Source organism: Nocardia sp. NPDC058519 (genome assembly GCF_042719755.1).
GTDB lineage: Bacteria > Actinomycetota > Actinomycetes > Mycobacteriales > Mycobacteriaceae > Nocardia.
Map to the genome: position 1 here is coordinate 1 of NZ_JBHXNK010000014.1, position 114535 is coordinate 114535.

109 protein-coding genes (1 of these 109 cut by a window edge) are annotated in these 114535 nt (G+C 67.8%); 58 read left to right on the forward strand and 51 right to left on the reverse strand.

Translation table 11 applies throughout. The features are described from left to right. Positions 1 to 77 precede the first annotated feature (77 nt). The 4 genes from ACFWPK_RS17080 to ACFWPK_RS17095 are packed head-to-tail and all read left to right on the forward strand — an operon-like array spanning position 78 to position 3122. The gene (locus ACFWPK_RS17080) at positions 78 to 1313 is read left to right on the forward strand and encodes a hypothetical protein (protein WP_378916676.1); all 1236 of its coding nucleotides are present in this window, start codon (positions 78 to 80) and stop codon (positions 1311 to 1313) included. Between the two features lie 23 nt (positions 1314 to 1336). Continuing rightward, on the forward strand, positions 1337 to 1954 hold the full coding sequence (locus ACFWPK_RS17085; protein WP_378916678.1) for an acid phosphatase: 618 nt from the start codon (positions 1337 to 1339) through the stop codon (positions 1952 to 1954). Then, positions 1951 to 2436, forward strand: a complete 486-nt coding sequence (locus ACFWPK_RS17090) for a GNAT family N-acetyltransferase (RefSeq protein WP_378916682.1) — start codon at positions 1951 to 1953, stop codon at positions 2434 to 2436. The genes ACFWPK_RS17085 and ACFWPK_RS17090 overlap by 4 nt, the downstream gene beginning before the upstream one ends. Positions 2437 to 2441: 5 nt before the next feature. After that, complete coding sequence (locus ACFWPK_RS17095; RefSeq protein WP_378916684.1) at positions 2442 to 3122, forward strand: endonuclease V; 681 nt, start codon at positions 2442 to 2444, stop codon at positions 3120 to 3122. Here the strand turns inward: ACFWPK_RS17095 and ACFWPK_RS17100 are convergent. Next, complete coding sequence (locus ACFWPK_RS17100; RefSeq protein ID WP_378916992.1) at positions 3119 to 3517, reverse strand: hypothetical protein; 399 nt, start codon at positions 3515 to 3517, stop codon at positions 3119 to 3121. The genes ACFWPK_RS17095 and ACFWPK_RS17100 overlap by 4 nt on opposite strands. Positions 3518 to 3662: 145 nt before the next feature. On the opposite strand from ACFWPK_RS17100, the gene ACFWPK_RS17105 reads away from it, so the two are divergent. Both ACFWPK_RS17105 and ACFWPK_RS17110 read left to right on the forward strand, forming a co-directional pair. Further along, entirely contained in the window at positions 3663 to 4607 is a 945-nt protein-coding gene (locus ACFWPK_RS17105) for a diacylglycerol/lipid kinase family protein (protein WP_378916686.1), read from the forward strand. Between the two features lie 251 nt (positions 4608 to 4858). Beyond that, positions 4859 to 5113, forward strand: coding sequence for a WhiB family transcriptional regulator (locus ACFWPK_RS17110; RefSeq protein ID WP_022567051.1), 255 nt, complete (start codon positions 4859 to 4861; stop codon positions 5111 to 5113). A gap of 116 nt (positions 5114 to 5229) precedes the next feature. Here the strand turns inward: ACFWPK_RS17110 and ACFWPK_RS17115 are convergent, their stop codons facing one another. Then, positions 5230 to 6744 (reverse strand): sensor histidine kinase, encoded by a 1515-nt coding sequence (locus ACFWPK_RS17115; RefSeq protein WP_378916689.1) that lies wholly within the window; start codon positions 6742 to 6744, stop codon positions 5230 to 5232. A 29-nt stretch (positions 6745 to 6773) separates the two neighbouring features. Further along, positions 6774 to 6989: a biotin/lipoyl-binding carrier protein gene (locus ACFWPK_RS17120; protein ID WP_378916691.1), complete on the reverse strand. Its 216-nt coding sequence runs from the start codon at positions 6987 to 6989 to the stop codon at positions 6774 to 6776. 118 nt (positions 6990 to 7107) lie between these two features. Here ACFWPK_RS17120 and ACFWPK_RS17125 point away from each other — a divergent pair, with 118 nt between their 5' ends. Continuing rightward, the gene (locus tag ACFWPK_RS17125) at positions 7108 to 7182 is read left to right on the forward strand and encodes a 50S ribosomal protein bL37 (protein WP_022597109.1); all 75 of its coding nucleotides are present in this window, start codon (positions 7108 to 7110) and stop codon (positions 7180 to 7182) included. 71 nt (positions 7183 to 7253) lie between these two features. Here ACFWPK_RS17125 and rsrA read toward each other — a convergent pair whose 3' ends face one another. Then, positions 7254 to 7511 carry a mycothiol system anti-sigma-R factor gene (rsrA, locus tag ACFWPK_RS17130; protein WP_378916995.1) on the reverse strand — a complete coding sequence of 86 codons (258 nt, stop codon included), beginning with the start codon at positions 7509 to 7511 and terminating at the stop codon, positions 7254 to 7256. A gap of 20 nt (positions 7512 to 7531) precedes the next feature. Then, positions 7532 to 8167 (reverse strand): sigma-70 family RNA polymerase sigma factor, encoded by a 636-nt coding sequence (locus tag ACFWPK_RS17135; protein WP_174552018.1) that lies wholly within the window; start codon positions 8165 to 8167, stop codon positions 7532 to 7534. A gap of 242 nt (positions 8168 to 8409) precedes the next feature. Here ACFWPK_RS17135 and ybaK point away from each other — a divergent pair, with 242 nt between their 5' ends. Beyond that, positions 8410 to 8886, forward strand: coding sequence for a Cys-tRNA(Pro) deacylase (gene ybaK, locus ACFWPK_RS17140; protein WP_378916694.1), 477 nt, complete (start codon positions 8410 to 8412; stop codon positions 8884 to 8886). A 93-nt stretch (positions 8887 to 8979) separates the two neighbouring features. After that, positions 8980 to 9291: a hypothetical protein gene (locus ACFWPK_RS17145; protein ID WP_378916697.1), complete on the forward strand. Its 312-nt coding sequence runs from the start codon at positions 8980 to 8982 to the stop codon at positions 9289 to 9291. 25 nt (positions 9292 to 9316) lie between these two features. Here ACFWPK_RS17145 and ACFWPK_RS17150 read toward each other — a convergent pair whose 3' ends face one another. After that, positions 9317 to 10102 (reverse strand): SOS response-associated peptidase, encoded by a 786-nt coding sequence (locus ACFWPK_RS17150; protein WP_378916700.1) that lies wholly within the window; start codon positions 10100 to 10102, stop codon positions 9317 to 9319. Positions 10103 to 10165: 63 nt separating this feature from the next. Between ACFWPK_RS17150 and aroA the strand changes: the two genes are divergently transcribed. Both aroA and rsgA read left to right on the forward strand, forming a co-directional pair. Then, positions 10166 to 11506: a 3-phosphoshikimate 1-carboxyvinyltransferase gene (gene aroA, locus ACFWPK_RS17155; RefSeq protein ID WP_378916702.1), complete on the forward strand. Its 1341-nt coding sequence runs from the start codon at positions 10166 to 10168 to the stop codon at positions 11504 to 11506. Beyond that, entirely contained in the window at positions 11503 to 12507 is a 1005-nt protein-coding gene (gene rsgA, locus ACFWPK_RS17160; RefSeq protein ID WP_378916998.1) for a ribosome small subunit-dependent GTPase A, read from the forward strand. The genes aroA and rsgA overlap by 4 nt, the downstream gene beginning before the upstream one ends. 27 nt (positions 12508 to 12534) lie before the next feature. On the opposite strand, the gene ACFWPK_RS17165 is transcribed toward rsgA, so the two are convergent. Further along, positions 12535 to 13368 (reverse strand): Ig-like domain-containing protein, encoded by an 834-nt coding sequence (locus tag ACFWPK_RS17165; protein WP_378916705.1) that lies wholly within the window; start codon positions 13366 to 13368, stop codon positions 12535 to 12537. A gap of 213 nt (positions 13369 to 13581) precedes the next feature. Between ACFWPK_RS17165 and ACFWPK_RS17170 the strand changes: the two genes are divergently transcribed. Next, complete coding sequence (locus ACFWPK_RS17170) at positions 13582 to 13899, forward strand: hypothetical protein (protein WP_378916707.1); 318 nt, start codon at positions 13582 to 13584, stop codon at positions 13897 to 13899. Here ACFWPK_RS17170 and ACFWPK_RS17175 read toward each other — a convergent pair. The 3 genes from ACFWPK_RS17175 to ACFWPK_RS17185 all read right to left on the reverse strand — a co-directional run bounded on the left by ACFWPK_RS17175 (position 13896) and on the right by ACFWPK_RS17185 (position 18701). After that, entirely contained in the window at positions 13896 to 14942 is a 1047-nt protein-coding gene (locus tag ACFWPK_RS17175; RefSeq protein ID WP_378916710.1) for a hypothetical protein, read from the reverse strand. The two genes, ACFWPK_RS17170 and ACFWPK_RS17175, sit on opposite strands and share 4 nt — an antisense overlap. Before the next feature lie 174 nt (positions 14943 to 15116). Further along, on the reverse strand, positions 15117 to 16682 hold the full coding sequence (locus tag ACFWPK_RS17180; RefSeq protein ID WP_378916712.1) for a serine/threonine-protein kinase: 1566 nt from the start codon (positions 16680 to 16682) through the stop codon (positions 15117 to 15119). A gap of 84 nt (positions 16683 to 16766) precedes the next feature. Further along, positions 16767 to 18701 (reverse strand): N-6 DNA methylase, encoded by a 1935-nt coding sequence (locus ACFWPK_RS17185; RefSeq protein ID WP_378916714.1) that lies wholly within the window; start codon positions 18699 to 18701, stop codon positions 16767 to 16769. A gap of 308 nt (positions 18702 to 19009) precedes the next feature. Here ACFWPK_RS17185 and ACFWPK_RS17190 point away from each other — a divergent pair, with 308 nt between their 5' ends. From ACFWPK_RS17190 to ACFWPK_RS17205, 4 genes are all read left to right on the forward strand, one after another. Continuing rightward, positions 19010 to 19597, forward strand: a complete 588-nt coding sequence (locus ACFWPK_RS17190) for a DUF4352 domain-containing protein (protein ID WP_378916716.1) — start codon at positions 19010 to 19012, stop codon at positions 19595 to 19597. Positions 19598 to 19749: 152 nt separating this feature from the next. Further along, positions 19750 to 20172: a MarR family winged helix-turn-helix transcriptional regulator gene (locus ACFWPK_RS17195; RefSeq protein WP_378916719.1), complete on the forward strand. Its 423-nt coding sequence runs from the start codon at positions 19750 to 19752 to the stop codon at positions 20170 to 20172. A 73-nt stretch (positions 20173 to 20245) separates the two neighbouring features. Continuing rightward, positions 20246 to 20692 (forward strand): hypothetical protein, encoded by a 447-nt coding sequence (locus tag ACFWPK_RS17200; protein ID WP_378916722.1) that lies wholly within the window; start codon positions 20246 to 20248, stop codon positions 20690 to 20692. 17 nt (positions 20693 to 20709) lie between these two features. Beyond that, positions 20710 to 21018, forward strand: coding sequence for an antibiotic biosynthesis monooxygenase family protein (locus ACFWPK_RS17205; protein WP_378916725.1), 309 nt, complete (start codon positions 20710 to 20712; stop codon positions 21016 to 21018). Between the two features lie 11 nt (positions 21019 to 21029). Here the strand turns inward: ACFWPK_RS17205 and ACFWPK_RS17210 are convergent, their stop codons facing one another. Beyond that, complete coding sequence (locus ACFWPK_RS17210) at positions 21030 to 21698, reverse strand: type 1 glutamine amidotransferase domain-containing protein (RefSeq protein ID WP_378916727.1); 669 nt, start codon at positions 21696 to 21698, stop codon at positions 21030 to 21032. Positions 21699 to 21748: 50 nt separating this feature from the next. Then, positions 21749 to 22081 (reverse strand): ArsR/SmtB family transcription factor, encoded by a 333-nt coding sequence (locus tag ACFWPK_RS17215; protein WP_378916730.1) that lies wholly within the window; start codon positions 22079 to 22081, stop codon positions 21749 to 21751. A gap of 100 nt (positions 22082 to 22181) precedes the next feature. On the opposite strand from ACFWPK_RS17215, the gene ACFWPK_RS17220 reads away from it, so the two are divergent. The 7 genes from ACFWPK_RS17220 (at position 22182) to ACFWPK_RS17250 (ending at position 29660) form a co-directional block, all read left to right on the forward strand. Then, complete coding sequence (locus ACFWPK_RS17220; RefSeq protein ID WP_378916732.1) at positions 22182 to 23765, forward strand: ABC transporter substrate-binding protein; 1584 nt, start codon at positions 22182 to 22184, stop codon at positions 23763 to 23765. After that, positions 23765 to 24757 (forward strand): ABC transporter permease, encoded by a 993-nt coding sequence (locus ACFWPK_RS17225; RefSeq protein ID WP_378917001.1) that lies wholly within the window; start codon positions 23765 to 23767, stop codon positions 24755 to 24757. Before ACFWPK_RS17220 ends, ACFWPK_RS17225 begins: the two co-directional genes overlap by 1 nt. After that, entirely contained in the window at positions 24750 to 25604 is an 855-nt protein-coding gene (locus tag ACFWPK_RS17230; RefSeq protein WP_378916735.1) for an ABC transporter permease, read from the forward strand. Before ACFWPK_RS17225 ends, ACFWPK_RS17230 begins: the two co-directional genes overlap by 8 nt. Before the next feature lie 103 nt (positions 25605 to 25707). Continuing rightward, the gene (locus ACFWPK_RS17235; protein ID WP_378916738.1) at positions 25708 to 26649 is read left to right on the forward strand and encodes an ATP-binding cassette domain-containing protein; all 942 of its coding nucleotides are present in this window, start codon (positions 25708 to 25710) and stop codon (positions 26647 to 26649) included. Next, complete coding sequence (locus tag ACFWPK_RS17240; RefSeq protein ID WP_378916740.1) at positions 26649 to 27290, forward strand: ABC transporter ATP-binding protein; 642 nt, start codon at positions 26649 to 26651, stop codon at positions 27288 to 27290. Before ACFWPK_RS17235 ends, ACFWPK_RS17240 begins: the two co-directional genes overlap by 1 nt. Before the next feature lie 52 nt (positions 27291 to 27342). Continuing rightward, a complete protein-coding gene (locus tag ACFWPK_RS17245; RefSeq protein ID WP_378916744.1) occupies positions 27343 to 28728 on the forward strand; it encodes an FAD-binding protein in 1386 nt (461 codons plus the stop codon). A 212-nt stretch (positions 28729 to 28940) separates the two neighbouring features. Further along, complete coding sequence (locus ACFWPK_RS17250) at positions 28941 to 29660, forward strand: hypothetical protein (protein ID WP_378916746.1); 720 nt, start codon at positions 28941 to 28943, stop codon at positions 29658 to 29660. Positions 29661 to 29708: 48 nt separating this feature from the next. Here the strand turns inward: ACFWPK_RS17250 and ACFWPK_RS17255 are convergent, their stop codons facing one another. Continuing rightward, entirely contained in the window at positions 29709 to 30869 is a 1161-nt protein-coding gene (locus ACFWPK_RS17255) for a cytochrome P450 (RefSeq protein ID WP_378916749.1), read from the reverse strand. A 167-nt stretch (positions 30870 to 31036) separates the two neighbouring features. On the opposite strand from ACFWPK_RS17255, the gene ACFWPK_RS17260 reads away from it, so the two are divergent. From ACFWPK_RS17260 to ACFWPK_RS17285, 6 genes are read left to right on the forward strand one after another with little or no spacing between them, the layout of a single operon-like run. Further along, complete coding sequence (locus ACFWPK_RS17260) at positions 31037 to 32065, forward strand: 3-oxoacyl-ACP synthase III family protein (RefSeq protein ID WP_378916752.1); 1029 nt, start codon at positions 31037 to 31039, stop codon at positions 32063 to 32065. A 6-nt stretch (positions 32066 to 32071) separates the two neighbouring features. Continuing rightward, complete coding sequence (locus tag ACFWPK_RS17265; RefSeq protein ID WP_378916754.1) at positions 32072 to 32938, forward strand: hypothetical protein; 867 nt, start codon at positions 32072 to 32074, stop codon at positions 32936 to 32938. After that, positions 32935 to 33297: a hypothetical protein gene (locus ACFWPK_RS17270; protein WP_378916756.1), complete on the forward strand. Its 363-nt coding sequence runs from the start codon at positions 32935 to 32937 to the stop codon at positions 33295 to 33297. Before ACFWPK_RS17265 ends, ACFWPK_RS17270 begins: the two co-directional genes overlap by 4 nt. Positions 33298 to 33356: 59 nt before the next feature. Continuing rightward, positions 33357 to 34376, forward strand: a complete 1020-nt coding sequence (locus ACFWPK_RS17275; protein WP_378916758.1) for an NAD-dependent epimerase/dehydratase family protein — start codon at positions 33357 to 33359, stop codon at positions 34374 to 34376. After that, positions 34373 to 35125 carry a glycosyltransferase family 2 protein gene (locus ACFWPK_RS17280; RefSeq protein ID WP_378916761.1) on the forward strand — a complete coding sequence of 251 codons (753 nt, stop codon included), beginning with the start codon at positions 34373 to 34375 and terminating at the stop codon, positions 35123 to 35125. The genes ACFWPK_RS17275 and ACFWPK_RS17280 overlap by 4 nt, the downstream gene beginning before the upstream one ends. Before the next feature lie 37 nt (positions 35126 to 35162). Then, positions 35163 to 36680, forward strand: coding sequence for a class I adenylate-forming enzyme family protein (locus ACFWPK_RS17285; protein ID WP_378916763.1), 1518 nt, complete (start codon positions 35163 to 35165; stop codon positions 36678 to 36680). Here the strand turns inward: ACFWPK_RS17285 and ACFWPK_RS17290 are convergent. Next, the gene (locus ACFWPK_RS17290; RefSeq protein WP_378917004.1) at positions 36670 to 37938 is read right to left on the reverse strand and encodes a hypothetical protein; all 1269 of its coding nucleotides are present in this window, start codon (positions 37936 to 37938) and stop codon (positions 36670 to 36672) included. The genes ACFWPK_RS17285 and ACFWPK_RS17290 overlap by 11 nt on opposite strands. Before the next feature lie 116 nt (positions 37939 to 38054). Here ACFWPK_RS17290 and ACFWPK_RS17295 point away from each other — a divergent pair, with 116 nt between their 5' ends. After that, positions 38055 to 38333, forward strand: a complete 279-nt coding sequence (locus tag ACFWPK_RS17295) for a hypothetical protein (RefSeq protein ID WP_378916765.1) — start codon at positions 38055 to 38057, stop codon at positions 38331 to 38333. Continuing rightward, on the forward strand, positions 38330 to 38653 hold the full coding sequence (locus tag ACFWPK_RS17300; protein WP_378916768.1) for a hypothetical protein: 324 nt from the start codon (positions 38330 to 38332) through the stop codon (positions 38651 to 38653). Before ACFWPK_RS17295 ends, ACFWPK_RS17300 begins: the two co-directional genes overlap by 4 nt. Before the next feature lie 32 nt (positions 38654 to 38685). Here the strand turns inward: ACFWPK_RS17300 and ACFWPK_RS17305 are convergent, their stop codons facing one another. From ACFWPK_RS17305 to secA, 3 genes are all read right to left on the reverse strand, one after another. Then, on the reverse strand, positions 38686 to 39105 hold the full coding sequence (locus tag ACFWPK_RS17305; protein WP_378916770.1) for a type II toxin-antitoxin system VapC family toxin: 420 nt from the start codon (positions 39103 to 39105) through the stop codon (positions 38686 to 38688). After that, positions 39102 to 39368: a hypothetical protein gene (locus tag ACFWPK_RS17310; RefSeq protein WP_378916772.1), complete on the reverse strand. Its 267-nt coding sequence runs from the start codon at positions 39366 to 39368 to the stop codon at positions 39102 to 39104. Before ACFWPK_RS17310 ends, ACFWPK_RS17305 begins: the two co-directional genes overlap by 4 nt. 96 nt (positions 39369 to 39464) lie before the next feature. Beyond that, on the reverse strand, positions 39465 to 42263 hold the full coding sequence (gene secA / locus ACFWPK_RS17315; RefSeq protein ID WP_378916775.1) for a preprotein translocase subunit SecA: 2799 nt from the start codon (positions 42261 to 42263) through the stop codon (positions 39465 to 39467). Positions 42264 to 42508: 245 nt separating this feature from the next. Here secA and ACFWPK_RS17320 point away from each other — a divergent pair, with 245 nt between their 5' ends. The 6 genes from ACFWPK_RS17320 to bluB all read left to right on the forward strand — a co-directional run bounded on the left by ACFWPK_RS17320 (position 42509) and on the right by bluB (position 49374). Further along, positions 42509 to 43921, forward strand: a complete 1413-nt coding sequence (locus ACFWPK_RS17320; protein WP_378916778.1) for a wax ester/triacylglycerol synthase family O-acyltransferase — start codon at positions 42509 to 42511, stop codon at positions 43919 to 43921. Between the two features lie 10 nt (positions 43922 to 43931). Continuing rightward, a complete protein-coding gene (locus tag ACFWPK_RS17325) occupies positions 43932 to 44477 on the forward strand; it encodes a DUF6912 family protein (RefSeq protein ID WP_378917005.1) in 546 nt (181 codons plus the stop codon). Positions 44478 to 44604: 127 nt separating this feature from the next. Further along, positions 44605 to 45735, forward strand: coding sequence for a ferredoxin reductase (locus ACFWPK_RS17330; protein WP_378917007.1), 1131 nt, complete (start codon positions 44605 to 44607; stop codon positions 45733 to 45735). Positions 45736 to 45971: 236 nt separating this feature from the next. Continuing rightward, entirely contained in the window at positions 45972 to 47372 is a 1401-nt protein-coding gene (locus ACFWPK_RS17335) for a fatty acid desaturase family protein (RefSeq protein ID WP_378916780.1), read from the forward strand. A gap of 97 nt (positions 47373 to 47469) precedes the next feature. Beyond that, positions 47470 to 48714: a fatty acid desaturase family protein gene (locus ACFWPK_RS17340; RefSeq protein WP_378916782.1), complete on the forward strand. Its 1245-nt coding sequence runs from the start codon at positions 47470 to 47472 to the stop codon at positions 48712 to 48714. A gap of 15 nt (positions 48715 to 48729) precedes the next feature. Beyond that, positions 48730 to 49374 carry a 5,6-dimethylbenzimidazole synthase gene (bluB, locus tag ACFWPK_RS17345; protein WP_378916785.1) on the forward strand — a complete coding sequence of 215 codons (645 nt, stop codon included), beginning with the start codon at positions 48730 to 48732 and terminating at the stop codon, positions 49372 to 49374. 49 nt (positions 49375 to 49423) lie between these two features. On the opposite strand, the gene hpf is transcribed toward bluB, so the two are convergent. The 6 genes from hpf to ACFWPK_RS17375 form a co-directional block, all read right to left on the reverse strand. After that, positions 49424 to 50125, reverse strand: coding sequence for a ribosome hibernation-promoting factor, HPF/YfiA family (gene hpf / locus ACFWPK_RS17350; protein ID WP_378916788.1), 702 nt, complete (start codon positions 50123 to 50125; stop codon positions 49424 to 49426). Between the two features lie 183 nt (positions 50126 to 50308). Next, entirely contained in the window at positions 50309 to 50953 is a 645-nt protein-coding gene (locus ACFWPK_RS17355; RefSeq protein ID WP_378916790.1) for a ComF family protein, read from the reverse strand. A gap of 199 nt (positions 50954 to 51152) precedes the next feature. Then, positions 51153 to 52961 carry an MtrAB system accessory lipoprotein LpqB gene (gene lpqB, locus ACFWPK_RS17360; protein ID WP_378916792.1) on the reverse strand — a complete coding sequence of 603 codons (1809 nt, stop codon included), beginning with the start codon at positions 52959 to 52961 and terminating at the stop codon, positions 51153 to 51155. Then, positions 52958 to 54826 (reverse strand): MtrAB system histidine kinase MtrB, encoded by a 1869-nt coding sequence (gene mtrB / locus ACFWPK_RS17365; protein WP_378917009.1) that lies wholly within the window; start codon positions 54824 to 54826, stop codon positions 52958 to 52960. Before mtrB ends, lpqB begins: the two co-directional genes overlap by 4 nt. A 70-nt stretch (positions 54827 to 54896) precedes the next feature. Further along, a complete protein-coding gene (gene mtrA, locus ACFWPK_RS17370) occupies positions 54897 to 55574 on the reverse strand; it encodes an MtrAB system response regulator MtrA (protein ID WP_056813049.1) in 678 nt (225 codons plus the stop codon). A 77-nt stretch (positions 55575 to 55651) separates the two neighbouring features. After that, positions 55652 to 56299 carry a dTMP kinase gene (locus ACFWPK_RS17375; protein WP_378916796.1) on the reverse strand — a complete coding sequence of 216 codons (648 nt, stop codon included), beginning with the start codon at positions 56297 to 56299 and terminating at the stop codon, positions 55652 to 55654. A 75-nt stretch (positions 56300 to 56374) separates the two neighbouring features. On the opposite strand from ACFWPK_RS17375, the gene ACFWPK_RS17380 reads away from it, so the two are divergent. Next, positions 56375 to 56575: a hypothetical protein gene (locus ACFWPK_RS17380; RefSeq protein WP_378916799.1), complete on the forward strand. Its 201-nt coding sequence runs from the start codon at positions 56375 to 56377 to the stop codon at positions 56573 to 56575. 66 nt (positions 56576 to 56641) lie between these two features. On the opposite strand, the gene ahcY is transcribed toward ACFWPK_RS17380, so the two are convergent. From ahcY to cofD, 9 genes are all read right to left on the reverse strand, one after another. After that, entirely contained in the window at positions 56642 to 58126 is a 1485-nt protein-coding gene (ahcY, locus tag ACFWPK_RS17385; RefSeq protein WP_378916802.1) for an adenosylhomocysteinase, read from the reverse strand. A 57-nt stretch (positions 58127 to 58183) separates the two neighbouring features. After that, entirely contained in the window at positions 58184 to 59341 is a 1158-nt protein-coding gene (locus tag ACFWPK_RS17390) for an alkane 1-monooxygenase (RefSeq protein ID WP_378916805.1), read from the reverse strand. Positions 59342 to 59472: 131 nt separating this feature from the next. Then, entirely contained in the window at positions 59473 to 60132 is a 660-nt protein-coding gene (locus ACFWPK_RS17395; RefSeq protein ID WP_378916807.1) for a TetR family transcriptional regulator, read from the reverse strand. Further along, positions 60129 to 60311, reverse strand: a complete 183-nt coding sequence (locus ACFWPK_RS17400; protein ID WP_266292625.1) for a rubredoxin — start codon at positions 60309 to 60311, stop codon at positions 60129 to 60131. The genes ACFWPK_RS17395 and ACFWPK_RS17400 overlap by 4 nt, the downstream gene beginning before the upstream one ends. Then, on the reverse strand, positions 60308 to 60481 hold the full coding sequence (locus tag ACFWPK_RS17405; RefSeq protein WP_358107553.1) for a rubredoxin: 174 nt from the start codon (positions 60479 to 60481) through the stop codon (positions 60308 to 60310). Before ACFWPK_RS17405 ends, ACFWPK_RS17400 begins: the two co-directional genes overlap by 4 nt. Beyond that, entirely contained in the window at positions 60478 to 61716 is a 1239-nt protein-coding gene (locus tag ACFWPK_RS17410; RefSeq protein WP_378916811.1) for an alkane 1-monooxygenase, read from the reverse strand. Before ACFWPK_RS17410 ends, ACFWPK_RS17405 begins: the two co-directional genes overlap by 4 nt. A 197-nt stretch (positions 61717 to 61913) precedes the next feature. After that, on the reverse strand, positions 61914 to 62447 hold the full coding sequence (locus tag ACFWPK_RS17415) for an NUDIX hydrolase (protein WP_378916814.1): 534 nt from the start codon (positions 62445 to 62447) through the stop codon (positions 61914 to 61916). A gap of 34 nt (positions 62448 to 62481) precedes the next feature. Continuing rightward, on the reverse strand, positions 62482 to 63846 hold the full coding sequence (locus tag ACFWPK_RS17420) for a coenzyme F420-0:L-glutamate ligase (protein ID WP_378916816.1): 1365 nt from the start codon (positions 63844 to 63846) through the stop codon (positions 62482 to 62484). Next, complete coding sequence (cofD, locus tag ACFWPK_RS17425) at positions 63843 to 64811, reverse strand: 2-phospho-L-lactate transferase (RefSeq protein ID WP_378917011.1); 969 nt, start codon at positions 64809 to 64811, stop codon at positions 63843 to 63845. The genes ACFWPK_RS17420 and cofD overlap by 4 nt, the downstream gene beginning before the upstream one ends. Before the next feature lie 581 nt (positions 64812 to 65392). Here cofD and ACFWPK_RS17430 point away from each other — a divergent pair. The 8 genes from ACFWPK_RS17430 to ACFWPK_RS17465 all read left to right on the forward strand — a co-directional run bounded on the left by ACFWPK_RS17430 (position 65393) and on the right by ACFWPK_RS17465 (position 72804). After that, entirely contained in the window at positions 65393 to 65626 is a 234-nt protein-coding gene (locus ACFWPK_RS17430; protein WP_133733920.1) for a WhiB family transcriptional regulator, read from the forward strand. Positions 65627 to 65750: 124 nt separating this feature from the next. Continuing rightward, positions 65751 to 66233 carry a metallopeptidase family protein gene (locus tag ACFWPK_RS17435; protein ID WP_194826429.1) on the forward strand — a complete coding sequence of 161 codons (483 nt, stop codon included), beginning with the start codon at positions 65751 to 65753 and terminating at the stop codon, positions 66231 to 66233. Between the two features lie 124 nt (positions 66234 to 66357). Then, positions 66358 to 66732 carry a DUF3499 domain-containing protein gene (locus tag ACFWPK_RS17440; RefSeq protein ID WP_378917013.1) on the forward strand — a complete coding sequence of 125 codons (375 nt, stop codon included), beginning with the start codon at positions 66358 to 66360 and terminating at the stop codon, positions 66730 to 66732. Between the two features lie 52 nt (positions 66733 to 66784). After that, positions 66785 to 68164, forward strand: a complete 1380-nt coding sequence (locus ACFWPK_RS17445; protein ID WP_378916818.1) for a phosphomannomutase/phosphoglucomutase — start codon at positions 66785 to 66787, stop codon at positions 68162 to 68164. Positions 68165 to 68300: 136 nt separating this feature from the next. Beyond that, positions 68301 to 69515, forward strand: coding sequence for a tobH protein (locus ACFWPK_RS17450; protein ID WP_378916820.1), 1215 nt, complete (start codon positions 68301 to 68303; stop codon positions 69513 to 69515). Further along, complete coding sequence (gene manA / locus ACFWPK_RS17455) at positions 69515 to 70735, forward strand: mannose-6-phosphate isomerase, class I (RefSeq protein WP_378916822.1); 1221 nt, start codon at positions 69515 to 69517, stop codon at positions 70733 to 70735. The genes ACFWPK_RS17450 and manA overlap by 1 nt, the downstream gene beginning before the upstream one ends. 124 nt (positions 70736 to 70859) lie before the next feature. Continuing rightward, positions 70860 to 71774 (forward strand): cation diffusion facilitator family transporter, encoded by a 915-nt coding sequence (locus ACFWPK_RS17460; RefSeq protein WP_378916824.1) that lies wholly within the window; start codon positions 70860 to 70862, stop codon positions 71772 to 71774. 79 nt (positions 71775 to 71853) lie between these two features. Further along, on the forward strand, positions 71854 to 72804 hold the full coding sequence (locus tag ACFWPK_RS17465) for a cation diffusion facilitator family transporter (protein ID WP_378916827.1): 951 nt from the start codon (positions 71854 to 71856) through the stop codon (positions 72802 to 72804). A gap of 4 nt (positions 72805 to 72808) precedes the next feature. Here the strand turns inward: ACFWPK_RS17465 and ACFWPK_RS17470 are convergent, their stop codons facing one another. Continuing rightward, positions 72809 to 74278 (reverse strand): phytoene desaturase family protein, encoded by a 1470-nt coding sequence (locus ACFWPK_RS17470; protein ID WP_378916829.1) that lies wholly within the window; start codon positions 74276 to 74278, stop codon positions 72809 to 72811. A 106-nt stretch (positions 74279 to 74384) separates the two neighbouring features. Then, positions 74385 to 74957 (reverse strand): TetR/AcrR family transcriptional regulator, encoded by a 573-nt coding sequence (locus tag ACFWPK_RS17475; RefSeq protein ID WP_378916832.1) that lies wholly within the window; start codon positions 74955 to 74957, stop codon positions 74385 to 74387. Between the two features lie 108 nt (positions 74958 to 75065). Between ACFWPK_RS17475 and ACFWPK_RS17480 the strand changes: the two genes are divergently transcribed. Beyond that, complete coding sequence (locus ACFWPK_RS17480; RefSeq protein ID WP_378916835.1) at positions 75066 to 75482, forward strand: DUF4267 domain-containing protein; 417 nt, start codon at positions 75066 to 75068, stop codon at positions 75480 to 75482. A gap of 92 nt (positions 75483 to 75574) precedes the next feature. On the opposite strand, the gene ACFWPK_RS17485 is transcribed toward ACFWPK_RS17480, so the two are convergent. After that, on the reverse strand, positions 75575 to 76939 hold the full coding sequence (locus ACFWPK_RS17485) for a cation:dicarboxylate symporter family transporter (RefSeq protein WP_378916837.1): 1365 nt from the start codon (positions 76937 to 76939) through the stop codon (positions 75575 to 75577). Positions 76940 to 77037: 98 nt separating this feature from the next. On the opposite strand from ACFWPK_RS17485, the gene ACFWPK_RS17490 reads away from it, so the two are divergent. Beyond that, entirely contained in the window at positions 77038 to 78591 is a 1554-nt protein-coding gene (locus tag ACFWPK_RS17490) for an ATP-binding protein (RefSeq protein ID WP_378916839.1), read from the forward strand. Then, positions 78588 to 79286, forward strand: coding sequence for a response regulator (locus tag ACFWPK_RS17495; protein WP_378916842.1), 699 nt, complete (start codon positions 78588 to 78590; stop codon positions 79284 to 79286). The genes ACFWPK_RS17490 and ACFWPK_RS17495 overlap by 4 nt, the downstream gene beginning before the upstream one ends. On the opposite strand, the gene ACFWPK_RS17500 is transcribed toward ACFWPK_RS17495, so the two are convergent. From ACFWPK_RS17500 to ACFWPK_RS17510, 3 genes are all read right to left on the reverse strand, one after another. Continuing rightward, positions 79287 to 80615: a cytochrome P450 gene (locus ACFWPK_RS17500; protein ID WP_378917015.1), complete on the reverse strand. Its 1329-nt coding sequence runs from the start codon at positions 80613 to 80615 to the stop codon at positions 79287 to 79289. It abuts the gene before it with no gap. A 103-nt stretch (positions 80616 to 80718) separates the two neighbouring features. Beyond that, entirely contained in the window at positions 80719 to 81432 is a 714-nt protein-coding gene (locus ACFWPK_RS17505; RefSeq protein ID WP_378916844.1) for a TIGR03089 family protein, read from the reverse strand. A 3-nt stretch (positions 81433 to 81435) separates the two neighbouring features. Beyond that, entirely contained in the window at positions 81436 to 82857 is a 1422-nt protein-coding gene (locus tag ACFWPK_RS17510; RefSeq protein WP_378917017.1) for an LCP family protein, read from the reverse strand. 226 nt (positions 82858 to 83083) lie between these two features. Here ACFWPK_RS17510 and rfbD point away from each other — a divergent pair, with 226 nt between their 5' ends. From rfbD to ACFWPK_RS17525, 3 genes are read left to right on the forward strand one after another with little or no spacing between them, the layout of a single operon-like run. Beyond that, on the forward strand, positions 83084 to 83935 hold the full coding sequence (gene rfbD, locus ACFWPK_RS17515; protein ID WP_378916846.1) for a dTDP-4-dehydrorhamnose reductase: 852 nt from the start codon (positions 83084 to 83086) through the stop codon (positions 83933 to 83935). An 11-nt stretch (positions 83936 to 83946) separates the two neighbouring features. After that, a complete protein-coding gene (locus ACFWPK_RS17520; protein WP_378916848.1) occupies positions 83947 to 84852 on the forward strand; it encodes a glycosyltransferase family 2 protein in 906 nt (301 codons plus the stop codon). 35 nt (positions 84853 to 84887) lie between these two features. Continuing rightward, positions 84888 to 85967: a sugar phosphate nucleotidyltransferase gene (locus ACFWPK_RS17525; protein WP_378916851.1), complete on the forward strand. Its 1080-nt coding sequence runs from the start codon at positions 84888 to 84890 to the stop codon at positions 85965 to 85967. 59 nt (positions 85968 to 86026) lie between these two features. On the opposite strand, the gene ACFWPK_RS17530 is transcribed toward ACFWPK_RS17525, so the two are convergent. The 7 genes from ACFWPK_RS17530 to ACFWPK_RS17560 form a co-directional block, all read right to left on the reverse strand. Further along, entirely contained in the window at positions 86027 to 87604 is a 1578-nt protein-coding gene (locus ACFWPK_RS17530; protein ID WP_378916854.1) for a carboxylesterase/lipase family protein, read from the reverse strand. 296 nt (positions 87605 to 87900) lie between these two features. Beyond that, on the reverse strand, positions 87901 to 91656 hold the full coding sequence (locus tag ACFWPK_RS17535; protein ID WP_378916857.1) for an ABC transporter ATP-binding protein: 3756 nt from the start codon (positions 91654 to 91656) through the stop codon (positions 87901 to 87903). Then, positions 91653 to 92996 carry an LLM class flavin-dependent oxidoreductase gene (locus ACFWPK_RS17540; RefSeq protein WP_378916859.1) on the reverse strand — a complete coding sequence of 448 codons (1344 nt, stop codon included), beginning with the start codon at positions 92994 to 92996 and terminating at the stop codon, positions 91653 to 91655. The genes ACFWPK_RS17535 and ACFWPK_RS17540 overlap by 4 nt, the downstream gene beginning before the upstream one ends. A gap of 11 nt (positions 92997 to 93007) precedes the next feature. Next, a complete protein-coding gene (locus ACFWPK_RS17545) occupies positions 93008 to 93748 on the reverse strand; it encodes an ABC transporter ATP-binding protein (RefSeq protein WP_378916862.1) in 741 nt (246 codons plus the stop codon). Then, positions 93724 to 94575, reverse strand: a complete 852-nt coding sequence (locus ACFWPK_RS17550; protein WP_378916865.1) for an ABC transporter permease — start codon at positions 94573 to 94575, stop codon at positions 93724 to 93726. Before ACFWPK_RS17550 ends, ACFWPK_RS17545 begins: the two co-directional genes overlap by 25 nt. Next, on the reverse strand, positions 94572 to 95615 hold the full coding sequence (locus tag ACFWPK_RS17555) for an ABC transporter substrate-binding protein (protein WP_378916867.1): 1044 nt from the start codon (positions 95613 to 95615) through the stop codon (positions 94572 to 94574). The genes ACFWPK_RS17550 and ACFWPK_RS17555 overlap by 4 nt, the downstream gene beginning before the upstream one ends. A gap of 172 nt (positions 95616 to 95787) precedes the next feature. Beyond that, positions 95788 to 96906 carry an ROK family protein gene (locus tag ACFWPK_RS17560; protein WP_378916870.1) on the reverse strand — a complete coding sequence of 373 codons (1119 nt, stop codon included), beginning with the start codon at positions 96904 to 96906 and terminating at the stop codon, positions 95788 to 95790. Between the two features lie 106 nt (positions 96907 to 97012). On the opposite strand from ACFWPK_RS17560, the gene ACFWPK_RS17565 reads away from it, so the two are divergent. Further along, on the forward strand, positions 97013 to 97234 hold the full coding sequence (locus tag ACFWPK_RS17565; protein WP_378916873.1) for a zinc ribbon domain-containing protein: 222 nt from the start codon (positions 97013 to 97015) through the stop codon (positions 97232 to 97234). A 28-nt stretch (positions 97235 to 97262) separates the two neighbouring features. Here the strand turns inward: ACFWPK_RS17565 and ACFWPK_RS17570 are convergent, their stop codons facing one another. The 4 genes from ACFWPK_RS17570 to ACFWPK_RS17585 form a co-directional block, all read right to left on the reverse strand. Then, positions 97263 to 97538 (reverse strand): SelT/SelW/SelH family protein, encoded by a 276-nt coding sequence (locus ACFWPK_RS17570; protein WP_132369677.1) that lies wholly within the window; start codon positions 97536 to 97538, stop codon positions 97263 to 97265. Between the two features lie 18 nt (positions 97539 to 97556). Further along, positions 97557 to 97955, reverse strand: a complete 399-nt coding sequence (locus ACFWPK_RS17575) for a YchJ family protein (RefSeq protein ID WP_378917019.1) — start codon at positions 97953 to 97955, stop codon at positions 97557 to 97559. A gap of 50 nt (positions 97956 to 98005) precedes the next feature. Further along, on the reverse strand, positions 98006 to 98431 hold the full coding sequence (locus ACFWPK_RS17580; protein ID WP_378916876.1) for a hypothetical protein: 426 nt from the start codon (positions 98429 to 98431) through the stop codon (positions 98006 to 98008). Between the two features lie 76 nt (positions 98432 to 98507). Next, the gene (locus ACFWPK_RS17585; RefSeq protein WP_378916879.1) at positions 98508 to 100964 is read right to left on the reverse strand and encodes an AAA family ATPase; all 2457 of its coding nucleotides are present in this window, start codon (positions 100962 to 100964) and stop codon (positions 98508 to 98510) included. Positions 100965 to 101355: 391 nt separating this feature from the next. Here ACFWPK_RS17585 and ACFWPK_RS17590 point away from each other — a divergent pair, with 391 nt between their 5' ends. The 5 genes from ACFWPK_RS17590 (at position 101356) to ACFWPK_RS17610 (ending at position 111571) form a co-directional block, all read left to right on the forward strand. Next, on the forward strand, positions 101356 to 104367 hold the full coding sequence (locus ACFWPK_RS17590) for a DUF5691 domain-containing protein (RefSeq protein ID WP_378916881.1): 3012 nt from the start codon (positions 101356 to 101358) through the stop codon (positions 104365 to 104367). Then, positions 104364 to 105464: an AAA family ATPase gene (locus ACFWPK_RS17595; RefSeq protein WP_378916884.1), complete on the forward strand. Its 1101-nt coding sequence runs from the start codon at positions 104364 to 104366 to the stop codon at positions 105462 to 105464. Before ACFWPK_RS17590 ends, ACFWPK_RS17595 begins: the two co-directional genes overlap by 4 nt. Positions 105465 to 105513: 49 nt before the next feature. Further along, positions 105514 to 107991 carry a DUF5682 family protein gene (locus ACFWPK_RS17600; RefSeq protein WP_378916886.1) on the forward strand — a complete coding sequence of 826 codons (2478 nt, stop codon included), beginning with the start codon at positions 105514 to 105516 and terminating at the stop codon, positions 107989 to 107991. A gap of 88 nt (positions 107992 to 108079) precedes the next feature. After that, positions 108080 to 109243 (forward strand): VWA domain-containing protein, encoded by a 1164-nt coding sequence (locus tag ACFWPK_RS17605; protein ID WP_378916889.1) that lies wholly within the window; start codon positions 108080 to 108082, stop codon positions 109241 to 109243. An 87-nt stretch (positions 109244 to 109330) separates the two neighbouring features. Beyond that, a complete protein-coding gene (locus ACFWPK_RS17610; protein ID WP_378916892.1) occupies positions 109331 to 111571 on the forward strand; it encodes an ADP-ribosylglycohydrolase family protein in 2241 nt (746 codons plus the stop codon). A 69-nt stretch (positions 111572 to 111640) separates the two neighbouring features. Here the strand turns inward: ACFWPK_RS17610 and ACFWPK_RS17615 are convergent, their stop codons facing one another. Continuing rightward, positions 111641 to 114172 (reverse strand): ABC transporter permease, encoded by a 2532-nt coding sequence (locus ACFWPK_RS17615; protein ID WP_378916895.1) that lies wholly within the window; start codon positions 114170 to 114172, stop codon positions 111641 to 111643. Then, positions 114169 to 114535: the 3' end of an ABC transporter ATP-binding protein gene (locus tag ACFWPK_RS17620; RefSeq protein ID WP_378916897.1), read on the reverse strand. Its footprint extends 410 nt past the window's final position; the window shows 367 of its 777 coding nt (coding positions 411-777); its start codon lies off the right edge, out of view; it ends in the stop codon at positions 114169 to 114171. The genes ACFWPK_RS17615 and ACFWPK_RS17620 overlap by 4 nt, the downstream gene beginning before the upstream one ends.

Consider the following 114535-nt stretch of genomic DNA (forward strand, 5'->3'; position numbering starts at 1 on the left):
GCGTCCAACCGGCGGCCCCTCAGGGCCGCGGATACGAGTGCGCCAGCACTCCGATCGACACTGCTAGTGTCGCTGTCGTGCTCGCACCCGAACGGCGGACGCGCGCCGATGTCTTCGTAGCAGTCGCGATCGCCGTCACTCTCGTAGTAGCGGCGTTCGTCGTCTGGGCGCGTGCCGATGCCACCGGGACCGATTCGGTCACCGCGGCATCCCCCGCGCCCACCGTCACCGCGGCTACCCAGCTGCCGACCACTTTGCGTGAGCAGTGGCATGCCGCCGACGAGTCGAGCAGGCGGGCGCTCACGTCGGGCAATGTGGTGGTGACCGGCGACCACGGCACCGTGAGCGGGCGCGATCCGGTCACCGGAGAGCAGCTGTGGTGGTATCGCCGGGATATGCCGCTGTGCTGGGTCGAGTCGCAGTTCGGCACGGTGATCGCCACCTATCGCGATCAGCGTGGGTGCAGTCAGTCCGTGATGCTCGAGGCCGACACCGGTGAGCGCCGGGTCGCGCGCAGCAGCTACATGGACGACGAGATTCGTGTCACCGGGGACGGCACCTATCTGCTCGCGCTCGGCGCCGACCGGCTGGAGATGTGGCGTTCGGATCTGGTGCGCACCCTCGAGTACGGCTACGTCGATGCCCCGGTGAATCCGAATACCCAGCCGCGCAACGGATGCGCGCTGCGGTCGGCCGCGTCGAGTTCCTCGCGCCTCGCGGTGCTCGAACGCTGCCCCGGCGACACGACCGACCGGCTGACCGTGCTCAACCCGGCACCGAAGGAATCGACCGCCCCCGAGGAGTACGGCTCGCGGGTCCTCACCGCACCGGGCGCCGACACGCCTGAGATGCGGGTGATCGCGGTGTCGGACAACAAGATCGCCGTCTACTACCCCCCGACGGCACCCACTGCCACCGGCCTCGGACTGCCCGCCAGGATCGTCGTGCACGACGGCACCGGCAACGAGATCGCGACCCATCAGCTCGCCGCGCCGTGGGACGAGCGCGCCACGGTGACCCGCCTCGGCTCGGCCATCTACGTCTTCACCGGCGACAGTCTCATTGCCTTGAGTTCCAGCACATTACAGCCGGTGTGGACGGTTCGCGATGCGATCGGCACCCCCGCGCTGATGGCGGGCAGGCTGCTGGTCCCGGTCCCCGACGGGCAGCTCGCGGTGGACAGCGGCAACGGCACGACCGTCGCCGAGATCCCGATCGAGCGCACCGACTACCGCGGCGACACCATCGCCACCGCCGTCCTGGGCAACACGGTGTTCGAACACCGTGGCGGACAGCTCTACGCGCTCCGCTGAACCAGCACTGCCATGATGGACCCATGTCCACACCCGATGCCCGCCTGGTCCTGCTACGCCACGGCGAAACCGAGTGGTCGAGTCAGCGCAAGCACACCAGCTTCACCGACCTGCCGCTGACCGAGCAGGGCGAGGCCCAGGCCGTGGCGGCCGGGCTGGTGCTGAAATCTCTAGACCTGCGCGATCCGCTCTGCTTCACCAGCCCGCGCCTGCGGGCCAGGCACACCGCCGAACTGGCCGGACTGTCCCCGATCCAGGTCGACGACGATCTGGTCGAGTGGAACTACGGCGAGTACGAGGGCGTCACGACCGCGAAGATCCGCGAAACCGTGCCCGGCTGGACCGTGTGGACCGCGCCCGTCCCGGGCGGCGAGACGGCCGAGCAGGTGGGCGCCAGGGCCGACCGGGTACTCGCCCGGGCCGAGCCGCAGCTGCCACAGCGCGACGTGATCCTGGTCGGTCACGGGCATTTCTCGCGGGTGCTGATCGCGCGCTGGGCGGAGTTCGCGGTGCGTGAGGGCCGCCGGTTCGCGATGTCCACCGGCGCGGTGAGCGTGCTCGGCTTCGACCACGACGCCCGCTCCATCTGGGGCCACAACCTGACGACCCGCACCGAACCGATCGAAGGAGTCTCGCGATGAGCGCACTCGTCCGGCGCGCCACCCCCGACGATGTGCCCGCGATGGTCGGGCTCGTCCACGATCTGGCCGAGTACGAGAAGGCGCCCGCCGAGTGCACGCTCACCGCGGAGCAGTTGCGATCGGCGCTGTTCGGGTCGGCGCCCGCGCTGTTCGCCCACGTTGCCGAGCACGACGGGCAGGTGGCGGGCTGCGCGATCTGGTTCCTGAACTACTCCACCTGGGACGGTGTGCACGGTATCTACCTCGAGGATCTCTACGTGCGCCCCGAGACCCGCGGCACGGGACTCGGCCGCGCACTGGTCGCGGCCCTGGCCGCCGAGGCGGTCGAACACGGCTACAGCAGGGTGTCGTGGTCGGTGCTCACCTGGAACACACCGTCGATCGAGTTCTACCGATCCCTCGGTGCCGCACCGCAAGACGAATGGATCGGCTATCGCCTCGCCGGTGCCGAACTGACGGCACTGGCCGCGACCGCGAGCTGAGCCGTATGCGTATCGCGTTACCCCACGATTGGCCGCGGACACCCGAAGAGGCGATCGCGCTCCAGGACGAACTCCGCCCCCAGGTGTCGACGGAAAACGTTGCGCCGCCACAATTTTCGACCGCTGCCGGAATTGATTCGGCCTATGCCGAAGACGGCACCGTCGCGACAGCCGCGGTAATTGTCGACATCGCCACCATGGAAACGGTGGAATCGGCAGTAGCACATGGGATTTCGGAATTCCCTTATGTGCCGGGACTACTCGCGTTCCGGGAACTGCCCGCGACGGTCGCCGCACTGGAAAAGCTCACCGCCACACCGGATCTGCTCGTGTGCGACGCGCAGGGTTTGGCACATCCCCGACGTTTCGGATTGGCCTGCCATGTCGGGTTGCTCACCGGAATTCCCACCATCGGTGTCGCCAAATCGGTGTGGGGCGAATACCGCGCACCCGGCCCGCGCCGCGGGGATGCCGCCGATGTGACCATCGACGGCGAGGTCGTCGGCCGGGCACTGCGCACGCGCGACGAGGTGAAGCCACTGTTCGTCTCGGTCGGTCACCTCATCGACCTCGACACCGCCTGCGCACAGGTGCTTGCCCTCACCCAGGGTTTCCGGCAGCCCGAGACCACCCGTCGAGCCGATCACCTGTGCCGCGAGGCGCTGCGCGCGGCGACGGCTGACTAAGCGCGTTCGTCGTCCTCGGGAATTTCGCCGTAATCATGAGCCATGAAGCGGCTGGTGGCCGGGGCGAACAAGGTGGCTAGTCCGCCGATCGCGACCAGGCCCAGCAAACTCCCCCACAGCGGCTGGTGCGAGTCCGTCAGCAACGACCAGGCCACCGGAAGCAACAACACATTCGCGATCACCGCGATGGCCCGTCCCCAGCGTTTGCCACGCAGCAGCCCGATGCCCGCCGCGAGCACCCCGCCGAACAGCACCCCGAACCAGATCGCGGTACCGACCCCGCTGGCTTCGGACTGATCGTGCCCGGTCAGCGCCCGCACGATCAGCACGATCGCGGTCACCACCCCGGCCAGTCCCTCCAGCGAGACCAGCCCACCGGCCAGCCGCACCGTCATCGGGATGCCGGTCGGCACCTGTTCGCCGCCCTCGCGCTGGTCACCGTCTGTCACGTCCTGCTCTGCCACGTGCCCAGCCTACGACGACGCGTCGTGGCGCCCGGCGGGCGTCGGCTGTTCGCCTGCGCGCACTACCCTCGGCACTGTGCGGACGCTGCTCATTGTCAATCCCAATGCCACCTCGACGACCCCGGCCACCCGGGATCTGCTCGCTCACGCCTTGGAGAGCCGAACGCAGCTGACCGTTGCGCACACCCAGCATCGCGGCCACGCGGCCGAACTGGCCCAGTGGGCATCGACGCAGGAAATGGACCTGATCGTCGTGCACGGTGGCGATGGGACGGTCAACGAGACCATCAACGGCTTCCTGCCGGTGCCCCAGGTCGGTGACGACCAGGTGTGGCGCCCGCGCCTCGGGATCATCCCCGGCGGTTCGGCGAACGTCTTCGCCCGCGCGCTCGGCATCTCCCCCGATCCGGTGACAGCAACCAACCAGCTCATCGATCTGCTGGCTCGCGACGCCGACCGCCGGATCGGGCTCGGCCTCGCCGACGACCGGTGGTTCACCTTCAGCGCGGGCGTCGGCCTCGACGCCGATGTGTGCGAGGCGATCGACACCGCCCGCGCCAAGGGGCGCAAGGCGACGCCCGCGCGCTATCTGCGCACCACGGTGCGTCAGTTCTTCCGGGCCCGGCGCCAGGATCCGCGCGTCACGGTCGAGGTACCTGGACGAGATCCGCTCGAGGAGGTCTATTACGCCTTCGTCACGAATTCGAGTCCGTGGACCTATCTGGAGGACCGTCCGATTCGCACGAATCCCACGACCACCTTCGAATCGGGCCTCGGTGTGTTCGCGGTGAAGTCGATGAGTGTGACGCGCACCCTGTTGCTTGCGCGGCAGTTGCTGGCCGAGAATGGAAACCCCAAGTCGCCCATGCTTTTCCGCGCCGACGATGTGCCGTCTGTGCGAATCGAGACGGGCCAGGAGATCGGCCTGCAAATCGATGGCGACTTCATCGGAAAACGCAAGATGGTGCATTTCACATCTGTCCCCAGTGTGCTCGACGTGGTGGCCCCCAAGCCGTCCTGACACCTGGACGTCAAGAAAAATCTCCAGGTTGCGCTGCGAAAACCTGGAGACGCGAGTACAAAGGACCGGGCAGGTTCCCCTTGTGGGGGCCTAGAGCGTGATCTCCCCCACGGTGCGCCGGAGACCTATTGACATCTACGGTGATCGTGAAAGCATTCACAAGCAACCGTGCGGAAACATTCGAGTCGCACAAGTGAACGATCCACTAACTACAGGCGCCCTTTGTGGCGCCCTCGCAAAGGAGCAGAGGAATGGACTGGCGCCACAAGGCCATCTGTCGCGATGAGGACCCCGAACTGTTCTTCCCGGTGGGTAACAGTGGTCCTGCGCTCGCGCAGATTGCCGATGCCAAGCTGGTCTGCGCCCGCTGCCCCGTCACGGCCGATTGCCTGTCATGGGCCCTGAAGTCCGGACAGGATGCCGGCGTGTGGGGTGGAATGAGCGAAGACGAGCGTCGCGCGCTCAAGCGGCGCAATGCGCGCACCCGTACGCGTACCTCCGTCTAAGTCGACGGACCTGGCGTTGCCGGGCCTTCAGCCCCCGGCCCGGTAACGCATGTGTGAGAACCCGGCACCTTACGGTGCCGGGTTTATTGTTGCCTACCAGTATTTTTCAGAGATTGTCAGCGCCCGGAACGACGTCCGAGCGGAACCCGCAACACCGCGTCGGTGCCCACTTCGGCACCGGGATGCAAACCGATCGAGCCGCCGAGTTCCGAAGTCACCAGGGTGCGCACGATCTGCAATCCCAACCGGTCGGAACCTTCCAGACTGAACCCTGCGGGCAGGCCACGGCCGTCGTCGGAGATGATCACGTCGAGCCAGCGAGCCGAACGTTCCGAGCGAATCGTCACGGTACCGTTCTCGCCCGCGTCGAAGGCGTGCTCGATCGCGTTCTGCACCAGTTCCGTCAGGACCATCACCAGTGGTGTCGCCCGCTCCGCGGAGAAAACCCCGAGCGAGCCTGCTCGGCGCACCTTGATCCGCGCGGTGTGCACCGTCGCCACATCCGCCATGATCGGCAGCAGCCGGTCGATGACCTCGTCGAGGTCGACTTCCTCGTCCACCGACATCGACAGCATCTCGTGCACCGAGGCGATGGAGGTGACCCGGCGCACCGATTCCGTCAGTGCCACTTGGGCTTCCGGGTTCTCGGTGCGGCGGGCCTGCAACCGCAGCAGGGCCGCCACGGTTTGCAGGTTGTTCTTCACCCGGTGGTGGATCTCGCGGATCGTGGCGTCCTTGCTCAGCAACGCGCGATCGCGCCGCTTCACCTCGGTGACGTCGCGCACCAGGACCGCAGGCCCGGCCAGTTCCCCACCCGGACGCAGCACCAGCGTGCGCAACAGCACCGTCGCCCCTCGTGCCTCGACCTCCATCCGGCGACCGGTGCGCCCGGCGAGTGCGGCCTGGATATCGGCAACCACTTCCTGGGCGTCGAACGGATCGGTGATCAGGGAACGGGTGGTCACCGCGAGATCCTGACCGACGAGATCGGCCTGCATCCCCATCCGGTGATAGGCCGAGAGCGCGTTCGGGCTCGCGTAGACGACGGTGCCCTCGGTGTCGAGGCGGATGAAACCGTCGCCCGCCCGCGGGCTGGAGTGCGTCGCCGCCCGATCCTCGGGCGTGGGGAAACTGCCGTCGGCGATCATCTGGCACAGATCGTCGGCGCAGGACACATAGGCCGTTTCGAGGGTGCTGCGCACCCGCGCGCGTGCCAGGTCCGAATCACGGCTGAGCACGGCGATCACGTCGTCGCCGCAGCGCACCGGAATCGCTTCGCGCACCGCGTGTACCGGGCTCGGGTGATAGACCCCGCTCACCTCGACCTCGGTGTCGGTGCGCACGGTGTTTCCGCTCAGCAGGGCATCGAAGACCTGCGGGAAATCGGCGCGCGAGGCGGTGGTGTCGACCTTGTCGTCCAGATGCACGGTGGGCGCGGTCGTCGGCCGGATCTGGGCCACACAGACCACATCGGATCCGTCGACGACCGGGCCCGCGCCCACCCACAGCAGCAGATCGGAGAACGAGAGGTCGGCGAGCAACTGCCAATCGCCCACCACCCGTTGCAGATGGTCCACGGCGATGCCGGGAAGGTCGGTGTGTTCGGCCAGTAGCTCGCTCAGTGTTGCCACGCTGGATTACCGCTTCGTTTTCGTGTGACTTACGCGATGGTGGCGATGAGGTCGCCCGCCTGTAAAACCTGGCCCGGCGTGACGTCGACCGAGGTGACGTCGCCCTCGATCTCGGTGAGCACCGGGATCTCCATCTTCATCGATTCGAGCAGCACCAGGGTCTGGTCGACCTGGACGTGCTCGCCCACAGTGACCTCCACAGCGAGCACGGTCGAGACCATCTCCGCGCGCACTTCTTCAGGCATGGCACCCCGTTCAATAGTCGTGCGGCCACCGCGATGCGACGGTGGCCGGTATCCGCCGAAGATACAGCCAACCACACGTGAAACAATGGCTCTCGACCAGACATAGAAGGGAGCTCCCATGGGTAAGCGTGGACGTAAGAAGCGCAGCCGCAAGGGCAACGCCGCAAACCACGGCAAGCGTCCTAACGCTTGAGTCGTGCCGCTGCGCACAGACGACAACAGCACGCTCTCGATGAGAGCGTGCTGTTGTCGTCTCAGGGCTGATCAGCCCTCGGTGGTCTCGATCCTGGCGACCGTGATCGACCGGTGGATCTCCAGCTTCAGGCGCTCGCGCAGACCATCGGGAGCGTGCTCACCACCGCACTTGCGGCTGAGCAGACCCTTGATCTTCTCCTCGATGCCGTAGGCCTCGATGCAGGGGCTGCAGTGGTCCATGTGCTCCTGCAGGCGCTCCCGGGTGGCGTTGTCGCACTCGTTGTCGAGCATGAGCCACACATCCGCGAGGACCGCGGTGCAGTCCATGTCGAGATCGGGATCGTCACTCACTTGACTACCTCCTGGCGTTCCCCACGGTCGAATCCACGTTCGCGCGCCACGTCGGCGAGCAGGCCCTTGAGCTGCTTGCGTCCGCGGTGCAGCCGAGACATCACGGTACCGATGGGGGTGCCCATGATGTCGGCGATTTCCTTGTACGGGAAGCCCTCGACGTCGGCGTAGTACACCGCCATCCGGAATTCCTCCGGCAGCTGCTGCAGCGCGGACTTGATCTGGTCGTCGGGCAGCGCGTCCAGCGCCTCCACCTCGGCCGAGCGCAGGCCGACCGAGGAGTGCTCGGCGGTGGCCGCCAGCTGCCAGTCGGTGATCTCGTCGGTCGGGTACTGCGCGGGCTGACGCTGCTTCTTGCGGTAGGAGTTGATGTAGGTGTTGGTCAGGATCCGATACAGCCAGGCACGCAGATTGGTGCCCTCCCGGAACGACTTGAACCCCTGGAACGCCTTCACGAACGTCTCCTGCACCAGGTCCTCGGCATCGGCCGGGTTCCTGGTCATCCGCAGGGCGGCGCCGTAGAGCTGGTCGATCATCGGGAGCGCATCGCGCTCGAACCGGGCCGCCAGCTCGGCTTCGTCGACTTCTGTGCCGGACGCACCGTCGGACACCACGTCGTCGTCGCTCGTCACACCAATCCCTTCGATCGCCGTAGTAACCGAATCTACCGGCACGACGGAATCGATCGGCAATCGCGCACCCCGTGGCAGGAGAGGACGTTCCTCGAGCAGCAGTGTCACTATCTCTCCTTCACGTCTTCCCGGACCGCGTTGCCTTGTCACTTGTGTGCAACATGCACCCCCGCATTCGTGTTCCCGTACCGGGCGGAAATGTGGTTGCCGGGTGGGGTGTGGCCCCGATTAGGGTGACCGCTATGTCGACTCCCGCGATCAAGGCGCTGCGCGGTATCGCGCATCGCGTCCACTCCTATTCCCACGATCCGCGGGCGGAGTCCTATGGCGACGAGGCCGTCGACGCACTCGGCGACGAGCTGGGAGTGCATGCCGCGCAGATCTTCAAGACGCTGGTGATCGAACTCTCATCCGGTGCGCTGGCGGTGGCCGTTGTGCCGGTGCCCGCGCGGTTGTCGTTGAAGGCGGCGGCCGCCGCTCTCGGCGCGTCGAAGGCGAGTATGGCCGACAAGACCAAGGCCGAGCGCACCACCGGCTATGTGCTCGGCGGGGTTTCGCCGCTGGGTCAGCGCAAGAAGTTGCCCACTGTTGTCGACGCCTCCGCGCTCGACTGGGATCGGGTGCTGTGCAGCGCGGGTAAACGCGGTCTCGAAATCGAGTTGGCGCCCGCGGACCTGGTGCGCGCCTGCGCCGCCGTCACCGCCCCGATCACCAGCTGAGGCAATCCGATCGGCTCTTGGCTCCGAATTCACTTCGGTGCATTCTGCGCCCGGTACGACCGATTCGATTCGACCAGAGGATGTGATGCGAAAATGTCCGCTCGTTCGACGATCGCCGCCCTGTCCGGTGCCCTGATGATCACTTTCGGCGCTGCCGCTTTAGCCCCTGCCACCGCGGCTCCGCAGGTGGTCCCGCCGTCGCAGGCCGAACCCGGCGACTATCCGCTCAACGGCCAAGGCGCCACGCCGAGGAGTTCACCGAGGACCTCGCCGGAAACCGATCAGAGCGCCGATAAGGCCGAGAAGCTCGGCGGCGGGGTCGCCACCGAGGTTATCGATCTGGTCACCGGGATCATCAAGTGCGGGTTGAACATCGCCACCGATTCGGTGCCCTGCTCGCTCTGAATCCGGTACCCGAGGCCGGGCATGATCACAGCAATGTGGTCTGCCCGGCCTCGTCGTTGTGGTTCGCGTCGAGCAGGAGCAGTTCTGGGCCGTTGTTTCGCACGTTGTTCACCAGGGTGGAGACCGGGCGCGCCACGATCGTCGCCAGCTCCGCCTGCGAGGGCGGCAACAGCAAATCGGCCGGCGCCGGGTGGTCCGGGTCCAGCCACGCGTCCCAGTGTTCGCGCGGCATCGGCAACGGCATCCGGTCGTGGATGTCGGCCAGCTCGCCGCTCGCGTCGGTGGTCAGGATCGTGCACGACATGAGCGGCTCGGAGTCGGGTTGGCCGCGGTCACGCCAGACCGACCACAGTCCGGCCATATAGAGCAGGGAACCGTCGCTGTGCGACATATAGAAGGGCCGCTTCACCGCCTTGCCCTTGCCGGTCGGCGCCGGCTCGACCAGCCACTCGTACCAGCCGTCCATCGGCACCAGGCAGCGCTTGTGTTTGACCGCGTCGCGGAACGACGGCGCGGTACTCGCCTTGTCGGCACGCGCGTTGAACAGCGGCTTCCCCTTGGCGGGCACGCCGGGTTCGGCCGCCTTGGTCCAGTGCGGGATCAAGCCCCAGCGCATGCGCCGGATCCGCAGGCGCGGATCGTCGTCGGGTTCGCCGTGCGCGTGCCGTTCCACGACGGTGAGCACCTGGGTGGTCGGCGCGACGTTGTAGCTGACGGCGGCATCCGGCTCGTCGAGCCCCGTCTCGTCGACAGCGTCCAGTTCGGCCGCCAACCGGCCCGGATTCGTGGTCGTCGCATATCGTCCACACATAAAGGTCAAGATACGCGCGGGGACCGACAGAAGACCCTGCTGACGACCCCACCCCACGCCGAAATGCGCACCACCGGTGTGTTCGAACCGCACATAAGCGAAGATGGGGGCGTGAGTTTCTGGCCTGCGCCCCATATCGAGGTCCCCGTCCACGCGACCGTGACCCTGCCCGGTTCGAAGTCCATCACCAACCGCGCGCTCATCCTGGCCGCACTGGCCGATGGGCCGTCCACGCTCACCGGTGCGCTGCGCAGCCGCGACACCGACCTGATGATCGGGGCCCTGCGCGCCCTCGGCACCGAGATCACCGGCGACGCCGAGACGCTCGAGGTCACCCCGGCTCCCCTGCACAGCGCCGCGGTCGACTGCGGCCTGGCGGGCACCATCATGCGATTCTTGCCGCCCGCCGCCGCACTGGCCACGGGCGATGTCGCGTTCTTCGGCGACGAGCAGGCGAAGCTGCGCCCGCTGACCACCATCCTCGACGCCTTGCGCAAGCTGGGTCTCGATGTCGACGGTGACGCGCTGCCGTTCGTCGTGCACGGCACCGGCGCCCTGCGCGGCGGCACCGTCACCATCGACGCCTCGGGTTCCTCGCAGTTCGTTTCGGGCCTGCTGCTCTCGGCCGCCCGCTTCGACGAGGGCATCACCGTCCACCACGACGGCAAGGCACTGCCGTCGATGCCGCACATCGAGATGACCGTCGAAATGCTGCGTCGCGCCGACGTGGCCGTGCAGACCCCCGCCGATTCCGGCAACGCCCAGACCTGGACCGTGGCACCCGGCCCGATCCGCGCGGTCGATTGGGACATCGAGCCCGATCTGTCCAACGCCACCCCGTTCCTGGCGGCGGCCGCGGTGACCGGCGGCGAGGTAAGCATCCCGATGTGGCCGCGCGGCACCACCCAGCCCGGTGACGTGATCCGCGAGATCCTCGTCCGGATGGGCGCCGAGGCCCGCATCTTCGACGGCATTCTCACCGTGGCAGGCCCGGAACGCCTGGCGGGCATCGACATCGACCTGCACGACGTCGGCGAACTCACCCCCACCGTCGCCGCGCTGGCCGCACTGGCCGATTCGCCCTCGCGACTGCGTGGCATCGCCCATCTGCGTGGGCACGAAACAGACCGTCTCGCAGCACTTTCCGCCGAGATCAATCGCCTCGGCGGCAATGTCACCGAGACCGAGGACGGCCTCGAGATCGTGCCCGCCCCGCTGCACGCCGGTCGGTGGCACTCCTACGCCGATCACCGAATGGCCACCGCCGGTGCGATTCTCGGGCTGCGAGTGCCCGGCGTGGAGATCGAGGACATCGGCACCACCGCCAAGACCCTGCCGACCTTCGTCGCGCTGTGGGAACAGATGCTGGCACCCGCGTTATCCGGCGAGGGGGTGGCGCGCTGAGCCGCCAGGGGCGATCCTCAGCCAGCTACGACGAATCCGATGTCCGGGTGCGCCCGGGTAAGGCGTCGTCGCGTCCCCGCACCAAGACCCGTCCGCAGCACGCCGACGCCGAGGCCGCCATGGTGGTGGCCGTCGACCGCGGCCGCTGGGGGTGCGTGCTCGACGGTGACGCCGACCGGCGCATCGTCGCCATGCGCGCCCGCGAGCTGGGCCGCACCCCGATCGTCGTCGGTGATCAGGTCGACGTGGTGGGCGACCTCACCGGCAGGCCGGACAGCCTGGCCCGAATCGTGCGGGTGAGCGCGCGCAGCACCGTGTTGCGCCGCACCGCCGACGATACCGACCCGTTCGAGCGCATCGTCGTCGCCAACGCCCAGCAGCTGTTCATCGTTGTGGCGCTGGCCGATCCGCCGCCGCGCACGGGTTTCGTCGAGCGGGCGATGGTGGCCGCGTATGCCGGTGGGCTGGAACCGATTCTGGTGCTGACCAAGCGCGATCTGGTCTCGGAATCCGAATTCGCCTCGGCCTTCGACGGTCTCGATCTCAAGATTCTCTACGCGGGCATCGACGACCCTATGGAGCCGGTGCTCGAGATCTCGAGCGACCGGCTCACCGCGTTGATCGGACACTCCGGTGTCGGCAAATCGACGATGGTGAATCGTCTTGTGCCCGACGCCTATCGGGCGGTCGGCGAGGTGTCCGGTGTCGGCAAGGGCAAGCACACCTCCACGCAGTCGGTGGCATTGCCGCTGCCCGGAGGCGGCTGGGTGATCGATACTCCCGGCGTGCGTTCGTTCGGTCTCGCCCACATCACTCCCGACGATGTGATCGCCTCGTTCACCGACCTCGCCGGTGCCATCGAGGACTGTCCGCGCGGCTGCACCCACCTCGGCCCGCCCGCCGATCCGGAATGCGCGCTCGATCAGCTGCCCGGCACGGAACGGCGGGTCGCCGCGATTCGCACGTTGCTCACCGCCCTGATCTCCAACGATGCTTGGTAGCAACCGATTCCGTGCCGGGCCGACTCTTTAGAAGCTGAACGACCCGGTATTCACGCCGCCACCATCGCCACCGCCGCCGTCGGTCGGTACTTCGGCCACGGTGACCGTCTTGGTGGTCGACGAACTCGCCACACCGCTGCGCCCGGAGAAGGCCGCGCCGATGCTGTAAGAGCCCGCGGCACCCGGCGTCCAGACGATGCTCGCCTTGCCGTTCGCGCCGACCGGGATGTCACCGAGCACGTTGTCGCCCGCCTTGAACTGGACCGTGCCGCCCGCGGCCGCCGGGGTCACGCTGGCCTCCAGCGTGACGGCCTTGCCGACCTGCGCACCCGACACCTCGGTGATGGTGGTGCTGGATACGGCGTCACCTGACACCGTGATGGCCGGACCCTTGCCCTGATAGATGCCGTCGCCGAGCGAGCCGCCGTAGTGCATCGACGTCGGCAGCGGAGTATCGCGGGCGCAGTTCACGCCGACCTTGTACTGGATCTCGAAGGTCTGCGATTTCGGCGAAATATTCGGGTACACCGGGTACTTGGTGATGCCGAACTCGGCACGGACCCAGTCCGAGGACGCCGTATCGATCGACACCACGTCACCCGACATCTTCGCCGAGCCCGCGACCGGGGTCAGGCACGCCGGGTGCAGATCCTTGATCGAGTAGATGTACTCCACCGGAATGCCGGTGCGCTCGAACTTCGTCGTCACGGTCACCGTGTCGCCGACCACCGGGTTGGTGTTCGACACCGTCCTGGTGAAACGACTGTTGCCGTCGTCCCAGGTGATCGCCGCGGGAGCGGCCACGGCCGTTCCCGGAAACGCCGCCATCGCCAGCCCCGCCGCGGCCGCGAACGTGGCCACACGCTGCACTCTTCTGTCCACCATCATCGTCTCCAAGTACGCCGGACGCCCTCGACGTCGTCGAGGCGCTGATTCGCCCGAGTGGCGAGCAGTAGATCACGCCCGCGTACCCGGCGGAACGAAATCCGAAATAGATCTCGTTCAGATTTCGAATTCGACTCGCGTCGGCTCGCGTTCACAACCTCGACACGGTCCGCCGGTACCGTCATGCCCATGAAGCCACCGGCGATCGGTTACCTGCGCCGCGACATCTCAGGTGTCGCGCAGTCCTGGGACGAAACGCAGATCCGTTCCCTAGCCGAGCGCCTGGGTTACCGCTTCACCAAGACCGTGGTCTTCAGCGACCGCACCGACGACCCGATCGGCCGCCTGCTCGACGTGGTCACCACCACCGAAGCCGCCGCGATCGTCACCCCCAGCCTCACCCACCTCGGCACCGACCTGCCCCACCGCATCGTCGCCGCCTGCGACATCATCACGGTCTCCCCCGAAATAACCCACGCGAGAACCCTCCCCGCACTCCCCGCCTAGTTCAGCGCGCGGTAGCGGCCGTTCGGGTCGCGGGCGAGGCGTCCACGCCGCACCGCCATGGTCAGGCACGCTTCGATGCGGTCCTCCGCGGCACCGGTGCGTTCATGACCGAACTGGGTGAGCGTGGCCCAGACAATCTCGTCGAACGATTGCTGATTACGTTGTGCCACATGGGTTATCGCGTTGACGATTTCCTCGGCGGAAATGGTGTCGATGGCGCGCGAGACCGTGGGCGGGGTGAAACGGAAGCCGCGCCAGGTCGACGGGTCCAGGTCGGACGGCCAGACGAACACGCCCGACGAGGTAGCGCGCATCAGCGATTCCGGCACCTCGCCGAGGACACAGATCTGCTGTTTCTCCGAGGGTTTGTGCACACCGAATCGCTGGGCGACCCGCGCTACCAGTTGGCTTCGCTCGATGGGTCCTTCGATGGCGATCGTTTCGCGGACAGCGTCGCGCACGCGGAGCGGGATGGTAGCGGAACTGTCGCGGTCGAGGTCGGCGGGAGAACCGAGGACTCCGGTGGGCGCGCTCGCGTAGGGGATCCCGGTGGGCAGCCAGTGGTGCGCGGTGCGGGTACGGGTCTGCCAGTCAGGGGTTTGCGCAACCGTCGGCGCGATCGGCGCCGAGGGTGGGGTGTAGAGCGATTGCGGGTACGGCGGCGATTCCGGGGGAACGTAGGGCACCTGTGGATAGGGAACCGGAGGCGTTGCCGGACGCGGGGGCGCCGGCATCGGGGGCGCACCGGCATTCCAGGACGGCCCATAGCCGAGCGGTGGCGCACCGGGATCGGTCTGCCGATGCCGTTCGCCGTGCGGGTAGAAGGTTTGCCGCTTGCGCCGGTCGCCGACGACGAGCTGCCACATCGAGGCCCCCGCCAGCGCGGTACCGAGTACCAGAAAGGCCACCGCCAGCACGATCTCGAACGTGCTGGCATTGTCGATGCCGGTGAAGTAGCCGACGATCCCGAGAAGAATGCTGAAGGCACCGGCCAGCAGCCCGACGACCCACCCGAACTTGGCGAACACCTGCACCTGGCCCACTCCACTTCCGTGCGAACCACCTGTTCGCGGCCACACCGACTGCCGACGCGCTCCCCCGCCGGCGAATGCGAGGAGCATACTCGGCGGGCCCGACGACCGGGATGCCCGCGACCGAGCCTCGACGGCAGCCCTGTTCTGCTCGGACAGCCGCGCCGAGCAGAACCGTCGAACCTGTCAGCGGCGCAGTTCGACAGCCAGCTGCTCGACCCGCCGACGCACCGGATCTTCCGGCGGCCGAAGCACTTCGAGATCGTCTCGGAGCTGCGTGAGGAACCGCTGCGCCCTCGATTGATCGCCCACCGCGGGCAGGAGTTCCGCGATGGCGACGCGCACCGCCACGGCGGCATCACCGAATTCGTTTTCCGCGGCGCGGATTTCACCGAACAGCCGGTACAACTCGTCCACCGCGGCGGCCGCGGTGAGGTCGCCGAGTATGGCCCGACACTCGACCGCGGCGATCCTCGCCTGCCACACCCGGCTCGTGGCCCCCACCTGCCGTTCGATCGTCTCGACTCGCTCCCATTCGTTCAGGGCTCGGCGGTGTTCGCCGCTGCGGGTGAAGGCGGTGGCGATATCGCGGTGCAGTTCGCCGAGCTGAGGGCTGTGTGAGCCGTAGCGCTGCTCCGCCTCGTCGACGACGGTGACCAATGCCTCGGCGGCCTGGGCGAAGCGGCCGAGTTCGCACAGTTCGCGGTAGCGTGCCGCGATGTCGACGAGGCCGCCGGTCGCGGTCGCGGGCTTGCCGGGAGCAGACCGTCGCGCCACGGGTTCCGGTGCCGTATCGGCGGGCGGGTTGGGGCGGCGGAAGATTCTTGTCGGATCGGGATACCCAGCTGGAGCCGGGCTTTCGGGCGTCCCCGGTCCGGGGAGGAACGGCAGCAGATGGTCGTAGACATCGCGTGCCGTGGCCGGCCGGTCGGCTGGATCCTTCGCGAGCAAGTCCAGGACCAGCTGTTCGATCTGTGCGGGCACCTCGCGGCGGAGCGCGCGCAACGGCGTCGGCGCCTCCGAGAGATGCCGGTTGTGCGTATCGAACTCCGACCTGGTTTCGAATACCCCTCGCCCACTCAACATTTCGTGCATGATGCAGCCGAGCGCGTACAGATCGGCCCGCGGCCCCACATCCTGCCCGTTCACCAATTCCGGCGACATGTACGCGGCGGTCCCGAGCACCGACCCGGTCCGGGTGATCCGGCTCGTACTCCCATCGAGCAACGCCGCGATCCCGAAGTCGATCACCTTCACCGTGCCGTCCCCTGCCACCAGCACATTCGCCGGTTTCAGATCGCGATGCACCACCGGCAACACATGGGCGTGCGACAGCACGGTCGCGATCTGCGCCGCGATGGCGACCCCACACTCGATCGGCAGCATCCCCACCCCGTGCACAAAATCCCGCAAGGTTACGCCATCGATGTGCTCCATCACCAAATACACACTCTCAGCACCCTTGTCGAGCACCGCATCGAACACCTGCGGTACACCGTGATGCCGAATCCGCGCGGTCACCCTGGCCTCCCGCCGAAACCGCGCGACAAACTCCTCAGCCAGGTCCGTCCGAGAAGCGAACTGCCCCACAGCAATTCGCTTGACCGCTACCGCTCGATCCAAAACAACGTCGTACCCCAACAAGACCTCCCCCATCCCGCCCGCTCCCAAAGCCCCAGAGATCTCATACCGCCCGTCGATGACCTCGCGCACCCCAACCTCCCACCCAACGCCCGATACGGTCCATCGCACGATACTGCGCCCTCACCTTCTGCGGCATCGTCGAGCCGGCCGACGGAACAGCAGTTCACACGCGCGGCGCGCGAGGTGGGCCGGTCAGTTTTCGGGGTGGGGTTCCAAGGCGCCTGCGGTGAGGCCGGTGGCTATGAGGTCGGCGGCTCGGTGGGCGGCGGTGGCGGTGGTGTGGGCGGCTACTCGCAGGTGGTGGAGTCGGCGGAAGGCTTCGCCGTAGGTCTTCTGGTCGGAGAGGGCGAGCATGGGTATGCGCAGGCGGGCCGGGTCGAGGCGGATGGTGGTCGTGCCGTACATGGCAGCGGCGTTGTCGGGGCTGCCGATGAAGCCGGCGAAGAACCAGGGGTCTATGCGGGTGGCGTCGGTGCGGAAGACGAGGACGCCGGGAGCGGGGACGGCTCCGATGTCGGCGCCTTCGGCGACGCGCGTGCCCTGGGCGGCACCGTGGTCGTCGCGCAGACGGGAAACCAGGACGTCGCCTTCTTCGATCGGCTCACCGACAGGAGCACCGGGGGCGGTAAGACCAGAGGGGGCGCGACTGTTGAGGAGGTCGTGGCCGGTGAGAACCGGGCGTTGGGGGGCATCGTCGGCGACGGTGTCGGGGCTGCTGCTGACGATACGCACGGCTTTGCCCGCGATCAGGTTGCCGACGGCCACATAGCGCCACACGGTGCCCGGCGCCGAATCCCATTCGCGGACAGCATCGGCGATGGAATGCAGTTCCGTAAGGTTCGCACCGAGCTGACCGATGGCGGTGCGGGCCGAGGCCGAGACGCTGTCGGGGTCGACGGCGGCGCGCACCTGCCGGGCGGGCGTGAGGTCGACGTCGTCGTCGAGGACGTCCATTACCCGGACCACCGCGGTCACGTCGGGGACAGTGGCGTCGTCACCCTTGTCGAAGGCATGCCACGCGTTGACGACCGTTTCGGCGAGGACCTGCCAATCCGGTTGGTCTCCACCGTGATCGGGTAAGCGGGTCGTGTCGGCGAACAGCAATGTGTCGCTGGGATTCCCCTTGCCAGGACGCCGAAGGACCCACAGTTGCAGCCCCACCTGTCGCGGAGTCGACGCGCCGGGCGGCAAGGCGATCACGGCACGTAATGCGCCCGCCCGCAACAGTTCCATTCTTATCCGGCGACCCGAGGACCTGGCCGCGACAGCGGGTGGGAGCAGGAGAACAGCGGTGCCGCCGGGGTGCAGATGGGCGATGGCGTGCTGGACCCAGGCGAGTTCGGATTCGCTGCGCGGGGGCACCGAGTACACCCACCGCGGATCCAACGCCAGTTCGTCGGCACTCCAATCACGTTGTGAATAGGGAGGATTCGAGAGCACCGCGTCGACCTCGACATCGGTGAACGCGTCGGCGAGCAGAGCATCGCCCGCGCGGATATCCGCGTCGGCGCCTGGGGCGAGTGTGCTGAGCAGCGCGGCGGTGCGACTCGCCTGCACGGGCAGGATGTCCTGACCGTCGAGCCGTTCGGCGCCGATCCGAGCGGCCTCGAGCAACAAGGTGCCGCCACCGCAAGCCGGGTCGAGCACCGAGCGCGGAGCGGGCGACGCGGATGCGGCGAGCACATCGGCCATCAACGCGGCAACGGGTTGATCGGTCGGGTAGATGCCGGTGCTCGGACCGTCGAGTCCACGTTCGGCCAGCACCGCGAGTGTCTGCTGCACGCCGACTTCGCCGATCGCCGCACGCACCGCCTCGTGCGCCGCGTCCTTCGCCTCGCCTGCCGGGTCCGCAACGAAGGCCATCAGCCCGGCGACATCCTCGGGTGCGACCTCGGAACGCAGCACGGTCCGTAGGCGCTGCACGGGAGAATCCGCCGCTGTGACCCCATGCCCACGCAACCACTGCTGCACCTCGGCGAGGTCGAACAGCGGCCGCGATTCGGAGCCCCCCGGCACCGGCGCGGGGAAATCGGCATGTCGGCGGCGCCAGTTGCTCACGGTGGCACGGGTGACGCCGGCCAGCCGGGAGATCTCGGCGGCGGCGACGGCGGGCGTCGAGTCTGACAAGGGGTCTCCTCTGGTCAAGGTCAAACCTTACACATCATCGTTGACATAACCCGACGTCAGTACACATGTTTTCAACATTCGCAGTGAAAACATTGTTTTCCTGTTGCCATCGGCGTTGCGTAGGTGTAGCGTCCTTTTCAACGAAGCGGCAACAACCTGAACAGCCGCTTCCGGCACACGAACATCGTTGCGAGACAACAGTTCTCGCACATTCTTTCGTCGATTCTCCATCCCGCACCGCACGGCACAACGAGGCCGCGATCGGTCGTGCCACGGCGACCGACGGCGTTTCCCAGAAGAGGACGATCATGGCCAATCCCCAGTACCCGACCAACCCCGTTGCCCCGCAGCCCCACTACCCGCAGCCGCCGCGCAAGAAGAAGGTGTGGCCGTGGGTGCTCGGGGGGTTCGCCCTTGCCGTGCTCGTCCTGTTCGGTGGGTGTGTGGCACTGATCGGCACGGCCGCCAACGAGGTCGCAAAGGCGGAGCAGACCAAGGCGATCGCGGCACCCGCAGGCACCGAGGTGCGCGACGGCAAGTTCGGATTCACGGTGACGAAGGTGGATCCGCCGGTTACCACCGTCGGCGACAACCAGTTCTTGCAGAAGACCGCGCAGGGTGAGTTCATCCTTGTCTACGTCGACGTCGTCAATACCTCTACCGCAGCCCAGAGCTACTTCGGCTCGAATCAGAAGCTGATCGACGATCAGGGCCGCGAGTTCGCCAACGACACCACTGCCGAGATCAACGTCAACGACCAGCTCTCCGCCGAGATCAACCCGGGCAACAAGACCTCGATGGTCCTCGTCTTCGACGTCCCGGTGGGCACCGTCCCCACAGCGATCGAATTCCACGACTCGGCATTCTCCGACGGAACCCGCGTCGCCCTGAAGTAGTCCCGCACCGGATTCGGGCCCAGCGAACTCGCTGGGCCCGAAACTATTTCAGGGGCGCGCGGTTGATACACCTCCCGGAATACGACTGTTGCGGTCGCGTGCGGGAAAATGGGGTGGTGACCACCGAGAACGAGCGTCCTGGACCGCCGGCTATGAGCCCGAGCATTTTGGTGATCACGATGTCTCGGCGGGTGGAGGCGGCGTTGGGGGTGGAGTTGGGGGAGCTGGATTTGACGGTGGCCCGGTTGGGGTTGCTCGGGCATATCAATGGGGTGCCGGGGGCCTCCTTCAGCGAGTTGGCGCGGATGTCGGGGACGAGCGTGCAGAGTGTGCATGCCGCGGTGAAGGGACTGGTCGGGGCGGGGTTGGTGCAGGATCGGACGGCGCGGGCGGGGTCGGCGTCGGCGATCGAGTTGACGGAGGCGGGGGCGGGGCTGCTCGCGGAGGCGCGGAAGGCGGTGACACGGGTGGACACTCAGCTGTTCGGCGCGGAAGCCGATCCGATTCTGCGGCGGGTCGGCGCGGCCATCGTCGACGCGTTCGCCGGGCAATTCCCGCCTCGACCCCAGGCGTGACGAATCCGACCTTCAATATGGCTGAAGCTCGAGCTAGGCTTCAAACACATTGAAGGTCGGAGGGAGTCGGTAGTTGGAACACGTCTTGTTGTCCGTGCATGTGCTCGCGGGCATCGTCTTCGTCGGCGGCTCAGCGGTCGCCACCAGTCTTTTTCCCCGGTACGCGCCGGTCGCCGGTGGGCCGGATCCGGAGTCGGTGCGCAGTAGGCCGGTCGCGGTCGCCATGCACCGGATCACCGGGAACTACGCGAAACTCGCGATCATCGTGCCGGTGATCGGCATCGTGCTGGCCACGATCCAGGGCCGGATGAACGAAATCTGGATCACCACCGCGATGGTGACCACCGCCGTGGCGGGTGGGCTGCTCGCCGTGCAGATCGTGCCGATGCAGCGCGAAGCCCTCGACCAGCCCGACGACGGCAAGCGCCTGCGTGTGCTGTCGATGCTCGCGGGAATCTACAACCTGCTGTGGACGGCGGTGGTCGTGCTCATGATCGTCCGTCCCGGATCCGCCACATGAACGAACAGGAGCTCCACATGACCGACCACGGTGTCACTTTCATCAATGTGATCGAGGTATCCGCCGACGACATCGAGGGGTTCGTCGCGCAGTGGCGCGAGCGGGCCGCGCACATGCGCACCGCACCCGGTTTCCGCGATGTCCGCCTGCACCGCGCCCTGCTGCCCGATTCGCGATTCCAGCTGGTGAACGTCGCGCACTGGGACAGCGCCGAGGCGTGCGAGGCCGCCGGCCTCAATCCGACGGTCGTCGCCTCGGTCGACCAGGCGCGTCAGGTCGCGCGCGCCAATCCCGCCCTCTACGAGGTTGTCGCCGAATTCACCTGAGCGACAAGCATTTACAGAACGCCGAGCACCGCCGCGGCCAGTGGACCGGCCGAGGCGGGGTTCTGACCGGTGTGCAGATTGCGGTCGGCTTGCAGGAACGGCGCGAACGGTTCGCCGCTGTGATAGTCCGCGCCGAGTTCGATCAGCCGGTCTTCGAGCAGCCATCTGGCCTGGTCGGCGAGCCCGCCCAGACGTTCTTCGGCATCACTGAAGGCGGTCAGGCGGTAGCCCGCGAAGGGTGAGGGCCCGTCGGCGGCGGTTGCCAGGATCGCGGCGGGTCCGTGGCAGACGAGTGCGAGCGGTTTGCCGGAGTGCAAGGTATCGACCAGCAGCGCCGCCGAATCCTTGTTCACCGCAAGGTCTTCCATCGGCCCGTGGCCGCCCGGATAGAACACCACGTCGTAATCGGCCGGCCGCACGTCGCCGAGCGGGACCGGATTGTCCAGTGGCGTGGCGTTCTTGATGGTCTCGGCGACCTTCCGCGCACCCTCCTCACCACCGTTCGGGACCGGCGCCAGACTCGCCAGATCCACCGGCGGCTTCACTCCGCCCGGTGTCGCCACGACGACTTCGTGCCCGGCCTCGGTGAAAACCCGGTAGGGGGTGGCGAATTCATCGGCCCAAAAGCCGGTGTGGCGTTTGACATTGCTGGACAACGTCCAATGATCAGCACCGGTCATTACGAACAGGATCTTCGCCATCATCGCCTCCGAGGAGTGAACTTTCGACGTCAGTGCTTGGCGCCGATGGTGTGGAGAATTTCGTGGATGATCGGGTCGGTGAGCCGGTTGGTGACCGATCGGCCCGCACGGCTCGAGGTGACGCAACCCTCGTGGCGCAGCACGCGCAGAGCCTGGGAGATCGCGTTCTCGTTGCGGCCGACCGCGGCGGCCAGTTCGCCGACGCTGATGCCGGGTGAGCGGTGCAGGCACAGCAGGATTTCCAGGCGACCCGGGTCTGACAGCAGGTCGAAGCGTTGGGCCCATTCCCGGATCTCGACATCGCCGATCGCGCGACGGCCGAGTTCGACCGGCGACCCGTGCAGTGTGCGTGGCTCTCCCATGGCGCTGCCCAGCTTAATCGCCGAGTGGACACGACGGCACCGCCCGCGACTATTATCTGTTCATCTGTTCAGATAAACATGAGAAGTGTAGGGATGCTGGATGCGTACTCGGCCGCTGTTCGCTGTAGGGGCCGCGTTCGCGGTCGTGCTGACATCGTGCGGTGCGCCCGACAGCGGGTCCACCGACTCGCTCGTCCTCGCCGATGCCTATGAACTGGGCGGATACAACCCCGTCGCCGGTTACGGCGCGGCGGGCGAGGCAAAGGTCTACGACGGATTGCTCCGGCTGACCGGCGGCACGGGCATGCCCGGCTTCACCCCGGCGCTGGCGACCGAACTGCCGAAGCCCGACGCCGACGCGACCGTGTGGACGGCACCGCTGCGCCCCGGGGTGCGGTTCAGCGACGGGTCGGCGTTCGATGCCGCCGATGTGGTGGCTACCTATCGGGCGATTCTGGATCCGGCGTCGGCCTCGGAGGTGCGGTCGTCGTTTTCGATGATCGAGCGCGTCGATGCTGTCGATCCGCTGTCGGTGCGGTTCACCTTGCGTCATCCCTATGCGGCGTTCCCGACCAAGCTGCTGATCGGGATCGTTCCGTCGGAGGCCGTCGCGACGCCAGGACCCGCGACCGAATCGCCGCTCAATACCGCCCCCATCGGCACCGGTCCCTATCGGCTCACCGCGCTGGAGCCGACCCGGGCGATATTCGAGGCGAACGAAAGCTATTGGGGTGGCGCACCTTCGGTGAAGCGCCTGACGGTCCTCTACGTGCCCGACGACAACACCCGCGCGCAACGAATGGCCAGCGGCGAACTCGACGGCACCTCGCTGCCACCCTTGCTGGCCGCCACCTTCGAGCAGCAAATGTCGGTGCAGGCCAACACTTCCGCCGACTGGCGCGGTGTCTCGATGCCCGAGGGCGATCCCGTCGCCGGGGACTCCGCCGTCCGGCTGGCACTGAACTACGCGGTGGACCGCCAGTCGATGATCGACAATATTCTCGGTGGCTACGGCCGCCCGGCCTACACGCCTTTCGCCGATGTCTACGGTGAATCCCACAATCCAGCAGTCTCTTTCGCCTTCGATCGGGCCCGCGCCGAACAGATCCTCGATGCCGCGGGATGGCGGGTCGGCGCGGAGGGTGTGCGCGCGAAAGATGGTGTGCGGGCACGATTCACCGTGATGTACAACTCGACCGACACGTTGCGCCGTGATCTCGCGATGGCTTTCGCCTCCGACGCTCGGCGGGTCGGTATCGAGGTCGATCTCGAAGCGCTCTCCTGGGATCGGATCGAGCCGCGCATCGCGCAGTCCGCGATCCTGCTCGGCGGCGGTAGCGAGCCCTACGATCCCGACACCCAGGCCTACAACACCCTGCACTCGCCGCTGCTGGACCCCAGCGCGGGCAGCCCGTACGACAATGCGAGCCGTCACGCGGATCCCGCGATCGACGCGCAACTCGAAACCGCGAGGCGCAGCACCGATCCCGCCGCACGCGCCGCCGCGTATCGGGAGGTGCAGAGCCGGTATGCCCAGGATCCGAGCCACGTGTTCCTGGTGCATCTCGATCACACCTATGTGGTGAAGGATTCGTCCTGGAAGATGTCGGGGCCGATTCTCGAGCCGCACGCGCACGGCGTCACCTGGGGACCGTGGTGGTCGCTGCAGACCTGGACCCGCTGATGGTGCGCAGCCGCTTTCGCGGCCGCGGCCTCCGGGCGATGGTCGGGTGGCGCCTGGTGACGTTGATCCCGGTGCTCGTCGCCGTGTCGGCCGCTCTGTTCGCCGCGGCGGCAGTGTCGCCGTTCGATCCGCTGGTCGGGTATCTCGGCGCTCGCTACGAGACCACGAGCGCGTCGGATCGGATCCTGCTCACGAATCAGCTCGGGCTCGACGCGTCGTGGTACCAGCTGTACGGACGCTGGATCGGTGACCTGTTCAGTGGCGATCTCGGTATTTCGCGCGGATTCGCGCAGCCGGTGAGTACTCTGCTCGCCCAACGGATTCCGTGGACGGTGCTGCTGGTCGTCGTCGCGATGAGCGTGGCGATCGCCGTCGCGCTCGGTGCGGGTGTCTGGGCGGGTATGCATCGTGGTGGGCTGATCGACCGGCTGGTCACCGCGTCGTGCGTGGTGATGCAGGGGCTGCCGCCGTTCGTGGTGTCGCTCGCCGCGATCGCCTTGTTCGCGGTCGGGCTCGGGTGGTTGCCGCCCGCGGGACTCACCGATGCCGGGGCCGCGGTCGGATTCGGCCAGGTGGTGCGACATCTCGTGTTGCCCACTGCCGCGCTGGCGGTTTCGCAGGTGCCGTGGTTACTGCTGGCCGTGCGGGAATCGGTGTCGGGCAACCGCGGTGAGGATTTCGTGGTCGGGGCGGCCACCCGCGGCATCGATACCGCGACGATCACCCGCAGACACATCCTGCCGTCGTCGCTGGCCCCGTTCGTGACGATCCTCGGCGCGCGACTGCCGGAGGTCGTGGTCGGGGCGGTGCTGGTAGAGGAGATCTTCTCGTGGCCGGGGATCGCGGGCGCGTTCGTCCAGTCGGCGAAGGATCTGGACATGGCGCTGCTGGCCGTTCTCACTGTCGGCACGACCTGCGCGGTGATGCTCGGGTCGCTGCTCGCCGATGTCGCGGTGGTGCTGCTCGATCCGCGGGTGCGCGCCGATGGGTGAGCGGTGGCGCGACCTCACGCACGGGGCTGCTGAGCGACGGTTGTACCTCGCGCTTTCGGTGCTGGTCGCGGTCGTGCTGTACGCGGTGATCGTGCCGTGGGTGGAAGGGGTCGATGATCGGCTGACCGATTTCGCGAGTGCGCGGCAGGCGCCGTCGGGGCAGTGGTGGTTCGGGACCGACTCGGCCGGCCGGTCGCTGTTCGTGCGGATCGCGGCGGCATTGCGGACCTCGCTGATCGTCGCCGCGTGTGCGGCGGCGGTGTCGACGGTGATCGGGGTGCTGGTCGGTGCGGTCTCCGCGCTGGCTGGTGGGTGGGTGGATCGCCTGGTCATGCGCTTCGCCGATACCGCGAACGCGCTGCCGCACCTGTTGCTCGGGATTGTGATCGTGGCGCTGTTCCGGGGGAACGCGGTGGCGGTGGTGTTGTCGATCGGGCTCACGCACTGGGTGCAGGTGGCGCGGATCGTGCGGGCGGAGAGCTTGAGTCTGCGCGAGCGCGAATATGTGTCCGCGGCGGTACTCGCCGGTGCGAATCGCACTCATCTGCTGATCAGGCATCTCCTGCCCGCTGTCGCTCCGCAGGCATTGATCGCGGTGGTTCTGCTTCTGCCCCATGCGATTTGGCACGAGTCGACGTTGTCGTTCCTCGGATTCGGGTTGCCGCCGCACGAACCGAGCCTTGGCACACTGCTGGAGGAAGCGCGCACTTCTCTACTGCTGGGTGGGTGGTGGACCCTGGTGTTCCCGGCGGGATTCCTGGTGCTGACGACAGTGGCGGTCGCTGTCGCCGGATCATCACTGCGCGGGCTACTGGCACCGCCGAAACCTTCGAGGATGCCGCGATGAAACGACACAGGTCCGCTTCCCCGCGTCAGGCAGCACGAAACTCACCATTGCCGGGATATGGCCCTCGCCGCCGGCGTCGGGCTGCTACGGCCGAGGAGTCCGTGTGACCCGCGCGGGGCATCAGGAGCCGGATACGCGCACCTGCCTGTCCATCGACGCGCTGACCGTGCGAATTCCGGTGAACCGTGGCGATGTGGTGCACGCGGTGACCGACTTGTCCCTCGGCATCGCGGCAGGTGCGATCACCGCGCTCGTCGGCGAATCCGGTTGCGGGAAATCGATTGTCGCGAGCGCGGTGATGGGCGTGCTGCCCCGCAAAGCCGTCACCACCGGGTCCGTTCGCCTACAACTCGGCGGTGCGGGCCGGGCTCACGCAACGGCCGAACCCGTCGACATCCTCGCCGACCACCCCGCGTATCGCGGCCGTCACATCGCCCTGGTCCCGCAGTCGCCGAGCACCTACTTCACCCCGGTGCGGACCGTCGGATCCCAACTCAGGGAAGCGATCACCGCACTCGGCACCGCACACACCCCCGCCGACCTCGTCGAACGCGCAGGCCTGTCCGTCGCCGCGCTCGACCTGTATCCGCACGAGCTCTCGGGCGGCATGGCCCAACGGGCAGCCGTGGCGGCGGCCCTGGCAGGCGACCCCGAGGTGATCATCGCCGACGAACCCACTTCCGGGCTCGATCGCGCACGCACCGACCAGATCGGAAAACTGTTGCGCGAGTGTGCCGATGGTGGTGCCGCGGTCCTACTGATCACGCACGATCTCGGGCATCTGATCCGCGCCGACATCGCCGACACTGTCGCGGTCATGTACGCCTCGCGCCTGATGGAAGTCGGCCCCGGCGCGCAGGTGCTCGACGATCCGTGGCACGACTACACGCGCGACCTGCTCGCCGCCCTGCCCGAACGCGGCCTGCACCCGCTCCCCCATCCCCCGCGCGCGCTGACGAACCTGTCCGAGATCTGCCCCTACGCGGGTGGCCCGACGCAGTTGATTCCGCAGCAGCAGCGCATGATTCGCCGGCCGAGGTCCTGATGCTGATCGCCGACTCCATCACCGCGGGCTACGGCTCGAAACCCGTGATCGGCGGGGTCGACCTGCGGATTGCCCCGGGAGAGATCGTCGGGGTCACCGGTGACTCGGGCTCAGGGAAGACCACGCTCGCACGGACGATGGCGGGACTGCTGACGCCCACCTCAGGAACGGTCACCGTCGACGGACAGCCACCACGGCGAGCCCGCGGCGCCATCGCCATGGTCTTCCAATCCCCCCGAGCCGCAGCCAATCCCCACTTCACCGTCGCCCAGATCATCGCCGAACCCGCCCGCATCCGCCGTACCCCGATCCCCGATCTCACGGCACTGGCCACCACCGTCGGCCTCACCCCCGACCTGCTCGACCGCCGCCCGCACGCACTCAGCGACGGCCAGCTCCAACGCGCCTGCCTGGCCCGCGCCCTCGCCCAGAACCCCCGCTACCTCATCCTCGACGAAGCCACCGCCATGCTCGACGCGGCCACCACCGCCACCATCATCCGCCTGGTCACCGCCCACGCCACCGACAACCTCGGCGTCCTCCTGATCAGCCACGACGAGCCCCTCCTCGACGCCGCCTGCACTCGCATCGCGACGATGCACGAGGGCACACTCACCCCGCGGCAAGCATCTCCGCAATAACCGCACGATTACCTCAGGCTGCACACAGGAACCGGTTTTAGCGTGGGCCCCTGTGACATTCACGCACGGGAATCCAGTCAGCCTCAGCGGTTGGGCACGCACCGCACCGAGCGTCGCCGAAGTGCTGCGCACGCCCGACATCGCGGTGATCGCCGAACGGGTGCGGACCGCGGGACCGCGCGGGGTGATCGCGCGCGGGCTCGGGCGTAGTTACGGCGATCCGGCGCAGAACGCGGGCGGGCTGGTCGTCGACATGACCGCGCTGGACCGCATCCACAGTATCGATCCCGACAGCGGGATCGTCGAGGTCGACGCGGGTGTCAGCCTGGACACACTCATGCGGGCCGTCCTGCCGTTCGGGCTGTGGATTCCGGTGCTGCCGGGAACCAGGCAGGTGACGGTCGGTGGGGCGATCGGCGCGGATATCCATGGGAAGAACCATCATTCGCAGGGCAGCTTCGGCAATCATGTGGTGTCGATGGACCTGCTCACCGCCGACGGATCGGTGCGCACCTCGACCCCGGAAGGGCCCGACCCGGAACTGTTCTGGGCAACGGTGGGCGGGATGGGCCTCACCGGCATCATCGTGAGCGCGCGAGTCCGGTTGAAGCACACCGAGACCGCGTATTTCATCGTCGACAACGATCGCACGCGCGATCTCGACGAGACGATGCAATTGCTGACCGGTGGTTCCGATGACGGGTACGACTACTCGATGGCGGTGCCGGACACCATTTCGACCGGGGCGAAACTCGGGCGGGCCGGATTCAGCCGGGGGTCGCTGGCCACTGTCGATCAGCTTCCGTTGAGGTTGCGCAGCAAACCCTTGACTTTCGATGCGCCGCAATTGTTCACGGTGCCCGATATCTTTCCGAACGGGATGGTCAATTCGGTGACCACGCGCATTGCCGCCGAGGCCGCTCATCGCCTGTTTCCCCGGCGGGCGCGTGGGCGGATCCAGAATCTGACGCAGTTCTATCACCCGCTCGATCTGCTCGGTGAATGGAATCGCGCCTATGGCAAGCGGGGGTTCCTGCAGTATCAGTTCTCGATGCCGTTCGGGGCCGAGCAGCAGCTGGCCGACACGGTGCGGGCTATCGCCGAGTCGGGGCACCACTCGTTCCTCAATGTGTTCAAGCGGATGGGAGCGAGCAACCCGGCGCCGCTGTCGTGGCCACATCCCGGATACATGCTGAGCTTGGATTTCGCGCTGACCAGCGGGCTCGACCGGTTCTGTGTCGACCTCGACGAACGGGTGCGGGCGGCGGGCGGGCGGCTGTATCTCGCGAAGGAATCGCGGACCACGCCCGAGATGATCGCGACGATGTACCCGCGGCTCGATGAATGGCGGCGGGTCCGGGATCGAATCGACCCGGAGCGGGTGTTCGCCTCCGACCTCTCACGGCGATTGCGGCTGATCACCGGACTGCGACATTGATGTGCTTCAGATCACGAAGGGTTAATTGCGAGCGAAAGTTCTTAACCGCTAATCGAATTCGTCGGGAATGACGCACGTCACTGTCCGTTTTGAACTCTCAGGACTTTCTAAGTTACATTTCAGCAACAAACAGTTGGACACTTGATCATGGGTGCTCGATCGAGGGCCTGCGCTCCCCCGGGAGCATCGCCATTGAGGGAAAGACTGCATTCATGAACATCAGCAAGGTTGCCGCAACCTCCGCACTTGTCATTGCCGCGCTCGGCGTCGCCACCGGCACGTCGCACGCCGCCCCGGCGCCTGCTCCCGCGCCCGTCGCGGCCTTTCTCGACGGCGTGAACCAGGGCGTGAACCAGGTGCTGCCCGGCATCAACTGGAAGACCGGCATCGAGGGCGACGCGGTCGTCGTCGAGACCGACGCGGGCTCGCTCACCACCGAGAACAACCAGTTCCAGGTGCGCGACAACCAGGGCAATATCGTCGCCGCCCTGCCGCTCGCCTACACGCTCGACGACCTCGAGTACCCGATCGACGCCGTCGTCGACGGCACCCGCGCCACCCTGACCCCGCGCACCGACGCGGCCTCGGCCCGCCCGTCCACGCTGCTGAAGGACGTCGTTCGACAGGACGCCTTCGATGACGCCGTCGGCGCCGCTGCCACCCAGTTCGGCATCATCACCGCCATCGGCACGCTCGTCGGCACCCTCACCGGCGGCCTCGCGGGCTGCGCCATCGGCGGCGTCGGCGGACTGGTCCTCGGTGTCCCGGTGCTCGCCCTCGGTGGCGCCACCGGCGTCGCAGGCTGCCTCGCCGGTGCCGCCGTCGGCATCCCGCTCGGCGCGGCCGCGGGCCTGGTGCTGACCGGCGTCCCCGCCGCGATCGCCATCGGCATCGGCTTCCACAACCGGATCAACGCGCCGGAAAACCAGTAGTAGCCGTCGCGAAGGCCCCGTCCACCCGGACGGGGCCTTCGTGGGAGTTCACAGTGCGAGACGGATAAGCAGCTTCTCGTAGGTGGGGATGAAAACCTTTCTGCGGTAACGACGTTCGACGATCTCCCACGGGCGGCCATCGGCTGTCAGCGCTTCGAGTAGCGCGGTGAGTTCGGAGTGGACGAGTTGGGCGCCGAGGCAGAGGTGGCGGCCGCCGCCGAACCAGAGCTGGCGCGTTTCGGGGTTGTAGTCGCGGTCGACGCGGAACTCACCCGCGGCATTGTTGATGGTCCAGGTGAGGATCTTGACGTGTTCGCCCACGCGGAGGTCGCGGTCGGCGATGCGGACGTCCGCCGTGACCGAGCGGCCGACGAGGTAGGCGGGGCTGGTGACGCGCAGGGTCTCGCGGACCGCGTCGGGGAGCCGGTCGGGCGCGGCGAGCAGGGCGCGATGCTCGCCGGTGTCGTGCATGATCGCGACCATTCTGGTCATGGCGCTGGCGAGAGTGTCGGTGCCCGCCACGGCCATCAGGATCGCCAAGCCGCCCGCGTGCTCCACAGCCAATCCCAGTTCACGGCAGCGGCCGAGGGTGGTGTCGGGCTCGGCGCGGGCGTACGCATCGGGCACATTCACCGCGAGCTGGGTGGCCAGCTCACGTGCGCGCGCCAGGGCGACGGGGTCGAGCGTCGTCGAGGCCATGGTGCCGAAACCCAGGTTGACCAGCTCTTCGACATGATGGAACAGCCGCAGGAACAGGGCGTCGTGGTCGGTGGAGTCGGTGTAGTCGCCGCCGATGGCCGCGGCGATGTCTTCGGGGCGCATGCCGACCAGGTCGGAGACGCTGCGGCCGACCAGGATCTGCGCGCGGGCGGCGATGTCGACGGTCTCCCCCGCGGCGAGCCGCTCGCGCAGGTCACGTAGCTCGGGGCCGATCACGCGCTCGACCAGGGCGTCGGTGTGGGTGAGGGTGAACAGGTCGCGCACCTTGGTCCGCAGATCGGTATGGCCAGGCCCTTCGAACAGATCCTCGACCCAGTCGCCGATGACCTGCGCCCACCAGTGCCCGGCCGCACCCTCGGACACGATGCTGAAATGCGTGCTGTCGTTGTAGATCTGGCGGGCCACCAGCGGATCGGCCACGAACCAGCCGAGTTTGCGAACCTTGCGGATCGGCCGCGCGAACCTGCCCAGCAGCAATAATCCAGGCAACCAGGGTTGACCTGCGGCGAGTAGGGTTAGTTCATGGCGTCGGGCAGAGCTCCACACCCCGGCACAATCTAATCGACCAGGCCCGATTAGTGAAGATCTGTGGCTAGGATCGGCGAGATGCGCTGGTGGTGATCTGTGCATCACGCGATATCTGGAAGTGAACAAGCATGGTGAGATCGACAATCGAAGCCGTCGGCGCGTATCTGCCGGCCAGGGAAGTGACCACGGCGGAGTTGCTGGCGCAGCTGGCTGTCGACGCGCCGCTGGATCTGGAGAAGGTCAGCGGGGTCAGGGCGCGCAGGGTGCGCGGCGAATCCGAGGACTCGTTCACCATCGCCCTCGCCGCTGCCCGTAGCGCACTGGACAATTCGCGCTACGACGCCGCCGATCTGGATGTGATCATCTCCTGCTCGATCACCCGGACCCGCGGCGAGGACTTCTGCCTCGAGCCGTCGTTCGCCCTGATGCTGCGCACCGTGCTCGGGGCGAGCCGGGCGATCCACTTCGACGTGTCCAATGCGTGCGCCGGGATGATGACCGGAGTTCTGCTGCTGGACAGGATGATTCGATCCGGCGCGGTGCGTCGCGGCATGGTGGTGTCGGGGGAATGCATCACGCCGATCGCCGATACCGCGGTGCGGGAGATCTCGCAGAAGTACGACCCGCAGTTCGCCTCCCTCACCGTCGGTGATGCCGGAGCGGCCGTGGTGCTCGACGGTACCGACGGGCCAGGGCTCGACTACGTGGAGCTCAACACCAGCGCCGCTTTCGCGAAGCTGTGCCTCGGGATGCCCAGCGACCAGGGACCGGGCGTCGTGCTCTACACCGACAATCGCGCGATGCACAACGAGTCCAGGTACCTGCTGTGGACCTCGCGGCAGCTGGAGTTCCTCGCCGCCCGCGGTTCCAGCTTCGCCGAGGAGAGTTACGACTACCTGATCCATCACCAATTCAGCGGCCCTGCCGTGGAATTGATCAACAAGATCGCCGAGCGCGAATTCGACGCGGCGATGCCGCCGGGGCTCGCGGTGCTGGACAGATACGGCAACACCGCGTCGACCTCACATTTCGTGGTGTTGCACGACGCGTTGCGGCAGGGACTGATCGCGCCGGGGTCGAGAGTATTGCTGGTACCGGCGGCTTCCGGGGTGGTCGCCGGATTCTTGTCGGTGACAATCGGCGATCTGCGGGTATAGGACAGTATGGGAATCATCATTTCTTCAGCCACGACGCGCAGCGGCGGCGTCAGTTCGGTGGGTCAGGCGGCCGAGGCCGCCCGCGCGGCGTTGACGGGGGCTGGTTGTCAGCCCGAGCAGGTCGACGCGCTGATCAACGTGGGGGTTTATCGCGATGCGAACCTCGTGGAACCGGCGGTCGCGGCGCTGATCCAGCAGGCCGCGGGAATCGGGTTGGACTATCGGCGCGGCGACGTGCCGTGTCTGTCGTTCGATCTGATGAACGGTGCCTGCGGGGTGGTGAACGCGGTGGGAGTGGCCGCCTCGCTGCTCGCCGATCTGCCTTCCGGGCATGTGGTTGTGGTTTCGGGGGATGCGCATCCGTCGGGGCTGGCCGACGCGGAGTTCGCGTTCGAGCCTGTCGGAGCGGCTTTCGTCCTCGAGAATTCCGCTGAGGCCGCGGGTTTCGGCGGCGTCCATGTAAGCGCTGGTGACGTGCTGCCCGATCCACAGGGGTATGTGAAGTTGTCCGCGATGGGAGCCGAAGGTCGCTCGTCGCTGACAGTGGAATTGCTCACCGGGACAGCGGAACTCGTCGAACACGCCACGATCGCCGCGCGCGAAGCGCTGGCGGCCGACGGTATCGACGCCGCGCAGGTGGTGCTGCTGTGCGGCAAACCGACGGCGGATTTCGCCGGGGAACTGGCTGCCCAGCTCGGCGTGGGTGCGGTGGTGACCGACGACTTCACCGCGGACGCGCACACTTCCGCGCTGACCGCCGCGTTCGTGGCCGCACGTGATACGGGACTGGCCGATCGGCCGTTGTTGTTCGTAGCCGCTGACGGTGGACCCACCGCGGCGGCGGTGACCTATCGAGGGGTTGGTGTGCGGTGACGCGCTCTCTGCATGTTGTTCCGGATCCGGTGAATACGCCGAAACCTGGCCGCCATCGCGCGTCCGCCGCCGATACCACGGCGGGGGTGCCGAGCCGGGGAACGGTGCTGGCCTTGCGGTCGATTCCGGTGGTCGGCTGGGTATTTCTGATCGTCGGTGTGGTGCGGCCGTTCCGGGCCAGGTGGTTGCGGGTGGCCTTCTGGATCGATGTGGTGCTGAGCGTCGGGGTGCATGCCGCGCAGATCCCGGCGGCGCGGAAAGTGGCCGCTGAACGGGGCATCTCGGGACGTCGCGCCGCCGTGATGACAATGCTGCTCGGGGCGACCTGGTGGAAGACGCTGGGCGAGGCGCAACGGTGATCGAGGCGGCTTCGCCCGGCCGCGGCAAGCGCCATTCGCCGAGGGGATAGCGTGGCGCGATGACTGTGCTGGTAACCGGCGCGAGCGGGTTCGTCGGTGGGGCGATCGTGCGCGGGCTGGTGGAGCGTGGGGTGCCGGTTCGGGCGATGGTCCGGGATCCGGCGTCGGCGCCTGCGGGTGTCGAGGTGGCGGTTGCCGATCTCGCGGACGCGGGTGCGCTGGCGGCGGCGGTGGCCGGGGTGCGCGCCGTTGTGCACGCGGCGGCCCTGCTCGGCGAATTCGGCAGGCCCGCCGAATTCTTCGCGGTGAATGTGGCGGGGACCGATCGACTGGTGCAGGAAGCCGCGGCGGCCGGGGTGCGACGGTTCGTGTTCATCGGGAGCCCGAGTGTGTTGATGGCGCCCGATGGCGGGGATCAGGTGGGGATCGATGAGACCGTGCCCTACCCCGCGCGATTTATGAACAGTTATTGCGAAACCAAGGCTGTTGCAGAGCAATTGGTGTTGTCGTCCGATACCCCGGGGTTCACGACATGTTCGTTGCGGCCGCGGGCGGTGTGGGGGCCGGGGGATCGGCGTGGGCCGATCGTCCAGCTGCTGGCGAAGTTGCGGGAGGGGCGGTTGCCCGACCTTTCCGGCGGGCGCGATGTTCAGGCTTCGCTGTGCTACATCGACCATCTCGTCGACGCTGTCTCTCGCGCGTTGGAGGCCGAGAAGGTCGGTGGTCGTGCGTATTTCGTAGCCGATGCGGAGCCGATTTCGGTGTGGCCGACGTTGGACGCCGTAGCGGCACGGTTCTCGCTGGCCGGGCCGAGCGTCACGGTGCCCGCGCCTGTGGTGGGCGCGGCATTGGCGGCGATCGAAACACTGTGGCGGATACCGGCGGTCGCGCAGCGGTGGACTCCCCCGCTGTCGCGGTACGCGGTCGCGCTCGTCACCCGGTCGGCGACCTACGACATCTCGCGAGCGTCGCGTGAACTCGGCTTTCGGCCCACGGTGCCGTTCGCGACCGGTTTGGACAACTTCCACCGCTGGGTCGACCAGGTCGGCGGGCTCGATCAGCTGCTGGAGGACGCGTGAGTGATCTGTGGGTGGTGATTCCAGCCTTCAACGAGGAACTCGGCATCGGCAAGACGCTGGATGCCATCGCAGCGCAACAGGACACAGATTTCACGGTGGTCGTGGTCGACAACAACTCGACCGACCGCACCGTCGAGGTGGTCCGCGCATTCGCTTCGCGACATCCGGTGCCGCGCATCGTGATAATCGACGACCACCAGAAGGGCACCGGCGCTGCCGCCGATACCGGTATGCGGCACGCGATTTCACAAGGTGGCACCTACCTCGCACGCACCGACGCCGATTGCCTGCCCGCCCCTGACTGGACGCGGCGGATCAAGGCCGGGTTCGATTCCGGGCTGCGATTGGTCAGCGGTCAGCTGATTCCGCGCACCGACGAAGGTGTTTCGTGGATCGACCGCACGATCATTCGGGTGGCCTTGGAAGTGGCGTCGGCGTTCGGCAAGGTGCGCTCGGGAAATCGGGATCCGAAGTACCTCGGGCCGTATGTCATGACGCCGGGGTGCAATATGGCGATCACCGCCGAATTATATGTTGCGGCAGGAGGATTCCCGCGGACCGCGATCGAGGACCTGCACGAGGATCGAGCACTGGTCAATGCGGTGCGCACGATCACCACCGACTATGGTTTGCGCCGGGACGTGCGGGTGTACGGCTCGAATCGGCGGGTGCGTGCCTGGGGTATTCGCAAGACCCTGGCCTGGTACGCCGATCATCGGTACCGGCCCGAGGTGGTCGACATTCGGTGAACGCGCCTGCCGCTGTCGACTATCGAGGGGAGCACCGGTGACCGACTTTCTCGAAAGGCTTGCCGCGCAGGCCGAACGGATTCCGGACGCGTCATCGCTCGGCACGGTCGGCAAGCGCGCGCTCACCTATCGGGAACTGGTCGATACCGTCGGCAGGGTGGCGCACAATCTCGGCGAGGCGGGGTTCGCGCCCGGTGACCGGATGCTGTTCTCGATCCGGCCGAGTGTGTCGTCGGTGCTGTTGATCTTCGGGGTGATCGCCGCAGGCGGAACGATCGTGTTCGTCGACCCAGGTGTGGGCCCGGAGCTTTTCGCCAAGCGGGTCGGCGTGGTCGAACCTGCTTGGGCGGCAACGGAATCGCTGCTGTACGCCGTGAGCGGGCCGCTCGCCGGGTTCGGGCGCAAGAAGGGGCTGGAACTGCCGCGGTTCGGCGCGCTCGATGTTCGGCATATCCACAGTGGTGTGTGGGTGCCCGGCACACCGTTCGGGTCGATTCCGCTGCGGCGGTTCACCGGCGATGCGCGCGAGACCACCCTGCCTGCCGCGGACCCCGCCGCGGCGGCATTGATCGTCTTCACCTCCGGAACCACCGATGAGCCGAAAGCCGTTGTGCACACCCGTGCTTCGCTGAGCGCGGGGCTCGCCGCGATGGGCGGAAAGACCGGTCTCGCGCCCGGCGCCTTCCTGCACACCGAGCAGCTCATGATGGGGTTGCCCGCGTTGATGGCGGGGGCACGGTGGGCGATGCCGCGATATCCGCGATTCGGTACGCATATCGACCCGGTCCGATTCACCCGGAATCTGCGGAGCGCGACCCACGCGTTCTATACCCCGGCCGATCTGGCCGTCGCGCTCGACGCGGTCGAAGCCGGTGACCTCGCGGCGCCACCGCACCTACGTCAGGTGGCGCTCGGCGGAGCACCGGTCACCTCCGCACTCCTTCGCCGGGCGCGCAAGTCGCTGCCCGACACCGAGTTTCTCGCGATCTATGGAATGACCGAGATCCTGCCGGTGGCGGTCGCGACCGGCACCGCCAAGCTCGCACACGACGGGGATCTGCTCGGGGCACCGGTACGGGGCGTGACGGCGCGGATCGCCGACGACGGCGAACTCGTGTTGTCCGGCCCGAATCTGTGTCGCGGATATCTCGGCGCCGAGCCAATGACCGAGATCGCGACCGGCGACCTCGCGCGCTGGGACGGCAAGGAACTGGTCCTCACCGGACGCAAGAAGGACATGATGATCCGGGGCAAGACCAACATCTACCCGGGGTTGTACGAACCGCTGATCACCGCGATCGGCGGGGTGCGGGAGGCGATCATGGTCGGCCTACCGGATGAGATCGGCGATGAGCGAATCGTGCTCGCCGTCGTCGCCGAACCGGAGTTTGGCGACATCGTGGCGCTACTTCGCGAACGACTGCCGCAGGTCATCGACACCACAGCCGTCCCCGATGACATCGTGGTGGTGGATCGAATTCCGGCCAGCGGACGGACGAACAAACCGGACCGGGCGGCACTACGGGAGATGGTGCGCGGGCTGCTCAGCGAGTGACCGAGCGGATCGTGCGGTCGGCCATGGCTTCGATGGTTGTGCGCGGGAGCATGGTGTCGACGTAGCAGAAGGTGATCGACATCGTGGTGCCGAGGGTGGCGACCGCCACGGTGAGAGCGCTGGCGCAGGAGTTCGTTCCGGCGACCGTGAGAGCGGTGATGTGCAGGGGCTCAGGGGTTTCGGGTGGCGTCAGTTTTCCGAGGTTACTGAGGGTGACGTTCCAGGGAGCCCGGCGGTCGATGAGTTCGATGGTGCGCCTGCCGGATTCGAGTGATCGGGGGCAGCCGTAGCGGATGGCGGCCAGGGCGGTGAGGTCGTTGTTCTTCGCTAGCCGTTGGGCCAGTTGAGTTTTCGCTGCGCGGGCCGCTTCCCAGAGGGAGTGGGCCGGGCCGTAGGGCACGAAAGTGGGGACTACCGCGGTGAACATGCCGGGCTCGTCGTCGGCCGGGGGTGGGTTCAGGCGGGTGCGGACGTCAACCGGGATGCCGATGCCCGCGACGCCGGAAGGGCGGGGAGCGAGTTCGCCGAGGGCGGTGGCCAGGGCAGCGGTCAAGGCGGCGTTGATGGTGACGTCGTGCTGGTGACAGCGGGTGCGAAGGTCGGTCAGCGCAGCGCCCTCGATGGTGCGGATCACGGTGCGGGTGCGGCGGATCGGGAGCGGTGGCGGGGTGCCGGGGAGGCTGGTCGGGCGGCGGGCCATGGCGGTGAGCTGGCCGGTGATGTTGGTGCGTAGGCAGCGTAAAAGGCGAGTCTGCGCGGGTGGGATGAGGTCGTCGGGGGCCGGTATCGGTGGGCGCGAGGCGGTGCGGAGGGGAGATCCGAAGGCGTAAGCGAGGATTCGCCAACCCAATGACGTCATCGACCGGCCATCGACCAGAACGTGGGACATCACCAGGATCAGGTCGTGGTATTCCTCGGAAGTGCCTGGGCGCCAAGCCAAATCGATGAGCCGTCCCGGTGCGGTTGCCAGGTCGATGGGCTCGGCCAGCTGTTCGTCGAAGACCGTGCGCCACTCGTCGGGGTCTTCGGCCATGCGGTGCAGGACCGGTAGGTGCGGGTCGGCGGACGGGGCGAAACGCGGGCCGTCGACAACCGTTGTCCGCAGCAGCGGAAACTCCGCGACCAGCGCGTCGGTGGCCTCTTCGAGACGATAGGCGCCGATCGGGCCGCGCACCCGCAATCGGACGACGCAATTCGCCGGCGACAACTGATCGACGAGCCAGAACCACCGCTCCGATGCCGACAGCGGCCGCATCACCTCACCCAACGCGGCCTCCCCTGTATCGGCAACTGTGTCACGCGAGCGTATCCAACCGGCGCCCGCTCGATACTCAGCTCTTTCACATGGTCTTACTACATGCGTATTATGGACTTATGGGTTTCGAGTGGCCTGATTGGGCGATCGCTCACCTGATCGGCATCGAACCCAGCGAGGTTCGGCAGGTCCTCGCAGCGTCACGACGGTGGCCACGCCCGGCCTTCGACGGCCAGGTGACCGTTTTGACGGTGTGGGGGCGCACCACAGCCGGCCGTCCGCTGATCGTGGTGATGCGACAGCGGGAGGACTGGACGTGGGTGATCATCGGCGCACGCACGATGCGCGCCGAGGAACTGGCGCAATTCGAGCAGTGGGAAAGTGAGATCCGATCATGAGCGAGCCAGGACTTCCGTCCAGCAAAGAAGAACTCGCCGACTTCATGGATCGGCTGAGTTTCTCCGACGAGCCCACCGACGCCCCACCACGCCTTCCCGTCAACGAAGACATCATGGTGACCACGTCGATCCGCCTCCCCCTCGGCCTGCACAGCCGCCTGAAATCCCTCGCCGACGAACGCCGCGTAGGCGTGTCGACCCTGCTCCGGGAATGGGCCGAAGCGGCCGTCGCCGAAATAGAAGACGAAGACCAGATGATCTCCCTCGCCGAAGCCAAACGAGCCCTCTCCCGAGTCCACCCGATCCACCGCGCCAGCTGAAGAGCGACCCGCAATTCAGGCCGGGTAGTAATCTATCGCGGCGAAGCACCCGCCGGGGCTGTCAGAACGCGCACTGTGCAGTTGATCCCCGGCGCGTTCGCCAATCGCGCATCGGTGGTGAGCAGGTCGCAACCGTAGGCCTCGGCCGCGGCGACGTAGGCGGCGTCGTAGGCGGTCAGATTGTCGTGCAGTTCCCAGATCCTGGGGACGAGAACACGGGTAACGGGAACTTCGGGGTCGAGTTTCTCCAGGGCGGTTACCGCTCGGGCCGCTTGCTCGGTGCTGATGGTGCCCGCACGGGTGAAGCGGCGAATCACCGATAGGACTTCGACGGTCCAATGCTGGGGGGCGATCCAGCGATTGTCGGCTTCCAAGGCGGCGCGACAGGTATCACCGAGGGGTGCTGGATTCAGGAGAGTATGGGCGAAGACCGAGGCATCGACCACGATCACTCGCGGATCTCCGGACCATCCAGCACCGAATCACGCTCCGCGCGTTCAGCATCCAGGGCAACCACGACTTCCTGGGCGGTGAAGGCAACATCCCACGTCGCGGGACTGAACTGTTTGAGTACCGCGATGTTGTCCTGACGGCGAGCTTCATCGCGGACCAGGTCGAAGAGGAAAGCCTGCAGCGACTGCCCTCGTCGCTGCGCCAGCGCAACCAACTGATCACGCAGAGGCTCTGGAACGTCACGGATCTGGAGGGCAACCATGCATGCAATTATACATGCATGACTGACAGGCGGGAAGACGACCGAGGCCCCCGCACAAAGCGGAGGCCTCGGTCGTGCTGATCAGCTAGCTCTGCCTCAGCGGCGGCGCTTGCCCTTCGAATCGGTGCGGGCCGCTTCGCGCCGCTCGCGGCGGGTGCCGGACTGCTGGCCGCCGCCGTATTCCTGGGCGTCGGAATGGGATTCGGCGTGGCCGTCTTCGGCGGGGCCCGAGTAGTTCATCGCTCGGGGGGTTTGGTCGCCGATTCCCTTGGCGCGCAAGGCCGGTGGGGCCTGGGTTTCGGTGGGGGTGTCCTGGGGGCGGGCGCCGACGGGGGAACGCAGGCCCTTGTCGATCGAGACGCCTTCGGGCTGGGGCTGCTGGACCTCGACCTGGAGGTTGAAGAGGAAGCCGACCGACTCCTCTTTCAGGCCTTCCAGCATGGCGGCGAACATGTCGAAGCCTTCGCGCTGGTACTCGACCAGCGGGTCGCGCTGGGCCATGGCACGCAGGCCGATGCCCTCCTTGAGGTAGTCCATCTCGTAGAGGTGTTCGCGCCACTTGCGATCGAGGACCGAGAGCAGGACCTGGCGTTCCAGGTTGCGCATGGCGCCTTCGCCCGCGAGGCCGTCGATCTCCTGTTCGCGCTTCTCGTAGGCGTTGTGCGCGTCTTCGAGGAGGGTCTCGCGGAGTTCGTCGCGGGTGAGTTCGCCCGCGTCGCCGGTGGCGGTCTCGCCGGTGAGTTCCTTGTGGTCAAGGGTCACCGGGTAGAGGGTCTTGAGAGCGGTCCAGAGCTTGTCCAGATCCCAGTCCTCGACGTAGCCCTCGACGGTGGCGCCGTCGACGTAGGCGGTGGTCACGTCGGTGATCATGTTCTGAACCTGACCCTCCATGTCCTCGCCACGCAGGATCTGGTTGCGCTCGCCGTAGATGACGGTGCGCTGCTGGTTCATGACCTCGTCGTACTTCAGAACGTTCTTGCGGATCTCGAAGTTCTGCTGCTCGACCTGGGTCTGTGCGCTCTTGATGGCCTTGGAGACCATCTTGGCCTCGATCGGGACATCGTCGGGCAGGTTCAGGCGCGTCATGATCGCCTCGAGCGCGGCACCGTTGAAGCGGCGCATCAGCTCGTCGCCCAGCGACAGGTAGAAGCGGGATTCGCCCGGATCGCCCTGACGGCCGGACCGACCACGCAGCTGGTTGTCGATACGACGCGACTCGTGGCGCTCGGTGCCGAGCACGTAGAGACCGCCGGCCTCACGAACCGTTTCGGCGTCGTCCTCGGTCTGCTTCTTGACCTGCTCGAGCGCGGAGTGCCAGGCGGCCTCGTACTCGTCAGGGGTGTTCACCGGGTCGAGGCCCTGCTTGCGCAGCAGGATGTCGGCGATGATGTCGGCGTTGCCACCGAGCACGATGTCGGTACCACGACCGGCCATATTGGTGGCCACCGTGACCGCGCCGGGGCGGCCGGCCTCGGCGATGATCTGGGCTTCCTGCTCGTGGAACTTCGCGTTCAGCACCGAGTGGGCAACACCGCGTTTGGTGAACTGCTTGGACAGGTACTCCGAGCGCTCCACGCTGGTGGTACCGATCAGGACCGGCTGGCCCTTCTCGTGCCGCTCGGTGACGTCGTCGACGACCGCGGCGAACTTGGCCTCTTCCGACTTGTAGATCAGGTCGGCCTGGTCCTTGCGGACCATCGGCTTGTTCGTCGGGATCGGGACCACGCCGAGGTTGTAGATCGAGTGCAGCTCGGCGGCCTCGGTCTCGGCGGTACCGGTCATGCCGGACAGCCTGCTGTAGAGGCGGAAGTAGTTCTGCAGGGTGATCGTGGCCAGGGTCTGGTTCTCCGGCTGGATCTCGACCTTCTCCTTGGCCTCGATCGCCTGGTGCATGCCCTCGTTGTAGCGGCGGCCGACCAGGATGCGGCCGGTGAACTCGTCGACGATGATCACTTCGCCGTCGCGGACGATGTAGTCCTTGTCGCGCTGGTAGAGCTCCTTGGCCTTGATGGCGTTGTTCAGGTAGCTCACCAGGGGCGAGTTCGCGGCCTCGTAGAGGTTGTCGATGCCGAGCTGATCCTCGACGAACTCCACACCCGCCTCGTGCACACCGATGGTGCGCTTCTTGATGTCGGTCTCGTAGTGGACATCCTTCTTCAGCAGCGGCGCGATGCGCGCGAACTCGGCGTACCACTTCGACGAGGCGTCGGCCGGGCCCGAGATGATCAGCGGGGTGCGGGCCTCGTCGATGAGGATCGAGTCGACCTCGTCGACCACGGCGAAGTTGTGACCACGCTGGACGAGATCGTCCAGGGAGTGAGTCATGTTGTCGCGCAGGTAGTCGAAGCCGAACTCGTTGTTCGTGCCGTAGGTGATGTCGGCGGCGTAGGCCACCCGACGCTCGGCGGGGGTCATCCCGCCCAGGATCACGCCGACCTCGAAACCGAGGAAACGGTGCACACGGCCCATCCACTCGGCGTCGCGCTTGGCCAGGTAGTCGTTGACCGTGACCACGTGCACGCCGTCGCCGGAGATGGCGTTGAGGTACGCGGGGAGCACACAGGTCAGGGTCTTGCCCTCACCGGTCTTCATCTCCGAGATATTGCCCAGGTGCAGCGAGGCGCCACCCATGATCTGAACCTTGTAGTGCTTCTGGTTCAGCACCCGCCACGACGCCTCACGCGCCACGGCGAAGGCCTCGAGCAGCAGGTCGTCGAGGGTTTCCCCGTCGGCGTAGCGCTGGCGGAACTCGTCGGTCTTGGCGCGCAGCTCGTCGTCGGTCAACGCCTCGATCTCGTCGCCGTACGCGATGACCTCATCGGCGAGGTTCGAGAGCCGCTTGACCATGCGACCTTCACCAATCCGTAGCAACCTCGTCAGTGTCAGCGCAGGCACGGGTCTCGTCAGTCCTCTGGTCGGAGTTGTGTTCAACGGCGATGGTAGTCCGCAGACCACCGTACCCGGCGGCGCGGACCCGTGCCCGATGTACCGGTGCAGTCATTACCCCAGGTCACGACGCCCGGCGAGCCTCGTTGCCCGGCACTGCGATTCACCTGCCGTGACGTAGGATGTAGCGCGTGCCCGATCAGCGCCATGGGCGCGCGAAGCGTGCTACGGCACCGGAAGGAGCTTCGGAGCGCGTGATCACGAGATTGACGCCGCAGGACGCGTCGTTCTATCGGCTCGAGTCGAGCAGCAACCCGATCCACATCGGCTCTCTCGCGATCCTGAACAACTCCTCCCCCGACGCCGAGGGCCAGGTACTCGACTACGAACGCCTCGTCGACCTGGTGGAATCCCGGCTACCGCTGGTGCCGCGCTACCGCCGCAAGGTGCGCGAGATCCCACTCGCCATGGGCAGGCCGGTCTGGGTCGAGGACAGTCGCTTCGACATCAGCTATCACATCCGCCGCTCCGCGCTGCCCGGTCCTGGCAGCGACTGCCAGCTCTACGACCTCGTCGCCCGGCTCGCGTCGCGACCCCTGGATCAGGGGCGGCCGCTGTGGGAGATGTATCTGATCGAAGGGCTCGCCGACGGGCGCGCCGCGGTGTTCACCAAGTCGCACTCGGCGCTCGTCGACGGTGATACCGCCCTCGAGATCGGTCACGTGATCCTCGACAACTCCCCGCTGCCGCGCGAACTGGCCGACGACTCGTGGCGGGCACCGCGCGAACCCACCGATGTGGAACTACTGGCCGGGGCGCTGTCGCAGCTGGCCGCGCAGCCGCGCGAGGCCTACGGCGTGATGCGCGACGCGGGATCGAACGCGTTCGGGGTGGTGCGCGGCACCCGGATGGCGGTGAAGGCCGCGGCCAACGTGGTGCGCGCGGCGACCTCTAGCGCGGCGCCGGACAGCCCGCTCAACGCCCGTACCTCGCGCAGCCGCCGCTTCGACGTGGTGCGCACCGATCTCGACGACTACCGCACGATCCGCAGGCATTTCGACTGCTCGATCAACGACGCGGTGCTCGCGGTGGTCACCGGGGCGCTGCGCAACTGGCTGCTCTCCCGCAACGAGGCGCTGGTCGAGTCGACCAATCTGCGCGCGGTGGTGCCGATGTCGGTCTACGTCGACGGCGACAACCAGCTGACCCCGGCCAGCGAGGTGTCCTCGTTCCTCATCGATCTGCCCGTGGGCGAACCGAATCCGACGATGCGCCTTTCGCACATCTCGCACGCCACCGAGGCCGCGGGCAGGCAGCGCCGCGGGGTGCGGGCCCGCACGCTCGTGCACCTGGCCGGATTCGCGCCCGCGAGCCTGCACGCGATGAGTGTGCGGGCGGCGAGTACCTTCGCCGACAACAGTTTCAATCTGGTGATCACCAACGCGCCGGGACCACAGACCGCGATGTACATCGGCGGGGCACGCATGCTGGAGATGTATCCGGTATCGCCGCTGCTGCGCAATCAGACATTGAGTTTCGGGCTCACCTCGTACGACGGACAGGTCTTCTACGGACTCAACGCCGACCGCGACGCCATGGCCGACATCGATGTTCTCGCGGCGTCGGTGCACGAATCGATGGAGGAGTTGCTCGGTGCCTGTCTCTGAGAACGACACGATGCGCGTCTACATCCCGGCGACGATCCCGCTGCTGCGCCTGCTCGTCGACGAGCAGCAGCTGCTCCCGCTCGGCGCGACCGCGTTCGCCGTGACGCCCGCCCTGCGCGAGGCCTACGCCGCGGGCGACGACGAGGAACTCGCCGAAGTGGCGATGCAGGAAGCCGCACGGGCCTCCATGCGGTTGATCGCCGCCGAGCGCGACGGGCTCGACGATCCGGACGACGACGCCGAAGGCGAAGCGGCCAACCCGGGCAGCCCGGTGTATCGGCGCGCGGTGATCGCGGCGGATGTGCCGGGGGCGAAGCTGCGGCCCGATCTCGACGACGCCGTGGTGAAGCTGTCGGGGCCGATCAGCTTCAAGCAGGTCGCCGCGGTGCATGTCGACCTTGCCGAGGCAGAGCCGCAGGTCGCCAAGGCCGTGGACGTCATCGATGCCGCCGACCTCGGTGACACCGATGCCGAATTCGTCCTCGGCGACGCCGAGGACCATCAGCTTGCCTGGTACGCGCCGCAGGAGCTGCCGTTCCTGCTCGAGCTGTTGTAGTTTTCGGCGGCCGGGGCCCCGGTTGCCCAATGTTCACAACTAGCGCTCAACCTACGATGCCGTAACCTGGCTGCGAGCGAGTCACCCCACGGTGGCTCGAATGCACGACAGGGAGAAATCGCAGCGCATGGTCCTCAATAAGTTCCGGGAATGGCTCGAAGCACCGGCGGCGCAGGTCGCCGATCGCGGCGGCAAGCTGAACGTGTTGCGTGGCGCGGTAGCCCGGGTGACCACTCCCCTGCTGCCCGATGACTATCTACACCTGGCCAATCCGCTGTGGTCGGCGCGCGAGCTGCGCGGGCGCATCGTCGAGGTGCAGAAGGAGACCGCCGACTCGGCGACCCTGGTGATCAAGCCGGGCTGGGGCTTCGATTTCAAGTACCGCCCCGGGCAGTACATCGGCATCGGCATCCTGATCGACGGCCGCTGGAACTGGCGTTCCTACTCGCTGACCTGCCCCCCGGACTGGACCGGCGAGGGCGGCAAACGACTCATCTCCATCGCGGTGAAGGCAATGCCGGAGGGCAAGCTGTCAAGCCACCTTGTCAACGGGGTGGCCGCGGGCACCATCGTGCGGCTGGCCGCACCGGCGGGCGGGTTCGTGCTGCCCGAGCCGCCGCCGGCGAAGGTGCTGTTCCTCACCGCGGGCAGCGGTATCACCCCGGTGATGTCGATGCTGCGCACGATGGACCGCCGCGACGGCGTCAACGACGTGGTGCACGTCCATTCCGCGCCCACCGACGCCGATGTGATGTTCGGCGCCGAACTGCGCGCCCTGCACGACAAGCACCCCAGCTTCGTCTCCCACCTGCAACTCACCGATGAGCAGGGCCTGTTCTCCCTGGCCAGCCTCGACGAGCTCTACCCGGACTGGCGCGAACGCGAGACCTGGGCCTGCGGGCCTGCCCCGATGCTCGACGCGATCGAGAACCACTGGAAGAACGCGGGTGTGGCCGACAAGCTGCACATCGAACGCTTCGAGGTGGAACGCTCCGCGATCGGCGAGGGCGGCACCGTGACATTCGGCACCACCGGGCGCACCCTCACCGTCGACGGCGCCACCAGCCTGCTCGAAGCCGGTGAATCCGTCGGCGTGCAGCTGCCCTTCGGCTGCCGGATGGGCATCTGCCAGACCTGCGTGGTGACCCTCTCCGCCGGACACGCCCGCGATTTGCGCAACGGCGACGAACGTCAGCCCGGTGACAAGGTGCAAACGTGCATTTCCGCCGCCGCGGGCGACTGCACGCTCGACATCTAACCGGTTGCCGAACCGTCGAGCGGGTACCCTCGAAGCATGCGTCGGGCACAACCGGTGACCGGCGGCAATCGGTTAGGCCCCTCGCTTCGATCGTTGCCTGAGGGCGCGACTTAGGATCACTGACAGGCCGAACAGCATCGAGGGCGCGAACCCGAGGCGCGCAGCGCCCGGTTCTCGGTCACCTCGATCTGGACTGACCGCGGTACCAGCCGCTCGTAAACACAGGAGGACCCCCGGTGGCCATCACCGATATCCAGGCCTTCGCCCATCTGACGGCGGCCGACATCGAGACACTGGGGAAAGAACTCGATTCGATCCGCCGCTCGGTGGAGACCTCGCGCGGCGAACACGACGCGAAGTACATCCGCCGCACCATCGCGGCCCAGCGCGCACTCGAGGTCGCCGGGCGCGCGGTGCTGTTCGGCAGCCGCAACCGCTGGGCCTGGCTCGGTGGTACCGCGATGCTCTCGGTCGCCAAGATCATCGAGAACATGGAGCTGGGCCACAATGTGAGCCACGGCCAGTGGGATTGGATGAACGATCCCGAGATCCACTCCACCAGCTGGGAGTGGGACATGACGGGCCCGTCGGCGCAGTGGCGGCGCGCGCACAACTATTCGCACCACACCTACACCAACGTCCTCGGCAAGGACGAGGACCTTGGTTTCGGCATTCTGCGGATGACCCGCGACGAGCCGTGGCGCCCGCTGCACCTGGCCCAGCCCGCGGCCAACCTGCTGCTGGCCGCGACCTTCGAGTGGGGTATCGCGCTACACGATCTCGGCATCGAGAAGGAACTGGCCGGCGTCAAGGGCGGCACCGTCACCTCGCCGCCCGACATCGAGTTCTACCGCAAGATGAGTCGTCAGGTCGTCAAGGATTTCGTGCTGTACCCGGCGATCACCGGGCCTGCCTGGAAGTCGACGTTGAAGGCCAACGCCACCGCCAACCTGGTGCGCAACCTGTGGGCCTACGCCGTCATCTTCTGCGGGCATTTCCCGGACGGCGCGCAGAAGTTCACCGCCGAACAGCTCGACGGCGAGACGCAGGGCGAGTGGTACCTGCGCCAGATGCTCGGCAGCGCCAACTTCAAGGCCGGTCCGGTGATGGCCTTCATGAGCGGCAACCTCTGCTACCAGATCGAGCACCACCTGTTCCCCGACCTGCCGAGCAATCGGTACTCGGAGGTGGCCGTACGGGTGCGCGAGCTGTGCGACAAGTACGACCTGCCCTACACCACCGGCTCGCTGGGCAAGCAGTACCTGCTGGCCTTCCGCACCATCCACAAGCTGGCGCTGCCGGACCGTTTCCTCAAGCGGACCGCCGACGATGCCCCCGAGACCTCATCGGAGCGCAAGTTCGCCGGCATCTCGCTGCCCGACAGCCTGCGGGTCGACCCGGAGACCGGTAAGCGTTTCGGTCTGCGGTCGGCGCTGCACGATGCGAAGGTCGCGCTCGAGATCAAGGCACGGCACGAGAAGGAAGTGCTGCGCGAGGCGAAGACGGCACTCAAGGCGCGCGCACGGCAGGAGAAGCTGGCCCTGCGCGAGGCCAAGCGGGCGCTCGGGGAACGCGCTGTGCGCGAGCGGGGTGTGCTGCGCGCCAAGGCAGCTCGCCGAATGGCTCGCCACGCCTGATAACATTTACATCTCGATTGCGCAATAGGACTTATCACACATTTCGTCCCGAAAATCGCCAACCTACGCTCTCGTAACTTACGGTACTGTAGCCGCCATGGCGATCTCGGATGTCAAGGAATACGCGCACCTCACCGCAGCGGATGTCGAAGCTCTAGGCGCGGAGTTCGATGCGATCCGCCGGGAGATCGAATCCTCGCGCGGAGCGGCCGACGCGCGCTATATCCGCAATGTCATCCGGCTACAACGCGCCCTCGAGATCAGCGGTCGCACGGTGCTGTTCGCCAGCTTCCTGCCCCCGGCCTGGCTGGCCGGTGTCGCCCTGCTCGGCTCCGCCAAGATCATCGAGAACATGGAGATCGGGCACAACGTCATGCACGGGCAGTGGGACTGGATGAACGATCCGGAAGTCCACTCCACCTCGTGGGAATGGGACAACGCGGGCCCGTCGGCGCACTGGAAGATCACCCACAACTTCCTGCACCACAAGTACACCAACGTGCTCGGCATGGACGACGACATCGGCTACGGCCTGCTTCGCGTCACCCGCGACCAGCGCTGGATGCCGTTCTACCTGGGCAATCCCGTCTACAACCTCCTGCTGCAGGCGCTGTTCGAGTACGGCGTCGCGATCCAGCACCTCGAGCTGGGCAAGGTCGCCAAGAAGAAGTGGGCCAAGGACTCGCCCGAGTGGAAGCAGTTCGAGGCCGACCGCACGCTGGTGCTGAAGAAGATCGGCAAGCAGGCCGCCAAGGACTACGTGGTCTTCCCGCTGCTCACCGGCCCCTCGTTCCTCACCACGCTCACCGCCAACATCGCCGCCAACGTGATGCGCAATGTGTGGACCAACGCGATCATCTTCTGCGGGCACTTCCCCGACGGCGCCGAGAAGTTCACCAAGGCCGATATCGAGAACGAGACCAAGGGTGAGTGGTACCTGCGCCAGATGCTCGGCAGCGCCAACATCAGCGGCGGACCGCTGCTGCACTTCATGAGCGGCAACCTCAGCCACCAGATCGAGCACCACCTGTTCCCCGACCTGCCGAGCAACCGCTACGCCGCCATCGCGGTGCGGGTGCGCGAGCTGGCCGAGAAGTACGACCTGCCCTACACCACCGGTTCGCTGCCGGTGCAGTACTTCAAGTCGTGGCGCACCATCCTCAAGCTCTCGCTGCCGAACAAGTACCTGCGCCACACCACCGACGACGCGCCGGAGACCAAGTCCGAGCGCCTCTTCGCCGGTAACACCACCCCCACGATCGACCCGATGACCGGGCGTCGCCAGGGCTTGCGCACCGCGCTGGCCGCCGGTCGTAAGCTGGCCCGCCGCACGGTGGCCTGAGGCGGCTGCGGTTGTATGGTCGGCGTGAATGCCGACCAACTGAGCGTCTACGACGCGATCCGCCTGCGTCGTGACGTGCGCGCCGAGTACACCGGCGAGCCCGTCGACGACGACACCCTGTTGCGGATCCTCGACGCCGCGCATCGTGCGCCCAGCGTCGGGAACTCGCAGCCGTGGGACTTCGTCGTGGTTCGCCAGGCCGAGACGCTGCGCCGTTTCGCCGAGCACGTGGCGGACAAACGGGTCGAGTTCGGTGCGTCGCTGCCCGCCGAGCGGGCGGCGACATTCGAGCCGATCAAGATCGACGGGATCGTCGAGAGCGGCACGGGAATTGTTGTCACGCACAATGATTCGCGTGGCGGGCCGCAGGTCCTCGGGCGGGCGAGCGTGCCGGAGACAGGCGTGTACTCGACCGTGCTCGCCATCCAGAACCTGTGGCTCGCGGCGACCGCGGAGCAGGTGGGGGTGGGGTGGGTGTCGTTCTACGATCCGGAGTTCCTGCGCGAACTCGTCGGCCTACCCGTCGGGATCGAGCCGGTGGCCTGGCTGTGCGTTGGGCCGGTCAGCGCATTCCAGCAGGTGCCGGATCTGGAACGCTTCGGGTGGCGGACGGGACGGTCACTGACCGAGGCCGTGCATCACGAAACCTTCGGCGGCTGAACAAGATCCGGACACCCGCCGAAAGCGGATGCCCGGATCGGTCATGGCTCTAGGCCAGCTTGATCAGGCCGTAGTCGAAGGCGTGTCTGCGATAGACCACCGACGGACGGTCGGTCTCTTTGTCGTGGAACAGGAAGAAGTCGTGGCCGACCAATTCCATCTGATAGAGGGCGTCGTCCACCGACATCGGTGTCGCGGTGTGCACCTTGGTGCGCACGATGTGGCCGGGGCCGGATTCGTCGACCGCCTCGTCGTGGTCGTGGGCAGCGGAACCGTCCGGCTGAGCGAACAGCGACTCGTCGACCAGCGTGGCAGTGGCCTGCGCGACCGAGACCGGCGTCTTGTCGCCGTAATGCACGACGCGCCGCTTGTCCTTTGACCGGCGCAGTCTGCTCTCGATCTTCTGGGTGGCCGATTCGAGCGCGGCGTAGAAACTGTCGGCGCATGCCTCCGCGCGCACGATCGGTCCACGGCCGCGCGCGGTGATCTCCACGCGCTGACAGGCCTTGCGTTGACGACGATTGCGTTCGTGGAACAGTTCCACATCGAAGAGGAAGATCGACGGGTCGAAGCGCTCTAACCGAGACAGCTTCTCCGCGACGTAGATTCGATAGTGGTCAGGGATTTCGACATTTCGACCGGAGACCACCACTTCGGCGTTCGGGGTCTCCATATCGATCGTCTCGGTGGCACCGTTCTGTAGTGCCGTGGGTTCAGCATCTTGCACTGATGCCCGTGAAGAAGTCGTCACGCGTACCTCCCGGATATGGCCGCACAACTACGAACGTAGGGCGGCGGGATTGAGCTGTGCCGATCGGGAATCGCCCGGCACCTGTATCCGCGGCACCACCTCCCAAACTTGTGGTTCGGTGTGTGCTCGCGACGCTAGTCCGCCATCGGCAAGTCCGCCACTGTTCACGCGAACTTTCCTCCGTCAAGCCGCGCAGGTCACCAAAACCGCCCGCGGAACTATGCCGATCCGGCTAAGAACACGTGTCGATTCGCAGGCGGTGGCGCCGGTGGTCAGCACGTCGTCGACCAGCACTACCTGCGCTTTCGCACCGATGGCGACCCACTCGGCCGGATCCGCGACGGTCATGATCTTGCCGCGCAGATTGTGGGTGCGCTCATGCTGCGTCAAGCCCACCGAATCCCGGACACCGCGACCCATCCGCAGCAGCGGCGCGGTTCGGCAATCGATCAGCCACCGTGCCGCGACCGCGGCCGAGCGGGCCACCGGGTCACCGCCACGGCGACGGGCAGCCGCGGTTCTGCTGGGTGCGGGCACGAGCAGGAGTGGGCAATCGGGGGCGCGCAAGCGGGCCAGTGCGTGGGCAAGTGCCAGCCCGAGTGGGGCGGCGAGGTCACGTCGGCCGTGCTCCTTGGCCGCCAGCACCGCCCGCCTGCCCGCGCCGGAGTAGGGGCCGAGCGCCCAGCACGGAACACCGGGATCGGCGCGCGGCCGCACCCGGACGGGACCGCGGCCGAGTTCAGCGGCGCACTCGGCGCACCAATTCTCGCCGGGCGAACCGCAGCCGCCGCACCGGTCGGGCAGGATCAGATCCAGCAGCGCCTTCATAGCGAGCGAGTATGGCAGCGGGCACTGACATGCTTCGTCGCTCGACGGGCATTGTTCTCGGCGCGCCTCCGCCGATGGACTGACCGAAGGGTGCGACGAAGGAGTGCCCGTAGGGAGGGAAGAGGTGGAGTTAAGCGCCGAGAACCGCGGCGCCAGCCGCAAATAGACACAGCGAACTGCGGCACCAGCCGCAAATGTCTCAGCTCGGCAGGACCGGCACAACCTGTTCTCCGGTCAATCCGGGTACCTCGCGCCAGAAACGGTCATTGCGGGTCGGATCGGCGGTCTGGAGCTGCAGGACGGCCCGGGAATCGGCCACGTACTGCGTGGCCGGGGCCGCGGTCACCACCCGGACCGGCGGGGTGAGGTTCTGCGAGGTCACCGCGCTGAATTGGGAGCCGTCGATGGAGACGGTGAAGACCGGGTCGACGTTGCCTTCGCGGGCGACCATGATGGTGTCACCGGTGACCCAGCTCAGGGAGACCGCGCGCGAGCTCAGGCCAAGTGCCAGTGGCAGCGGGGAGGTGAGCGCGTACTTGCCGTCGGGACGACGTTCGACCACCGCGACGTAGACCTTGCCGTCGGCGATCAGCGCCGCACGCACGCCGGTACGCGAGACCACCACCTCGCTGATCGGCGGCCGCGGGACGCCTGCGCCTTCGAACAGGGCCGAGATGTCGACATCCTCGGTGGAGACATTGCCGGTGGCGCGATCGGTGACCGCCCGGATGACCCGGTCACCGTCGATCACCGTCCAGGCGGCGCCGCCGTCGCTGGTCCAGGACGGGCGGGCGATGCTCGCGCCCTCGGCGACCGCGAACGCCTTGGCGCCGTAGTTGCCGATGAGCAGGGTGCGGGCGGGTTCGGGCGCCGGTTTGCCGGAGTCGGCGACCGCGGCGACGAACTGTCCGTCGGCCGAGATGCCGATCGACTGCAGGTTGGTGGCCTCGCCGAAGGAACCGCTCGGCGTGACGATGCCGTCCGGGGTGATCTGAACCAGCGTGCCGTTGCGCAGGGCGTGCAGACCGATCCGGTTCTGGCCGGGCGCCGAGGCGCTGTACTGGTCGACATCGGCCACCGACCAGCCGTTGGTATACCGGTCGTCGAGCGGTTTACCGTCGGCGAGCAGCACGTACGGACCGAGGATGTCGGCACCGGACAGCGTGAGTACCACCTGCGCGGCGAGGAGTTCGCGCTCGCGCTGGCCGAGTGCGCCGAGCCCGGCGAAGTCGATGCGCACCCCACCGATACCGACCCCGACATCGCCCGGTTCGTTGTTGGCCTTGGTGATCGGACCGCGCAGCGAAACCGGCTGCGCCAGCGGGTTACGCACCACGGGCGCGATCGTCGATTGCGGACCTTCGGCGAGCATGCCGATCAGTTGCTCGGTGAGCTGGGAGCGTGGCACCGAGATCCAGCGCGGATCCGGGACGACCAGCGAATTGCTCGGGTCGATGTAGTGCAGGAGGTAGCGGTGATAGGACTTGACGAAGGCGTCGTTGTCCATCACGACGCCCGGCGGCAGCTCGGTGATCCGCCACTCGCCGTCGATCTTGCTCATCTCGATCTTGTTCTCGAGGGTGCCCTCGGTGGCGCGATAGCCGCCGTCGCCCGCCAGCTCACCGACTTTGCGCGCGCGCAGCACGTAGCTGGCCTTGTCGCCCGAACGTGACTCGCGCAGGGTGTCGGGGCGGTCGTCGACGATGGTGGTGCTCGCCTCGTCGTTCCAGCCGGCCGCCGTCTCCGGCGCCATGTACTGGCGGGCGGCGGCGTGCTTGTTGGTCGGGTCGGCGCTGGCGGTGAGGAAGTCGCCGAGCAACAGGTCGGGGTCGCGGCCGGAGATCGGCGGGGTCGGCCCCTCCGAGGTGGGGGCGCGGTTGATCGTGCCGAGGGCCTGCGGTGCGGAGGACTCCGGCAGGCTGGCGCAACCGGTGAGCACCATCAGGCCGGCCAGAACCGCCGCTACCAGTGCGGCGCCGTGCCGACCCCGACGATCACCACTGGTCATGACTTCCCGTCTCCGGTTTCGGTGGGCATCGGCTTGTCGGCGTCGGCGGGGTCGCGGCCGTTGGTCGCCGGGTGCGCGCCCGCGGCGGGCGGTTCGATGCCGGGCTCGTTCGCCGATGGGTCGGTGTCTTGCGGTTCGGCAGCCCCCGGCTCCACAGCCGTCGGGTCGGTGACAGCCGGATCGACATCCGGCGGGGTGGCTCCAGTCGGCTCGACATCGCCCGATGGGTCCTCCGCCGGCTCGGCTCCGGCAGGCTCGACTTCGACGATCGTCGGCTCGGGTTCGGCTTCCGGCAGCGCGGGGACCTTGCGCAGCATCGGTTCCAGTGCGAGCGGGCTCTGCCCCAGCTTGCGGCCGCGCACCATCGGGAGCAGCAGCCGGAAGCTCGCGCCGACACCCGGATCGCCCCACGCTTCGAGCCTGCCTTCGTGCAGATTCGCGTCCTCGACGCTGATCGACAAGCCCAGCCCGGTACCACCCGAGCGACGCACGCGCGACGGGTCCGAGCGCCAGAACCGGTTGAACACCAGCTTTTCCTCGCCCGGCCGCAGCCCGACACCCTGATCGCGCACCACCGTCGCGACGGCATTGGCCTCGGCGTCGCCGCGCATGCGGATCAGCACCGGCTTGCCCTCGGAATGGTCGATCGCATTGGCGAGCAGGTTGCGCAGCACCCGCTCGACGCGGCGCGGGTCCACCTCGGCGACCACCGGCTCCTCCGGCAGATCGATCACCACCTCGACCTCGGCGTCGCGGGCCAGGTGGCGCACCGTGGAGATCGCGGCACGCGCGCACATCCGCACATCCAGCGACTCGACCTGCAGTTCGGCCACACCCGCGTCGTGGCGGGAGATCTCGAGCAGGTCGTTGAGCAGGCCCTCGAACCGGTCGAGCTCGTTGACGAGCAGTTCGGAGCTGCGGGCAAGGGCGGGATCGAGATCGTCGCTGGAGCCGTGGATGAGGTCGGCGGCCATGCGCACCGTGGTGAGCGGGGTGCGCAGTTCGTGGCTGACGTCGGAGGTGAAGCGGCGCTGCAGATTGCCGAATTCCTCGAGCTGGGTGATCTGGTTCGACAGGCTCTCGGCCATCTCGTTGAACGCCTGCGCCAGCCGCGCCATGTCGTCCTCGCCGCGTACCAGCATGCGTTCTTTGAGTCGGCCGTCGGCGAATCGGCCCGCGATTCGCGCCGCCGACCGGATCGGCAGCACCACCTGCCTGGTGACAAGTGCGGTGATCGCGGCGAGCAGCACCAGCAGGACCACGCCACCGATGAGCATCGTGCCGCGCATCAGCGACAGGCTCGATTCCTCGCTGGCCAGCGGGAAGATCAGGTAGATCTCCAGGGTCGCCACCTCGGCGCTCGGGCTGCCGATGATCAGCGCGCGCCCGCGGTAGCCGTCGGGGTCAGCGACGGTGGTGAACTGGTAGGAGACCTGGTTGCGCTGGACGAATCGGCGCAGCTCCTGCGGCACCTCCGAGAGCGGGCCCGCCGCGATCTCGTGGGGCGGAGTGCCGCCGACCATCGCCAGCGCCGAGTCGAAACTACCCGCCGCGCCGGTGGACTGACCGGTACCCCCGCGGCTGGACAGCGCGGCTCGCGCGTCGGCGAGCTGCTGCTCCTGGCTGTTGCCGGATGGGACGCCGGAGAGCTTGTTCTCGATCGTGCTGCGGGCACGATCCATCTCCTCGACAGCCGCGTTGATCTTGGCTTCGAGGAGCCGGTCGGTGATCTGACCGGTCAGCACGACCCCGAGGATCGTGATCACGATGAGCGACAGGGTCAACGTCGAAACGATGACTCGCAGCTGCAACGACCGGCGCCACAGATGGCCGAGTGCGGTCCCGACGGCCTGGAACCAGGCCATGATCGGGCTCGCCCACCGCCGCAGCTGCGCCACTGGACCAGTGGTCACAGCGGCGCCCCGCAGTGACCGATCACGGCGGTCCGGCCTTGTAACCGACACCGCGCACGGTCAACACGATCTCCGGGTTCTCCGGATCCTTCTCGACCTTGGCGCGCAGTCGCTGCACGTGCACGTTCACCAGACGGGTGTCGGCGGCGTGCCGGTAACCCCACACCTGCTCGAGCAGTACCTCGCGGGTGAACACCTGACGAGGCTTGCGCGCGAGCGCGACCAGCAGGTCGAACTCCAGCGGGGTGAGCGAGATCTGCCCCGGGCCGCGAGTCACCTTGTGCGCGGGCACGTCGATGACGATATCGGCGATCGAGAGCAGCTCGGCGGGCTCGTCCTCGGTGCGGCGCAGGCGCGCTCGTACGCGGGCGACGAGTTCCTTCGGCTTGAACGGTTTGACGATGTAGTCGTCGGCGCCGGACTCCAGGCCGAGGACCACATCGACCGTATCGGTCTTGGCGGTGAGCATGACGATCGGAACGCCGGAATCGGCCCGCAGCACCCGGCATACATCGATGCCGTTCATGCCGGGCAGCATCAGGTCGAGCAGAACCAGATCGGGGCGGATCTCCCGCACCGCTGACAGGGCCTGTGTGCCGTCGCCCACCACATGCGGGTCGAACCCTTCCCCGCGCAAGACGATGGTCAGCATCTCAGCGAGTGCCATATCGTCGTCGACGACCAGAATCTTGGGCTTCATAGTCCTATGTTGTCATCTCCCAGGCCAGGATCGGGCCGCCACGCCATTAATGGTGCGAACCCGTCGCGTATCCAACCTTATCCGGAGGAAATTTCCGAGCAGAGGGTGAGTAACGCAGGCCTATCGTCATCGGATCGGTATGTCCACCACCGGCCGAACCAGTCGCGGTCGGCGAGTTCACGATAGACCTCCCCCGTGCGCTGCTGCAGACCGCCGTCCCGTTCGTAGGCATCGAGGGCGCGCGCGTCGTCGAGTTCGCCACGGCGACGGGCACGTTCGGCCGCCACCTCGGTGGGCACGTCGAGCAGCACGGTGAGATCCGGCGCAGGCAATCCGAGCCTGCCGAACTCCAGATCGCCCACCCACGAAACGATTTCGCCATCGGCATCCTGATGCGCCCGCGCGGCCGAGTAGGCGGCGTTGGAAGCCACCCAGCGGTCCAGGATGACGATGTCGTTGCCGCCCAACAGGTCCGACAGTTCCGTGCCTGCGGCGGCCCGGTCGAGCGCGAACATGATCGCCATCGCGTTGATCGACCCCGCCAGGTCACCATGGCCCCCACGCAACGCTTCCGCCGCGAGATCGGCATGGATCGAGTGCCCGTATTGCGGAAAGGCCAGACTGTCCGCCCGCAACCCTTTTCCGGACAACTCGGCGATCAGCCCATCGATCAGCGTGCGTTTACCCGCCCCGTCGAGCCCTTCCACCGCGATCAATACGCCCATGCGGTGAGATTACCGCGCGCCTCCCCCCAGAGTTGCGGGCTGGCCCGCGCCCGGTCGGCCGACGAGGATTCCCCTATGAAAAAGATCGTTCGCACCACCGCTGCCACGCTTGCCATCACCGCCGCCTTCGCCTGCGGCACCGCGTCCGCACAGACCGGCGACCCGACCGCGGGCCCGGACGCGGGATCGTCGACGGCCTTCAACTCGGTGATGTGCGCGGTGCTCGGCATCAGCAGCGAACACAACATCTTCTGCACGGGCCTGATCATCGGCTAGCGACCTCGGTCAACGACGGTGGCCCGCCGACCGGAAGGTCGACGGGCCACCGTTGTGTCGCGAGACTCAGTAGCGGTAGTGGTCCGGCTTGTACGGGCCTTCCACGTCCACGTTGATGTACTCGGCCTGATCCTTGGTGAGCTTGGTCAGGGTGCCGCCGAGGGCTTCGACGTGGATCTTGGCGACCTTCTCGTCGAGGTGCTTGGGCAGGCGGTAGACCTCGTTGTCGTATTCCTGCGGCTTGGTCCACAGTTCGATCTGCGCGATCACCTGGTTGGAGAAGCTGTTGGACATGACGAACGAGGGGTGGCCGGTGGCGTTGCCCAGGTTCAGCAGGCGGCCTTCCGACAGCACGATGATCGCCTTACCGGACTCCTTGAAGGTCCATTCGTCGACCTGCGGCTTGATGTTGATCCGGGTGGCGTCCGAACGCTCCAGCCCCGCGATATCGATCTCGTTGTCGAAGTGGCCGATATTGCCGAGGATCGAGTGATCCTTCATCGCCTTCATGTGCTCGAGGGTGATGATGTCCTTGTTGCCGGTCGAGGTGATGACGATGTCGGCATCGCCGATCGCCTGCTCGACGGTGACCACGTCGTAGCCGTCCATCAGCGCCTGCAGCGCGTTGATCGGGTCGATCTCGGTGACCTGCACGCGCGCGCCCTGGCCCGCGAGCGACTCCGCGCAGCCCTTGCCGACGTCGCCGTAACCGCAGATCAGCACCTTCTTGCCGCCGATGAGCACGTCGGTGCCGCGGTTGATGCCGTCGATCAGCGAGTGGCGGGTGCCGTACTTGTTGTCGAACTTGGACTTGGTGACCGAGTCGTTGACGTTGATCGCCGGGAACACCAGCTCACCCGCGGCGGCGAACTGGTACAGCCGCAGCACGCCGGTGGTGGTCTCCTCGGTGACGCCCTTGACCGAGTCGGCGATGACGCTCCACTTGGTCTTGTCGGCCTCGAGGCTCTCGCGCAGCAGGTCGAGGAACACCGTGTACTCGGCGGAGTGATCGGCGTCGGCGGGCGGAACCACACCGGCCTTCTCGAACTGCGCGCCGCGCAGCACGAGCATGGTCGCGTCGCCACCGTCGTCGAGGATCATGTTGGCCGGCTCGCCCGGCCAGGTGAGCATCTGCTCGGCGGCCCACCAGTACTCCTCCAGCGTCTCGCCCTTCCAGGCGAAGACGGGGATGCCTGCGGGCTCGTCGACGGTGCCGTTCGGGCCGACCACGATCGCGGCGGCGGCGTGATCCTGGGTGGAGAAGATGTTGCAGGAGGCCCAGCGCACGTCGGCACCGAGGGAGACCAGCGTTTCGATCAGGACGGCGGTCTGCACCGTCATGTGCAGCGATCCGGAGATTCGCGCACCCTTGAGCGGCGCGACGTCGTGGTATTCACGACGCAGCGCCATCAGGCCCGGCATCTCGTGCTCGGCGAGGCGGATCTCCTTGCGGCCGAATTCGGCCAGCGAGAGGTCGGCCACCTTGTAGTCGATGCCGTTGCGGACGTCAGCGGTGAGCTCGGTGCGCGCGGGGAGTTCTGAGGTCGTCACGTTGGCTAGGTTACCGTCTGGGGCCGCGCGAGTTCCCGGCTCCGTCGAGGTGGGGCCTCAGGCCGCCGCGCGGTATCGGGCCAGCAACCGTCGCGGCTTCTCGGGCGCGACATTGGCCAGGCTCAGGTCGCCGCCGTAGTGGGCCGCGACGCGGGGGTCCATCACCGCACGCCACAGCGGCGGGACGGCGGCCAGCACGATCATGGTGGCGTACCCGGCGGGCAGCTGCGGTGCTTCCTCGGAGCTGCGCAATGTCTGATAGCGGCGCCCCGGATTGGCGTGGTGGTCGCTGTGGCGCTGCAGATGGAACAGGAAGATGTTGGTGACCAGGCGATCGGAGTTCCAGCTGTCGCGCGGGGAGCACCGTTCGTAGCGCCCGTTGGGCTTGCGCGCGCGCAGCAGTCCGTAGTGCTCGACGTAGTTGACGGTCTCGAGCAGCGCGATGCCGATCGCGGCCTGGATGACCAGCCACGGGAGAATCGACGGGCCGAAGACCAGCGTCAGCGAACCGAAGAGCACCGCCGTCATCGCCCAGGCCTGCAGGATGTTGTTGTCGGTGCTCCACCAGCGGCGACCCTGCCGGAACAGCCGAGCGCGCTCGAGTTGCAGGGCCGATCCGAACCCGCCGATCACGCTGCGCGGCAAGAACTCCCACAGCGATTCACCCAGCCGGGCGCTCGCCGGATCCTCGGGGGTGGCGACGCGTGCGTGGTGTCCGCGATTGTGCTCGACGAAGAAGTGCCCGTACCCCGATTGGGCCAGTGCGATCTTCGACAGCAATTTCTCAGCACTCTCCACCCGGTGGCCCAATTCGTGGGCGGCGTTGATGCCGATGCCGCTGACGAAGCCGACCGTGGCGGCCAAGCCGAGCTTGTCGACGAGGGCCAGTTCGGGGCTTGTCCACATGAAGCAGGCCACGCCGAGGCTGATCAGCTGGATCGGCAGGAACAGGTAGGTGCACCACCGGTAGTACCGGTCGGCCGACAGCGCCGCGTAGTCCTCGTCGCGGGGATTGTTGCCGTCTTCACCGACGATCCAGTCCAGCACGGGAATGGCGATCAGGACGATGACCGGTCCGATCCACCAGAACACTTCAGCCTTGGTATGGAACACCAGCTGGGAGGGCAACAGCGCGCACGCCGGGGCGATCAGCCCTAATGCCCAGAGATACCGTTTGGGATCACGAAAACCCCCCGGTTTGCCAACCGTTTGCACACCCGCTCCGCTGTAAAAAGACTAATCGTCGACCGATGTGAATACTGACAGACCGCGGGCGCGTTACACACCGGCAGATCATCAAACGTGGTGATGGTTACACCAGAGCGAATCAAGGCTAGTGACTTCTCTCAGTGATCCACATCACTCGAGGCGACGCGCATGCCTCGTACCTGCACAATTGCCTCGACATACGGACTGAGCAGGGCGCTCATCTCGGCCGGGGCATCACGTTCGGGCACGGGCGGATTCGGGATGTAGCTCAGCGCGATGCGGACCAGCGCGTGCGCGATCACGTCGGCCTCGGCGTGCGTCGCGTCCACCCAGCTGTGCATGAACACCTCGGTCAGGCGTGCGGTGGCGTGCTCGAGCAGCGGGGCCGCGTCGAGGGTGATCAACCGCAACAGATCCGGCTTCATCTCCCCGCTCAGCAGCGAACGAACCAGCGGGTCGCCCGCGGCGGAGAGAAAGAACCCGGTCATCCCGACCCGGATCGCCGCGCGCGCGTCACCGGCATTGGCGTCGAGCGCCTCGCGCACATGGTCGACGAGGTCGTCGGCCAGGCGCAGCGCGTAGGCCTGCGAGAGCCCTGAGCGCGAGCCGAACTCGTTGTAGAGCGTCTGCCTGCTCACCCCGGCCCTTGCCGCGACGTCACCGAGCGTGACCTTGGACCAGTCACGCTCGGTGAGCAATTCGCGCATCCCGTCCAGGACCGAGTTGCGCAGCAGTTCGCGCGCGGCCTCCTGGTACGGGATGCGCGAACCTGTGCGCGGAGTGCCCGCGACGCTCACGAACGTTCGATCTCGACCATGAAGAAGTCGGACTTGCGGGCACCGCAGTCCGGGCAGGTCCAGTCGTCGGCGATGTCGTCCCAGCGGGTGCCGGGCGCGATGCCGTCGTCGGGCCAGCCCTGGGCCTCGTCGTACTCGAAACCGCACTGTGCGCACTGGTACAGCTTGTAGTCGGTCACAGCGATTCTCCTACCGCCTCGAAGTCGATCTTTTCCCGCACCCCACAGTCCGGACAGCACCAGTCGTCAGGAACGGCAGTCCACAGTGTGCCAGGCGGAAATCCTTCGCGTGGCGCGCCTTTGGCTTCATCGAAGACGAAATCACACACCGGACATCTGTAGGCACTCATGACGTGACCTCGGTTCCGTACTTTTCCAGCACCTGCTCCCGGCGCTTGGGTTCGATATTGGCGCGGGTGACGTCCCCGCCGTAGTGCGCGAGCACGCGCTTGTCCATCACCCGGCGCCAGATCGGCGGGAAGTAGCCGAGCAGGATCATGCTGGCGTAGCCGCTCGGCAGGTTCGGCGCACCGTCCCAGCTGCGCAGCGTCTGGTAGCGCCGGGTCGGATACGCGTGATGGTCGCTGTGGCGCTGCAGGTGATAGAGGAAGATGTTGGTGACGATGTGGTCGCTGTTCCAGCTGTGCGCGGGCGCCGGTCGTTCGTAGCGTCCGCTCGCGGTCTTCTGCCGGACCAGGCCGTAGTGCTCGAGGTAGTTCACCGACTCGAGCAGGCTGAAACCGATCACCGCCTGCAGGATCAGATAGGGCAGCACCTCGATGCCGAACACCGCGATCAATCCGAGCCACAACACCACCGACATCGCCCAGGCGTTGAGCACATCGTTGCGCAGCGTCCACGGGCTCTTGTCGAGCCGGCCGAGACGTTCCTTCTCGAGGTGCCAGGCCGAGCGCAGGCTGCCCCAGACCGTGCGCGGCCAGAAGGCCCAGAAGGACTCACCGATGCGCGAACTCGCTGGGTCCTCCGGGGTGGCGACCCGCACGTGGTGGCCACGGTTGTGCTCGATGTAGAAGTGCCCGTAGAACGACTGGGCCAGCGCGATACGCGCGAGCCAGCGTTCCAGTTCGACCTTCTTGTGACCGAGTTCGTGCGCGGTGTTGATGCCGATGCCGCCGATCATGCCCACGCTGATCGCGATGCCGATCTTGTCGACCACATTGGCCCCACCGGGGAAGCCCAGCCAGTGCAGGTTCGGCGCGGTGATGATGTAGCAGGCGAAGATCAGTGAGGCGTACTGGAACGGCAGGTACAGGTAGGTGAGGTAGCGGTAGTACTTGTCGTTCTCCAGGTACTCCATCACCTCGTCGGGCGGGTTGTTGCCGTCCGGCCCGAAGAACAGATCCGCCAGCGGGATCACGAGGTAGACCAGCACCGGGCCGAGCCAGAACGGGACCTCGGCGAGGCGATGCCAGCCGAGCTGGTTGAGTCCCCAGATCAGGGGGATCGCGATCGTGAACAGGCCGGTCGGGGCGAACAGGCCCCACAGCCACAAATATCGTTTGGAATCTCGCCACTGCGGCGGCGCGACCCGCTGCTCGGACGCGTTGGCATCAGTCGACATCATCGTCTCCAGTTCCGAGGCACATCTCACACCTGTGATGTGCGTAACTCTCTGTCACAGACGATATGTCCGGATGCGTCCGCTGTCTAGACAAATTTCCCAATTTGTAAAGCAGTGACGGTCCGATAACGCCGACGGCGACCGTGCCCGAACTGGACATGGTCGCCGTCGTTACAGGTCAGTGACCTATTCAGGGGCCTTTACTTTGGGCCTCTGACCGGAAGCAGCACGTCAGCGCCCGGCGGTAGCCCGTCGACCGGCCACCACCGCAGATCGGTCGATTCGGAGCTGCGAACCGGGACCGCGCCCGGCGGCGCGACGATCTCGAAGAGCAGGTCGAGATGCCGCGTCGGCACGCCGAGCGAGCAGGTGATCGGGTGCGCCTGCGCGCCGTAGAGACCGGGCGTGAGAACCAAGTCGGGAATGCCCGATTCCTCTACCGCCTCGCGCAGCGCCGCGTCCTGCACGGTCTTGTCATCGGGTTCGCAGTGGCCGCCCAGCTGGATCCAGCGACCGACGCGCGGGTGCAGGGTGAGCAGGATGTCGCGCCGGTCATGGGACAGCACGATGGCCGATGCGGTGATGTGGCCGGGCGCGTGTTCGCGCAGGCAGCCACGGGGTGCCGAGCCGAGGAAGGCCAGAAACGCTTCGCGCAGTGAGTGATCCGGGCCCGTGGCCGGCTGCCACTCGGTGAGCAACTCGGTCGCCGAGGCGTGCAGCGATTCCGCGCTCATCGGACCGTCTCCGTCATCACGGCCGACTGCGCGCTCACAGTTCCACCAGTCCCGCGCCTGCCGCGCCGACCACTCGCGGGGTGGGCGCTTCGAGTGGATGACCGATCGCGATGGCACCCAACGGCATCCAGTCCTCGTCGAGACCGAGGACCTCGCGCACGATCTCGGGCGCGAAGATGGTCGAGCCGATCCAGCAGCTGCCGAGGCCGTCGGCGGCCAACGCGACCAGCAGGCCCTGCACCGCCGCGCCGACGGCCACCGTGAACATCGTCTGCTCGGCGGCCTGGCGACGAGCGTCGGGATAGTCGTGGGCGCCGTCGGGCACGCAGAAGGGGATGATCACTTCCGGCGCGTCGAAAAGGATGCGGCCGCGCGCGATTCGACGCTGCACGTGTTCGGGGTCGAGCCCGTCGGCGGTGAGGTCGGCGCTCCACTTCTCGGCCATGGCCTCGAGCAACTGCGCCCGCAGGGTCGCGCTGCGCAGCCAGACGAAGCGCACCGGGCGGGTGTGGTGCGGTGCGGGCGCGGTGAGGCCGACCGCGACGGCGGCGCGGATCCGTTCCGGGTCGACGGGTTCGTCGGCGAACGCGCGCACCGAACGACGCAGCGGCACAGCTTCTTTGCGACCCTGCTCGAGCGCCTCGGCGGTGCCGAGCCAGAACAGGTCGTCGATGCCGCCGCGCAGCAGCGCCGCCGCGGTGGAACCGTCGTCGTCGGTGTCGAGCCCGCGCACCACCGCCACCGGGACACCGCCGAGCTTGCCCTTGACCAGATCGGCGGCCGCGGCGAGTTCATCGGCGATGGCCACCAGCGTGACGTGCAGTTCGTTGCCCTGTCCGTCGACGGCGCCGTCGTAGTCGTGCAGCACCCGCAAGCCGGCCGACCCGATCGCCGCGTCGATCTGCCCGTTGCGCCAGGCCCGGCCCATGGTGTCGGTGATGACGACGGCCACGTCGACGCCGAGCCGCTGAGCGAGCGCGGTGCGCAGGGCCTTGGCGCTGCCGTCGGGATCGATAGGCAGCAGCACCAATTCGCCCTCGGCCACATTGGAGCCGTCGACCCCGGAGGCGGCCTGCACGATGCCGAGCCGGTTCTCGGTGATGAGGGTGCGGCCCTTGCGCGCGAGCACCCGGACGGCTTCGTCGTCGACGAGTTTGCGACGCGCGGTGTCGCGCTCGTCGGGGTCGATCGGCGCGACGACGATGCGCCCCTCGGCCTTCGACACGATCTTGCTGGTGACCACGATGATGTCACCGTCGGCAAGCCAGGGCGCCTGTGCGGCAAGGTGTTCGGCGATGTCGTCACCAGGCCGGAATTCCGGCAGGCCGTTCACCGGCAGGATCCGCAGCTCGCCGGCGGCGTGGTCGGGCAGCGGGCGGGCCGCTTCCTGTGCGCTCATGCCTTCACTCCCGCCAATTCCAGTGCGGCGCGCGCCATTTCAGCGGTCGCCTCGGGGTCGCTCATCAACAGCGGCACGCTGCGCACCTCCACGCCGGGAACATTGGCGGAGTCGGTGGAGTGCACCAGCCACCCGTCGAGGATGCCGGTGGCCGAGCGGGCGCCGTAGTGGCGGCCGATCGCCTCCGCGGTGGATTCGACACCGATGGCCGCGAGGCACTCATCGGCCATGCCGCGCAACGGCTTTCCGTCGATCACCGGCGAGAGCCCGATCACCTTGGCTTCGCTGGTGCGCAGCGCACCCCGGATCCCGGGCACGGCGAGGATCGCGCCGATGCTCACCACGGGGTTCGACGGGGCCAGCAACACGGCGTCAGCGGTGCCTATGATTTCGGTCACATTCGGCGCCGGAGTGGCCTGCTCGGCGCCGATCGAGGCAAATCCGTGGGTCGGAAGGGCCGCGCGATACCGCACCCACCATTCCTGAAAGTGGATCGCGCGACGTTCGCCAGCATTGTCGGGATCGCTGACCACCACGTGGGTTTCGCAGCGATCGTCGGTAGCCGGGATCAGCCGCACGCCCGGTTGCCACCGATTGCACAGCGCCTCGGTGACCGCGGACAGCGGATATCCGGCGCGCAGCATTTCGCTGCGAATGAGATGGGTGGCGATATCGCGATCGCCGAGGCCGAACCAATCGGGCTGGGCGTTGTATTTCGCCAGCTCCTCTTTCGCGTGCCAGGTTTCGTCGGCGTGGCCCCAGCCACGCTCGGTATCGATGCCACCACCCAGGGTGTACATGCAGGTGTCGAGGTCGGGACAGATGCGAAGGCCATGCATCCAGACGTCGTCGCCGACGTTGACGATGGCGGAGATGTCGGCTTCGGGCAGCAGCTGCCGGACGCCTTGGAGGAACCGGGCACCGCCGACGCCGCCGACGAGAACGGCGATCTTGGGCTCGCGCACCGCGTGTTGTGCAGTCACAGGGTCACAGCCTAGTGATCGGCGGTTGCCGGTTGATTTCGCGCCGAATTCCAGTGAAGTTGCTGATCGTTAGCCACAGCACATAACAAGATCAACACGAAAGGCGGGTGCGGAGTGTAACGGAAGGGTGACGGCGGGTTGACCACCGGCAAGTGCGGCGTGTCTAATCACAGACATGTCATTCCGGTCACCGCGAGAGGGCATAGCGCGGGGGCGTTTGCGAGAAGGTTCCAGCTCGCTGAAAACGGACACGGCGCGAGGTCGTAGCGCAGCGGACGTTTGCGAGGGAGTTTTCCACTCGCCGGAAGGCAGGCTCGGGGAAGCCCGCGAGACTACGTCGCGGTGTTGGGCCGTCGGAGTTCTCATCGGACCGACGGAAAGAATCATTCTGCGCTAACACATAGTGAGGAGGCGGAACGATGACCGAAGATCTGGTCTCGCCGACCGATTCCACAGCAGGCGCAGCTCACGCTGTCTGCGCTGACATGAGCTGGCAGGAACCGGACGTGGTAAGCGAAGTCGCGGCTCCCCGGCTGAGTCTGGTCGTCACGGGCTTCGACGAAATGTTCGAGTCGATCGAGGAGCAGTGGCAGGAACGTGCCCTCTGCGCTCAGACCGACCCCGAGGCGTTCTTCCCCGAGAAGGGCGGCTCGACGCGTGAGGCCAAGCGAATCTGCTTGGGCTGTGAAGTACGTGACCAGTGCCTGGAATACGCACTGGCACATGATGAACGCTTCGGAATCTGGGGCGGTCTCTCGGAACGAGAGCGTCGCAGGCTGAAGCGCGGAATCGGTTAAGTGACTGTTCGAAAGTAGACTCTCTCCAGGCCTGGCCCGGAGCCACGCAGGCGCAGTACGTCGGTGTCTCCGGGCGAACGCCCTTGTTGATTTTCACGGTGCAGGCGAGAGAGGTGAAAGACCCATGGCACGTTCCCGGCGTCATTCTCCGGCACCCACCGCTCGTTCGGTGACCCGCCGCGGCCGCGGAGTCCGAGGCCCCATGCTTCCGCCGACGGTGCCCGCGTGGCGCACCAGGGGCCAGAAATTCGATCGGCTCGTACTCGAGGCCTTCGCCCCACTGGACACCCGCTGGCACGATCGACTCACCAAGCTCGATATCGCCGTCGACGATGTACCCAAAATCCGTCCGCTGCATCCTGATTCGGTCACCTGGCCCGACGAGGTCGTCGCCGACGGACCGGTGCCACTGTCGCGGCTCATCCCCGCGGGCGTCGACCGCCACGGTGCGGCCACCCGCGCCAGGGTGGTGTTGTTCCGCAAGCCGCTGGAATTACGAGCCGCCGATCCCGACGATCTGGTCGAGTTGCTGCGCGAGGTACTCGTCCAGCAGATCGCGACCTACCTCGGCGTAGACCCCGACCTAATAGATCCAGAGCCCGAATAGGCGTACCTCCGCCTTCGCTCCGGCCATGCGCAAGACCGACGAACGCTGCGCGACTGTGCCTATTTAGCGCGTGTCCGTATCCACTTTCGGTGCGCGGAGGGTTAATCTCGATGTCGTGATCCCTATGCGTCGTTGCTGCCGACCCGGCTGCAAGAACCCGGCTGTAGCGACGCTGACTTATGTGTACTCCGACTCGACCGCCGTCGTCGGACCCTTGGCCACCGTCGCCGAACCACACTCCTGGGATCTCTGCGAAACGCACGCCTGCCGCATCACCGCGCCCAAGGGCTGGGAACTGGTCCGCCACGAAGGCGGCTTCTCCTCGAGCACCCCGGACGACGACGACCTCACCGCCCTGGCCGAAGCGGTCCGCGAAGCCGGCCTGCGCCGCCGCCCCGCCGAGGCCGACCAGCCGGGCTACCGCGACAACGCCCCCTCGGCCCCCCGCACCGCACGCACCGGCCGCCGCGGCCACCTACGCGTTCTGCCAGATCCGTAACTAGCCCGGCCAGGATCCCGAAGAGTCGGTGGAGCCCGCTAGGGTAATCCATATGACGACCCTCGCGCGCTCTGGCGAACTCGTGAATGCCGTGATCAAGGCTTATGACGTCCGCGGGGTGGTGGGCGAACAGATCGACGAGGCGTTCGTCGGCGATGTGGGTGCATCCTTCGCTCGCCTGATGCGCGAAGAAGGCGCCACCCGCGTCGTGATCGGCCATGACATGCGCGATTCGTCCCCCGCGCTGTCCCAGGCTTTCGCCGCGGGCGTGCAGGCCAACGGCCTCGATGTGGTGCACATCGGCCTCGCCTCCACCGACCAGCTCTACTTCGCCTCCGGCAAGCTCGGCTGTCCCGGCGCCATGTTCACCGCCAGCCACAATCCGGCCGAGTACAACGGCATCAAGCTGTGCCGGGCGAACGCGCTGCCTGTCGGCCAGGACACCGGGCTGGCCACCATCGCCGCCGAGGTCATCGCGGGCGTGCCCGCCTACGACGGCACGCCGGGCACCGCGACCACGACCGATCTGCTCGCCGACTACGCGACCTACCTGCGCGAGCTGGTGAATCTCGACGAGATCCGCCCGCTCACCATCGCGGTCGACGCGGGCAACGGCATGGGCGGCCACACCGTGCCCGCCGTGCTCGGCACCCTCGCCCCCGTCACGATCGTGCCGCTGTACTTCGAGCTCGACGGCTCGTTCCCCAACCACGAGGCCAACCCGCTCGACCCGAAGAACCTCGTCGACCTGCAGGCGCTCGTCCGTTCCAGCGGCGCCGACATCGGCCTTGCCTTCGACGGCGATGCCGACCGCTGCTTCGTCGTCGACGAGCGCGGCGAGCCGGTCTCCCCCTCGGCGATCACGGCCATCGTGGCGCAGCGTGAGCTGGCCAAGGAGCCGGGCGCCACGGTGATCCACAACCTGATCACCTCGCGCGCGGTGCCCGAGCTCGTCGAGGAGCTCGGTGGCAAGCCGGTGCGCACCAGGGTCGGGCACTCGTTCATCAAGCAGGAGATGGCTTCGACCGGCGCGGTGTTCGGTGGCGAGCACTCGGCGCACTACTACTTCCGCGATTTCTGGGGTGCCGACTCGGGCATGCTGGCCGCGCTGCACGTGCTGGCCGCGCTCGGCGAGGGCCCGCGTCCGGTCTCGGATCTGATGGCCGCCTACGACGTGTACGCCGCCTCGGGCGAGATCAACTCCACCGTCGCCGACGCCGCCGACCGCACCGCCGCCGTGCTCGCCGCGTTCGCCGACCGCACCGAGTCGGTGGACCGGATGGACGGCGTCACGGTCGACCTGGGCGGCCATGCCTGGTTCAACCTGCGCGCCTCGAACACCGAACCGCTACTTCGACTCAATGTCGAGGCCGGATCGCAGGACGAAGTAAACGCACTCGTGACCGAGATCCTGAGCATCGTCCGCGCCTGACTGGGAAGATGAAACCAGTAGCAGTGGAATCACATGCCCGGTATTCGGCGACGGCAGATTACGAGCATTGCCGGTGCACGGCTGGAATAGTGGAGTCACAGACGACACAGCGCGATGAGGGGAGGTGGATTCGGCGATGATCGCTGGAACACCGGTATTCGACCTCGACGATGCCGAGTCGCTGGCGGCGGCCGACACCGGCGGCGCCCTGCGCTCGGCGGCCTCAGGCGGCGCCCAGGTGCGTGCCACGGCCGCCGCGGTCGCCGAAACCTCGCTCATCGAACGCCTCTCCGGCCTGCGCCCGCGCAGCCTGGTGCTGGTCGCGGGCTCGGGTCGCGCCGCGCGCGCGGCCGGGCTGCTGGTCGCCACGCTCGGTGACCGGGCGGGGCTGCCGATCGTGCCCGTCACCTCGCTGCCACCGTGGGTCGGCCCGCTGGACGTGGTCCTTGTAGCCGGCGACGACGCGGGCGATCCGCGGCTCATCGACGCCGTCGACCGTGCGCTGCGCCGCAGCGCCGAAGTGGTGATCGCCGCGCCCAACGAAGGTCCGTTGCGCGCGGTCGCCGCCGGTCGCGCGATCGTGCTCGAACCGCGGGTGCCCGTGCTCGACCACAATCGGCTGCTACGTTTCCTCGCCGTCGGGATCGCGGTGTTACGCGGTGTCGACGCCCAGCGCAGCGGCCCGGCCACTCCCGATCTCACCGCGCTGGCCGACATGCTCGACGCCGAGGCACTGCGCGACGGCCCGACCAACGAGGTCTTCCACAACCCGGCCAAGACGCTCGCCGCGCGCATGCACGGTGTGGGTATCGTCCTCGCGGGCGACTCGCCCGCCGCGGTCGAACTGGCCGGTCACGGCGCCGAGGTGCTGCTGCAATCGGCGGGCAAGCTGGCTTCGGCCGCCGATCTCGCCGACGCCGTCGCCGCGGTCGGCCGCCTGGCCGCGACCACCGGTGGCACCGCGCCCGGTTTCGACCCGCTGTTCCACGACGAGGAGCTCGACGGACCCGCCCCGGTCGACCGGGTGCGGGTGCTCGCCTTGAGCGTGCATCCCGATCAGGCCGCCGCCCGGCGCAAGCTCGCGGTCTTCGAAGGCGCGGGCGCGGGACTGGTCGACGCCGATCTGGTCCATGCCGATGTCGATGTGCTGCAATCCCAGCTCGCCGACCCGGGTGCCCCGATCGAACGAACCGCTGCCGAGTCCGCCGCAGGGGGCGGTCACGGCAGCGAACTCGAGCAGCTGGCCGTGCTCGCGCTGCGGCTGGACATGGCCGCGGCCTATCTTCGGCTGACCGGTGCGCGCGGTGTCGCCGCGCCCGAACCGGATCGATACGACGGGGGACGCTACTAGTGCAGGAACTCGTTGGTGCGCTGCGTTCCTACGCATGGGGGTCGCGCACCGCGCTCGCTCAGCTGTGCGGAAGGCCGGTGCCATCGGCCCATCCCGAAGCCGAACTCTGGTTCGGCGCGCACCCGGCCGATCCCGCGCACGTGAAGACCGACTCGGGCAAACGCTCACTGCTCGAGGTACTCACCGCCGACCCGGCGGGCGAATTGGGCGCGGTGGCCGACACTTTCGGCACCCGGCTGCCGTTCCTGCTGAAAATCCTCGCCGCCGAGGAACCGCTGTCGCTGCAGGCCCACCCGAGTTCGGCGCAGGCGCGCGCCGGATTCGAGCGGGAGAACCGCACCGGGGTCGCGCTGGATTCGCCGCTGCGCAACTACCGCGACGACAGCCACAAGCCCGAACTCGTTGTCGCACTGGAGCGTTTCGAGGCACTGGCCGGGTTCCGCGACCCGCATCGCACCGTCGAGTTGTTGCGCGCGCTCGACGTGCCCGGCCTCAATATCTACGCCGAACTGCTTGCCGCCCAGCCCGATTCGGCCGGTCTGCGGACCCTGTTCACCACCTGGATCACGCTGCCGCCCGCCGCGCTGTCGAAGCTGCTGCCCACGGTGCTGGAGGGCTGTGTGCAGTACCTGTCCGGCAAGGGCGCACGTGCGTTCACCGCCGAGGTGCGGACCGCGCTCGAACTGGCCGAGGTCTACCCCGGCGACGCGGGTGTCCTCGCCGCGCTCCTGCTCAATCGGCTCACGCTCGAACCGGGCCAGGCGCTGTTCCTCGCGGCCGGCAATCTGCACGCCTACCTGCGTGGGGTCGGCGTGGAGATCATGGCCAACTCCGACAACGTGTTGCGTGGCGGGCTCACCCCCAAACACGTCGACGTGCCCGAACTCCTGCGGGTGCTCGACTTCGAACCGATCGACCTGCCGGTGATCGAACCCGAACCCGGCGACGACGGCGGTATCCGATATCGCACGCCCGCACCGGAATTCGCACTGTGCCGTTTCGACCTCGCCGCCGAGGACGAGCCGGTCGTGCTCGCCGACGCCGGGCCTGGCATCGTGCTGTGCACCGCGGGCACGGTCGAGCTCTCCGAGAACGGACGCACCCTCGTCGTCGAACGTGGCGGCGCGGCCTGGATCTCCGCCGCCGACACCGACATCAAAGCGCGCGCGCTGCGCGGGCCCGCCCAGCTGTTCAGCGCCTGCGTCGGCGACGGCAACTGAGCTGCGCCCGAGGCGAAACCGCCGCCGTCGCCGCGGCACTGCGCGCGAGACAAATGACCGCATCGCGGCTGTGTCCTACTAGGCTGTGGCGAGTCGTGTTCAGTGAACAGAAGGGCGGGCCGGCATGTCGGCTGGTGGTGGCAAAAAGGCGATCGTCGCGGCGTTGGTGGCCAACGCGGGGATCGCGGTGGCGAAGTTCGTCGGCGCGTTCATCACGGGGTCGGCATCGATGATGGCCGAAGGCGTGCACTCGGTCGCCGACACCTCGAATCAGGGCCTGCTGCTGTTCGGGCAGAAGGCCGCCGCCAAGGACGCCGACGAGCTGCACCAGTTCGGGTACGGCCGTAACCGCTACTTCTACTCGTTCGTCGTGGCGCTGGTGCTGTTCACCCTCGGCTCGGTGTACGCGATCTACGAAGGCATCCACAAGATCCAGCACCCAGAGGAGCTGAGTCAGCCGATCGTCGCGGTCGTCATCCTCGTGATCGCGATCGGCCTGGAGACCTTCAGCTTCCTCACCGCCGTGCGCGAATCCCGGCCGCTCAAGGGCAATGCGAGCTGGTGGCGGTTCATCCGCAACTCGCGCAGCCCCGAGCTGCCGGTAGTGCTGCTCGAGGACACCGGCGCACTGATCGGTCTGATCCTCGCCCTCGGCGCGGTGGGGATGACCATGATCACCGACGACCCGATCTACGACGCCATCGGCACCCTGTCCATCGGCGTCCTGCTCGGCATCATCGCGATCGTGCTGATCGTGGAGATGAAGAGCCTGCTCATCGGTGAAGGCGCCACCCCCGAACAGGGTCGCGCCATCCACGAGAACCTGGTCGACGGCACCAAGATCACCTCGGTGATCCACCTCAAGACCCAGTACATCGGCCCGGAGGAAATGCTGGTCGCCGCCAAGGTCGCCATCGCGGCGGACCTCGACATCGCCGGAATCGCCGAAGCCATCGACGCGGCCGAAACCCGTGTCCGCGCCGCGGTCCCGACCGCCCGCCTGATCTACCTCGAGCCAGACCTCTACCGCACGCAGTAGTTCGGCAGCCTCCGTGTCGCTCGCCGACACGGGGCTGAGTCCGGGAGGGTGCGCGGGCGCCGGCGGTAGCCTCGGCGATATGGCCGAGCAAGGTGGAGACAGCAAGATCGCGATCATCGCCGCGCTCGGGGCGAACGCGGGCATCATGGTCGCGAAGTTCATCGGCGCGTTCATCACCGGTTCGTCGTCGATGCTGGCCGAGGCGGTGCACTCGGTGGCCGATACCGGCAACGAGGCGCTGCTGCTGGTCGGGCGCAATCGAGCCGAGCAGGCGCCGGACACACTGCACCCCTTCGGGTACTCGCGCAATCGGTACTTCTATTCGTTCGTCGTCGCGCTCGTGCTGTTCGTGATGGGCTCGCTGTTCGCGATCAACGAGGCGATCCACAAGATCCGGTTCCCGGAAGAGATCGAATCGCACTGGGTCGCGATCGGGATCCTCGGTGTGTCGTTGGTGTTGGAGAGCGGCAGCTTCCGCACGGCGCGCAGACAGTCGGCGCCGCTGAAGGGTAAGCAATCGTGGTGGCATTTCATCCGCCACACCCGCAATCCTGAACTGCCCGTGGTGCTGCTGGAGGACGCGGGCGCGATCATCGGCCTGCTGTTCGCCCTCATGGGCGTGAGTCTGTCGGTGCTCACCGGCAACGCGGTGTGGGACGGCATCGGCACACTACTCATCGGCATCCTGCTCGGTGTGAACGCCGTGATCCTGATCGTGGAGACCAAGAGTCTGCTGATCGGTGAGGGCGCGACGGCCAAGGACGACACCGCGATCCGGTCGGCGCTGCTGGCCGATCCGCGGGTCGAGCGCGTCATCCGGATGCAGACCCAGTACCTCGGGCCGCAGGACCTGCTGATCAACGCCGAGATCGCGCTGGACGCCGGCCTGGATATCACGCAGGTGTCCGAGGTGATCAAGGCCGCGGACCTCCGCATTCACGCCGCCGTGCCGAACGCGTGCACGATCTATCTCGAGCCCGATCTGTTCGAGCCCGGCAAGGTCCACGACACACCGATGAAGCCGAGCTGAGCGGCTACCGATAGGCCGGTGCCTCGCCGCGCAACAGGTCGAGCGGGTCGGTGACGATGCCGAAACGGTTGCGCAGCAGGTGTTGTGCCGCGTGCAGCCCCGGCATCCCGTGGACGCCGGGCCCCGGTGGGGTCGACGACGAGCACAGGTAGGTGCCCGGAATCGGGGTGGAGTAGGGGTTCCAGCGAGCGAGCGGCCGGAACAGGGTCTGGCGCGTGGACATCGCGCCCGCCGAGATGTCGCCACCGACGTAGTTGGCATTGTGCGCGGGCATGAACGCCGCCGGTCGCACGTGTTTCGCGAGGATCAGGTCGCGGAAGCCGGGCGCGAAGCGTTCGACCTGGTCGATCACCTGGTCGCTGATATCGCGATCGGTTCCGTTGGGAACGTGCGCATAGGTGTAGAACGTCTGCTGCCCCTCGGGCGCCCTGGTGGGGTCGACCACGCCGGGCTGAATGGCCAGGACGAACGGTCGATCGGCGAATCTTCCTGTGGCGACCTGATGTTCGGCGTGCATGGCCTGAGCCCTGGTGCCGACCAGGTGCAGGGTGCCCGCCAGGTCGGCGCCCGGCGCGGCCCACGGCACCGGACCCGACAGTGCGAAGTCGACCTTGCAGGCGGCGTTGCCGTACCGAAAACGCCCGAGGCTGTTGCGGTATCGCGACGGCAGCCGGTCACCGGCGATGCGAAGGAGTTCGGCGGGCGAGGTGTCGAACAGCACCGCGCGCGCGGTGGCGAGTTCGGCGAAATCGTCGACCCGGTGCCCGGTGAGCACCTCCCCACCGAGGCTTTCGATCTCGGCGATCATCGCGTTCGGGATGGCCTGACTGCCACCGCGGGGAATCACCCAGCCGCCCGCGTGCGCGAGGGTGCCGAGCAGCAGGGAGGCGCCCACCGCGGGGAAGGCGCGCGGTGAGGTGATCGCGTGGGCGGCCACACCGCTGAACATCGCGGGCGCGACGTCACCGCTGAACCGGTTGTCGGACAACGGGGATGCCTGTTCGAGCAGCCTGGCCGCGAACTTGATGCCCGTGCCGACGCGCAGCGGTGGGTGCCGCAGATCCGACATGGCCAGCTCGACCACCTCGGGCCAGTGCTCGACCAGCGGCGCGAACAGGTCTCGCCACGCCCGGCCGTCGCGCCCGAGGTCGGTGACCGTGGATTCGAGGTTGCGCCAAGCCAATCCGGCGATCCCACCATCGAGGGGGTGTGCGTAGGAAACGGTCGGGGCGAGCAGTTCGACGCCGTGCGCCTCGAGATCGAAGGCGCGAAAGAAGGGTGACGCCAACGCCATCGGATGCGCACCGGCACAGATGTCGTGATGGAATCCGGGCAGGGTCAGCTCGGCGGTGCGCGATCCGCCGCCTGCTTGCTCCTGCGCCTCGAGGACCCGCACCGACAGCCCGGCGCGAGCGGCGATCACCGCCGCGGCCAGACCGTTCGGCCCCGACCCGACCACTACTACTTCGGCCATTTGCCATCCCTTCCCGCGCATGCCTACGTGCTCCAACCTACGCGGAGCCGGTCCGCGGTATGTCTCTACCAAGGGCGGGGCCCGCCCTGATCTTGCGCGCCAGCGCTCAATCCTGAACAGCCCCGTCGACCAGCAAGGCGATGCGCCGTTCGCGGAGTTCGGGGCGCAGCCGCGCGCTGCGCTCGAGGGTCGCGAGGCCGTGCAGGGAAGCCCAGGCGACTTCGGTGCGGGCGCCGAGGTCGTCACCTTCGGCGTACGGGGTGAACATCGCTTCCAGACCGGCGAAGGCGTCGCGCAGGGGTTGCGGCGCGTCGAGGCCGAACTCGAGGTCGGTCTTCTGCTCGAAGATGGCGTCGTAGCGGGCCGGGTTGTCGGTGGCGAAGTCGAGGTAGGCGCGGGCGACATTGGCGACCACCTCGGCATGAGTGGTCGCCGCCTCCCTGGCCACCTTCAGTTTCTCGGCGAACTCGACACAGCCCTGCAGGGCAACGGCGCCGACGATCGCCGCCTTGTTCGCGAAGTGGCTGTAGAGCACGGGCTGGCTGTATTCGATGCGGTCGGCCAGTTTTCGGATGGTGACCGCGTCCCAGCCGTCCGCTTCGGCCATCTCACGTGCGGCGTCGATGATCCGCTGATGCCGTTCGGCGCGGTCGCGTTCCTTGCGCTGTTGTGTACTCATGCTTGAAATTCTAGCAGCGCTAGACAAGATAGCGGGAGGTGGGTTATGGTTCTCTCAACACCTAGCGCCGCTAGATTTCAGAGCACAGTGAAGATTCAGGAGCACATCATGACCACCTCGCGCATCGCTACCGCCCTCTCCCTGCTCGGCGGGCTGTTCATCATCTACGTCGGCATCAACTACCTGATCGCCCCGGAGGCGACTGCCGCGGGCTTCGGCCTGCCCGCCGTGCCCGAGGGCGACGCGGTGGCGTTCCTGAACCTCAAGGGCGTCCGTGACATCGTCAGCGGCTTGGTGATCCTCTCCCTGCTCGCCACCAAGCAGCGCTTCGCGCTCGGCGTCGTCATGCTGGCCACCTCGCTCACCCCGTTCGGCGACATGACCACCGTCCTGAGCTGGCAGGGCTCCACGGCTACCGCGCTCGGTGTCCACGGCTTCACCGCGGTGCTGGTCGCGCTGGCCGGTGTGCTGCTGATCCGGGAGCGCCGCGTGAGCTCGACCGAGCGCCCACTCGTCGCGGCATGAGCCACCGCCGATGAATTCCCTGCCGCCACGGCTGAGGATCTGAAGTCACCGAAAGGCCCCGCGATGTCTCATCGCGGGGCCTTTCGGCTATCTCAGTGCACGTCGACCACCTGTGCCGGAACAGGTTTCGTGATGTCGACGGGCGCATCGACCTCGTGGTCGTCGACCATCGTCTCCTCGTCGAAGGGCAATTCCCGGTCGAGTACGCGGCGGGTCCGGTCGGCGTCGACGGTCTTGGTCCAGGTTCCGATGAGCAGCGTGGCCACCGCGTTGCCCGAGAAGTTGGTCAGCGCACGGGCTTCGGACATGAAGCGGTCGATACCGACGATCAGGCCGACACCGTCGAGCAGATCGGGGCGATGACTCTGCAGTCCGCCGGCGAGGGTGGCGAGTCCGGCGCCGGTGACGCCGGCGGCACCCTTGGACGCGATGATCATGAACAGCAGCAGGCCGATCTGTTCGCCGAGTGCGAGCGGCTTGCCCATGGCGTCGGCGATGAAGATCGAGGCCATCGTCAGGTAGATGGCGGTGCCGTCGAGATTGAACGAATACCCGGTCGGCACGACAACACCCACGGTGGTGCGCTCCACACCCGCGTGTTCCATCTTCGCGATCAGTCGCGGCAGCGCCGACTCCGACGAGGAGGTCGCCACGATCAGCAGGTACTCACGCGACAGATACCGGCACAGCTTCAGGATCGAGACACCCGAGACCATCCGCAGGATCACGCCGAGCACACCGAACACGAACACCAGACACGTCAGATAGAACGCGATCATCAACGTCGCCAGCTGCACCACCGCCGACCAGCCGGTGCGGCCGACCACATTCGCGATCGCGCCGAACGCGCCGATCGGCGCCAGCCACAGGATCATCGACAGGATCCGGAACACCAGCTTCTGGCCCAGCGAGACCGCGCGCAGGATCGGCGCGCCCGCATCACCCATCGCCTGCACGGCGAACCCGACCAGCAGCGCGACGAACAATGCCTGCAGCACGCTGCCCGCGGTCAGCGATGACACGAGCGTGGTCGGCACGATGTTCTCGATGAAGTCCCACGTGCCGCCCGCACTGTGCGCCTGATCGGCGTATTTCGCGCCCGCCCCCGAGGTACCGACGTCGAGTCCCTCGCCCGGATCGATGAGGTTGCCGACGACGAGCCCGATGCCGAGCGCGATCGTCGACATCGCTAGGAAATAGCCGATGGCCAGGCCACCGACCTTGCCGACGGTGGCGGCCGCGCGCACCGAACCGATGCCCAGGACGATCGTGCAGAAGATGACAGGTGCGATCATCATCTTGATCAGGTTCACGAACACGGTGCCGAGCGGCGCCAGCGACTGACCGAATTCCGGGGCCACCCGGCCGACAACGACGCCGGCCACGACCGCGACGATCACCGCGATGTACAGCCAATGGGTATGGTCGCGTTTCCGCGCTGCGGTGGTATCACTCATGCCGACGAGCATGAGGAACTATTGTGACGGCCGTCACTTTGGTCCATAAGTTTCATATCTGCGCATAACGTTCGAGAAATCCAGGTCGGAGGCAAGAGGTGCGACGAGGACGACTGTCGCTCGCGGGACAGGCCTTCGTATGGCAGCTGGTGGTGCTGGGGCTGCTGATCGCCGTCGGCACCATCCTGGCCGTGTTCGATGCCAGGCGCGACCACGACGTGGCCGCGGAAATGCAGGTCAGGGATGTCGCGGTGACGGTGTCGCGGTCGCCGTCGACCCTGGCCGCGGTGAACTCGCCCTACCCGAGCGGGCTGCTGCAGCCGACCACCGAGCGGATCAGAGCGGCCACCGGCATGGACTTCATCGTCGTGATGGCACCCGATCGCACGCGCTACACCCACACCAACCCCGACCTGATCGGCAAGCCGTTCGTCGGCAGCATCGACGGTGCGCTGGCAGGCCAGACCCTCACCGAGACCTTCACCGGCACCCTCGGCCCCTCGATCCGCGCGGTCACCCCGGTCTACGACAACGGCCGGGTGGTGGCGCTGGTCTCGGCCGGTGTCACCCGAGCCAAGATCAGCACCCAGGTGGCCTCCCAGCTGCCGCTGATCCTCGGGGTGGCCGCGGTGGGTCTCGCGCTGGCCGCGCTGTCGTCGTTCCTGATCAGCCGCAGGTTGCGGCGCCAGACCCACGGCCTCGCCCCCGACGAGCTGCGCGCGCTCTACGAACACCACGACGCGGTCCTGCACTCCGTGCACGAGGGCTTGGTGGTGTTCGGCGCCCAGGCCGAGGCCGCTGAGGTGGTCAACGATCAGGCGCGCACCCTGCTCGACCTGCCCGACGGGCCCGTGCACCGCAGTGACCTGCCCATTTCGCTGCAGCAGATGAGCGGGGGCGTGGTGCGCGACGAGACGCACGTGACCACCGACCGCATTCTGCTGGTCAACCAGGACCTGGTCAGCTGGGAGGGCCGCGAGATCGGCACCGTGCTCACCATCCGCGATCAGACCGAACTGCGCGCGGTGCTCGGCGAGCTCGACTCGGTGCGCAGCTTCGCCGAATCGCTGCGCGCCCAGGCGCACGAGGCCGCCAACCGGCTGCACACCGTGGTCACCATGGTCGAACTGGGCCGCCCCGACGAAGCGGTGGCCTTCGCGACCGCGGAGCTGCAGCTCTCGCAGGTGCTGATCGACCGATTGCTGGCCGCCGTCGGCGACGCGGCGCTGGCCGCGCTGCTGCTCGGCAAGGTCGACCAGGCCGCCGAGCGCGGGGTGAGCCTGGCCATCAGCGAGGACACCGCGCTGGACTCCACCGATCCACTGTCCGCGCACGAGACCGTGACCCTGGCAGGCAACCTGATCGACAACGCGATCGACGCGGCGGCGGGCACCGTCGACAAGCGCGTCGAGGTGTCGGTGTGTCATCGTGACGGCGCGTTGTGGGTCCAGGTGTCCGACAGTGGACCCGGTATGTCGGCGCAGATGTTCTCGCGTGCCGCCGAACGCGGCTACACCACGAAATCCGACCACGCGGGCCTCGGCCTCGCTCTGGTGCACCGCCTCGTCGACCGACATCGCGGCACCATCACCACCACGGCCGCACCACACAGCGCGGTCATCGTTCGCATTCCGCTGAGGGAGACACCTTGATCCGGGTTCTGATCGTCGAGGACGAGCCGTTGATCGCCCAGGCCCACCGGGCCTATCTCGAACGGCTCGACGGTTTCGTCACCGGTGGCGTCGTGCACACCGGACGCGATGCGCTGCGGGTGGCGGCCGAGGCGATCGCCGACGGCAATCCGTTCCATCTGGTGCTGATGGATATCGGGCTGCCCGATATCAGCGGGCTCGATGTGGCCGCCGCGCTCAACGGGCTGCAACCACGCCCCGATGTCATCGCGATCACCTCCGCGCGCGAGCTGAACATGGTGCGCAGTGCGGTGGCGCACGGTGTGGTTCTGTATCTGCTCAAGCCGTTCACCTTCGCCGCGTTCCGCGAAAAGCTCGAACGCTACCGCGGTTTCGACACCGCGCTGCCCGCGGGCGAGGCGGCCCTTTCGCAGTACGACATCGACCGCGCGCTCGGTGCGCTGCGCACCGCCGACCAGCGCGCCGGTGCGCCGAAAGGCGTTGTGCAGCACACCCTGGAGGAGGTGTCGCGCGCGGTTCGCTCGGCCGAATCCGGGATCACGGCCACCGATGCCGCTGCGGCCGTTGGTGTTTCGCGGATCACGGCATGGCGGTATCTCGAGAAGCTCGCCGACGACGGACTGGCCGAGCGCCGAGCCGATTACGGCCGCGCCGGTCGCCCGAAGACCCGCTACCGCTGGCGCGCGAGCACCTGACTAGGCCGGACGTGCGGCGCCCGCCAGATCGTCGGGCGCCGAGGTGCGCGCGACCGGTCCGAGATCGACCGGCATGTGCTCGAACCCGTGCAGCGTGAACAGCTTTCGGCGGACCGGCTCGCCGCGCAAGCGCAGATTCGGGTAGCGGGTATAGAGCGCGCGCAGGGCGTGTACCGCTTCCATTCTGGCCAAGCTCGCACCGAGGCAGGAGTGCACACCGCTGCTGAATGCCAGGTGATCCTTGGCATTGCCGCGGTCGATGTCGAAGCGGTGCGGGTCAGGGAAGACCGCCGGGTCGCGGTTGGCTCCGGCCAGCGACAGAATGACCGTGCTGTCCGCACGCACCCGCACACCATCGATGTCGACATCCTCGAGCGTCTGGCGTGCGGTGGTCTGGACGGGTGGATCGAACCGCAGGGTCTCCTCCACCACGTCGGGCCAGCGTTCGGGGTCGTCCTGGGCGAGGGCGAGCTGGTCGGGATGGGCCGACAGCGCGGCGACCGCATTGCCGATCAGATTGACCGTCGTCTCGAATCCAGCGCCCATCAGCAGACTCGCGCCCGCCTGCAGTTCCGGCAGACTCAGATCGCCCGAGCTGACCAAGGTGGACAGGATGTCCTCACCCGGTGCGCGACGCAGCGTGGCGATGTGGTCGGCCAGGTAGTCGTCCATCGTCTCGGTCGCGGCCATCGCCGCCCGATACGACCGCCACGAGGTGCCGAGGTCGAGCAATGGCGTCATCTTGTCGCCCCACCGGAGAAACATCTCGTGGTCCGCGGGCGGGAAGCCGAGCATGTCGGCGATGATCGCGATCGGCACCCTGGCCGCGAAATCGGTGATCAGATCGACCGAGCCGTCCGCGGGCATCGCCGCGAGCAGTTCGGCGGTGACCACCTCCACCCGCTCGCGCAGCCTGGCGATGGCGCGCGGGGTGAATGCCGAGGCCACCGGCTTGCGCATCCGGGTGTGCTCAGGCGGGTCGAGGACCAGCATCGACGGCGGCTCGACCGGGTTCGGTGGCACCGTGACCCGCGCGGCGAGCTTGCGCCACGGTGCGGGCAGATCGGCGTTGAGGGCCGGTCGTACGCCGAATCTGGGATCGCGCAGGATCGCTCGAACCTGCGCGTGATCGAACGTGGCGAAGGACACCGGCGTCTTGATCAATCCGCCGCGACCGCGCAGTTCATCGATCAGCGGATAGGGATCGTGCAAGCCCTGCTGACCGCTGAGCAACGTCGCGAACGGATCACCGCGACGCACCTGCCACCGAAGGATCGCCCGCGGCGCTCCGTGCTCCGCCGACCATCGAACCCAGTACTGCGCAATCATCGCCACCCCTGCCACTCTGCCGAAGTCTTGCTTCCACAGTACGGACGGGATGTGACACGCGACACGTCCCCGAGGCGGACCCGAACCTATACCTGGGTAGGAGCTAGCGCCGGACGGTCACCTTCTCGGTGACGACCCGATGGTCGACACCGGCCGGATCGGGATTGACGACCTGCACCAGCGAAGCCCCGGCGAACAACACCGCGACGAACCCGTCGATCAGTTCCTCCACCGTGTCCCACGGTGTACTCGACAGCACCCGATCACCGGCGGAGAACCCTTGCAGCGCGGCGGACTTCCGAGACATGGTCAGCACTTCGTTCACCGAGAGGCCGTCGATCGCGGCCCGGAATCCACCGGGCAGGAACTGATCACCGTGCACGCGCACCGCGGTCGCGAAATCGGTGACCCCGACCGGCAGATCACGCACCGGTGTCCCCATCGCGTCCAGCGAGAGCACCGCCACCTCGCCGACACCGTCGGCGTCGTCGAGCCGGTCGGGCGTGACCAGCGCGAGGTCGGCATCGGGATCGGGCGTGAGCACCACTTCGGTTCCCGCCCACCAGCATCCCAGCAGCACCGCGGCGGTCTGCCAGTGCGCGGGCAACAGCACCGCGACCCTGGCGCCGGGGGTGAGCGCGAATTCGTCGCGGATCAGGTTCGCGGTCTTGGCGGCCCAGTTGGCCAATGTCAGCCCGGACAGTTCGATCCGGGCGCCGGTGGCGTCGTCGTACCAGGTGACGCGTGGTCCGGCGGGATCGCGTTCGAGAATCGGGTCGAGGAGGGCGTCGGTCAGCGTCGAATTCGGCTCACGCATGGGTCAATTCACACATTTCGGTCCGTTCTGGCCTGCGTCGATCGGCGGGGCGGGCGGTATCGGTGTCGCGGTCGCCGAGGATGTCGCGTCGAGATCGAACATGCCTGCCGCGGCCGAGCCCGGACCAGAATAGTCGCTCGCCAGGACCACGCTCACTGTATCCGCCGACACTGTCGCATCGGCGACCACCGTCAGGCCACCGAGCGCCTCGGCGACCGCCGCCGCCTTCGGGTCGGCGGCATCGGCGGCCAGCACGCGACTCGAGCTGACGCTGCCGCCGGTGTAGTTGCCGATCGTGCCTTCCCGGAATCCCTTGCCGGTCAGAGCCGCCGACACCTTGCCCGCGAGTCCGGTGGCGCCACCCGCGTTGAGCACGCTCACCGTCACCGTCGAGGTGTCGATCTTCGGCGCGGCCTCGTCTTCGGTCTCCTCCTCCCCCACCAGGCCTGCGACGAAACTCTGCACCGTCTTCGGGTCGACCTTGACCACCGACTCCCCCGCCGAGGTCATGCTGTTGAGATCGGAGACGGGGATGGTCTCGAATTCCACCTTGCCGCCGGACAGATCCTTGAGCTGCTGCAGAAAGGCCAGTACGTCCCAGTCCTCGTCGAGCACGACGGTGCGCCCGACCGCCTCGCTGATCTCGCTGAGCTTGCCCGGATTGGCGAGGGTCTTGGCATTGAGCAGCTGGCCCACCAGCTGCGCCATGAACACCTGCTGACGCACGATCCGGTCGATGTCACCGCGTTCGAGATCATGGCGCTGACGCACGAAGCTCAGTGCCTCCTGACCGTCCAGACGCTGGCGGCCCGCCGGAAAGTCCGCGCCCGACATCGGTTCGTCCACCGCCTGATTCAGGCACACCTCGACCCCGCCGACCGAGTCGGTGAGCAGCACGAAGCCGAGCAGGCTCACCTCGGCGTAGTGGTCGACGGTGATGCCGGTCAGGTTGGCCACCGCTTTGATGAGGGCCTGCCTGCCCGCTTTGGTCGACGCCTTTTCGGCGTCGGCTTCGGATTTGCCCTCGGCGAGCAGCTCCGCGCGTTCGGTCTCCTTGGTCGAGCCGTAGGCGGAGTTGATCTTGGCTTTGCCCTGACCGCCGCCGACATCGACGTAGGAATCGCGCGGGATGGAGATCGCGGTGGCCGAGCGGCCGTCGTTGGGGACCCGGATCAGCACGATGGTGTCGGTATTGGTGCCCACCTCGTCGCCCGCGTGCAGCATGGCGCGTTCGGCTTTGGTGAGCGGGTTGCCGTGCGCGTCGGTGCGGCTGTCGACACCGACGAGCAGGATGTCGACGGCGCCGTCGCGGCCACCGCCGAGGCCGAGGCCACCGATCCGGTCGATATTGGCGATCAGGTTGTCGACACTGCGCCAGGCGAATCCGGTCAGTGCCAGGACAAGCACCGCCGAGATCGCCACCATCAGTTTCGCTGGACCGAAGGTGCCCGCAGGCGCGCTGACCGGTCTAGTCGACTCTCGCACTCGTGCATCCTCTCGACGATCTCCGCGCCCGGTCAGCTCTTCCCCCCGGCAAACACCACCTTGTCGTCAGCCCGGGCTCGTCCGCGGACACCGGCCATCACAGGCTAACCAACAGTTACCACACTCGGGCCCAACCGCAGGTGCTCCGGCGTGCCAGACTGGCCGCGTGAACGCCGATTTCCCCGCCCCCGCTCAGCTGATCGTAACCGGCGCACGTGGTCTGCTGGGGCGACAGATCCTGCGCCTGGCACCGGATGCGCGTGGCTTCGGGCGGGCCGACCTCGACATCACCGACCGCGGCGCCGTCGACGCCGTCCTCACACCGGGCGCCGTGGTGATCAACTGCGCGGCCTACACCGCGGTGGACGCCGCCGAAACCGACGTCGAGGCAGCCTTCGCCGCCAATGCGACCGGACCGGCCGTGCTCGCGGCCGCCTGCGCCGCGGCGGGCGCGCGGCTGATCCACGTGTCCACCGACTATGTCTTCCCCGGGACCGCGACGACGCCGTACGAACCCGGCGACCCGACCGGACCGGCCACGGTCTACGGGCAGTCCAAGCTCGCCGGTGAGCGGGCCGTGCTCGAACTGGGCGCACACGTCGTGCGCACCGCGTGGGTGTACGCCGGTGTCGAGGGGGATTTCGTCGCGACGATGCGCAGGCTGGAAGCCGAACGCGACACCGTCACCGTGGTGAACGACCAGCTCGGCTCCCCGACCAGCGCCGCCGACCTCGCAGCCGCGCTCCTGGAATTGAGCACCCGCCCCGACGCACCCCGTGTGCTGCACGCCACCAATTCCGGCACCGCCACCTGGTTCGACCTCGCCGCAGCGATTTTCACCGACCTCGGCGCCGACCCGAACCGGGTACTGCCGTGCGCCTCCAGTGAATTCCCCAGACCCGCACCGCGCCCGGCGTATTCGGTGCTGTCCCCCGCGGCCTGGAACGCGGCAGGCCTCACCCCGCTTCGCTCCTGGCGTATCGCACTCACCGACGCACTGCGCCGGTTGTCCGACTAGGCTCCGCAGTCGTGAACGCAGCAGACGCAGCCGATTCTCCAGCCCCCGCCGGCCTTGCCGTGGTCACGGTGACTTATTCACCGGGTGAGCACCTCGAGCACTTCATCACCACCCTTGCCGACGCGACCAGCGAGAAGCCGCAGGTGATCCTGGCCGACAACGGCTCGACCGACGGCGTCCCCGAACTCGTCGCCGAGGCCAACTCGCACGTGACGCTGCTGCACACCGGCGGCAATATCGGCTACGGCGGTGCCATCAACCGGGCCGTCGCCGAGATCGATCCGTCGATCGAATTCGTGATCCTGGCCAATCCGGACATCCGCTGGGGCGTCGATTCCATCGACAAGATGCTCGAGGCGGCGAAGCGCTGGCCGCGCGCGGGCGCTTTCGGTCCGATGGTCCGTGAGCCCGACGGCAGCATCTACCCCTCCGCACGCCGCGTCCCCGGCCTCGCCGACGGTGCCGGGCACGCGATCCTCGGCTCGGTCTGGCCGAAGAACCCCTGGTCGGTGCGCTACCGCCAGGAGAACGAGGAGATCTCCGAGCGGGTGGTCGGCTGGCTGTCCGGCTCGTGCCTGCTGGTGCGCCGCGCCGCGTTCGACACCATCGACGGTTTCGACTCGCGCTACTTCATGTACATGGAGGACGTGGACTTCGGTGACCGCATGGGCAAGGCGGGCTGGCACAATGTATTCGTCCCGGACGCCGAGGTGACCCATGCCAAGGGCCACGCCGCGGGCAAGCATCCGGAATTGATGCTGCCCGCCCACCACGCCAGCGCCTACCGCTTCCAGGCGGACCGGCATCCGCACTGGTGGCAGGCACCGTTGCGGGGCGCGTTGCGGGCCGGACTTGCGGTTCGCTCCAAGATTGCGGTTCGATCGGCGCTGCGTGAGCAAGCGCGAACCGGAGCCTGAGTAGGCACCGGTCCACTGTGAACAGGGGAAACTCGATGGCAGGCAATGCAGGCACCGACGCGGTCATCCTCGTCGGCGGACAGGGCACGCGGCTGCGTCCGCTCACCCTCTCGGCGCCCAAGCCCATGCTGCCGACGGCCGGGCTGCCGTTCCTGACCCACCTGCTGGCCAGGATCGCCGAGGCCGGGATCACCCACGTGGTGCTCGGCACCTCCTTCAAGGCCGAGGTCTTCGAAGAGCACTTCGGTGACGGCTCCGAACTGGGCCTGGACCTGGAGTACGTGACCGAGACCGAACCGCTGGGCACCGGCGGCGGTATCCGCAATGTGCTGCCCAAGCTGCGCGCGGACAACGTGATGGTGTTCAACGGCGACGTGCTCGGCGGCACCGACCTGGGTGCGATCCTCGACACCCACGAGTCGACCAACGCCGACGTCACCCTGCATCTGGTCCGGGTCAGCGACCCGCGCGCGTTCGGCTGCGTGCCGACCGACGAGGACGGCCGCGTCACCGCGTTCCTGGAGAAGACCCAGGATCCGCCGACCGATCAGATCAACGCGGGTTGCTATGTGTTCCGCCGCGAATACATCGAGAAGATCCCCACCGGCCGTCCGGTCTCGGTGGAACGCGAGGTCTTCCCGGCGCTGCTGGCCGAGGGCGCCCGCGTCCAGGGCCACGTCGACGCCTCCTACTGGCGCGACATGGGCACCCCGGAGGACTTCGTGCGCGGCTCCGCGGACCTGGTCCGCGGTATCGCACCTTCTCCCGCGCTGCCCGGCCAGCGCGGCGAGTCCCTCGTCCATCCCGGCGCGGGTGTGGCACCGGGTGCGCTGCTCATCGGTGGGACCGTGGTCGGGCGCGGCGCCGAGATCGGCGCGGGCGCGCGACTGGACGGCGCGGTGATCTTCGACGGCGCGGTGGTCGAGGCGGGCGCGACCGTCGAACGCTCCATCATCGGCTTCGGTGCCCGCATCGGCCCCCGCGCGCTGGTTCGCGACGGTGTGATCGGCGACGGCGCCAATGTCGGCGCCCGCTGCGAACTCCTGCGTGGCGCTCGCGTGTGGCCCGGCGTGGTCATCCCCGACGGCGGCATCCGCTTCTCCACCGACGTCTGATCCACACGACGCCGGGTCACCGCCGAGACTCTCGGTCGGTGGCCCGGCGTTGTGCTGTTTCAGCTGAAGCCGACGGCCTGGTCGCCCCAGGCGAGGTGCAGGTCGGCGTCGGGGTTGTCCACGACGCGGTCGATCGTGTCGATGAGCAAGGTGGTGCGGGCGGCGGGGCGGTAGTGGGGCCAGTGTTTGGAGCCGTCGATGGCGGCGGGGACACTGTGTTCGGCGAAGGCCAGCCAGCGGCGCTGCATGCGGCCCGAGACCGCGACCGACGCTTTGCGCCCGCCGAGCCAGAAGGTGGGGTCGTGATTGAAGGTGCCGAAATTGCCGAAGACATAAGGCAATTCGGTGGCATGACCGGCTCCGACCCTGGCCGCCTTCAACATCGGGGTGGCGTAGTCGAAGCGGTACATCCAGGTCGGCGAATGCTGGGCATGTCCCTCGGCGACCCATGCCGCAGGCATCCGGAAGGCCGCATCGGTCGACATCGCCAGTGCCCCACGGGTTTTGGTGAGATCCGGGTAGGCCGAGGTGATCTCGGCGATCCGCTCCGGCGACATCTCGGGATGCGACGCGGCGACGTCGCGCAGCATCGCGTTCACCGCGTCGGGCGTCACCGGCATGATCGGTGAGCGCAGCACCCGAAACAGCGACGCCTCATCACGATTGGTGCCGATCAGCAACGGCACACGATGCGACAGACCTTGCTGGAACCGGTCGATCGGGTAGCCCGGCAACAGATTTCCGTCGACGACCGGCGCCGCGGCGAGCCTGCCCGGTTCCTTGATCGGCACCTCGTCCAGCAGCACCGCACCGATCTCGACGAGCTGTTCGATCGGCAACTCGAGCAACCGATTCGCCTCGCCCGGCCCGAGTTCGAGCAGCTCCAGATAGCGCTGCCCGACGACCGCGGCCCGCTCCTGCCCGAAAACCGTGGTGGCTGGTGGACTTTGGACGATCGCCTTGTGGAACAGTCCGCCCGCGACGGGCGAGGTGAGCAGTGCGGTCACGCATCCCGCGCCCGAGGACTCACCGAAGAGGGTCACATTGCCCGGGTCGCCGCCGAACGCGGCGATATTGTCGCGCACCCACGCGAGCGCGGCGAGCAGATCGTGCAGGCCGAGGTTGGCGGTGAACTGCTCGCCGAACGAGGACAGATCGAGAAACCCGAGCACCCCGAGTCGATAGTTCACCGAGACGACCACCACGTCGCCCGCCTCGGCCAGCTTGCGCCCGTCGTAGATGGACTGGGCGGCGGTGCCGAGGCAGTAGGCGCCGCCGTGCACCCAGACCATCACCGGGCGCGGTTCGTCGTCGCTCGGCTCGGGCCGCGGCGACCAGACATTGACCCACAGACAGTCCTCGCCCATCTGCAGGTCGGAATCCACCGGCACCATCGCGCCCATGGCCTGCGGTGCGATATCACCGAAGACCACGCAGTCGCGCACCCCGTCCCAGGGCTTCGGGCGCTGCGGCTCGGCGAATCGAGCGGGTCCGGCGGGTGCGGCGGCATAGGGAATGCTCCGCCATACCGCGACCGGCCCGTCCCAGGTTCCACTGACCTTGCCGTATTCGGTTTCCGCCAGCGGGTCGGCATCGTGGGCTCGCGCGTCCGGATCGAAATCGGGCTGAATGCTCATCGCACACCTCCTAGCCGGCGCGACCGCACGGGTGCCTGTGTATTTGCTCCCGCTGGTCGCAGCACCTGGTGACTCCTTACGAGAGTACGTGCGCACCGCCCGAACACGCGCCCTACGCGCCATTTCCGCAGGTAACAGTTACTCCGCGGTACATGAGAAGCCCCCGTTTCGCGGCGTCACACGGCGGTCACGACGCGGATTCGGCGACGAATGCCGACCCTTTTCTGCCCCCGAGAAGTCCGAGGTCGGCTGCCATCCGGGCCTCCCCCACCCGAGGGCAGCCGACCTCGCGCCGGTTAGCTGGAAATACGCTGAGTTTCGTCGCCGACATAGGCGGCCCACAGTCGCTGATACGGACCGTCGACGCCGACCAGCTCGGCGTGGGCGCCGACCTGCACCAGCTTGCCCGCGCCGACCACCGCGATCAGATCGGCGTCGGCGGCGGTGGCGAGCCGATGCGCGACGACGATCGTGGTGCGGCCCGTGGTCAGCACGTCCACCGCGGCGCGCACGCGTGCCTCGGTGGCCAGATCCAGCGAGGCGGTGGCCTCGTCGAGGATGAGGATGTCGGGGTCGATCAGCTGTGCCCTTGCCAGCGCGAGCAGCTGACGCTGCCCGGCCGACAGACTGCGCCCGTGCGCACCGATCGGCTGGTAGTAGCCGTGTTCGAGTGCCGCGATCATCTCGTGTGCCCCGACTGCGCGCGCGGCCCACTCGATCTCGGCGGGCTCGGCCTCGGGATTGCCGTAGGCGATGGCCTCGCGCACGGTGTCGCCGAACAGGAACGGCTCCTGCGGGACGACACCGAGGCGTTTGCGGAACTCGCGCAGCCGGAACCGGCGGATGTCGACACCGTCGACGAGCACCGCGCCCTCGGTCGGGTCGTAGTACCTGGCGAGCAGCTTGACCAGGGTCGACTTGCCCGCGCCGGTCTCACCCACCAGCGCGACCTTCTGGCCGGGCTCGATTCGCAGGTCGATCCCGTCGAGTACGGTGCGTGCCCGCGAGGAGTACCCGAAGCTCACCGAGCGCAGTTCGATCGCTCCGTCGAGGCTGGTCACCGGGAGTGGATCGGCGGCCTCCGGTGTGTCGACGGGGGTGCGCAGCAGCTCGCCGATGCGGTCGACACCGACCACTGCCTGCTGATAGCTGTCGAACACCTGCGAGAGCTGCTGGATCGGGGCGAACAGCAATTCGATGTAGAGCAGGAACGCGATGAGCGTGCCCGCGGTGAGCACGTCATCTCGGACCTGGTGCACACCGACGGCGAGCACCGCGGCCGTGGCGATCACCGACATCAGTTCGATGCACGGGAAGAACACCGCCATCAGCACCTGTGAGCGCAGCCTCGCGTTGCGGTAGGCCCACGACCGGCGTTCGAATTCCGCCTGATTCACCGACTCCCGGCGGAACGCCTGGGTGACGGTGATGTTGTCGACATTCTCCTGCAGATAGGCGTTGACCGCGCTGACGCGCTCTCTGGCCAGGTTGTACGCGGGCACCGACGCGCGCCGGAATGCCACCGTCGCCACGCCGAGCACCGGCAGCAGCACGAGGACGACCACGGCCAGCCCGGCGTCGATCACCAGCAACGCCGCGACCACACCCGCGATGGTGACCGTGCTGGTGAGTGCGGTGGCCAGGCCGGTCTGCAGAAACGCCGACAGCCCGTCCACGTCGGTGGTCATCCTGGTCATGATCCGGCCGCCGAGCTCGCGCTCGTAGTACTGCAGGCCGAGCCGTTGCAGGTGGGCGAAGGTCTTGACGCGCAGCCCGTAGAGCAGCCGCTCGCCGACCCGCCCGGTGACCCGCACCTGGGCGACACTGATCGCCCAGTCCACCACCACGACCATGATCGCCAGTGCGGCTGCGCCGATCACCACCTCGCGCGCACCGGCCAGCACACCGTGGTCGATGCCGTAGCGCACCAGGAACGGGATCAGCACCTGGGCGATGGCATCGAGTCCGACCAGGCCCAGCCCGGCGAGCAGCGGCCAGGTGAACGGGCGCAGCAGTCGCGGCAGGGAGAACGCGGTGTCGGGGGTGTGCGAGAACGACCGGTCGACCTCGGGTTCCCCGGATACCGGCGGCAGCCGGTCGAGCAGGGCGACGACATCGCCGCTGGGTGGCGCTCCTGCCATCATGCCCCCACCCGCGCCACCGCCCGGACCCGTGGGCGCGCCCGCCGACCTGCGCGCGAACGCCTTGGCCAAGTGTTCCATCGTGCGGTCGTCGTCGGCGTCGACTTCCGGTGCCACCCACAGCTCTTCGGTGGCCGCGCGGGTGGTGTCGCGGTGCGGATCGGCGCCGATGCCGACGACCTCCGGCGGGGTGAACAGGGCACGGAACAGCTCACCGGACTGCTGTAGTTCACGCAGCGTGCCCAGTTCGGCGACGCGGCCGCTGTCGAGGACCGCGACCCGATCGGCGAGCGACAGGGTCGAGATCCGGTGTGCGACAACGATGGTCGTGCGCGTGCGGAGTTCGGCCCCGATCCGCTGGAAGATCTGTTCTTCCACCTGGGCGTCGATGGCCGAGGTGGCGTCGTCGAGAACCAGCACCGGTGCCTCGGTGAGCAGTGCGCGGGCGAGTGCGATGCGCTGGCGCTGTCCGCCCGAGAGTCGTTGTCCGCGTTCGCCGATGGTGGTGTCGAGACCCAGTGGCAGGGCGGTGACGAACTCGTCGGCGGCGGCGAGATACAGCGCGTGCCAGACCTGTTCGTCGCTCGCGTCGGGCCTGCCGTAGGCGACGTTGGCCCGGATCGAGTCGGCCATCAGGTGCGTGTCCTCGAAGACCATCGCCACCCGCGCGCGCGGGTCGGGCAGCTCGCGCAGGTCGACATCGTCGAAAAGCACCGCACCCGAATCCGGTTCGAGCAGCGCGGGCAACAGCGACACCAGGATCGTCTTGCCGCTGCCCGCCCCGCCCGTGATGGCGATGGTCTCACCCGAGCCGACGCGCAGATCGAGGCCGTCCAGGATCGGGGTGTCGTCGAAACCGAAACCGACCGAATCGAATTCGATCGACGGCGGCTCGGCGACTTCGACCCCGTCACGCGCGTCGGTGCCTCGCATCCCCGCCGCACCAGGCACCGCGCCCGCATCGTCCGGCGCTTCGATCACCTCGCGCACCCGGTCCAGCGACGCCTTGCCCTGCTGGCTCACCGTGAGCAGCATCGAGAACTGCCGCACCGGCCCGACGAACGCGCTCAGATAGGTCATGAACGCGAGAAACGTTCCGAGCGTGATGGATTGGCGCAGTGCGAGCAACCCGCCGACGATCAGGATCAGCGCCTGACCCGCCGCGGGCACCGCCTGCACGACCGGAGTGAACCGGCTGGTGATCCGGGCGACCCGCAACCGCGAGCGATAGAGCACGCGCGCCCGCGCACTCAGCTGGTCCAGCTCGTACTGTTCCTGCCCGAAGCCCTTCACCACGCGCACACCGGCCACCGCGGCCTCGACCTGCATCGCCACCTCGGCGGCGCGCGCCTGCGCGTCCCAGTTCGCGGGGAACAGCTGACGCTGACTGCGCCGGGTGACGATCCACAGCACCGGCAGCACGACCAGCGCGATCACGGTGAGCGCGGGCGACATCACCGTCATCAGCACGAGCACCGCGAGCAGCAGCGCCACATTGCCCGCGATCATCGGGATGAGCTGCAGCAACATCTGGATCAACGTGACATCGGTGATCGCCCGGCTCACCACCTGCCCGGTGCGCAACTGCGCCTGCTCGCGCCCGTTGAGCCGTAGCAGCGCGGCGAACAGGTCTCGGCGCAGGTCGTGTTGCACGCCCAGCGACAGTTCGGAGGAGGCCACCCGGCGCGCGTACGACGACCCGAACCTGGCCGCGCCGATCACCAGCAACAGCACCACCCACGGCGTCACCGAGGCCGCGGTGGCGCTGAGTGTGTCGACCACATGCCGCACGACCAGCGGCAGCGCCGCGGTGAGCAGCGCCGCCGCCAGTGCACCGGTGTAGCTGATGACCACCAGTCGCCGGTGCTCGAGACAGCGGCGGGTCAGGTAGCGGATCCAGTCCGATCTCATCGGGCGGCCACGAGCACGTCCGCGTCGTCGAACTGGTTCGCCGGTCGCGCGAGACCGTAGTGGCCACGCAGCGTGGTCTCGGTGTATTCGGTGCGGAACAGGCCGCGCGCCTGCAGGATCGGGACCACCTCGTCGACGAAGCGTTCCAGACCCGATGGCAGCACCGCGGGCATGATGTTGAAGCCGTCGGCAGCGCCCTGACGGAACCAGTCCTCGATGGCATCGGCCACCTGGAGCGCGGTACCCGCGAAGGTGCGGTGCCCGCGACCGCCACCGAGCCGGGCGATCAGCTCACGCACCGTGAGCCGTTCGCGCCGGGCCAGATTCACGATCAGCGTGAAGCGGCTCTTGGCGCCTTCGATGTCGTCCTCGGTGGGCAGATCCTCTGGCAGTTCGCTGTCGAGATCGAGCTCGTCGATGGGCAGCTCGAAACGCTCGGCGAGCTGCTTGCGCGCGTACTCCGGCGAGATCAGCCGGGCCAGTTCGGCATCGAGCGCCTTGGCCTCCTCCTCGGTGTCGCCGATGATCGGGACGATGCCGGGCAGGATCTTGATGGATTCCGGGTCGCGACCCGCGGCGACAGCGCGCGCCTTGAGGTCGGTGTAGAAGGCCTTGGCGTCGTCGAGTGTCTGCTGCGCGGTGAACACGGCTTCGGCGTAGCGGGCGGCGAATTCCTTGCCATCCTCCGACGATCCGGCCTGCACCAGCAGCGGATATCCCTGCGGGGAACGCGGCAGGTTCAGCGGGCCGTCCACCCGGAAGTGCTCGCCGTGGTGCAGGATCTTGCGCACCTTCGAGGCATCGGTGTGGATGCCGAGTTCCTTGTCGGCCAGGATGGCGTCGTCATCCCAGCTGTCCCACAGTTTCGTTGCCACATCGACGAATTCGGCGGCCTTCTCGTAGCGCAGCCGGTGGTCGGGGGTGTCGTCGAGGCCGAAGTTGCGGGCCGCGTCGGCGCCCGCGGTGGTGACGATGTTCCAGCCCGCCCTGCCGTTACTGGCCCAATCCACCGAGGCGAACCGGCGGGCGAGGTTGTAGGGGTCGTTGTAGCTGGTGGAGGCCGTGGCGATGAGGCCGATTCGGCTGGTCTGCACGGCGACCGCGGTCAGGATGACGGTCGGCTCCAGCTTGCCGCTGGGACGGCGACCCGGATCACCCATCAGCACCGGGCTGTCGGCGAAGAAGATCGAATCGAGTTTGCCGCGCTCGGCGGTCTGCGCGAGCTTGACGTAGTAGTCGATGTCGGTGTGGGCGTGCGGGTCGCTCTCTGGCAGCCGCCAAGCCGCCTCGTGGTGACCGACCGACATCAGAAAAGCGTTGAGGTGCAGGTGTTTCGACATGGAGGCGCCTTTCAGGCCGCACGCTCGGCGACGCCGAGTGCGGTGAGCAGGGTGTGACGAATGCGCCCGAACGCGGGCAGGCTCGGATCGCGCTCGCCGACCAGCTCGACCGGGATGTCGAGCGAGAGGCGTCCGTCATCGAGCACGATCACCCGGTCGGCCAGGGCGACAGCCTCGTCGACATCGTGGGTGACCAGCAAGACGGTCGGGCGATGTCTGCTGATCAGGTCACGCAACAGGGCGTGCATCTTGATCCGGGTGAGCGCGTCGAGCGCGCCGAAGGGTTCGTCGGCCAGGAGCAGATCGGGTTCGCCGACCAGCGAGCGGGCCAGCGAAACCCGTTGCTGCTCACCACCGGAGAGTTCCCTCGGCCAGGCGCGTTCGCGGCCGGCGAGGCCGACTTCGGCGAGTACCTGCTCGGCGGCGGCGCGGCGGGTTCGCGGCTGCCCGTAGAGCACATTGGGCAGCACCCGCTGCCAGGGCAGCAGCCGCGAATCCTGGAACACCACCGAGGTTTTCGCCGGTATCCGCAGCGTGCCGTCACCTTCGACGTCGTAGTCGAGTCCGGCCAGCGCCCGCAGCAGCGTGCTCTTGCCCGAGCCGCTGCGTCCGAGCAGGGCGACGAACTGGCCGGGCGCGATGGTCAAGTCGATCGAATCGAGCACCGTGCGGTCACCGAATTTGCGGGTCAGCGAACGCACCTCGACCCCGGTGACCTCGGGTTCGCTCACCCCGCGATAGTGCGTCGCCATGACAGCACCCTCCGTTCCACCAGCCGGATCGCCGAATCCGACGCCAGACCGAAGATGGCGTAGACGACCAGGCCGACCAGGATCACATCGGCCTGTCCATAGTTCTGCGCGTTCGACATCATCTTGCCGAGACCATCGATGGCGTTGACCGTCTCGACCACGATCAGCACCAGCCAAGCACTGGTCACCGACAGCCGCAGACCGAGGAAGAAGCCGGGCAGCGATCCGGGCAGCACGACGCTGCGAATGAACTCCGCACGCGAAACGCCCTGTACCTCCGACAGTTCCACGAGCTTCTGGTCGATCGTGGTGAGCGAGGCGTGGGTCTGGATGTACATGTGCACAACCACACCCAAGGTGATGAGTACGAGCTTGAACTCCTCGCCGATGCCCAACCACAGGATCATCAGCGGGATCAGCCCGAGGGTGGGAATGGCCCGCTTGATCTGGACCGGGCCGTCGATGAGCGATTCACCCCACCGGGACAGCCCCGCGATCACGGCGAGCGTGGTGCCGATGAGCACACCGAGGACCATGCCGATCAGCACCCGTTGCAGCGACACCCCCAGGTTGGCCAGCAGTGGCCCGTCGACCAGCAACTCCCAGCCGGTCGCCAGGACGGTCCACGGCGCGGACAGTTTGCGCGAGTCGATCAGTTCGAGCAGTGAGCCCGCGGCCCACGCCCCCACCAGCAGGACCACGCCGAGCAGGCGGGCGGCGGGGAAGGCCTTGCGCAGACCGAGCCGGCGCAGGGCGCGCCGCTCGACGAATCCGTCACCGGACGGTGCGGAAACCGGAATCGCGGTGCGAGACAGAGCGATGGTCATTGCTGCCCCTTCGTGCGATACGGCGCCGACACCGCGTCGAACGCGATCTTCTCGAATCGGCGGTCGAACAGATCGGCGGCGGGGAAGGAATTACCGAAGAAACCGGCCTTGGTCACCAGATCGATCGTCTCCTGTTCCCAGGCGATCGCCTCGTTCCAATTCTCCGGGAAATACGGCTTTTCCGTCGTGGCGACAATGCGTTTGCCGTCCTCGACCGAGACCGTCTGATCCTTGACGTAATACGCGTCGATCCATTCCGTGGGATGCTCCCAGGCCCAGACTTCGCCGCGTGCCCAGAATTTCACGAATTCGGCGACGGCGGCGGCTTTGCTGTCGTCACGCAACACCGAGGTCGGCGCCCACAGGACGGTCAGCGCGTCGACGGCGGGAGTGTCGATCGCGGTGGCGCCGTCGACGCGGTACTTGTCGAGGTACTTGGTCAGGGTCGGTTCCCCGAACGGGGCGACGTCGATTTCCTTGGCCTGCAGGGCGGTGAGGAACTTCGTGCTCGGCAGCTCCACGAGCTGCACCTCGTCGGTGCGGATGCCTGCCGCCTTCAGCGTGCGCAGCACCACCAACCCCTGGGCCTGGCCCGGCGAGAAGCCGATCTTCTTCCCGCGCAGCCCATCGAGGCCGGTGAAGCTCGACCCGGGGGCAGTGGCCAGCTTGTACAGCGGGGTCGTGCGCACCTTGACACCGACGATCTTGGCGTCGAGGCCGCTGGCGTGCGCGTGGATCGGCGGAATGCCCGCATTGGTCGCCAGGTCCACCGAGCCGCCGCGGAAGGCCTGGATGACATCGGGACCGGCCTGCACAGCGGGCCACGACGACACCGTGAACCCGAGCTTGTTCAGTTCTCCCGAGGCGGTCAGTGCCACTTTGGCGGTATTGGCCGCGACCGCGAGCGAGACCCCGGCGGGCACCTCGGTGGGCAGCGGGCTCGTCAGTGCGGCACCGTCCTCGTCGCCGGTGGCGCAGGAGACCGCGAGCAGCGAAGCCGCTGCGGCGAGCAGTGCTATTTGTCGAATACTTTTACGCAAGGTGATTTCCCGGATCTGATCGAATAATTATCGGCGACGGAATTCGAACCGCGACAACACCGCACATCCGACGTGACCCGGGCGACGCCGGACTGCATTTTGTTCATAGTGTCAACTGTCGCGTGTGCCGCCGCTTCCGGTCAATATTCGACTGTCTTAAAATAACCACGAATCAAACTGCCTGCGCGACAACCGTGCTCAGTGGATCGCTGAACAATTCCTGCAACACCACCCCGGCGGCCGCCATCACCAGCACCTGACCGGGGAACGTCGACGCGGAGATCACCTCGGCCGGGTCGGCGCCGATGGTCGAGTGGGCGCGCACCGCGTCGTCATAGGCTTCCCGGACGCCGGGAACCGTGATCAGGCCACGGTCGATCAGTATCAACGCCTCCGGGTCGATCAGATCGATCAGTGCCGCGGCGACCTCACCCATCACCGTGGCACGCTCGATGAAGTACCCGCGTTCGGGGCCACCCGCCGCGGCCGCCGCCACCAGCTCGGGGAAGCCGCCGACAGTTTCGGCACGTGCCAGCAACGCGTGGTCGCCGAGTGCGTCGAGGGCGAATCTGTTGGTCGTGCCGAGCAATCGGGCGATCGAGCCCGCCCCGGAGTGCGGCCCGTAGTGGACGCGGCCGTGCACGGCGATGGCGGCGTCGATGACATTGCCGACGAACAGCACGATCGAGCTCGCCGAGCCGCGCAAACGTCCGTAGAGCTGTTCGGCGTGCACCGTCGCGCGGGTATGGCTGTCCACACTGACCGGTAAACCTGTTCTGGCACTCAGGTATTCGCGCACCGGCACATCACGCCAGCGCAGATAGGAGTGTTCGACGACCGAACCGGTGGCGGTGTCGACACGGCCGCCGATCGCCACCCCGAGCCCGTGGATCCGCACCTGCTCGGCGAGGTTCGCCCGGACCGCGCGCACTCGCTCCAGTACGGCGTCGAGGATGTCGAAGGGGGCATGGGTGCGATGGGACACCTGCTCGCTGTGCAGCACCGAACCGGCGATGTCGACCACCGCGACGGTGATCTGCACCGCCGCGATATGCACCGCGATCACCACATTGCCGACGGCGTCCAACGCGATCGGACTGTGCGGCCTGCCCACGCCACCCGGCCCCGGTGACTCCGGCAGTTCGACGAGCAATCCCGCCTCGACCAGCGCCCGGCTCTGCCAGGTGACCGTGGCAGGCGAGACCCCGGCGTGTCTGGCCACCACGCTGCGCGGTGCCGACCCGAGGTCGAGCACCGCCCGCAATACCGCCCCCGCGCTACTGTTCGCCATGCGCCACCTCGCCATCACCGCCGTTCGCTCACGGTACGGAGCGCAGCGGCCACGACGAAGCGTTCGGCGCACCGTGATCGCAAGCATCGGCCCTTACACTGGGCCGATGCCGAACTACAGCTTCCGGTGTCGTTCCTGCGGCGACACGTTCGATGTCAACCGGCCGATGGCGCAGTCCTCGGACCCGGCCACGTGCCCCGTCGGCCACGATGACACCGTCAAACTGCTCACCACCTTCGCGGCGGTGGGGCGCGGCTCGGCTCCGGCCCCCGCGCCTGCGCCACGGCCGGCGGGTGGCGGTTGCTGCGGTGGTGGCGGCTGCTGCTGACCCCGCCGAGGCCGCGGCTGTCCGGTCGTCAGTCGCGGCGGTCGACGTGGCCGAGGTCGCGGTCGGGTGCGATCCGGTCGCGAACTCGCTGCTTGAGGACGGCGATATCGGGGAAACCCCCGTCCGCTTTGCGTTCCCAGAGCTGTTCGCCGTCGAGGGTGATGCGGAAGATGCCACCCTGGCCGGGGACCAACGCCACCTCGCCGAGTTCGGTGGCGAACGTGGTGAGCAGTTCCTGGGCCATCCAGCTCGCCCGGAGCAGCCAGCGACATTGGGTGCAGTATTCGATCGCGATACGGGGCACCTGAGCAGTATCGCTGCTTCAGGCCTGGAACGTGCCGTCGAGGTAGACCCACGCCCCGTCGACCCGCACGAAGGTACTCAGCTCGTGCATGGCGTCTCGCGCGCCGTCGAGCTTGTAGTGGGCGATGAATTCGACCGTGCCGTTGTCATCGAACGGCCCGCCACGCTGCGTGCCGACGATCTCGAGGAACAGCCACCGCTGATCCTGGTCGAGCTCCAGCTCGGCCGGGCGAGTGCTGGGATGCCAGGACCGCAGCAGATAGTCCACATCGCCGACGACATAGGCGGTGTACCGGGACCGCATCAGCGTCTCCGCGGTCGGCGCGGCCTTCTCCCCCGCCAGAATCGGCCCGCAACACCCGTCGAACGGCTCGCCACGACGACACGGACACGGTCTCACTTCACCCATACCGCCCATCCTGCCGGACCGGCCTGCCACCTCCCGCACCCCAGGTCCGCCGGCGTCGATCACCCGAACGGCTGTTGCGCGAGGGGAGCGAGCTCCAACGCCCGCGCGAGGTCAGCGGTCTGATCCCGCCAGCGCCGCAGATCGGTGACACTCGGCGCCATCTCGTAGTCGAGGTGATGCGCCGCACGCGACAGCGCCGCCCACAAGGCACCGATCTGACCAGCGGTCTCCGGCCCCGCGTACACCCGCAACGCGAGCAGCTGCGCCCGCATCGGACACCGCATCAACTCCGGCGCCACCTGCGCCCACAACTGGTCCACCGCCTGCTCGAGCGCCAACCGCAGGATCCACGCCACCGCCCGCGACCACACCCCACCGGCATCCGACACCGACCCGTCCAGCAAGTTCTCGGCCGCTTCCAGCCGCTGAGCCACCGAGGGCCGCGGGCTGAACTTCGCGCGAGCAGGTCTGCCGCGACGATTCACGACCCCACCGTACCGGGACGGCGGCGCGCGGCCGTCGGGTCGCGTCGCTGCCTGCAGACTTTCCCCACGAGCCCACTCACCTGCGCACCGCGGCTGGCTCGTGGGCTCGGAGCCAGGTGATGAATCGTTCGGTGTCACTGATCAATTCACGCATCGGACGGTCGATCGGCACGTGCGCGCCCGCGGTGGCATCACGAAGGACGCCGACGAGCCAGCGTCCGCCGACCGCGCTCAGGTGCTTGTTCAGGTCGTCCACGCGGGCGCCGACGCCCATGATGGCGAGGGTGATCATGGCGCGGGTGGTGTGCGCGTTGCGCACGCGCCGTTCCACTTCCCCGTGCTCGAGACCGCCTGCCAGCAGTTCCTGGCGGGCCTTGGCCAGCCCGGCCGCCTCGATCGCCGAACGGCAGCAGGTCGCGACGAGTTCGTCGGCGATGGCGGCGGGAAGCTGCGGTGTGCGCAGCAGGGATCGGGCGTCGTCGAGATAGCGGCGAACCGGGTCGCCGGTCACCCGCACCTCGACGATCGAACGCTCACGACGCTGGACTTCGAGCACCGTCGCATCGAGCTGCATGCGGCGCACGGCCTCGGCGAGGCGCTCGTCGTGGGTGAACACCACCACCTGTCGCCCCGCCGCCACCTCGGCGAGCACCCTGGCCAGCCCGTCGACCTTCGCGGGATCCATCGCCTGCACCGGGTCGTCGATCATCACGAAACGGAAAGGGCTGTGCGCCACCGTGGCTCGTGGCAGGAACAGCGACAGTCCGAGCGCGTGCAGCTCACCCTGACTCATCACCCCGAGTGCCGCGCCGTCCACTTCATCGACGGTGACGTCGAGCAACACCCGTCGCGCCGTCCCCGCACTGCCCTGCAACCGGATCGCACCGAGCTCCACATTGCTCTGCTGGCGCAGGGTGCTCCACACCCAGCGCGCCGTGGTCTCCAGCGGCCGCATCCGTTCCCCACGGATCGTCGCCGTCGCCCCTTTGAGCCAGTCGGCCGCTTTCTTCACGATCCGCAGCTCACTCGCGTGGTCGGCGACGGCGCGGGCAGGGTCCAGCCAGGCGAGAATGCGCGGGACCAGCGGCGACCACACCGCATCGAGTCGATCCAGCTCGGTGCGGGTGTCCCTTTGCAGTGCACCGAGTTCCACAGCGAGGTCGGCGTGAACAGTGCGCAGTCGATCCGGGAGCTGATCGTCGAAGTCGGCTGTCGCGAGCGGGGCCCACTCCGACCAGAGCTGTCCTACGATTTCGCGCTGTTTACGCAACGAGTCCGATGTGCCGTGCGAACCGGGTTGCCCCGCCGAAACGAGCTCGATCGGCAGCTCCGTAGGGAGGGTGCGGGCCGCTACGAGAGCGGTGTCGAATTCCGCCGTGGCCGCCCGCAACGCCGCGAGTTCTGTGGTGCGGTGCGCGATTTCGGAATCAGCGGCAGCGAGCCAGTCGGCATCGAGTTCGTCGCGTCCGCAGACCGGGCAGGGGCATGAACCCGCCGCCGTGACGTGTTCGCGTGCCCGCGTGAGCAATTCGAGAACTCGCAGATCGGCGTCGGTATCGACCGTCGCGTGGCGCGACACATTCCGGGCCGCTTCGGCGAGCCGGTCCGCCGTGGCGGCGACCCGGGTGGCATCGGGCACCGTCAGCCGCAGGATCGCGCGCAGACCCTCCGGCCCATCGATACCGAGGACCGAGCCGGCTACCGCGCCTGCCACGGCGTCGAGATCGGGGTCCGGGGTACGCAGCAGGTCGGCTACCTCGCGAGCACGCTCGTCATCGGCCTCGGCGAGCTCGACCAGCAGGTCGGCGCGCGACTGACGCGAATCCCGCACGGCACGTTCGAGTTCGAGTTTGCGCAGCCTGATCTGCTCGGCCGCGGCGGCCAGCTCGTCGAGGCCGAGGAGGCGATGTAGCGCGTCGAACAGGTCGCTCGGCTTTCCGTCGACGAGCGCGCCGAGTTCGCTGTAGGACAGGAACGGCCGGTACAGATCGAGCCGTTGCCGCCGTCCGTGCGGGTCGACCGAGGCCGCCGGTTCGGATCCGCGCTGCTCGGTCCACTGCGCGTCGGCCAGTTCCGCACTCGCGTCCCAGCTGGTGGCGACCGAGAGTTGCGGCTGCTCGCCCGCGGTGAGCAGCTCGACATCGATCCGGGCGGTATCGGGTTCGTGCAGGTTGCGCCAGCCCTCCCGCCACGCGGTCGAGCGGCCGTCCCAGCGCCGATTTCCGCCGGTCAACGCGAACTCCGCGGCCTCGGCGAAACTCGACTTCCCGCTGCCGTTGCGACCGACCACCAGCGTCAGACCGGGCCCCGGATTCAGCCGCAGCGTCGCCGCGGGCCCGATCCCACGAAAGCCCTGCACGGTGATCGACCGCAGGAAGACCCCGGTATCACCGGAATCCGTTGCGGCCGAGTCACCGTCGACAGCTGTGAGCGCGGCGAGCACGCATGCGGCGACCCGTTCCTCCACTGCCGGGTCGGCGGCGAGCTCGCGTGCGACCACCTCGGCGATCCGATCCGAGCACACTTGCGACATCCCCCTTCGCGTCGGCGCGCAACGCGGCGATTTTGGTGGAAACGCTACCCGATCGCCGGATGTTCGCCCAGGGGATGCGCAGGGCCCCAGCGAATCTGCCCGCGGAGGTGGAATGGCCATCGCGGTACCTCGGCGGCCCTCGATGTCCACCCCTCGCCCACCCCGGCGGGCAGCTCGATGAGGTGTTCACACCCGCGTTACGCTGCGTCGAGCAGCGCGGGCGGTCCGGGCGGTGCCGAACAGATCAGAATGCCAGACATCGCGGTTCACGGCAAGGGCTGGAGCACGAAACTTCTACAGCTCCAGCATTTTCCAGGTACCCGGCCGCCAGGACCGCTAGTTGTCGGTGGGTTGCGGTAGATATTCGGCGAACAGAGAACGGGGGAAACCGATGACCGAGCAACGCACGCCGTGGACCGAGGACCAGGTCCGCGCGCTCGCGCCCGACGCGAGCTCGCTGGCTGCCGCACGCAAGCTGGCCGGTCGCTGGCGCGAGACCGGCACCGCCGGTAATGCGGTGTGGGGGCTGTGTCAGGGCAGCGGCGCCAAGCCGTATCAGGCGATCGTCGACCTGGACGGGCCCGCGTACAAGTGTTCGTGCCCGAGCCGCAAGTTCCCCTGTAAGCACACGCTGTCGCTGTTGCTCACCTGGTCGAGTGGCCAGGCGCCCACCCGGGATGCCCCCGCCGATTTCGCGGCCGAGTGGCTGGCTGGGCGGGCCGCGAAGGCCGCCGCGCCGCCGAAGGCCAAGGCCGCGAGCACGCCGTCGCAGGCCACCGCCGAGCAGCGGCGCAGCCGCGTCGCCGCCGGGCTCACCGAGCTGGAGGTCTGGCTGACCGACCAGATCCGCACCGGCCTGGCGCAGACCGATCGTTCGTTCGCCGCCTACGAGGCGATCGCGGCACGGATGGTCGACGCCCAGGCGCCCCGCATCGCCGAGACCCTGCGCAGGTTGCCCACCGCGGTCGTCACCACCGAGCACTGGCCCGAACTGCTGTTGCGCGAGTACGCCCGCCTGCACCTGCTGGTGCTGGCCCATCGCGGGCTCGATGCCCTCCCCGAGCCGCTGCAAGCGGGAGTTCGCACCCATGTGGGCTACCCGACGTCGGCCGAGTCGGTCCTGAGCGAGCCCGCCGTGCGGGATCGCTGGCTGGTGCTCGGCATGCGGGTGAGCGAGGAGGAGCGTCTGCACACCCGCCGCACCTGGCTGCGCGGTCGTAGCAGCGGACGATGGGCCCTGCTCATCGAACACTCCTTCGCCACACCGAATTTCACCGGCGAGGTGCCCGCGCCCGGCAGCGAGGTGGACGCCGAACTGCACTATTACCCCGGCGCGGCATCCCTGCGCGCGCAATGGGGCACCCGCCACGGCGTACCCGAACCCTTCACGACCGTCCCCGCTGTCGGCGGCACCACGATCGACGACGCGCTGGACGCCTACGCGGGCGCGTTGAGCGACGATCCGTGGCTGCGTGCCTGGCCCGCGCTGCTCACCGATGTGGTGCCGGTGCTCGACGAGCACGGTTGGCAGCTCGTCGCGTCCGACGGCACCGCGCTGCCGCTGCCCGCCGGCGTGCGCCCGTGGCGGCTGGTCGCCGTCGCGGGCGGTCACCCGGTGACGGTGTGCGGCGAGTGGCGAGCCGACGGCTTCGACCCGATCTCGGTCTTCAGCGCGGGCGAGGTGAGCGACCTGGAAACCGAGTTCCCCACCGAGACAACCCCGACTCCCGCGCTGGCCGAACTCGTCTCGGTAGCCCTGCTCGGCACCGCGCGCCGCAGCGCCGACGGCGTCCACCTCGACTCCGCGGTCGCCACCGCCGTACCGCAGCACGCGGGCGAACCGGCCACCCGGCTGCTGCACACCGCCGCCCTGCAAGACCTGTACCTGCGCGGTGGGCAACTCCCGCGCACCGCGTCCAAACCCGAACCCGCCGTGGATGATCCGCGTCCTCTCCTGCCCCGCCCCGCCGCCGATCGCCTCAGCAGACTCCTCGCGGACAAATCCCCGTTCCTCACCGAGTGGTTCGCCGCGGCAGCACCATTCGACTTCCGGCTCCCCGATGTGCTGTGTGTGCAGGCGCTCTCCGCCGCCTCCGACAGTGCGCTGCGAGCGCCACTACTCCGGCTGGCGGGCCGCCGCGGACGCTGGCTCGCCGCCCGCAATCCGGCCTGGGTGAAACTGGTCGACGAGTTCCCTGCCGATGCCACTACATCGTCGGCGGATGGGGCAGCCGAAAACAGGCAGCCGGAGCCGACCGCGAGCGCCGACATCCACGTCGGCACCGACCCGAGCACAACCAGGAACGCCGGGCCGACGTCGTCTACAGATCACGGCGCCGATTCGGGCTCCGGTGCAGAGCCGGGCGCGCACGATGTCTGGTTGTTCGGCACATCCGGCGAGCGGAAGGACTGGTTCGCGCGTACTCGCCAGGCCGATCCGACCGCGGCCCTGGCCGTGTTGACCGCGGCATGGCCGAAGGAGTCGGGACAGGTCAAAGCGGAGCTGCTCGGGCTGCTCGCCGATGGGCTGAGTTCGGCGGACGAAGCCCTGCTCGAGCGGGCCCTCGACGATCGGCGCGGCGATGTCCGGCGTACCGCGACCACGCTGCTCAACAAGCTCCCTGACGCCGCTTTCGGGCGGCGGATGGCAACGCTAGTCGCGTCGTGGATTCAGGTGGCTGAAGACGGCACCGTAGAAGTGACGGTGCCGTCAGAGCTCGACGTGCAGGCCCGGCGCGACGGCATCACCGATGCGACCGATCAAGCGAAATTGCGCTGGGACACCCCTGATTCGACGATCACGACCCTGCACCAGGCGATCGCCGCAACGCCGCTCACCGCGTGGGCCCCGATCGTGCACTCCACCGGCGAGAACACCGCGACCACCGCGCTGACCTTGTCGCTGCCGCCCCGCTATGCCAAGGCGATCGTGGACGGCTGGGTCGACGCCACGCTCGCCCAGCACGACACCACCTGGGCCCGTGCGCTGTTCGCCCACGCGACACCGACCGAGCAGGCCGTGCTCCGGCGTCGCGAACTGTTCACCCTGCTCGATGCCTCCGACCGGATCGAGCACGTACTCGATCTCGACGCGCACCAACTCAACGAACTCCACGCGATCCTGCCCGGCCTCGATCACCCATGGCCGGAACCCGTCGCCACCCACGTGCTGCGTCTGCTCGGCGAGCGCGCCCGCACCACCGCGCGTCAGCCGCATGCCAGTGCGGGCGTGTACACCGACCGGGCGCTGCTCACCGCGGCGAGCGTCCACCTGCCTGTCGAGCTCGCGACGCGCATCACCGCGCTCGCCGACACCACCGACGATCCCGCCTGGCAACAGGCATTCCACCGACTCGCCCACGATCTCACCGACCGCGCCACCATGCTCGAGGAGCTGCGATGACCACCACCGAACCGTCGACCACCCTGCTGCGCCCCCACGCCGAACAGGCCTTCGCCGACGAACTGGCCGCCCTGAACCGCGTGGACGACCGCGTGCGTCCACCGTCCTGGAAACTGTCGCCGTGGGCGGTGGTCACCTACATCCTCGGTGGCACCCTCGACGACGGCACCGTGATCACACCCAAATATGTCGGCCCGCGCAGGCTGATGGAGGTCGCGGTCGCGACCCTCGCCACCGACCGCGCACTGTTGCTGCTCGGCGTGCCCGGTACCGCGAAAACCTGGGTGTCGGAGCATCTTTCGGCGGCGATCAGTGGCGAGTCGACGCTGCTCGTGCAGGGCACCTCCGGCACCGCGGAAGAAGCGATCCGCTACGGCTGGAATTACGCCCGCCTGCTCGCCGAGGGGCCGAGCGACGCTGCCCTTGTCGCGTCGCCGGTGATGACCGCGATGCGAACCGGCGCCATCGCCCGCATCGAAGAACTCACCCGCATCCCCTCCGATGTGCAGGACGCGCTGATCACCATCCTTTCGGAGAAGACCCTGCCGGTTCCCGAACTCGGTGGAGAAGTGCAGGCGGCCAAGGGTTTCAATGTCATCGCCACCGCCAACGATCGCGACCGTGGCGTGAACGATCTCTCCTCGGCGCTGCGCCGCCGTTTCAACACCGTCGTGTTGCCGCTGCCCGCCGACGAGGATTCCGAGGTCGCCATCGTCAGCCGACGCGTCGAACAGCTGGGCGCCGCACTGGAATTGCCGACCGTGCCCGCCGCCGCCGAGGAAGTCCGCCGCGTGGTGCGGGTCTTCCGCGAACTGCGCTCCGGCATCACCGCCGACGGCCGCACCAAACTCAAATCCCCCTCGGGCACGCTGTCCACCGCGGAGGCGATCTCGGTGATCACCAACGGCCTGGCCCTGTCCGCCCACTTCGGCGACGGCGTGCTGCGCGCCTCCGACATCGCGGGCGCCGTCCTCGGCTCGGTGATCAAGGACCCGGTGGCCGACACCGTGGTCTGGACCGAGTACCTCGAGGCCGTCGTCCGGGAACGCCCCGACTGGGCCGATTTCTACCGAGCCTGCCGCGAAATCGCCGGCTGACGCCCAACCGCCGGGGAGGACGGAACACACAGCACACATGGGGTTTTCGATGACTGAACAACAGGGCGACACCGGATCCGCGCCCGATACCGGCACACTGGACGATCCGGGCACAGACGCGAAGGCAAGCGTCGCACCGGTCGCCGGTACTGCCTCGGTGACGCGGGTCTTCGGCATTCGCCACCACGGTCCGGGGTCGGCGCGCTCCCTGCGCCACGCGCTCGAGGAGTTCGGTCCCGACGCCATCCTCATCGAAGGACCGGCCGACGCCGATCCCCTCGTCGGGTTCGTCGCCGCCGACACGATGACCCCACCGGTCGCGCTGCTCGCCTACGTCCCGGATTCGCCTGCTCGCGCGGCATTCTGGCCCTTCGCGGTGTTCTCGCCGGAATGGCAGGCGATGCGCTACGGCGTCGACCACGCCGTGCCCGTCCGCTTCTGCGACCTCCCGGCAGCCAACGTCCTCGCCGCCGAGGACGACGCTCGCGGTGGCGGTTCCGACCCACTCGCCGCGCTCGCCTCGGCCGCGGGCTACGACGACGCCGAACGCTGGTGGGACGCCGTCGTCGAATCCGTCCCCGACAGTGCGGCTTTCGACGCCATCACCGAAGCGATGACCGCCCTGCGCGAGGACGCCCTGCACTCCGCGACCGGGACCACGACAACCGCTCCGCCGCGGCTCGGCGTGTCTACGCCGAGCGACACCGAAATCCCCGACCCGGTGTCCGTATCGCCGCTCGACCCTCCGGAGCTGTCGGAGAAACCCTCGACAGCAACCGGATTCGAGTCGCAAGCAGACACGGATCGACAAGACGCCCCGATCGCGCCACTGATCGTCGACCATCACACGCTGGTCCGCGAGGCGCATATGCGGCAGGTGATGCGGCAGGTGCTCAAGGGTGGCGCGAAGCGACTGGCGGTCGTGTGTGGCGCTTGGCACGCACCGGCGTTGGTCGAACCGCTCGGCCCGGCCGCACCGGATACGCGACTGCTCAAGGGGCTACCGAAGACGAAAGTCGCGTTGACTTGGGTGCCGTGGACGCATTCGCGGCTGGCGGCAGGCTCGGGCTACGGGGCGGGCGTCACCTCGCCCGGCTGGTACCACCATCTGTTCACCGAGACCGAGCGGCCGGTGGCGCGCTGGCTCACCAAGGTGGCGGGGGTGCTGCGCGAGCACGATCTGCCGGTGTCGAGCGCGCACATCATCGAAGCGGTGCGGCTGGCCGACACCCTCGCGGCGTTGCGCGGCAGGCCGCTGGCGGGATTGTCCGAGGTCACCGAGGCTGTGCGGTCGGTGATGTGCGGTGGCGACGAGACCATGCTGCGGCTGGTGATCGATGAACTCGTCGTCGGCGAGACGCTCGGCGGTGTCCCCGAGGACACCCCCACGGTCCCCTTGGCCGCCGATCTGCGGGCGCGCAGCAAAACCCTGCGGCTCAAGCAGGAGGCGCTCGCCCGCACAGTCGACCTCGACCTGCGCAAGGAACGCGATGTCGAACGCTCGCATCTGCTGCACCGCCTGCGCCTGCTCGGCATCGACTGGGGCACTCCGACCACCGGTGAGGTCCGCAGCACCGGCACCTTCCGCGAGACGTGGACCCTGCGCTGGGAACCGGAATTCGAAGTCCGGATCGTCGAAGCAGCGGTCTGGGGAACGACCCTGCGCACTGCCGCGGAGACGAAGATCCTCGACACCGCCAGCCGCGACGACGTCACCGTCACTGCTCTCGCCGATGCGCTGGAAATGGCCCTGCTCGCCGACTTGGGCGGTGCCACCGAAGGTTTGATCACCAGGCTCGAAGCCGCCGCCGCCCTCGACCACGACGTCACCCACCTGCTCGGCGCCCTGCCCGGCCTGACCCGCACGCTGCGTTACGGCGATGTCCGTGGCACCGACACCAAGGCACTGGCCCACGTCGCCGACGGCCTGCTGGTACGGATCTGCGCGGGCCTGCCCGGCGCCGTCACCGGCCTCGACACCGATGCCGCGCAGGCCCTGCGCACCCAGATCGACGCCGCGCACACCGCCATCAGCACCCGCGACGACGAGCACGCCAGCACCGAATGGCTGGCGACCCTGCAACGCATAGCCGACCGCGACGACGTGCACGGCGCGATCGGCGGCCGCGCGGTGCGCCTGCTCTGCGACGCCGAACGCATCGACGACGCCGACTCCGCCCGCCGCCTCGCCGCCGCGCTGTCCGTCGGCAACACCCCCGCCGCGAAAGCCGCCTGGATCGACGGCTTCCTCGGTGGCCGCGGCCTGCTCCTGGTCCACGACCGAGAGTTGCTGCGCCGCATCGACGAATGGCTCCGCGGCCTCAACGAGGACCAGTTCGTCGCCACCCTCCCGCTGCTGCGCCGCACCTTCGGCTCCTTCGAATCCGGCGAGCGCCGAGCCATCAGCCAGGCCCTCCGAGACACCGGCTCGGCACCGACCACACCCGCGGGCCCCACCGCCGTCGATCCGATCCGCGGACAACGGGCCCTCCGCGCGGCGACCGCGATCCTCGGAGCCGCAGGGTGACCACCTCCACAGACCTCGAACGCCGGGCGGCGCACAACACCCTCGCGATACCGCACCCCGATCTCTCGCTCGATCACCAGGAGCATCGATGACCGATCCCGACGAAACTCAGTCGCGCCGTTGGCGGCTGGTGCTCGGCACCGCCGCCGACGAGCACCTCGGCGGCCTGTCCTCCGGCGCGGATCAGGCCATGGACCAGGCCCTGAGTGCCCTCTACAACACCGGCGAGGCCGGCGGCTCGACGAAAAGGTCCGGCGGACTGGGTGGTTCGGCGCCACGGGTGGCCCGCTGGCTCGGCGACATCCGGAGCTACTTCCCCGCGACGGTGGTCGAGGTGATGCAGCGCGACGCGGTCGAGCGGCTGAACCTCACCCAGTTGCTGCTGGAGCCGGAACTGCTGGAGTCGGTCGAGCCCGATGTGCACCTGGTCGGCACGCTGCTCGGGCTCAACCGGGTGATGCCCGAAACCACCAAGGCCACCGCGCGGATGGTGGTCGAGAAGGTGGTGCGCGAGATCGAGCAGCGCATCGCCGCCAAGACCGTGGCCGCGGTGTCGGGTGCCATCAACCGTGCCGCCCGCACCCATCGCCCGAAACTGCGTGACATCGATTTCAATCGGACCATCCGCAAGAATCTCGCCAACTACCTGCCCGAACACCGCACCATCGTGCCCGAACGGCTCGTCGGCTACGGCCGCAAATCGCAGTCGATCCAGCGCGATGTGGTGCTTGCCATCGACCAATCCGGTTCGATGGCGGCCAGCGTCGTCTACGCCTCGGTCTTCGGCGCTGTTCTCGCCTCCATGCGGTCGCTGAAGACCTCGCTGGTCGTGTTCGACACCGAGATCGTCGACCTCACCGACCAGCTCAGCGACCCCGTCGACGTGTTGTTCGGCACCCAGCTCGGCGGTGGCACCGATATCAATCGCGCCATCGCCTACTCGCAAACGCTGATCACTCGTCCCACCGACAGCCTGTTCGTGCTCATCTCCGACCTCTACGAGGGTGGCGTGCGCAACGAGATGCTGCGCCGCTGCAATGCGATGAAGGAAGCGGGCGTCCAGGTGGTCGTGCTGCTCGCCCTCTCCGACGAAGGCGCACCCGCCTACGACCATGACAACGCCGCGGCACTGGCAGCGCTGGGCATTCCCGCCTTCGCCTGCACCCCCGACAAGTTCCCGGATCTGCTCGCCACCGCGCTGGACCGCGGCGACATCACGCGCTGGGCCGACACCAACGCCCCGGCGGTGTAATCCCGCCCCGGTGGCGGGACTCGGGAGCGTTCCGCGCCCGGGCCAACTAGGCTGCCAACGATCGGGTTCGGTGAACGGGGTGAGGCGATGTTGCGGCGCGGGGCGGTGTTCGCCGGTTTCGTCATCGAGCGTGAGCTGGGGCGCGGCGGGATGGGCGCGGTGTACGCGGCCAGGGACCGCAGGCTGCCACGGCTGACCGCGCTGAAGTTGATGCACCGTGACCTGTTCGCCGACTTCGAGATCCGGGCCAGGTTCGAGCGCGAAGCCGACCTCGTGGCCCAGCTCGACCACCCGAACATCATCACCGTCTACGACCGTGGCATCGACGAGGAACGACTGTGGATCGCGATGCAGTTCGTGGACGGTGTAGACGCCTCGGCGGTTCCGGTAGAGCAGCTCGGGAGCGAGCGGATCGTCCAGATCGTCACCCAGACCGCGAGCGCCCTCGACTACGCCCACCGCCAGGGCGTTCTGCACCGGGACGTGAAGCCCGCCAACATCCTGTTGTCGCGCACCGCCGGTGTCGGCGCGGGCTTCGACGAACGAGTGGTGTTGACCGACTTCGGCATCGCGAAACTCCTCGACGACACCGGCGGCCTCACCCGCACCGGCCAGTTCACCGCCACCATCGCCTACGCCTCCCCCGAACAACTCAGCAGCGCCCCCCTCGACGGCCGCGGCGACCAATACTCACTGGCCTGCACCGTATTCCGCTTACTCACCGGCACCGGCCCCTTCGACGCACCCAACCCCGCCACCGTCATGCTCGGCCACCTCAACACCCCACCCCCCGCGGCCAGCACCCGCCGCGCCACCCTCCCCACCGCGGTGGACGCGGTCCTGTCCAAGGCCATGGCCAAAGACCCCACCCACCGCTTCCCCACCTGCACCGCCTTCGCCACCGCACTCACCGACGCCCTCCGTCGCCCGACATCCGGGGCTACCTCGGCGCTGCGGCCGGGTACCGGTGCCGCGCCACACAGGTCGCCGAGTCAGCCGCATGCCGCCGGGCGCCACGACCCGACCGCTGTTCGCCACACCTCGACCGAGCCGGAAAGTCTCGTCTCCCTCAACAGTCGCGGGCTCGACCCTGCCCGGAAGGCCCATCCCGCACTGGAACCGACCGCACACGGCATGTCACGGACGCAGTCATCGAGCCCCCGGACCAGGGACGCCGTAGCGACCGCCGCCCCGCTGTGGCTGAACGCCGTGCACGGCTGCCTGCTCGGCGGCGCGATCGGCGATGCGCTCGGTGCTCCAGTGGAAACCCGCTCACTGCCGCAGATCCGGGCCGAGTACGGCCCGGCCGGCGTCACCGACATCGACCCGCTGCGCATCTCCGAAGAGACCCAGCTGACCGCGTTCACCGTGGAAGCGCTGATCCGGGGCTCGGTGCGAGCCAGGGCGAAGGGCATCGGCGGCGCGACGATGGGTCTGCTCCAGCAGGGCCTGCTCGTGTGGTTACGCGGACAGGTCGCCGAAATGCCCGACCAGCCGTTCGCGCTGTACAGCTCGCTCAGCGACTATCCCGAACTCACCGAGCAACGCGGCGTGGCCAATTCGGTCTACACCGCGTTGCGCCACGCGGCGGAAAGGCGCGCGCCGACCAACCCGCTCGGCACCCGCGCCCAGCCGATCAACCGCTCCAAGGGCAGCGGCGCCGTGATGCGCGCCGCCCCGTGCGGATTCGGCTATGCCGCAGACCGTTCCGGTGCGGCTACCGACGCCATCTTCGAATTGGGTTGTGACGCCGCCGCGCTCACCCACGGCCACCCCAGCGGCTGGCTCCCCGCGGGCACCCTGTCCGCGCTGATCTATCAGCTCGCGCGCGGCGCCGACCTCGCCACCGCGCTCTCCCGCGCACGCGTGGAGCTCGCGAATTACCCCGAGCACGAGGAAACCTCGGCCGCCCTCAATGCCGCACACCGGCTGGCCGCCCGGATCGAACGCGAACGGCGTTATCCCACACCGGAGGACGTGGAGACCCTCGGCCAGGGCTGGATCGGGCCCGAAGCCCTCTCGATCGCCGTCTTCGCCACCCTCGCCGCCGAGGGTCTCGGCGGCGCGCCCCACGACATCGTCCGCACCGGACTCCTGCTGTCGGTCAACCACTCCGGCGACAGCGATGCCACCGGCTCGATCGCGGGCAGCCTCCTCGGCGCCCGCTACGGCCGCAACGCCCTACCCCGCCGCTGGTTCGACACCGTCGACGCCCGTCGCGTCCTCGAGCGCCTTGCCGCCGACTACTGCACCGAATTCGGCCTCACCCCACCGGCCGACAACTACGGCCAGCCGACCGACGACTGGTACAACCGCTACCCGGCGTAATCGCCGACCATCCGACACAGTTCGGCCCCCGGCGGAGAATTCCACCGGGGGCCGAAGTGCTTGTAGCGCCTAGAGATCCGCGATAGCCGCCAACGGGGGCGTCCGTGCGGCCCGCACACCCGGCCACACCGCGGCCAGCACACCGACCACGCCGGACGCGACCAGCACGATCACCAGCTGCGACCAGGGAATGGTGATCTGGTCGATGCCCATATCGCGCAGGGTGCGCAGGAATCCGACGCCGAGCGCGATGCCGAGCACCAGCCCCACGATGGCGCCGAAGATGGCGATCAGCATGGATTCCAGGTAGATCGTGCGCCGCACCTGCGCACGCTGGGTGCCGACGGCGCGCAGCATGCCGATCTCGCGCCGGCGCTCCACCACCGACAGCGCCAGGGTGTTGATGATGCCGAGCACCGCGATCACCACGGCCAAGGCGAGCAGCCCGTAGAGGATGGCGAGCAGGGTGTTGATCTGCTTGCCCTGCGCGCCCTTGAACTCCTCGTGGTCCTGGACCTGCACCACCACGAACGGTTCGGTGGCCTTCTCCAGGTTCGCCCGCATCGCGGTGAGATCCGTTCCCGGCACGGCCTTGACCAGCACGAAGATATTGGTGCGCAGGCTCTGCGGCATCAGCTGCTCGTAGACGCCGGGATCGACGACCATGGGTCCGAGCAGCGGTGTGTTGGCGTAGATGCCGGCGACGGTGAGCTCGAGCTGCTTCTTGTCGAGGCTGGTGATGGCGATCTTGTCGCCGGGCTTCCACCCGCGAGCGGTCGCCTCGGTCTCGTCGACGAGCGCGCCACCGGCGGGGATCGTGCTCGTGCCGCTGATCATGTCGATGTCCATCACCGGATCGATCGGACCGTCCGGTGAGGTGGCGCCGATCTGGTCGTCGCCGACCTTGAACGCGACGATCCGGATCCCGGTGACATCGCTGACCCCGGGCACTTCGGTGCGCACGGCGTCGACCGCGCCGATCGGCGCGCCGATCATCTGCGGACCGGCGAGCACGTATTCGGCCTTCACACCCTTGTCGATGAGCACACCGACACTGGTTTTCGCCGAAGCGCCGAGAATGCCGATCGCCGAGACCAGCATCAGGCCCAACGTGAGCGCGAACGCGGTGGCCGCGGTGCGACGCGGGTTGCGCGTGGCGTTGTTGCGCGCCATCTGCCCGATCGGGCCGAACGGCCTGGTGAGCACCCCGAGCACGAGCACCATCGGGCGCGACAGTGCGGGCGACGCCAGCAGCACCGCCAGAATCAACCCGAGCGCACCGACACCGACGGTCACCGCCGAGCCCTTGCCGGTGCCCTGCGCACCGACGTAGACGAGCACACCACCGGCAACGGCCATGACCGCGCCGATCACCGTGCGCACGTGCAAAGAGTCACCGGCACTGGCGAATTCGGAACGCATCGCCTCCACGGGCGGCACCTTCGCGGCCCGTCGAGCGGGGGCGTAGGCACTGGCCACGGTGACGATCAGGCCGACGAGCAGCGCCACGATCGCGGTCCGCGGCAACACCGTCAGCGAACCGGTCGGAAGTCCGATATCGAAAGCGTTGAGCAGCACCGACAACCCGTAGGCCAAGCCGATACCGGCGGCCAACCCGAGCGCGCTACCGATCAACCCGATCACGAGGGCCTCGCCGACCACCGACCGGCCGACCTGCTGACGGCTCGCCCCGATCGCGCGCAGCAACGCGAGTTCGCGCAGCCGCTGGGCCACGATCATCGAGAAGGTGTTGTAGATGATGAACGTGCCGACGATCAGCGCGATCGCGCCGAACGCGAGCAGGAAGTAGTTGATGAAGGTGAGGGCCTCGGAGACCTCCTTCTTCATGTCCTCGCGGACCTGGTCGGAGTTCTGCACCTTGTAGTTGGGCAGCCCGGCGGCGAGCTGGTCGCGCAGGTCATCGGCCGAAACTCCCGGCGCCGCGGCGATATCGGCATAGGCGACGTGTGAGCCGTCGGTGAACAGCTTGCGGCCCTGCGGCTCGGTGAACATCACCGCGACCACACCGCCGCCCTCGGCGCCGGGCATCTCGTAGATGCCAGACAAGGTCACCTCGAAGGGATCGCCCTTGGAGGGAATCAGCACCTTCGTCTTGTCGCCGACCTTCAGCCCGGCCTTCTCGGCGCCCCCGGTATTGAGGGCGATCTCGTTCGGCTGGGTGGGCGCGGCACCGGCCACGAACTTGTTCGGCTCCTCGACGGACTTGTCCGGCGGCAGGTAGGACAGCCCGAAACTCGGTGCGCCACCGGTCTGGACGGCCTTCTTTCCGTCGGGCTCGAGCAGCACGACCGGGCCGTTCACGGCGGGAGCGACCCGCGCGACACCCTCGTGCTTGGCCAGGGCGTCGACGATATTCGTCGGCAGCCCCAGCGATTGGCGATCCGCGGGGCCGACGCGCACATCCACACCCTGGGCCTGGCCTTCGAAGATGCCGTCGAAGGTGCGCTGCAACGTATCGGTGAAAACGAAAGATCCGGAGATGAAGGCGGTACCGAGGACCACCGACAGCAGGGTCAATGCCAACCGCACCTTGTGCGCGGCGAGGTTACGCAAGGCGACCTTGCGCATAGGTGAGCTCATCGGGTTTCCAGCGCCTTCATCCGGTCGAGGATCGAATCCTGAGTCGGGTCACGCAGCTCGTCGACGATGCGGCCGTCGGCGAGGAACACGACGCGGTCGGCGTACGCGGCCGCACGCGGGTCATGGGTGACGATCACGACGGTCTGGTTGAACTCGTCGACCGAGGCGCGCAGGATCGAGAGCACCTCACCCGAGGAATGCGAGTCCAGGTTGCCGGTCGGTTCGTCACCGAAGATGATCTCCGGCTTGCCCACCAGCGCACGCGCACACGCCACGCGCTGCTGCTGGCCACCGGACAGCTCGGACGGCCGGTGCTCGAGGCGGTCGCCGATGCCGAGGCGCTTGACCACGGTGTCGAGCCAT

Bases quoted from the DNA above. Each gene is read 5' to 3' on its own strand.
- ACFWPK_RS17510 (WP_378917017.1), bottom strand. From the start codon at position 82,857: ATGGTGGCGATCTCGGCGGTGCTTGTCCTGGCACTGACCGGATTCGCC.
- ACFWPK_RS17260 (WP_378916752.1), top strand. From the start codon at position 31,037: ATGGTGAGATCGACAATCGAAGCCGTCGGCGCGTATCTGCCGGCCAGG.
- ACFWPK_RS17405 (WP_358107553.1), bottom strand. From the start codon at position 60,481: ATGAGTGCCTACAGATGTCCGGTGTGTGATTTCGTCTTCGATGAAGCC.
- ACFWPK_RS17195 (WP_378916719.1), top strand. From the start codon at position 19,750: ATGAGCCCGAGCATTTTGGTGATCACGATGTCTCGGCGGGTGGAGGCG.
- ACFWPK_RS17250 (WP_378916746.1), top strand. From the start codon at position 28,941: ATGAACATCAGCAAGGTTGCCGCAACCTCCGCACTTGTCATTGCCGCG.
- ACFWPK_RS17560 (WP_378916870.1), bottom strand. From the start codon at position 96,906: ATGGCGAACAGTAGCGCGGGGGCGGTATTGCGGGCGGTGCTCGACCTC.
- ACFWPK_RS17430 (WP_133733920.1), top strand. From the start codon at position 65,393: ATGTTCGAGTCGATCGAGGAGCAGTGGCAGGAACGTGCCCTCTGCGCT.
- ACFWPK_RS17265 (WP_378916754.1), top strand. From the start codon at position 32,072: ATGGGAATCATCATTTCTTCAGCCACGACGCGCAGCGGCGGCGTCAGT.
- ACFWPK_RS17575 (WP_378917019.1), bottom strand. From the start codon at position 97,955: ATGGGCGGTATGGGTGAAGTGAGACCGTGTCCGTGTCGTCGTGGCGAG.
- ACFWPK_RS17450 (WP_378916820.1), top strand. From the start codon at position 68,301: ATGATCGCTGGAACACCGGTATTCGACCTCGACGATGCCGAGTCGCTG.
- ACFWPK_RS17605 (WP_378916889.1), top strand. From the start codon at position 108,080: ATGACCGATCCCGACGAAACTCAGTCGCGCCGTTGGCGGCTGGTGCTC.
- ACFWPK_RS17225 (WP_378917001.1), top strand. From the start codon at position 23,765: ATGGTGCGCAGCCGCTTTCGCGGCCGCGGCCTCCGGGCGATGGTCGGG.
- ACFWPK_RS17380 (WP_378916799.1), top strand. From the start codon at position 56,375: ATGAAAAAGATCGTTCGCACCACCGCTGCCACGCTTGCCATCACCGCC.
- ACFWPK_RS17210 (WP_378916727.1), bottom strand. From the start codon at position 21,698: ATGACCGGTGCTGATCATTGGACGTTGTCCAGCAATGTCAAACGCCAC.
- ACFWPK_RS17540 (WP_378916859.1), bottom strand. From the start codon at position 92,996: ATGTCGAAACACCTGCACCTCAACGCTTTTCTGATGTCGGTCGGTCAC.
- ACFWPK_RS17240 (WP_378916740.1), top strand. From the start codon at position 26,649: ATGCTGATCGCCGACTCCATCACCGCGGGCTACGGCTCGAAACCCGTG.
- mtrB (WP_378917009.1), bottom strand. From the start codon at position 54,826: ATGGCCTGGTTCCAGGCCGTCGGGACCGCACTCGGCCATCTGTGGCGC.
- ACFWPK_RS17295 (WP_378916765.1), top strand. From the start codon at position 38,055: ATGGGTTTCGAGTGGCCTGATTGGGCGATCGCTCACCTGATCGGCATC.
- ACFWPK_RS17465 (WP_378916827.1), top strand. From the start codon at position 71,854: ATGGCCGAGCAAGGTGGAGACAGCAAGATCGCGATCATCGCCGCGCTC.
- ACFWPK_RS17600 (WP_378916886.1), top strand. From the start codon at position 105,514: ATGACTGAACAACAGGGCGACACCGGATCCGCGCCCGATACCGGCACA.
- ACFWPK_RS17100 (WP_378916992.1), bottom strand. From the start codon at position 3,517: ATGACGGTGCGGCTGGCCGGTGGGCTGGTCTCGCTGGAGGGACTGGCC.
- ACFWPK_RS17525 (WP_378916851.1), top strand. From the start codon at position 84,888: ATGGCAGGCAATGCAGGCACCGACGCGGTCATCCTCGTCGGCGGACAG.
- ACFWPK_RS17485 (WP_378916837.1), bottom strand. From the start codon at position 76,939: ATGAGTGATACCACCGCAGCGCGGAAACGCGACCATACCCATTGGCTG.
- ACFWPK_RS17480 (WP_378916835.1), top strand. From the start codon at position 75,066: ATGACCACCTCGCGCATCGCTACCGCCCTCTCCCTGCTCGGCGGGCTG.
- ACFWPK_RS17230 (WP_378916735.1), top strand. From the start codon at position 24,750: ATGGGTGAGCGGTGGCGCGACCTCACGCACGGGGCTGCTGAGCGACGG.
- ACFWPK_RS17475 (WP_378916832.1), bottom strand. From the start codon at position 74,957: ATGAGTACACAACAGCGCAAGGAACGCGACCGCGCCGAACGGCATCAG.
- ACFWPK_RS17415 (WP_378916814.1), bottom strand. From the start codon at position 62,447: ATGAGCGCGGAATCGCTGCACGCCTCGGCGACCGAGTTGCTCACCGAG.
- ACFWPK_RS17310 (WP_378916772.1), bottom strand. From the start codon at position 39,368: ATGGTTGCCCTCCAGATCCGTGACGTTCCAGAGCCTCTGCGTGATCAG.
- ACFWPK_RS17435 (WP_194826429.1), top strand. From the start codon at position 65,751: ATGGCACGTTCCCGGCGTCATTCTCCGGCACCCACCGCTCGTTCGGTG.
- ACFWPK_RS17410 (WP_378916811.1), bottom strand. From the start codon at position 61,716: ATGATGTCGACTGATGCCAACGCGTCCGAGCAGCGGGTCGCGCCGCCG.
- bluB (WP_378916785.1), top strand. From the start codon at position 48,730: ATGGTCGGCGTGAATGCCGACCAACTGAGCGTCTACGACGCGATCCGC.
- ACFWPK_RS17460 (WP_378916824.1), top strand. From the start codon at position 70,860: ATGTCGGCTGGTGGTGGCAAAAAGGCGATCGTCGCGGCGTTGGTGGCC.
- mtrA (WP_056813049.1), bottom strand. From the start codon at position 55,574: ATGAAGCCCAAGATTCTGGTCGTCGACGACGATATGGCACTCGCTGAG.
- ACFWPK_RS17565 (WP_378916873.1), top strand. From the start codon at position 97,013: ATGCCGAACTACAGCTTCCGGTGTCGTTCCTGCGGCGACACGTTCGAT.
- ACFWPK_RS17150 (WP_378916700.1), bottom strand. From the start codon at position 10,102: ATGTGTGGACGATATGCGACGACCACGAATCCGGGCCGGTTGGCGGCC.
- ACFWPK_RS17215 (WP_378916730.1), bottom strand. From the start codon at position 22,081: ATGGGAGAGCCACGCACACTGCACGGGTCGCCGGTCGAACTCGGCCGT.
- ACFWPK_RS17145 (WP_378916697.1), top strand. From the start codon at position 8,980: ATGTCCGCTCGTTCGACGATCGCCGCCCTGTCCGGTGCCCTGATGATC.
- ACFWPK_RS17375 (WP_378916796.1), bottom strand. From the start codon at position 56,299: ATGGGCGTATTGATCGCGGTGGAAGGGCTCGACGGGGCGGGTAAACGC.
- rsrA (WP_378916995.1), bottom strand. From the start codon at position 7,511: ATGGACTGCACCGCGGTCCTCGCGGATGTGTGGCTCATGCTCGACAAC.
- ACFWPK_RS17120 (WP_378916691.1), bottom strand. From the start codon at position 6,989: ATGCCTGAAGAAGTGCGCGCGGAGATGGTCTCGACCGTGCTCGCTGTG.
- ACFWPK_RS17500 (WP_378917015.1), bottom strand. From the start codon at position 80,615: ATGATTGCGCAGTACTGGGTTCGATGGTCGGCGGAGCACGGAGCGCCG.
- ACFWPK_RS17085 (WP_378916678.1), top strand. From the start codon at position 1,337: ATGTCCACACCCGATGCCCGCCTGGTCCTGCTACGCCACGGCGAAACC.
- ybaK (WP_378916694.1), top strand. From the start codon at position 8,410: ATGTCGACTCCCGCGATCAAGGCGCTGCGCGGTATCGCGCATCGCGTC.
- ACFWPK_RS17090 (WP_378916682.1), top strand. From the start codon at position 1,951: ATGAGCGCACTCGTCCGGCGCGCCACCCCCGACGATGTGCCCGCGATG.
- ACFWPK_RS17170 (WP_378916707.1), top strand. From the start codon at position 13,582: ATGAAGCCACCGGCGATCGGTTACCTGCGCCGCGACATCTCAGGTGTC.
- ACFWPK_RS17505 (WP_378916844.1), bottom strand. From the start codon at position 81,432: ATGCGTGAGCCGAATTCGACGCTGACCGACGCCCTCCTCGACCCGATT.
- ACFWPK_RS17610 (WP_378916892.1), top strand. From the start codon at position 109,331: ATGTTGCGGCGCGGGGCGGTGTTCGCCGGTTTCGTCATCGAGCGTGAG.
- ACFWPK_RS17340 (WP_378916782.1), top strand. From the start codon at position 47,470: ATGGCGATCTCGGATGTCAAGGAATACGCGCACCTCACCGCAGCGGAT.
- ACFWPK_RS17330 (WP_378917007.1), top strand. From the start codon at position 44,605: ATGGTCCTCAATAAGTTCCGGGAATGGCTCGAAGCACCGGCGGCGCAG.
- ACFWPK_RS17550 (WP_378916865.1), bottom strand. From the start codon at position 94,575: ATGACCATCGCTCTGTCTCGCACCGCGATTCCGGTTTCCGCACCGTCC.
- aroA (WP_378916702.1), top strand. From the start codon at position 10,166: ATGCGCACCACCGGTGTGTTCGAACCGCACATAAGCGAAGATGGGGGC.
- ACFWPK_RS17110 (WP_022567051.1), top strand. From the start codon at position 4,859: ATGGACTGGCGCCACAAGGCCATCTGTCGCGATGAGGACCCCGAACTG.
- ACFWPK_RS17325 (WP_378917005.1), top strand. From the start codon at position 43,932: ATGCGCGTCTACATCCCGGCGACGATCCCGCTGCTGCGCCTGCTCGTC.
- ACFWPK_RS17440 (WP_378917013.1), top strand. From the start codon at position 66,358: ATGCGTCGTTGCTGCCGACCCGGCTGCAAGAACCCGGCTGTAGCGACG.
- ACFWPK_RS17355 (WP_378916790.1), bottom strand. From the start codon at position 50,953: ATGAAGGCGCTGCTGGATCTGATCCTGCCCGACCGGTGCGGCGGCTGC.
- ACFWPK_RS17205 (WP_378916725.1), top strand. From the start codon at position 20,710: ATGACCGACCACGGTGTCACTTTCATCAATGTGATCGAGGTATCCGCC.
- ACFWPK_RS17220 (WP_378916732.1), top strand. From the start codon at position 22,182: ATGCGTACTCGGCCGCTGTTCGCTGTAGGGGCCGCGTTCGCGGTCGTG.
- ACFWPK_RS17445 (WP_378916818.1), top strand. From the start codon at position 66,785: ATGACGACCCTCGCGCGCTCTGGCGAACTCGTGAATGCCGTGATCAAG.
- ACFWPK_RS17190 (WP_378916716.1), top strand. From the start codon at position 19,010: ATGGCCAATCCCCAGTACCCGACCAACCCCGTTGCCCCGCAGCCCCAC.
- ACFWPK_RS17585 (WP_378916879.1), bottom strand. From the start codon at position 100,964: ATGTCGCAAGTGTGCTCGGATCGGATCGCCGAGGTGGTCGCACGCGAG.
- ACFWPK_RS17590 (WP_378916881.1), top strand. From the start codon at position 101,356: ATGACCGAGCAACGCACGCCGTGGACCGAGGACCAGGTCCGCGCGCTC.
- ACFWPK_RS17530 (WP_378916854.1), bottom strand. From the start codon at position 87,604: ATGAGCATTCAGCCCGATTTCGATCCGGACGCGCGAGCCCACGATGCC.
- ACFWPK_RS17095 (WP_378916684.1), top strand. From the start codon at position 2,442: ATGCGTATCGCGTTACCCCACGATTGGCCGCGGACACCCGAAGAGGCG.
- ACFWPK_RS17595 (WP_378916884.1), top strand. From the start codon at position 104,364: ATGACCACCACCGAACCGTCGACCACCCTGCTGCGCCCCCACGCCGAA.
- ACFWPK_RS17275 (WP_378916758.1), top strand. From the start codon at position 33,357: ATGACTGTGCTGGTAACCGGCGCGAGCGGGTTCGTCGGTGGGGCGATC.
- ACFWPK_RS17470 (WP_378916829.1), bottom strand. From the start codon at position 74,278: ATGGCCGAAGTAGTAGTGGTCGGGTCGGGGCCGAACGGTCTGGCCGCG.
- ACFWPK_RS17300 (WP_378916768.1), top strand. From the start codon at position 38,330: ATGAGCGAGCCAGGACTTCCGTCCAGCAAAGAAGAACTCGCCGACTTC.
- ACFWPK_RS17545 (WP_378916862.1), bottom strand. From the start codon at position 93,748: ATGGCGACGCACTATCGCGGGGTGAGCGAACCCGAGGTCACCGGGGTC.
- ACFWPK_RS17535 (WP_378916857.1), bottom strand. From the start codon at position 91,656: ATGAGATCGGACTGGATCCGCTACCTGACCCGCCGCTGTCTCGAGCAC.
- ACFWPK_RS17420 (WP_378916816.1), bottom strand. From the start codon at position 63,846: ATGAGCGCACAGGAAGCGGCCCGCCCGCTGCCCGACCACGCCGCCGGC.
- lpqB (WP_378916792.1), bottom strand. From the start codon at position 52,961: ATGACCAGTGGTGATCGTCGGGGTCGGCACGGCGCCGCACTGGTAGCG.
- ACFWPK_RS17615 (WP_378916895.1), bottom strand. From the start codon at position 114,172: ATGAGCTCACCTATGCGCAAGGTCGCCTTGCGTAACCTCGCCGCGCAC.